The organism is Curtobacterium sp. AC273 (assembly GCF_979253735.1).
Genome location: NZ_CEEDDU010000003.1, coordinates 114569 through 209479 on the forward strand (window position 1 = coordinate 114569; position 94911 = coordinate 209479).

Sequence of the window (94911 nt, forward strand, 5' to 3'; positions counted from 1 at the left end):
GTACCAGAGGAAGCCGATCAGGCCGCCGCAGACCGCAGCGGCGACGACCGCCAGGTCGAGCGGGTTCGTCACGGTGTAGCAGGCGTGCGCGGTGTTGGCGTCGAGCCGGGCGCCGCCGCAGATCTGGTTCGACTGCCAGAAGCCGATGATGACGTACGACCCGATCGCCAGGATGCTCGATCCGGTGGCCAGGCCGTCGAGGCCGTCCGCGACGTTCACGCCGTTCGACGTCGACACGGTCAGCAGGACGATCCACGCCAGGAACAGCACGGTGCCGATGACGGTGCCGAGTGCCATGAAGTCGAGCCACGGGATGTCCCGGATCGCCGACACCATGGTGGACGCCGGCGGCTTGCCGTTCGCGGTCGGGACGACGAGGGCGATGGTCGCGAAGATCACACCGACGATGACCTGGCCGAGCACCTTGGCCCAGCCGCCGAGCCCGAGGCTCCGTTGCCGTCGCACCTTCAGGAAGTCGTCGATGAACCCGACGAACCCGAGGCCGACCATCAGGAACAGGACGAGCAGCCCGGACAGCGTGATCGAGTCACGCCCGACCAGGTGCCCGACGAAGTAGCCGAGCACCGCGCCGATGATGAGGACGATGCCGCCCATCGTCGCCGTGCCGCGCTTCGTGTGGTGCGACTGCGGGCCGTCGTCGCGGATGAACTGTCCCCAGCCGAGGCGGTGGAACAGCTTGATGAACAGCGGCGTGAGCAGCAGTGTGAACACCAGCGACACGGCGCCGGCGATCAGGAGGGCGATCATTCGGTGAGCACCTCCGAGGCGGTCGCCGAGGAATCGCAGTTCGGCGGACTTCGAGGACTTGACGAGGACGACGTCGCCGGGGCGGAGCATGTCCTGCAGTTGGTGGACGGCGTCGTCGACGTCCTCGATGAACACGGACTCGCCGTCCCACGATCCCTCGAGGGTGGCGGCCTGGTGGATCGGCATCGCCGCGCGGCCGACGACCACGAGCTGTCCGATGCCGAGACGGACGACGAGCCGGCCGATGCGGTCGTGCTCCTCGACGGAGAACTCGCCGAGCTCGGCCATCTCGCCGAGCACGGCCACGGTCCGCTCCCCCGGACGCACGATCTGCGCCAGGGTCCGCAGCGCCGCTGCGGTGGAGTCGGGGACGCGTTGTAGGCGTCGTTGATGACCGTGACGCCCTCGGGCCCGCCCTGGAGGAGCTCCATGCGCCAGCGCTCGGCGCGCGTCATCGACGCGAGGGCCTCGGCGCCGGTGGCGAGGGGCACGCCCCACAGGTGGGCCACCGTGAGCGCGGCGGACGCGTTCATGGCGTGGTGCTCACCCAGGATCGCGAGGCGCACGTCGACGTGATCCGCGCCTCCAGACAGGCTTGCGTCCGTCGGACGGTCGCCTTCGGGGCGGACGGGAGGCGCGGTGAGCGTGAAGCGGTGCCGCTGCGGTCCGTCTCGATGCCGGTGATGCGGTAGTCGGCGTCCGCCGACGTGCCGAAACCGACCACCTGGGCGGCCGTCAGGTCGCGCATCGACGGCGACCCGGTCGTCGTCGACGTTGAGGAGGCCGTCGCGGAGGCCGGTAGGTCGGTGACCATCTCGGACTTCGCGCGCTGCGTCGCCTCGATGCCGCCGAACTCGCCGGCGTGCGCGAGGCCCACCTTGAGGACGACGCCGACGTCGGGCTCGGCGATCGAGACGAGCTTGGCGATGTGGCCGACGCCGCTCGCCCCCATCTCGACGACGAGGTAGCGCGTGTCGTACGTGACCCGGAGCATCGAGATCGGTGCCCCGACGTGGTTGCTGAACGACCCCTGGGGCGCGACGGTCTCGCCGTGCTGCTCGAGGATCGTGCGGAGCATGTTCTTCGTGCTCGTCTTGCCGTTCGAGCCGGTGATGCCGACGACCCGCAGGGGCGCCGGGCGGCCGTCCGAGTCGACGCGGTCGGCGGTGCTCATCCGGACGCGCGTGACGACCTCGTGCGCGAGCGCGGCGAGGGCCTCGTAGCCGTCGGCCACGACGATCTGCGGCGCGGCGGTCTCCACGCGCTCGGGCGTGATGACGAGTGCGGCGCCGGCTTCGACCGCGGCCGCGACGAAGCGGCGGCCGTCGGTGACCTCACCGGGGAGCGCGAAGAACACACTGCCCGGACGCACGAGGCGCGAGTCGGTCTCCACCGAGCCCTCGACGACCAGGTCGCCGGGCTCGGCAACGTCCGTCGCCTGGGCGCCACCGATGAGCTCGCCGTCGACCGCGGTGGCGATCTCGGCGAGGGTCAGGGCGATCATCGGACGTCCTCGGCGGGGCCGGAGTTCGGCTCCCACCCGGCCTCGCGGAGCGCCTGACGGGCCTCGTCGCGTGCCGAGTACGGGGTGCGGACGCCCTGGATGTCGCGGTAGTCCTGGTGACCGGGGCCGGCCCAGAGGATCGAGTCGCCCTCGCCCAGCAGGCCCACGGCGGTGCGGATCGCGGCCTCGGGCGGGCTGACCTCGTGGATCTCGTGCTCCGGGTAGGCGGCGCGCGCGGCGTCGACGAGGGTCTTCCGGATGGACGCGGCGTCCTCGAAGCGGGGGTGGTGGTCGGTGACGACCAGGATGTCCGACCCGGCCGCGGCGATGCGGGCCATGTCGGCGCGCTTCGTCTTGTCGCGGTCGCCGTCGGCACCGAAGAGCATGAGGACCTTGCCCGGGGTGAACTGCCGGACGGCGGCGAGGGTGTTCTCGAAGGCGTCGGGGCTGTGCCCGAAGTCGACGTACACGCTCGGCCCACGATCACCGGAGACGCGCTCGGTGCGGCCGGGCAGGTAGCACTCGATCGCGGACACGGTGCGCTGCTGGCCGTGGTCGCCGCGATCGCCGTCCTCGTCCGCGTAGTGGCGGTGGTTGCTCTCCAGCGCGTGGGCGATGGTGCCGAGTTCGAACCCGCCCTCGACCAGCATGACGATCGCCAGGGCGGCGTTCGCGGCCATGTGCCAGCCGATCAGCGGCACACGGGTGGTGAGCTCGCGGTCCTCGGGGCCGGTCAGGCGGAACTCGGTGTACGCGGCGTGGGCCTCGACGATGTCGACGTGCCACTCGGCCTCGACGTCGGGGTGCACCGTGATGGTGGTCACCGGGATCCGGGAGTCCTGCACCACGCGGTGGCCCCAGTCCGTGTCGAGCGAGACGACGCCACGGCGGGCGTGCTCCGGCTCGAACAGCGGGAGCTTCGCGCGGTAGTACTCCTCCATGTCGGCGTAGTCGTCGAGGTGGTCGTGCGAGAGGTTCGTGAACGCCGCGACGTCGAAGACGATGCCGTCCACGCGGTGCCGGCTGAGGGCCTGGGCGCTCACCTCGACGGCGACGGCGCGGACCTCGCTCTCGCGCATCCGGGCGAGGAGCGCGTGCATCTCGCTGGCCTCGGGCGTGGTGAGCCGGCTCGTGACGCTGAGCGTGCCGATGTGGCGCTCCGCCGTCGAGCTGAGGCCGGTGACGAGCCCGAGCTGCTTGAGGATCCCCTCGAGGATGTACGAGGTGCTCGTCTTGCCGTTCGTGCCGGTGACGGCGAACAGCTGCGGCAGGTCGGTGGCCTCGTCCGGGTGGGTGCGGTAGACCCACGCCGACACGTCGCCCAGGGCCGCACGCGGGTCGTCCACGACGAGCACCGGCAGGCCGGACGGTTCGGCCAGGGCCACGCCGTCGGCGTCGGTCAGGACCGCGACGGCACCGCGCTCGGCGGCCTCGGTCGCGAACTCGCGCGCCGTGCCGGTTCGCTCCGTGCACCCCGACGAAGAGGTCACCCGGCTGCACCTCGGCGGCGCTCAGCGTCACGCCGGTGGTCTCGACGGCGTCGAGCGAGCCGACGACACGCAGACCGAACGCGTTCGCGAGTTCGGCGACGGCCCTCGGGGTGGGGTGTTCGGGTCGGAGGACCGGGGGGATCCGTGCGGACAAGTGCTCCTTCTTCCTCACCACGTGGACGGGTACAGCTTCGCCTGCGACGTGGAGGGGGCTACTCGGTACTTCTCGAGCACCTGGGACATGAGGGTTCGGAACGCCGGAGCTGCACCGGACGGAGAACTTCGTCGTCTGCGGCTTCGTGAACGTCACCGTGACAACATACTGGGGGTCCTCGGCGGGTGCCATTCCGGCCACCGAGATGATGCTGCTGACCGCCGTAGCCCTTCGACCCCTCGGCCACCTCGGCGGTACCGGTCTTCGCGGCGATGTTGTAGCCGGAGATGGGCGCCATGCCCGACAGGGTGCCGCCCTTGACGACGTTCTGCAGCATGTCGGTGACCTGCGTGGCGGCGCTCGCGGACACCACGCGCGTCGGCTGCACGTCGGGCGCGTCGATCGTCTTCCCGTCGGCCGTCTCGCACCCCTTGACGAAGTGCAGCGGGATCCGCACGCCCTGGTTCGCGATCGTCTGGAAGACGCTGGCGATCTGGACCGCCGTCGTCGAGATGCCCTGGCCGAACATCGAGTTGATGTTCGTCTGGTCGTCCCAGTTCGGGCTCGTGCCGTAGTCCATCGACGGCTGGCCCGGGTAGTCGATCGCCGACTCCGGCTGGAACAGCCCGAACTTCTTCATGTAGTCGAAGCGCTGCTGCTTGCTCAACCGCTCGCCCAGCTCGGTGATGCCGACGTTCGACGAGTTCTGCAGCACGCCGGCGAGCGTCAGGTGCTCCGTGGGGTGGAACTCGGCGTCCTTGATCGAGCCGCCCCACGGGAACGAGCGCGTGTACGGCACCGTGATCCCGTCGGTGGGACTCGACTTGCCCTGGTCGATGAGCGCGGCGGCGATGGCGGCCTTGATCGTCGACCCGGGCTCGTAGGACGCCGTGAGCGCCCGCGACCCGAAGGCACCCTTGTCGGTGGTCGCGTCGACGTCGTTCGGGTCGACCGTCGGGTAGTCGGCGACCGCGAGGAGTTCGCCCGTCTTGACGCTCGTCACCGTCGCGGTGGCGGACTCCGCCTGCAGCGTCTTCGCCGCGGACGCGATCGTCTGCCCTGCCATGTACTGCGGTCGCTGTCGATCGTGGTCTCGAGCGTGCCGCCGTCCTTGGCCTTCTTGGTCGTCACCGTGCTGCCCGGCAGCTGGACGCCGTCCTCACCGCGCTCGTACGTCTCGGAGCCGTTCGAGCCCGCGAGGCACTTGTCGTACGCCAGCTCGAGGCCGGCCTGGGCACCGTCGGTCCCCATGAAGCCGGTGAGGTTGCTCGTCGTGGCAGCGGTCGGGTAGGGACCGAGCCGACTGCTGCTCCGGGTAGAGCCAGGGGATGCTGAGGGCCCGCACCGCCTCGTAGTGCTTCACGTCGAGGCCCTTGACCAGGTACGCGAAGTCGGACTTCGGGTTCGCCGCGATGTTCTTCTTCATGGTGGCGACGTCGCCACCGGAGGCCTCGGCCAGGGCCGACAGCGCCGTGTCGACCGAGACCTCCTTCACGCGGGTCCCGCCGAGCTTGCCCTCGAACTTCTTCACGAGCCGTGGGGCGGTCGTGATGTTGTACCGGGTGACGCTGTCGGCGAGTTCGGTGCCGGATCGGTCGACGATCGAGCCGCGGGTCCCGTAGATGGTGACCGGGATGCTCCGCTTCTGCTTCGACTGCTCGTTGAGGTCGGCGGCCTGCACGACCTGGATGTCGACCAGTCGGATCACGAAGACCGCCACCAGGGCGATCACGGCGATCATCACGACGCTGTAGCGCAGTCGTCGGCTGCGGATCGTCTTCGTCACGCGGTGCGGTCCTTCCCGGGGCGGAGCGATGGAGCTGGAGCGCCCTCGGTCAGGGAGCGCCGGGCCCGCAGGTCACCGGGTGGAGGGTGCCTGGAGCGGGTTCGGGTCGGACTCTACGTCGGCCGTCGAGGATGCCCCGCCCGACGCGCTGGCGCCTGCGGTCTTCCCAGCGTCGGTCGCACCGGCGGTGCTGTCGGTCGCGGGCTTGCCGTCGGTGGCGGCCTTGCTGTCGGTCGCTGCCTTGCTGTCGGTCGCGGCCTTGCCGTCGGTGGCGGCCTTGCCGTCGCTGCCGGTCGTCGAGCCGCTCTCCTTGCTCGTCGACGTGTCGCCCTGCTGCGCAGCGAGCGGGACGTCGGCCAGCAGCGAGTTCGGCACCTGGTTCTCCGTGCTCGCGGTGGCCTGGTCGGCGACCGCCGGGGTCGGCGTGCCGTACACCCGGCCGGTGCGCGGGTCGAGGTAGACGGGCGTGGCGTTCGCGATCATCCCGAGGGCCTGGGCGTTGCGCGCCAGGTTCTGCGGGGAGTCGAGCACCCGGAGCTCCTCGGACAGCGACTGCTGCGTCCGGGAGAGGTTGGTCTGCTCCGTGCTCAGCGAGTTGAGCGTGTACGCGCCCTGGCTCAGCACCATGCTGATCCCGAGCTGCGCCAGGAGCAGGATGCCGAGCGCCGCCACCGCCACGACCGCGTAGGCGATCCGGGGACGAGCGCGGCGCTGGGCGCGGGTCGGGGTGACCTCGACGAGCTCCGGTCGGTCGTGCCGCGTGGGCCGCGGAGCGCGGGACGGGACGACGGCGGGGTCGACGAGTGCGAGGTTCGTGCTCATGTCACTTCCGGATCCGCTGGGCCGCGCGCAGGCGCACGGGGGTTGCTCGTGGGTTGGCGGCGCGTTCGGCCTCGTCGGCCAGCTCGGCGCCCTTGACGACCAGGGAGTAGGTCGGTGCGTGCTCGGGCAGTTCGACGGGCAGGTCGGCGGGTGCGCTGGACTTCGTCCGGGCGGTCAGGGCCCGCTTGACGATGCGGTCCTCGAGCGACTGGTACGACTCGACGACGATCCGGCCATCGACCGCGATCGCGTCGAGGGCAGCGAGGATCGCCCGTTCGAGGACGCTCAGTTCGGCGTTGACCTCGATGCGGAGGGCCTGGAACACGCGCTTCGCCGGGTGCCCTTGGCGCTGGATGGCCACCGGTGTCGCGTCGTGAAGGACCTGCACCAGGTCGCCGGACATCTCGAACGGCTTTCGTCGCACGGCGCTCCACGATCGCTCGGGCGTACCGGCCGGCGAGCTTCTCCTCGCCGTAGCGCTGGAAGATCCGGCGGAGTTCGCCCTCGTCGTAGGTGGCCAGGACGTCGGCGGCGGTCTGCCCCTCGGTCCGGTCCATCCGCATGTCGAGCGGGGCGTCCTGGCTGTACGCGAAGCCGCGTTCGGCCCGGTCGAGCTGGAGCGAGGAGACGCCGAGGTCGAACAGGACCCCGTCGACCTCCGTGAAGCCCTCGCCCTCGATCGCGTCGACGATGCCGTCGTACACGGTGTGCACCAGGCGGACGCGGTCACCGAACCGGGCGAGACGCTCCCCCGCGATGCCGAGCGCGTCGGTGTCGCGGTCGAGGCCGATCAGCGTCAGCTCCGGGAAACGCTCGAGCAGTCCCTCGGAGTGGCCGCCCATGCCGAGCGTCGCGTCGACGACGACCTTGCCCGGCCCGTCGAGGGTCGGCGTGAAGAGGTCGACGATGCGCTCGAGCATCACCGGCGTGTGCGGGAACCGCGGTGTCCCGTCGGTCTGGTCGTGTTCTGCCATGTGCAGCCCCTCTGTCTCCTGGGCCGCGGGTCCGGATCCCCATCCATGCGACCTGACACCGGGGAAGGTGTGTCAGGGCGGACGGCTGGGAGTCCTGATCCACGGATCAGAAGATCCCCGGGATCACCTCCTCGTCGTTGTCGGCGAAGCCCTCTTCGACCTCGGCGTAGTAGGCCTCTCCACGCGGGGGTCGACCAGGATCTCGGCACGGTCACCGCTGCCGATGACCGTCAGGTCCCGCTCGAGCCCCGCGTACTCGCGGAGGTTCTGCGGGATGGTGACGCGGTTCTGCTTGTCGGGCGTCTCGGCGCTCGCTCCCGAGAGGAAGAGACGCATGTAGTCCCGGGTGCGCTTCGACGTCATCGGAGCGGTGCGGATGCGCTCGTGCAGTTGCTCGAACGTGTCCGCGCTGAAGACGACGACGCAGCGCTCCTGGCCGCGGGTCATCACGAGCCCCCCGGACAGTTCGTCCCGGAACTTGGCGGGGAGGATCACGCGACCCTTCTCGTCGAGCTTCGGGGCATGGGTACCGAGCAGCACGCCGGGCCTCCCCTCCGCTCCACCGGACCGTTGTGTCCACCACTTTACTCCACTCCCCCTCCCCCTCAGCCAGGAAATCGCTCTCCCGAATCGCCAGCGTGCCCCGTTCTGGGGCGGTTCTGGCGTCGGCGACATGTACGAGATGCCCACAGTCGCGCGGAACCGCGGGCCGGTGGAGCGGAGTGGAGGGCGTGGAGGGAAGTGGAGGACTTTTCGCAGCTCCAGGAGCCGCCCGACGGCGCGGCGGACGTGCCGGGCGTGCGCCTGCCGTGCGCCCGCCGTGCGCCCGGCGCCCCGGTCCTCGCCGAGATCGCACTTCGGCGCCCGGCCTCGGGCCAGAAGGCGTCCCGAGTGCGATCTCGGCGGGCGGGCGGGCGGGCGGGCCGGCGGGCGGCCCATCGCCGAGCGGGTACGACGTGCTGCGGGCGGCCAGACAGGGCGGCTCGGCGCCGACGCCCGTGCGCCCGGCACCCCCCCCCGGTCCTGGCCGAGATCGCACTTCGGCGCCCGACATCGGGCCCGGAAGGCGTCCCGAGTGCGATCTCGGCGGGCGGGCGGGCCGGCGGGCGGCCGGGCGGCCGGGCGGGCCGGCGGCCGGGCGGGCCGGCGGCCGGGCGGGCGGGCCGGGCGTGGCGAACTCGACCCGCTGGGCAGACCCCCGCCCCGACGCGGCGCCGACCGCACGAAAAACGGGGCCGGTCCCGAAGGACCGACCCCGTGGAGGAGTGTGGAGAGCGCCTAGCTCTGGTCGTTCCGCTTGTCCCAGCGGTCGTTCATGCGGTCCATGAAGGACCCACCGCCGGCACCACCGCCCGAACTCGGACGGGAGGCCCCACCGGACGCGGGGCCGCCGGACCGAGGCGCCTTCGCCTTCGGTGCGCGCATCCCCGGTCGGAGGGCGAAGAGGACACCGGCGAGCATCACGACGAAGCCGAGGATGCCGATGAGCGGCTGGCGGAGGACCAACCCGACGATGACGATGGCGACGCCCGCGAGTGCACCGAGCACCCCGAGGGTGATCGACGTGTAGCTCGGACGACCCTGGCGGCGTGTGACGCGCGCCACGAAGTCGGAGTCGTTCTGGTAGAGGCTCCGCTCCATCTCTTCGAGGAGTCGCTGCTCTTGCTCCGAGAGTGGCATCTGTGTTCCCTCTTGTTCCTGGGATCGACGCGTGGTTGAGGTGGGTCGAGTCTACGACTCGACCACTCCACTAGGGTAGGGAGTGTGGCTGAGAGTACGCGATTAGTGGACCTCGTGTCGGCGCGCATCGATCGGGCGCTGGACGACCAACGTGAACGGCTCGCCGCCATCAGTCCGGACCTCGCTCCGTTCGACACCTACGCGCGCGACCTGCTCTCCGGCGGCAAGCGCTTCCGGGCGCTGTTCTGCTACTGGGGCTGGCAGTCCGTGGCCGGTCGGTCGGGCTCGTTCGACCCCCTCGCCGAGGGCTCCCCGGCAGACCACGGCCGAGGCGATCGTCACGGTCGCGGCCGCGCTCGAGATCTTCCATGCCGCGGCGCTCGTCCACGACGACATCATGGACCGCTCGGACACCCGCCGCGGGCGTCCCGCTGCGCACCGCCGGTTCGAGTCCCTGCACGAGGAGTCCGGCTGGGTCGGCGACCGCGGCCTGTACGGCACGAACTCGGCCCTGCTGCTCGGCGACCTGCTGCTCTCCCTGAGCGACGCGGTCTTCGACGAGGGCCTCGCGCTCCTCGAGCCCGCCCGCGGCCGGATCGTCCGCCAGGAGTTCCACACCATGCGGCTCGACGTCACGGCGGGGCAGTACCTCGACGTGCACGAGGAGACCGCCTGGCCGTCCATCGACGAGGCCGAGCACCTCGTCCGGGCCCAGCGCGTCATCGTCTTCAAGTCGGCGAAGTACTCGGTCGAGGCTCCCCTGCTCATCGGCGCCCTCGTGGCCGGCGCGACCGAGGCGCAGCTCGAGGGCTCCGCGCGTTCGACTCCCCCTCGGCGTGGCGTACCAGCTCCGCGACGACATGCTCGGCGTGTTCGGCGACCCGGAGGTCACCGGCAAGCCCGCCGGCGACGACCTGGGGGAGGGCAAGCGCACCGTCCTCATCGCGTCCGCTCGGAAGACGCTCGCGAGCGGTCCGCGCCAGCTGCTCGACGAGCTGCTGGGCGACCCGGACCTCGACGAGGGCCAGGTGCAGATGCTCCGCGCGACCCTCACCGAGTCCGGTGCGGTGGCCGCTGTGGAGCGTTCGATCGATCGGCACGTGCAGCGCGCGAAGGCCGCCATCGAGGCGGCTCCGCTGACGCCGTCGGCGCGCGAGCAGCTCGTGGCGCTGGCCGACACGGTCAGCCGTCGCGTGGCGTAGACGCAACCGTTCACGGACAGGAGGCACGGTGCCAGCCGGCACCGTGCCTCCTGTCCGTCAGCAGGTCCGGTCTAGAGCAGCGACTGCGCCACGCGACGCACCTCGGCCTTGCGGCCGGCGCGGAGCGCGGCGACCGGCGAGGTCCCGAGGGCGTCCTCGACGGAGAGCATCCAGCGGACGGCCTCGTCGTCGGTGAAGCCGTTGTCGCTGAGCACGGTGAGCGTGCCGCGCAGCTCGGGCATCGGCTCGCGCTCCTCGAGGAACTCGATCGGTACCCGGAGGACACCGCCGACGCGGGCGGCGAGGAGGGTCTTCTCCTCGAACAGGCGGTGGATCCGGCCGGGGCTGGTACTGAACAGGTCCACCAGCTCGGGGACGGTCAGCCAGCGCTCGGAGAGGGACAGGTCGTCGGCGGGTGCAGCACTCACAGGCCCCATGTTGCCAGAGCCGCGGGACGACGCACACCGCCACGTTCGTCACATCGGTCACACGCGCAACATCTGACTCTCTGGTTGACTTGGGAATCGCGCCATGCCAGCGTTGCACCACCTGTGAGTGCGCACGCACGCGCACGGCTCACCGCAAGGGACAGGAGACACCCGTGGACAACGCTGCAGACGAAGACGCCCGGCGCGCACGATCCGCCCGGTTCGCCACCATGCCCATCGTCCTCGCGGGGACGATCGCGGTGACCGCCGGCCTCACCGGCCCGGTCGCCCACGCCGAGCCGCACCACGAGGACGACAGCGCCCACAAGCGCCACGTCGACCAGGGTGCCGTCGATCGGACCGTCGCACAGCACGCGGTGGCCGACCGGAACGTCGGCAGCCGCGCGGTGTTCGGCACCGCCGTCGCCCACCCGTCGCAGACCACCGCCACGACCGTGGCCGCGACGTCGAAGGCCCCCACCACGTACACCGTGCGCCAGGGTGACACCGTGTCGGGCATCGCCGCCCGCTTCGGGCTCTCCGCGCAGGAGGTCCTGGTGCGCAACGGTCTCGGCTGGAACACGATCATCCACCCGGGCCAGACGCTGCACCTCGCCTCGACGCCCGCCGTCCGCGCCGCGTCGACGCGCTCGACCTCGAGCACGGGCAGCTACCACGTCAAGCAGGGCGACACCGTGTCGGGCATCGCGTCCCGCGTCGGCGTGATCCACCACGGCGGCTCCTCAGCGCGAACAAGCTCTCGATGCGCTCGGTGATCTACCCCGGGCAGACGCTCCGGGTGCCGACCGCGGGCTCCGCCGCCGCACCTGCGCCGGCCGCTGCACCGTCGACCTCCGGTGGCACCCGCGCAACGGCCTCGACCGCACGGGCCGGCAGCGTGAAGATCGGCACCGGCGACACCATCGCCTCGATCGCCGCGGCGCACGGGGTGTCCGTGTCGTCGCTCCTGTCGGCGAACGGCCTCAGCTACACGAGCACGATCTACGCCGGCAAGACCCTCGTCCTGCCGTCGTCCGACCCCTCGCTCTCCGCGGAACAGCGGGGCAACGCGGCCACGATCGTGTCCGTCGGCCGATCGCTCGGGGTGTCCGACCACGGGATCGTCGTCGCGCTGGCCGCGGCGATGCAGGAGTCGAGCCTCCGCAACCTGTCCCACGGCGACCGCGATTCGGTCGGGCTGTTCCAGCAGCGCCTGAGCCAGGGCTGGGGCTCCGCTGCGGCGCTGCAGGCGGACCCGGCGACCGCGACGAAGCTGTTCTTCACGGGCAACCCGGGCAAGACCCGCGGGCTGCTCGACGTGGCCGGCTGGTCCTCGATGAACGTGACCGCCGCGGCGCAGGCCGTGCATGGTGTCCGCGTACCCGAAGGCGTACGCGCAGTGGGAGTCGACCGCGAAGAGCCTGCTGGCGTCGCTCTGAGCCCGACCGCTCGGCCGTCACTCGTCTGCCCGACCGCTGGGCCGTCCCTCGTCTGCCCGACTGTTCGGCGGTCGCTCTCCTCCATGGCCGCTCGGCGGAACCGAGTCATCCGCAAGATCGAGATTCGGTCACGACCGGTGCGTCAGTGCGGGTCCGTGCAGTCCCGATTCGTAGAATGCCGCCGATGACCACCAACGCCGCCACGGATCCGATGATCGGTCGCATGATCGATCACCGGTACCGCGTACGCCTCCCGCATCGCGCGCGGGGGCATGGCGATGGTGTACCTCGCGACCGACGTCCGACTCGAGTGACGCGTCGCGATCAAGATCATGCACGGGCACCTGGCGGACGACCAGGCGTTCCGGGAGCGCTTCATCCAAGAGGCGCGATCGGCGGCCCGGCTCTCCCACCCGAACCTCGTCGGCGTGTACGACCAGGGCGCCGAGGACGACACCGCCTACATCGTCATGGAGTACATCCCCGGCATCACGCTGCGGGACCTCTTGCAGGAGCACCACGCGCTCACGCCCGAGCAGGCGACCGACATCCTCCGCGCCGTGCTCGCCGGGCTCGCCTCGGCCCACCGCGCCGGCATCGTGCACCGCGACCTCAAGCCGGAGAACGTCCTGCTCGCCGACGACGGTCGGATCAAGCTCGGCGACTTCGGCCTCGCTCGCGCCACGACGGCGAACACCGCCACCGGCGCCGCCCTGCTCGGCACGATCGCGTACCTGTCCCCCGAGCTCGTCACCCGTGGCGCCGCCGACTCCCGCAGCGACATCTACGCGCTCGGCATCATGCTCTACGAGATGCTCACCGGCGAGCAGCCCTACAAGGGCGAGCAGCCGATGCAGATCGCCTACCAGCACGCGAACGACTCCGTGCCCGCGCCGAGCGCCGCGGTGTCCGGCGTGCCGTCCGAGCTCGACGACCTCGTCGCCTGGTCCACCGCCCGGAACCCCGACGACCGGCCGAGCGACGCCCGCGAGATGCTCGACCACATGGCGGGCAACCAGCAGCGCGCCACGGGGCAGTACCGCACCGCCGTGCTGCGCCCCGAGAACGCCACCGCGATCCTCCCGGCCGGCGGCACCGCGCCGTCGTCGGCAGACTCCGGTGACGCCACCACGATCCTCGAGCCCGCACAGCGCCTCGTCGGGGCAGCAGCCGAACGGCCGCGTGCAGCCGGAACGTCCCCGGTCCCCGTCGCACCGGCTCGCAGCCCGGAGCACTGTCGCCTCGCGGGCCAGCGCCTGGCCGACAAGTCCGCCAAGCGCCGGAAGCGCGGCTGGATCGTCCTGGCGATCGTGCTCTTCCTGGCGATCGTGGGCGGCACGATCGGGTGGGCGCTCGGCCCGGGCCCGTGGGGCAACGTCCGCATCCCCGAGGTCGCCGGCAAGTCCGTCTCGCAGGCACGCCAGCTGCTCGAGGCACAGGGGCTGAACACCGCGAGGGCTACCGCCACCCGCTTCGACGCGGTCGTCGCGAAGGGCCAGGTGTCCACCACGAAGCCCGCGGCGAAGCGCGAGGTCCGCAAGGGCACCGCGGTGCAGATCGTCGCGGCCGAACGGTCCGAAGATGATCGCCCTCCCCGCGATCGTCGGCCAGCCGCTCTCCACCGTCACCGCCGCGCTCGACGACGACTTCCAGTTGCAGGACGACCAGTACCAGTTCTCCGCCGACGCGGCGAAGGACACCGTGATCGCGGCGACGGCCTCGGGACCGACGGCGCCACGATCGACCTCGGCAAGGCCGGCACGTACGGTGAGCGGCCCGGTCACGCTCACCGTGTCGCTCGGCCCGGGGCCCGACGTCGTCGGCGGGACCGTCGACGAGGCCACGAAGGCCTTCGACGCCGTCGGACTGGCCATCGGCGCCCAGGACGGCCAGTTCAGCGACGAGGTACCCGAGGGCGAGATCCTCGGCGAAGCCGCAGGACTCCCCGCGGTCAAGGGCACCGCGATCGACCTCGTCGTGTCCAAGGGTCCGGCCCCGATCACGCTGCCCGACGTGCACGGCAAGACCATCAACGAGGCGACCTCGACGCTCGACACGCTCGGCCTGAAGGTCGTCGTGCCCGACTGCACGAACATCCTCTGCGGCTTCTACGACTGGAAGTCGTCCCTGCCGGTGTCCTCCACGGACCCGGTGGCGGGCACGACGGTGCACCGCGGCGACACGATCACGCTGGCCTACGAACAGTAGGCGCGTTCGTGCGGCGGGCCTGGTCCGCGAAAGCGACAGTGCCGCCGAAGCGACAGTCGGCCGCGGAACCGTCCGGGCCATCTGTCGCTTTCGTGAGCTGGGCAGCCTCCGCACGGGCGGCGCGGCGGCCGGGAGGCGCGGTGCCAGGGCCGCCACGCGCCTCCAGGCCCGCGGCGGTCGCGTCCAGGGCGCCGAAGCGCCAGTCCTGCGATCTCACGCGGACACGGATACCAGAGCGACAGATCCCCGCGGATTCCCGCGGGGATCTGTCGCTTTCGCGAGAGCGAGGGCTGGTAGGCGCTACGCGCGCACGTACGGGTGCGCGCCGAGCTCCTCGGCGACGAGGAACGCCAGCTCGAGCGACTGCATGTGGTTCAGCCGCGGGTCGCACAGGGACTCGTAGCGGGTCGCGAGGGTCGCCTCGTCGATCTGCTCCGAGCCGCCCAGGTACTCCGTGACGTCGTCGCCGGTGAGCTCGACGTGCATGCCGCCCGGGTAGGTGCCGACTTCGCGGTGGGCCTCGGCGAAGCCGAGGACCTCGTCCACGACGTCGTCGAAGCGGCGCGTCTTGTAGCCGGTCGGGGTGGTCAGATCGTTGCCGTGCATCGGGTCGGTCACCCACAGCGGGTTCGCGTCCATGCCCTTGATCGCCTCGAGCAGCTTGGGCAGCTCGTCGCGGATCTTGCCGGCGCCCATGCGGGTGATGAACGTCAGTCGGCCCGGCTCGCGGTTCGGGTCGAGCTTGTCGACCAGCGCCTTCATGTCGTCGACGCTCGTGGTCGGGCCGAGCTTCACGCCGATCGGGTTCCGCACGCGGGACAGGAAGTCGACGTGGGCGCCGTCGAGGTCGCGGGTGCGTCCTCGATCCAGATGAAGTGCCCGGACGTGTCGTAGGCCATCCCGGAGCGGAGTCGATGCGGGTCATCGGGCGCTCGTAGTCCATGAGCAGCCCCTCGTGCGAGGCGTAGAACTCGACGTGCTTCAGCTCGTCGAAGTCCGCACCGCAGGCGTCCATGAAGCGGATCGCGCGGTCGATCTCCTGCGCGAGGTGCTCGTAGCGGGCGTTCGCCGGGTTCGACGCGAAGCCCTTGTTCCACGAGGTGACCTGGCGCAGGTCGGCGAAGCTACCCTGCGTAAAGGCGCGGACCAGGTTCAGGGTCGACGCGGCCGTGTGGGCCCTGCACCAGGCGACGGGGGTCGGCCTGGCGGACTCCGCGCGAAGTCGTAGCCGTTCACGATGTCGCCGCGGTAGGCGGGCAGCGTGACGTCGCCGCGGGTCTCGAAGTCGCTCGGAGCGCGGCTTGGCGAACTGCCCCGCCATGCGGCCCATCTTGATGACGGGCATCGAGGCGCCGTACGTCAGCACGACGGCCATCTGCAGGATCGTCTTCACGCGGTCGCGGATCGAGTCGGCGGTGGCGCCGGCGAAGGTCTCGGCGCAGTCACCGCCCTGCAGCAGGAACGCCTTGCCCTGCGCCGCGGCGGCGAGCCGGTCGCGGAGCTTGTCGACCTCGCCCGCGAACACGAGCGGGGGCAGCGTGGCGATCTCCGCCGAGGCGGCCTCGGCCGCGGCGGCGTCCGGCCACGTGGGCTGCTGCTTGATCGGGAGCGTCCGCCAGTAGTCGAGGCCCTCGATGACGTCCGGATCCTGCAGGGCGACGAAGTCGGTCGACTCGAACAAGGGCGTTACCTCGGTGTTCTGGTGGAGAAGGCCACGTGGACGGGTCCACGGGGTCGTGCCGGCGGACGCCAGGACCTTCGAATCCTAACGTGCCGAGGTACCGCGGCCATTCCGGTGACCTTGCCCCGCATGACCTGCTCCCGCGCGGTGCTCGCGCGCTCCTTGACGCTCGTCGCGTAGACGTCCATGTACTCCTGGCGGCTCAGCCCGGCGAGCTCGTGCATGACCTCGTCCGTGACGCTGCGCAGGATGAAGCGGTCGGTCTCGAAACCCTCGAAGCGGGAGAAGTCGAGCGGCTTGCCGAACACGACGCCGACGCGCTTGAACTTCGGGATCCGCTGCCCGATCTGCTGGACTTCGCGGGTGCCGACCATGGCGACCGGGATCACCGTGACGCGGCCCTCGAGGATCATCCGCGCGATGCCGGTCCGGCCGCGGTAGAGCTTGCCGTCCGGGCTGCGCGTGCCCTCGGGGTAGATGCCGAGCTGCTCGCCGCGGGCCAGGACCTGCAGGCCGGCACGGAGCTTGAGGCCTCGGAGGCCTTGCCGCCGGAGCGGTCGATCGGAAGCTGGCCGATGGCGTTGAAGAACGTCTTCGTCGCCCATCCCTTGAGGCCGCGACCGGTAAAGTAGTCGCTCTTCGCCAGGAAGGACACCCGGCGGTCGAGCACCGCCGGCAGGATCACCGAGTCGATGAAGGAGATGTGGTTCGACGCGAAGATCACCGGCCCCTTCGCGGGGACGTACTCGCGTCCGACCACCCACGGCCGGAACAGGGTGAGGATGAGCGGGCCGAGCAGGAAGTTCTTCAGCAGCCAGTAGGTCATCGTCGACTCCTAGACGGTGGGTGCGGCGACCCTAGCGCCGTGCGGGCGTGGATCCGGGCGAGGTCGGCCGCGCCGACCACGCCGGCGTCGTTGACGAGCTCGGCGATCACGAAGTCCGGCTCCGGGTGGTAGCCGCGGGCCGGCAGGTTGCTGAGGTACGCCTGCTTGATCGGGTCGAGCAGCCGGTTCCCCGCGCTCGCGACGCCGCCACCGAACACGAAGAGCTGCGGGTCGAGCACCGCCGAGAGCGACGCAGGCCTCACCGAGGTGCCGGCCCAGGGCGCCGGAGCGCCGCGGAGGGCACCCGGGTCGTCGGCGAGGATGAGGTCGCCGACGATGTGGCCGTCGAGCTCGCCGCCGTTCGCCGCACGGGCGTCGGCGAGTGCCTGACCGATCCCGCCGGCGTCCGCGACGTCGTTCGCCATCCGCTGCAGGGCGCGGCCGGAGCCGTACTGCTCGATGCAGCCGCGCGCGCCGCAACCGCACGGCAGACCGTTCGGGACGATGCGGAGGTGCCCGATCTCGCCGCCGGTGCCGAAGCCACCGCGGAAGAGGCGGTCCTCGGTGACGATCGCGCCACCGACGCCGGTGCCGATCGTGAGCATGGTCATGTCGGACACGAGCCGGCCGGCACCGAAGCGGAACTCCGCCCAGCCCGCCGCGTTGGCGTCGTTGTCGACCGTGATGTGCAGGTCGCCGATGCGCTGCTGGAGCTTCTGGCGCAGCGGTTCGTTCCGCCACCGGATGTTCGGCGTGTAGTAGACGATCGACTGCGAGGCGTCGATGAAGCCCGGGGCCGCGACGCCGACGGCGCGCACGTCGTGGGCGGCGCGCAGTCGCGAGACCATCGCGACCACGTCGTCGAGCATGGCGTCCGGGTCCGCAGCGTTGGTGGCCACCCGGTCCTCGGCGAGGATCTCGCCCAGTTCCGTGACGACCGCACCCGCGATCTTGGTGCCCCCGATGTCGATTCCGATGGCGTGCACGAGGATCGAGCCTACCGGTTCCGCACGGCCACACGGAACGCACGGCCGTTCCCCCTATGCTGGCGGTGTCACCTCGACGATGAGGTGACCCTCGAATCGAACCGGCCGACAAGGGAGTCACCGTGAACGATCAGCGGCACCCAACCCCGATCACCGCACCCGACCACGGCTCAGCCGCGCGACTGCTCTCCGACCGGGCGCGGAAGACACCGGACCGTCCGATCCTGGCCCAGCGCCACGGCGACACCTGGACACCGATCACCGCCGCCGAGACCCTCGCACGGGTCCGCGGCATCGCGAAGGGCTTCGTCGCCGCCGGGCTCGAACCCGGCGCGCACATCGCGATCCTGTCCCGCACCCGCCTCGAGTGGACGCTCGTCGACTTCGCGATCTGGACCGCCGGCCTCGTGTCGATCCCGGTCTACGAGACCAGCTCCCCCGACCAGGTCCGGTACATCCTGTCCGACTCCGAGGCCGTGGCGATCGTCGTCGAACAAGAGGAGCACGCGCGCCGTGTGGCCTCCATCGCGCCCGACCTGCCGCACCTCGGGCAGCACTGGACGATCGACGGCGGCGGGCTCGACGACCTCATCCGGCTCGGCGAGGACGTCACCGACGACGAACTCGCCGCCCGCACCGCCGACGTGCACGGCCACGACGACGCGACGATCATTTACACCTCCGGCACGACCGGCCGGCCGAAGGGCTGCGTGCTCCGGCACGACAACTTCACCGCGACGGTCGAGGGCGCGTCCGAGGCCATGCCCGAGGTCGTCGCCGACGGCGCTTCCACGCTCCTCTTCATCCTGATGGCCCACGTGTTCGCCCGCTTCATCGCGGCGATGAGCGTCTCCGCCGGCGTCCTGGTCGGCCACGAGCCGGACACCAAGGACCTCATGCGTGCGGTGTCCACCTTCAAGCCGTCCTTCCTGCTCGCCGTGCCGCGCGTCTTCGAGAAGATCTACAACTCGGCGGAGCAGAAGGCGGACCTCGGCGGCAAGCGGCCGGGTCTTCCGCGCCGCCGCTCGCACCGCCGTCGCGCACTCCGAGGCGCTGGCGACGGGGAAGGTGCCGTTCGGCCTCGCGCTGCGGTTCCGGCTGTTCGACAAGCTCGTCTACGCGAAGCTCCGTGACGCGCTCGGCGGCAACGTCCGCTACGCCATCAGCGGTTCGGCGCCGCTCTCCCCGCGGCTGTCGCACTTCTTCCGCTCGATCGGCGTCCTCATCCTCGAGGGCTACGGCCTCACCGAGACGACGGCCCTGGCGACGGTCAACCGCGCCGGCGAGCTGCGGATCGGCAGCGTCGGCCGGGCGCTCCCTGGCATCGAGATCCGGATCGCCGACGACGGCGAGATCCTCATCCGCGGCGTGGACGTCTTCGACCGGTACTGGCGGAACGACGAGGCGACCGGCAAGGCCCTCGTCGACGGCTGGTTCCGCACCGGCGACCTCGGCCGGCTCGACGGCGACGGCATCCTCACCGTCACCGGTCGCGCCAAGGAGCTCATCGTCACCGCCAGCGGCAAGAACGTCGCTCCGGCGCCCCTCGAGGACGGCATCCGCGAGCACCCCGTCATCGGCCAGGTGGTCGTCGTCGGCGAGGGCAAGCTGTTCGTCGCCGCCCTCGTCACGCTCGACCGCGAGATGCTGCCCGGCTGGTGCGAGGCGCGCGGCATCACCCCGGCGCTCTCCGCCCACGAGGCCGCGTACGACGAGCGCGTCCACGAGGCCGTGCAGGAGGCGATCGACGCCGCGAACCAGCGCGTCTCACGCGCCGAGTCGGTGCGGTCGTTCACCATCCTCGACACCGAGCTCACCGAGGCGTCCGGTCACCTCACGCCGAAGCTCACGATCAAGCGACCGGTCGTCATGAAGGACTTCGCCGCCGACGTCGAGCATATCTACTCCTGGCTCGAAGGTGCAGACCACGGCCACCCCCGTGGTCGAGACCCGACGACGCAACCGGGCGTAGGCCCGAGACGCGACGCACTGGAGGCCCGGTGCCGGTCCGTGGGACCGGCACCGGGCCTCCAGTCGCGTCGAGTCTCGCGCGCGGGGCGCGACCCGCTGTCGGGTCCGCACCGCGACGCGCGCCGTGCGCTCAGGCCTCCGCCGACTGCTCCGTCTGCGGGGCTGTCGAGCACGGCGACCGAGGCGGTCGCGACGGGCGCTTCGGCGGGACGACGGTTGGTGCGGGTGCGGTGCGAGCTGAGCTCGTCGTTCTGACTGGTCATGCGGGGATCCTGGGGAGGTGGGGGGTGCCGGTGGGAGGGTGCCGGTGGGAGGCCGACAGGAGCACGGTACCTCCTTGTCAGGACGAAGCGACAATCCCACGAAGGGGTGTCACAGCGGGGTTCACGGCACGCGAACGGAACTGTGTTCGTGCATAGGCCCGGGGCCGTGTGGACGGGCTCCGGGCGCCGGGGCCGTGTGGACGGGCGACGGGCCCGGGCTGTGTGGACGCGCGCCGTCGGTCCGGCGTCTAGTGGAACCAGTCCTGTTCGCGGATGTCGCGGAGCGCCTGGCGACGCACCTCCGGGTCGAGCGTCATGACGTACACCGTGCCGTCGAGGTGGTCGACCTCGTGCTGCAAGGCCTCCGCCATCAGGCCGGTGCCCTCGAGCACGACCTCGGCGCCGTCGACGTCCACGCCGCGCACCTTCGCGAAGGGATGGCGGCGGGTCGGGTACGCCAGGCCGGGGACCGAGAGACAGCCCTCGTCCATGAGTTCCGGCTCCCCGAGACCTCGACGATCTCGGGGTTGATGACGTAGCCGACCGCACCGTCGACGTTGTAGGAGAACGCGCGGAGTCCGACCCCGATCTGGGTGCGGCCGCCGGCGCGGCCGGGCTCCTTGACGGTGTCGAGCAGGTCCTGCACGAGGTCGCGGATCCGGGGGTCCCGAGGGCTTCGGGTCGGACCGGGTCGGCGGGCGAACGGAGGACGGGGTCGCCGAACAGGCGGATGGGACGGACGGTCACGTTACTGCAGCACCACCAGGAGGTCTCCGGCGTCCACTTGCTGGGTCACCGGGATCGCGAGACGGCCGACGGTGCCCGCGACGGGTGCCGTGATGGCCGCTTCCATCTTCATCGCCTCGATGCTCGCCACGGCCTGCCCGGCCTCGACGACGTCACCGACGGCGACCTTGAGCGTCACGACACCGGAGAACGGCGCCGGGACGTGCTTCGGGTCGGACTTGTCCGCGCGCTCGGCGGCCTTCGTCTCGATCCTCGACCGACCGGTCACGGACGGAGACCGGACGGAGCTGCCCGTTCATCGTCGCCATGACGGTGCGGATGCCCTTGTCGTCAACCTCGCCGATCGCCTCGAGCCCGACGAACAGGTTCACGCCCTTGCCGAGCGGCACGGTGTGCTCCTGCCCGGGACGCAGACCGTACAGGTAGTCGACGGTCGGGACGACCGACAGGTCGCCGTACTGCTCGCGGACGGGCCTCGAACTGCTGCGTCGGCTGCGGGAAGAGCAGACGGTTGAGGGCGTGCTGCCGTTCCGGGCCCGTCTTCGTGAGGTTTGCCCGCTCGTCGTCGGGGACGGGCGTGATGGTCGGGGTGGTGTTCCGCCCTCGAGCACCTTCGACCGGAAGGGCTCGGGCCAGCCGCCGGGCAGGCCGCCGAGCTCGCCGGCCATGAAACCGACGACGGAGTCCGGGATGTCGTACTTCTGCGGGTTCTGCTCGAAGTCGACCGGGTCGGCGTCGACGGCGGCGAGCTGCAGCGCGAGATCGCCGACGACCTTCGAGGACGGCGTGACCTTGGTCGGACGGCCGAGGATCCGGTTCGCTGCGGCGTACCAGTCCTCGACCTGCTCGAAGCGGTCGCCGAGGCCGAGCGAGATCGCCTGCTGGCGGAGGTTCGACAGCTGTCCGCCAGGGATCTCGTGCTGGTACACCCGACCGGTCGGACCGGGCAGGCCGGACTCGAACGGGGCGTAGGCGCGGCGGACGGCCTCCCAGTAGGGCTCGAGGTCGCCGACGGCGGTCAGCGAGAGACCGGTGTCGCGCTCGGTGTGCGCCAGGGCGGCGACGAGGGCGGACATGCTCGGCTGGCTCGTCGTGCCGGCCATCGGGGCGGCCGCGACGTCCACCGCGTCGGCACCGGCACGCGCGGCGGCCAGCAGGGTCGTGAGCTGCCCGCCGGCGGTGTCGTGGGTGCACGTGGACCGGCTGGTCGAACTCGCTCGCGGAGCGCGGTGACGAGCCGCTCGGCCGCGCCGGCACGGAGGAGCCCGGCCATGGCGTCCTTGATGCCGATGACGTGGGCGCCGGCCTCGACCATCTGCTCGGCCAGGCGGAGGTAGTAGTCGAGCGTGTAGAGGTCCTCCGCCGGGTCGAGCAGGTCGGCGGTGTAGCAGATCGCGCCCTCGGCGATGGCGGTGCCGGTCGCGAGCACGGCCTCGAGCGCGGGTCGGAGCTGGCTGACGTCGTTCAGGGCGTCGAACACGCGGAACACGTCGACCCCGCTCCGCGCCGCCTCGTCGACGAAGGCGTCGGTGACCTCGGTCGGGTACGGCGTGTAGCCGACGGTGTTCCGACCGCGCAGCAGCATCTGGATCGGGATGTTCGGCATCGCCTCGCGCAGGGACGCCAGGCGCTCGACGGGTCCTCGCCGAGGAAGCGGAGGGCGACGTCGTACGTTGCACCACCCCAGGCCTCCGCGCTGAGCAGCTGCGGCGTGAGCCGGGCGACGTACGGCGCGACGGCGACGAGGTCCTTCGTCCGGACCCGGGTCGCCAGGAGCGACTGGTGGGCGTCGCGCATCGTCGTCTCGGTGATGGCGAGGGGGGTCTGGGCGCGGAGGGCTCGTGCCCACGCAGCCGGGCCGACCTCGCGCAGCAGGTCGCGCTGCCCGGACGGCACCGGAGTGGTCAGGTCGATCGCCGGCAGCTTGTCGCTCGGCTCCACCGTCTGCGGGCGTCGCTCGCCGTTCGGCTTGTTCACCGTGACGTCGGCGAGCCAGTTGAGCACCTTCGTGCCGCGGTCCTTCGAGACGTGGCCGCTGAACAGCTGCGGACGCTCCTCGATGAACTTCGTCGACACGTCGCCGCGGGCGAAGTCCGGGTCCTCGAGGACGGCCTTGCAGGAACGGGATGTTCGTCGACACGCCACGGATGCGGAACTCGGCGAGGGCGCGCTTCGCCCGGGCGACCGCCGCCGGGAAGTCCCGCCCGCGGCAGGGTATCTTCGCGAGCATCGAGTCGAAGTGCGGGCTGATCCGGGCGCCGGTGGCGACCGTGCCGCCGTCGAGCCGGACGCCCGCGCCGCCCGGGCTGCGGTAGGTGGTGATGCGCCCGGTGTCCGGACGGAAGCCCTGCGTCGGGTCCTCGGTCGTGATGCGGGTCTGCAGCGCGGCGCCGTGCACCCGGACGGCGTCCTGCGTCAGGCCGAGCTCGGCGAGGGTCTGCCCCGCGGCGATGCGCATCTGCGACTGCACCAGGTCGACGTCCGTGACCTCTTCGGTGACGGTGTGCTCGACCTGGATGCGCGGGTTCATCTCGATGAAGACGTGCTGGCCCGCACGCTCGCCCTCGGTGTCGAGGAGGAACTCGACCGTGCCGGCGTTCACGTAGCCGATCGAGCGGGCGAAGGCGACGGCGTCGCGGTGCAGCGCCTGCGCGATCGCGGGGTCGAGGTTCGGCGCCGGCGCGATCTCGACGACCTTCTGGTTGCGCCGCTGCACCGAGCAGTCCCGCCGAACAGGTGGATCGTGCCCGCGTCGGTGCCGGTGGCGTCGGCGAGGATCTGCACCTCATGTGTCGCGGACGGATGACGGCCTGCTCGAGGAATTCATCGTCGGGTCGCCGAACGCGCTGTCGGCTTCGCGCATCGCCTCTTCGAGGGCCGCGCGCAGCTCGGGCTTCGTCTCGGACACGGCGCATGCCACGCCCGCCACCACCGGCGACGGCCTTCGCCGAACACCGGGAACCACGGATGGCGTCGGCGCCGGCGATGAGCTCGTCGATGTCGCGGCCTCGCCGGGGTGCTCGCTGAGGACCGGTACGCCGGCCGCGATCGCGTGCTCCTTCGCGGTGACCTTGTTGCCCGCCATCTCGAGCACGTGCTCGCCGGGGCCGATGAACGTGATGTCCGCTGCGGCGTGGGCCGCGGCGGCGAGCTCCGGGTTCTCGGACAGGAATCCGTATTGCGGGTAGATCGCGTCGGCACCGGACTCCTGCGCCACGCGCACGATCTCGGACACGTCGAGGTACGCCCGAACGGGGTGACCCCCTCGATCAGGTACGCCTCGTCCGCCTTCAGACGGTGCAGCGAGTTCCGGTCCTCGTAGGGGTAGACGGCCACGGTGCGGGCACCGAGCTCGTACGCCGGCGCGGAATGCGCGGATCGCGATCTCGGCCACGATTGGCGAACAGGATCTTGCTGAACACGAGGGTCCCTTTCAGCCCGGGGTTGAGGTGAGACAACCCTAGTGGCGGTAACGTTGCTGACCGTGCATGTACTCAGCGTGAGCTCCCTCAAGGGTGGTGTCGGCGAGGTCGACGGTGACGCTCGGCCTGACTTCTGGCCGCGTTCGCCAAGGGACTGCGCACGCTGGGCTGGTGGATCTCGACCCGCAGTCGGACGTCTCGACCCGGGCTCGACATCAACATCTCCGGACACCCTCAACGTCGCCGACGTCCTCGAGAACCCGAAGGAGAAGATCGTCCGCCAGGCGCTCGCCCCGTCCGGCTGGACGAAGGGCTCCCAGGGGAAGATCGACGTCGATGGTCGGCTCCCCTCGGCGATCAACTTCGACGGGCCGCACCCGTCCATCCGCGACATCTGGAAGCTCAAAGAGGCCCTGGCCAACGTCGAGCAGGACTACGAGCTCGTCCTCATCGACTGCGCTCCGTCGCTCAACGCCCTCACCCGCACCGCGTGGGCCGCCATCGGACCGCGTGACCGCTCGTCACCGGAGCCGGGGGCTGTTCTCCGTGGCCGCCGCCGATCGTGCACTCCGCGCGATCGAGGAGAAGTCCGACGTGGTCTCTCCCCTTGCCGCAGCCCCTCGGCATCATCTGTGGAACCGCGCCCGCGGCGAGTCCCTCGGCACTAGTTCCGCATCAAGGAGCTCCGGGACATGTTCGGCCCGCTCGTGCTCTCCCCGCAGCTGCCCGAGCGCACGTCGCTGCAGCAGGCGCAGGGTTGCGGCGAAGCCCCTGCACGTGTGGCCCGGCGAGTCCGCGCAGGAGATGGCGCGGAACCTCGACCAGCTGCTCGAGCGGATCATGCGCACGGGCAAGATCGGCCCCTACGCCGAGGGCGGCGTGGCCTAGGCGCTCGGCGCGCTCGCGCTCGGCGGGTTCCGTCTGGTCTGGTCTGGTCTGGTCTGGTCTGGTCTGGTCTGGTCGAGATCGCACTTCCGCGCGCTCGCCCCGGCGTCCTGACGCGCCGAACTGCGATCTCACCGGTGCCGGCACGCGTCGACGCCGCGCGGCACGCGCCGGGCGGCGCCGAGCGGCTCCCGGCGGCTCCGGGCGGCGAGATCGGCACTCGAGGCGCGGCCGCGCGCGGTCGGCGCCCGAAAGTGCGATCTCACCGGGCCAGCGCGTGCCGGCGGCGCCAGGCAGCGGCTCCGCACCCGCACGTCCCTTCGAGATCGCACTTCGGCGCGCGGCCGCGTGCGTTCGGCGCCCGAGAGTGCGATTTCAGCGCGAACGGATCAGGCGGCGTGCGGAGCGGGCGGCGCCCTACGAGCGCGGCACGCGGCGCGCGGCCAGCTCGTCGTCGGGGTCGGCCGCCGGGGTGGCGTCGAGCTCGACGAGCGAGCCCTCGACCTCGCGCAGGACCTTGCCCACCGCGATTCCGAAGACACCCTGGCCGCGGGACACCAGGTCGATGACCTCGTCGTCGGAGGTGCACAGGTACACCGAGGCACCGTCGGACATCAGCGTCGTCTGCGCGAGGTCGGACACGCCCGACTCGCGGAGCTGGTTCACCGCGGTGCGGATCTGCTGGAGCGAGATGCCCGTGTCGAGGAGTCGCTTCACGAGCTTGAGCACGAGGATGTCGCGGAAGCCGTAGAGCCGCTGCGACTCCGGAGCCGGCGGCCCCGCGGATCGTGGGCTCGACGAGTTCGGTGCGGGCCCAGTAGTCGAGCTGGCGGTACGAGATGCCGGCGGCCTTGGCGGCGACGGTGCCGCGGTGCAGCCGTTCTGCTCGTCGTGCTCGGGCAGACCGTCGGTGAAGAGCAACTCGAGTAGGTCGTACCGCGCCACGTCTCGGACGGGGTATCGGGGGCTGTTCGCCCACTCATTGGACCGTGCCTTCCCCAGGACGATCGAGCCCTCTCCCGAAGCTTCAACGACGGGCTGAGAGTTGTGCCGAGGTCCACGGTAGCGACTTCGACGCCCCGGACGCGGGACATCCGACTCGGCGCGTCCGGCGTGGACGAGGATACGCCCGAGGACCGACAGCCCACCAGCCCGCAGGACGACGGAAGTCATGCGTCGAGACGCCCGATCGCCGTCCGGATGAGGTTCGAGCGGATCACCTCCGAGGTGGCCCGCGATCTCACGCGCCAGCTCGGTCGCCTTCGCCCGCGAGGTCGCGTCGCCGCGCCGGGAGACCGGCATGAGCGCCGACTCGATGAGGCCGACCTCGCGCTCGGCGATCGCCCGCATCGTGCGGAGGTGCCGCGGCTCGATGCCGGTGCGTTGCAGCTCGACGAGGGCCTTCAGCACCGTCACGCCGTCTTCGCCGTAGGTGTCGGCGGCGGGCAGGAGCGAGGCGGACACCGCGTCGGCGAGGAGCATCGGGGTCGCGCCCGCCGCCCGCACGGTCTCGTCGCGGGTGTAGCGGCGCTCACGCCCGAGGATCGACGGCTTCGGGGCGTCCCCACCACCCGGCAGCACGGGGTCGCGGCCGGCGTCGAGGTCGGCGAGGTAGTCCTTGATGACCTTGAGCGGCAGGTAGTGGTCACGCTGCAGGCCGAGGATCACGCGGAGCCGATCGAGGTCGGCGGCGGAGAACTTCCGGTAGCCGCTGGCGGTGCGGATCGGGGTGACGAGCTCGCGCTCCTCGAGGAAGCGCAGCTTGGAGCTCGACAGGTCCGGGAACTCGGGCTTGAGGCGTGCGAGGACCTGCCCGATGGTGAGCAGGTCCGGAACCGCGGCCCCGCCCGGGCCGCGGCGGACCGTGCGGCCACTACGCGTTCGCCAGGCGCGCCAGGTCGACCCGCGACGCGTAGAAGGTCAGGCGGAACTTGCCGACCTGCACCTCGGACCCGTCGGTGAGCAGTGCTTCGTCGATGCGGGCGCCGTCGAAGTAGGTGCCGTTGAGCGACCCGTTGTCCTTGACGGTGAAGCTGGTGCCGTGACGGAGGAACTGCGCGTGCTTGCGCGACACCGTGACGTCGTCGAGGAAGATGTCGGCGTCGGGGTGCCGACCGGCCGTCGTGACGTCCGAGTCGAGCAGGAAGCGAGCACCGACGTTCGGACCACGACGGACCACGAGCAACGCGGAACTCGAGGGCAGGGCGTTGACCGCCCTCGCGCTCTTCCGCCGAGACACCGGACTCGGCCGTCAGGGCCGCTCCCATGTCCATGCTGAAGGTCAGTGTGGTGTCGACCAGCCGCTGCTCAGGGGTCTTCTGACCGTCCGGCTGCGGGACCACTGGTTCTGGCATCGTGGACCTCCTCCTCTTGGCGCACCAGCGTATCGGAAACGAGTGACTCCGCGGGAGCCCCGAACGGGGTTGGGGACGAGAACGGAGCACGCGCACAGCGAACGTACCGAAAACGCGGCGGAGACGGACGGGAGGCGCGGTGCCAGCTGGCACCGCGCCTCCAGTCCGGATCGGACGCGACTCAGGACGACGGGGTCGCGTCAGCCGTCGGTGCGGCCTTGCCGGACTCCACGTCCTCGAGGATCTGCTTGATCTCGGAGTCCTTGAGCTGCACCCAGGGCGAGCCGTCCGGATCGCTGGTGGAGGCCTCGGGGCTCTCCCCGTGTTCCACCACTTCGACTGGTACGGGATCCCGTCGAACAGGACCCGCTCGCCGGTGTCGTACTGCTTCGTCCCGGACCAGGCGTCGTAGGTGCCGCTCGGCAAGGTGAGCTGCTGCACCGGCTTCTCGCCCTTCAGGACCGGTCCGACGAGTTGCCACGGCGTCTCGTAGGCGCTGAGCACCGGGTCGTCCGGCAGGTCGCCGGAGGTCCACCACTTGGACTCGTAGACGTTCCGGTGCCAGACGACCTTCGTGCCCTCGAGGTACGAGGCGTCCGGACTCCACACCGGGTACGGGCTGGTGGAGGGGTCGTCGGTCGGCTGCACCGTGGCGGAGGGCTCCGCCTTCGTGACGTCCGACGCGGCCGCGACGATCCCGCCGGTGAAGCCCTTGCCGAGGACGTCGGCGAACAGGACGCCGTCCTGGTCGACGCCCGAGCAGGGTTCGAGACGGTCGAGAGGTTCACGTAGTTCGAGCCGCACGTGGTGTCGCGGTTGAGGGACCACATCGACATCCGGCCGAGGCCGTGCTCGCGCGCCCAGGCGTTCAGCTTCTTCGCGTCGGCCAGGGTGAAGACCTCGTCCTGGATGTCGTTCTGCCCGATCATCGGGGTCGCGCCGACCTTGCGCCAGAGCGAGGCGTCGCCGAGCGGGGTACCGGCCCGCTTGTACAGCACGCCGAGCTGGCGCTGGACCTGCTGCAGGGTCTGGACCGAGGCGGAGTACATGCTCTGGCTCGCGCCCTTCCCCTGCCCGTAGTCCATCGTCATCGCGTTCACGCCGGCCAGGTCCACGCCGGCCTTCAGGAACTGCGCCACCGCGGTGGTGCCGTCGCTCGTCAGCCCGGACGGGGCGGCCGGCAGGGTCAGCCACACGGCGAGGGGGTGTCCGCCGCACGGCGCTCGTCCTGCGCTTCTTCACGGCGGCCGCGCGGCGCTCCCCGCGGCGTGGTTCGTCAGGTCGTCACCCTCGACGTCGAAGTCGACGGTGGAGACGTCGTACCGCCGCACGACCGTGTCGTACGCCTGCACCAGATCCGAGGCGTTCGTGCACGTCGTGGCGAGCTTCGTCGTTCGCGAGGCCGCCGAACGAGACGCCGACCTCGCCCTTCTGCTGCTGCAGTCGGGCGATGCGACGGTCGAGGTCGAGCTGGTCCGACGCGCCCTGCAGCGAGTAGTACGAGCCCCAGGTCGGGGTGCAGGCGGCGTCGTGGTCGGCGACCACGAAGGACAGCATGACGTCGCGGCCCTTGGCGGACTTGACGTCCTCGAAGGCGAACGTCGGGGGTGGCGGTCACGTCGGTGTACGCGGCGAACCAGGACTGCTGGGTCTCGGCGGCCTGCGCCGACTGCCAGCGGTCGAAGCCGACGTAGCCGGCGGCGGCGAGGGCCGCGGTCAGGACGACAGCGATGCCGACGCGGATCGGGGACAGGCGTCTGGTGGCGGACATCAGGCGGCGCTCTTCTCGTTGTGCTCGGACGTGGCCGTGGGTGCGGCGGCGGTCGTCGTGGTCGCCGTCGCGGTCGTGGCGGTGGCCGTCGCGATCGTGGCGGTCGTGGCGGTGGCCGTCGCGATCGTGGCGGTCGTGGCGGTGGCCGCGGTGCGCGTCCCCGCTCCGACGACGTCGGCGTGGTGGCGGACGGGCATGGTCTTGCCGCGGTGGCCGAAGTAGAGGACAGCACGCCAGTCCTCGGTGACGGGCTCGGGATCGGGCAGCAGCCCCTTGCGGGCACGCCTCCGATCGGCGTGCGCGAGGCGGGCTGCGTCACGCTTCGCGGCGCGCGTCGCCGGGCTGTAGTACATCCACTTCGTGGCCCAGAGCCACACGTCGACGACCGAGTTCCAGATGCCGATGTAGGCGACGATCGCGTACATCGCGAGCAGGGCGTTGAAGGCCGCGAACACGGCGTTGCCCCAGTTCTGCGCCTGGAAGTCACGGGCGAAGGTGAACACCGAGAAGACGACCATGGCGTACGGCGCGAGGACGTACAGCGCCGGCGAGGCGGTGCGGTCGCGGACCTTCGGCGTGCGGGCGAACGGGATCTTCTTCGCCGTGAGCGCCTGCTGGATGCTCTTCAGGACACCGGCGACGTTCACCGGCATGAGGATGAGGTTGAAGCCGTAGATGCGGAACACGTCGGTGCGCTTGTAGCCGCAGTACTTCAGGTCGCTCGACAGCAGCCAGAAGTACGGCAGTGCGGCGAGGAGCACCATCGGGCTGAGCAGCCGCGAGTCGTACGGGTAGGCCAGCAGGAAGATGAGGCCGAACGACGCCCAGGCGATGGACGCCATGTAGTTGACGCGGAGGGACATCTCGACGATGCCGACCCGCTCGCCGCGGGCCTCGACGCTCGCGGACCTGGCGGATGTACTTCGGCAGGATGAGCAGGCCGCCGCCCGCCCAGCGGCGACGCTGGACGATGAGCGAGCCGAAGTCCGGCGGGGTGGCGCTGTAGGACAGGCGCTCCGGGTAGTTGACCAGGGTCCAGCCGTGCATGCCGAGTCGACGCTCGACTCGGTGTCCTCGATGACGGTCCGGTCCTGCACGTAGCGCTTCACCTCGAAGCCGCCGACGGTCTCGACCTCCTCGATGTCGCGGAGCGCACGGGTGCGGATGACCGCGTTCGCACCGACCCAGAAGGTCGCGTTGTGGCGGGACATGCCCTGGTGCAGGATGTGCTGGATGTCCGTGGTGGCACCGGCCAGGCGCTCGATGCGGGTGGCCGCGCCGCGGAACGACGAGTACGGCGTCTGCGTCACGGCGACGCGGGCGTTCTCCGGCTGCTCGAGGAAGTAGACCAGGCGCAGGCAGTAGTCGCGGAGGAGCACCGAGTCGGCGTCGAGCGTCAGGACTAGTCCGACGCGGGGACGACCAGGTCGGCGTCGGCGGGGTCGGCGACGGTACGGAGGATCGTGCCCGAGGCGGTCTCCTCGAACGCGTACGCGCCGCCGAGCAGTCCGATGTACGCGTTGAGGTTCATCGCCTTGTTCGCCTCGTCGGAGAGGTTCGCGTACCGCTTCCGCTCGAACGTCGTGATCTCGGCGGTGAACGTCCAGGCCAGACGGCGCTGCAGCTCGAGGGCGCGGGCGCTCGTCACCTCGGTGAAGGACTCGCCGGCGTCGACGGCGTCGACGATCGCGGCCTCGAGTGCCTCGGAGGTCAGGCGGAACTCGTCGGCGAGCCCGACCAGGACCTGGTCGTGGAAGAAGTGGTCGACGTGGTCGCGGACCTCGTGCTCACGGGCGTGCCGGCGGAGCCAGGCGTCCGCCCAGCGGTGGTGCTCGACGAGGTTGCGGAGCCCGTCGACGCTCGCCATGGGAGCCGCGGCGGCTTCGACCTCGGCGGAGAGCAGGGCCTCCTGGAACCGCCGCGACGGGGCGGCGAGCTGGTTCTGGATCGTCGTCGCGACGGCACGGGTGCGCTCGAGCTTGTCGAGGGTCTCCGGGTCGGTCGGGAACGGGGCGTCGTCGACGAGCAGCACCACGCGCAGCGAGGGGTACTCCTGCAGGGCGGCGGACCACAGCGTGGTGGCGACGACGTCGGGCTCCTCGGCGTAGCTCGGCACGAGGACGGTCATCGGCGACTCGTGCCCTCGGCGAAGTGCCGGTCGAGCTCGGCGCGCGGGACGCGGACGTGGGTGGCGAACCGCTCCATCGCACCCTGGCGGGCGACCAGGTGCATGAGGGCGGAGAAGGTCAGGAAGGTGACGACCACCAGGTACGAGAGGGCCTCGGTGGTGAAGCGGAAGCTCTCGGCACCGTAATCGAGGAACTGGCGGATGACGGTGTAGACGACGTATGCCAGCCAGAAGGCGATCGTCAGGATGATCGCGACGCGGCCGGAGACGAGCTTCCGGTCGGACGGGCGTTCGTGCAGGGTGTCGAGCGGGTGGGTACGCCGCTCGGAACCCCACTGTCGACGGCGCGCGGGAGCGCCGTCATGCAGATCGGGCATGACAGTCCTTCGTTCCGTCCGGACCAGCGCACCATCGGGTCGGGCGCTGTCGGGGAGTCCGGTCGGTCGATCACGAACGTACGGGGACAGAACGAACGGTGCAGACACCCGGAAGGGGGGTTCTGGGCGTGCCGTGCGGGAAACCGCACGGTGTTGCGTGGTGCACGTCCGGCGCGTGTCGCTGCCGGTCGCGCGGTGCGGTGGTGCGGGTGGTCCGGCCGGTCTGCCGGTCTGCCGGGAGGCGCGGCGCGGCCCCGCCCCGCCGGTCGCGCAACACGCCGCTCACGTCCGCCGAGATCGCGTTCCGGCGCGGCGGGCGCAGCCGGGCCTGGTGCCGAGATCGCGCTTCGGCGCGCAAGGCCGAGCGCAAAGGCCGCCGGAGTGCGATCTCACCGGACTGGGGGGGCGCGCGTCGGGCCCGGCGCCGAGATCGCACTTCGGCGCGCAGGGCCGAGCGCAGAGGCCGCCGGAGTGCGATCTCACCGGACTGGGTGGGGCGCGCGTCGGGCCCGGCGCCGAGATCGCACTTCGGCGCGCAGGGCCGAGCGCGAAGGCCGCCGCAGTGCGATCTCACCGGACGGGGTGGGGCGGACGGGACGGGGCGGCGGGTCGGGGCGCCCGGTCAGCGGCCGCGGGCGAGGAGCCAGAGCAGGTACGGGGCACCGATGACGCCGGTCACGACGCCGACCGGCAGCGCGTTCCCCGGGATCGCGAACTGCGCGATGAGGTCGCTCGCGAGGGTGATCGCCGCGCCGACCGCAGCGGTGGGCCCGAGCGCGACCCGGCCTCCGCCGACGAGCCGCCGGGCGATCGGCGCCGCCATCAGCGCCACGAACGACACCGGCCCCGCGGTCGCCACGGCCGCGGCGGTGAGGCACACCGCCGTGAGGAGCAGCAGCACCTTCGCCCGGTTCGGCCGGAGCCCGAGCGCCGAGGCCACCTCGTCGCCGAGCGTCAGGACCGTCAGGCGCGACGACTGCACGAGCGCGAGGGCCATGAGCACGACGAAGGCGATCGCGAGCACCCCGACGAGGTTCCGGTCGACCGCGTTCAGGCTGCCGGACAACCAGAGGAGCGCGGTGCCGGCCTGCGTGACGGTGCCGCTCGTGAGCATCCAGCCCGTGACGCTGAGGCAGATCGCGGCGACGCCGATGCCGACGAGCACGATCCGGTTGCCGGTGATCCCCCGACGCCAGGCGAGCCCGGCGACGAGGAGCGACACGACGACGGCGCCGACGAGCACGACGGAGAAGAGCGTCCCGCCGCTCGCGCCGAACAGCACGATCGCGGTGATCCCCGCGGCACTCGCGCCGGAGGTGATGCCGATGACGTCGGGGCTGGCGATCGGGTTCCGCACGACGCTCTGCACGATGCCCCCGGCGACGCCGAGGGACGCCCCGACCAGGATCGCGCCGGCCACCCGCGGCCCGCGGAGCTGCCCGATCACGAAGTCCGAGATGGTGTCGCCCTGCCCGACGAGCGCCCCGGCGACCTGCACGGGCGACAGCGGGATCTCGCCGACGCCCAGGCCGACGAGCACGAGCGCGACGAGGACCACGACGACGACGCCGAGCACGACGAGTTCCCGTCGCCGCGCGGTGTGGTGGGCGTGGTGCACGGCGGTCACAGACCCGTCACCGCCCGCGACCGCACGAGCCAGATGAACACCGGCGCGCCGATCAGTGCCGTGACGATCCCGACCTGCAGCTCCCCCGGGTACGCGACGACCCGGCCGATGACGTCGGCGACGAGCAGCAGCGCGGGCGCGACGACCGCGGAGAGCAGGATCGTCCAGCGGTGGTCCGGTCCGCTCAACCGGCGGACGGCGTGCGGCACGGCGAGGCCGATGAACGCGATCGGCCCGGCGGCGGCGACCGCCGAGCCGGCGAGCAGCACGGTGACGACTCCCCCGACGGCGCGGACCAGCACGACCCGCTGGCCGAGCGAGGCGGCGAGCTCGTCGCCGAGCGCCAGGGTGTTGAGCGACCGGCCGAGGCCGAACGCGATGACGAGGCCGACGAGGACCGGCACGGTGATGACCCCCGCGGTCCCGAGGTCCTTCCCCGCCAGGGCCCCGACCTGCCAGAACCGGAGCTGGTCGAGCAGGCTCTGACTGGTGACGAGCACCGCGGTGGTGATCGACGACAGCGCGGCGGCGACGACGGCACCGGAGAGGGCGAGCCCCACCGGTGAGAGCCCGCGGCGTGCGACGGCGGCGATGCCGTAGACGAGCAGGGCGGCCAGCGCGGCGCCGAGGAAGGCGAAGGGCAGGTAGGCGGCGGTCCCGCTCACGCCGAACAGCGCGATGCCGGCGACGACGGCGAGGGCTGCTCCGGAGTTGATGCCGAGGATGCTGGGGTCGGCGAGGGGGTTCCGCGTGACGCCCTGCATCACGGCGCCGGCGACGCCGAGGGCCGACCCCGCGAGCAGGCCGACGATCGTGCGCGGGATCCGGTTGCCGAGGACGATGAGCCCGATCTCGTCGTTCCGTCCCGGGTGCAGGACCGTGTCGAGCACGGTGCCGAGCGGGATCGGCCGCGACCCGAACGCCACCGAGAGCGCGACGGCCACGGCGAGGACGACCACCGCCAGCACGGTCGCCCCGACGAGGCGGGACACGGAGCTGGGCGCGGGAGGCGTGGGCGACGGGGAACGCATGGGAGGTAAGGCAACCCTAACGGTTCACCTCGTTCGGCGACCCCCGAGCAAGCCCGGAGCGGGCGCAGGGTTCGTTCATAGGTCCGTCATGGGGAACGGGCTTGTACTCGTACTCATCGACGCCCGACCGGGTCGTCGAGGACGACCGGAGAGCACCGATGAACGAGACCCCGAACCCCGCCGCCGGAGCCGGATCCCCCGCCGAGCACGGCACCGGCCACGTCGACCCGTCAACGCTGCGCTCCGCGTACGCGTTCGACGGCAGCGGCCCCTACCTCTACGCGCCGGACGGCTCCGGCCCCTACGCCTACGCCCCCGACGGCCGTGGTCCGTTCCGCATCGGCAGCCCGGAGTTCGCCGGCACCGCCAGCCTGCACACCCCGCAGTACGGCTGGGCGGCCAGCGCGGCGACCGCGGACCACGGCCGGAAGCGTCCGCGTCGTCTCGGGCTGGTGATCGGTTCCGGCATCGCGGCCCTCGCGATCGTCGGTGCCGCCGGCGGGACCGCGCTCGGCCTCTCCTCGCAGCACACCACCACGACGTCGAGCCAGTCGCAGGGCACCACCACCCTGCCGGACACCGGCTCGGGCACGAACGGCTTCACGGTCCCGGGCGACGGCAGCGGGAGCGGCAGCAGCGGCACGGACAGCGGCAGCGGCACGAGCACCGAGTCGCCGGCGACCGCCGCGACCGCCGCCCAGAAGAAGGGCGTCGTCACGATCAACACCGTCCTGAACTACGACGCCTCGTCGCAGGCCGCGGGCACCGGCATGGTCCTGACCTCGGACGGCACGATCCTGACGAACAACCACGTGATCCAGGGCGCGACGAGCATCACCGTCACCGACGAGACCACCGGCAAGGAGTACAAGGCGGACGTCGTCGGGCCGGACGCGACGAACGACGTCGCCGTGCTGAAGCTCGAGGGCGCGTCCGGGCTGTCCACCGTGACGCTCGACGACGACGGGGAGCCGAGCACCGGCGACACCGTGACCGACGTCGGCAACGCGGAGGGCACCGGCAACCTCGTCGCCGCCGAGGGCTCGGTCACCGCCACCGACCAGGACATCCAGGTGCAGAGCGAGACCGGCACCGGCACGGAGTCGCTGACCGGGCTCATCGAGATCGCGGCGGACATCGTCTCCGGCGACTCGGGTGGTCCGGTCCTCGACAGCGAGGGCGAGGTCGTCGGCATGGCGACCGCGGCGTCCTCGGGGACGGCGGACGTCACCGGCTACGCGATCCCGATCACGACGGCGAAGAGCATCGCGGAGAAGATCCTCGCGGGCGAGTCCTCGTCGACGATCACCATCGGGCTGCCGGCGTTCCTCGGGGTCCAGGTGAGCGGCACGGCGTCGACGGGCGGCGTCGCCGTGGCCGGCACGGTCGAGGGGTCGGGCGCCGCGAGTGCCGGCCTCGTCGCGGGCGACACCATCACGAGCATCGACGGCACCGCGGTGGCGAGCTCGGACGCCCTGACCTCGGCGATCCAGTCGCACTCGGTGGGTGACGAGGTGACGGTCGGTTACACCGACAGCACCGGCGCCGCGAAGACCGTGACGGTGACCCTCACCGCCGGCCCCGCCGCGTAAGGGTCTTCAACCCAGCAGCGCACACACCAGGGACCGGTAGACGTTGGCCCATCGGGCACAGTGTCGAGAAAGCACCTAACCCAGCAGCGCACGCACCAGGGACTCGGTACACGCTGGCCGGGGAGTCCGTCGAGAAGGCGGTCTCCCCGGCCTCCGCGCGGTCCGACGCGCGCGAACCCCCTGCCCCTCGGCACGCACGACCACGATCGGGTTCGGCTTGCCGGGCCCGCCGGAGCGACGACACCGTCCACGGCGCCGCCCAGAAGCGCGCGAGCCGCGGATCGGTCTCCGCGATCGCCGCGGGCAGGTCCGGAGCGCTCTCCGCTCCGCCGGTCCTCCGGCCGAGCAGGTCCGCTCGGAGCGACCCCGTGCGGAACGGGAAGGTCCATGCCGGACCGATGCCGAGCCTCCCGGCCAGCACCGCGACCACGCGCTCGGCCGACAGCCCGGTGATCACCGCGTCCGCCTCGTCCGTCCCGTCGACGACGGTCTCCGACCAGGCCTGGAGGCGCGTGGTGCGCCCGTCGGGCAGCCGCTGTTCCAGGGTGACCGGCTGGGCGTCGCCCGCCCAGGGGTCGAGCAGGGTCTGGGTGGACTCGGGCAGGGTGCCGAGGCGGCCGACCAGGCCGACGTCGATGAGCTCGCGGCCGGCGGCCGTCCGGAGCAGGGTCGGGTTCCAGCGGCGTCCGGCGAGGGCTGCGGAGGGTGCCGAGCGCCTGGGGGCTGACGCGCACGCCGTCGACCTCCGGTGCGGGTGCCGGGTCCGGCAGCGCCTCGAGGTCCCGCTGCGCCCGGGACGGCGCCGGTTCGGTGGCGCGGACGGTGTCGAGCAGCGCGAACACGAGGTCGTCGGTGGCGAGCATGCGCGCCAGGGGCCGCTCGATGGTGAGGTCCACGCGGTGCCGGCCGGTGACGAAGAGCAGGTGCGCTCCCGCGACGTCGTCGTCCTCGTCGGGGCGGACGTACTCGACCAGGCGCGCCGGGGCCCCGGTGGTGGTCCACGGGTCGCTGCCGATGAGCCGGAGTCCGTCGACCGACCCGGGCAGCCGCTCGAGCAGGCTGGTGTGCTCCTCGGCGATCGTCCGGTCGCTGGGACGGGAGCGGACGGTGAGCACGACGTCGTCGCCGGTGACGCGCAGGTCCGCCTGGGCCGAGTCCTCGCGACGCCACGCGTCGGGGCGGCGGAAGGTCAGGCGGGCGGTGCGGTCCTCGGTGCCGAGCGGAGCGGGGGACGGCCATGGCATCGAGGCTACGTCGGGGGCGGCCCGCGATCGAGCGCGGCTCGCCGGGGCCGCGTGGGTTGGCGGGCGCTCGGGATCAGGGGGCGCGGCGGGAGCGCGGCGCGGGTGGCGGCGGGACCGGCTTCGCCGCGACGACGTCGGCCAGCGCGACCTCGACCGGCCCCCGGCGGGGTGTCGATCACCACGGCGTCGGTGGTGCGATCGACGAGGACCCCGAGGGCGTCCCGCGCTCCCCCCGCCGTGGTGTGCCCGGACGACGAGCCGGTCCCCGATCGCCGCGTCGCGCAGCACCCCGAGGGCGTGCGCCTCGCGCGATCGCGTCCTGCCCGGTCTCCGTCACACCGCCAGCGTAGGACGCGCGCCTAGAGTGGAGGGGATGGCCAAGGCACGCGTGGACAGCTGGATCTGGGCGGTGCGGATCACGAAGACCCGCTCCGCCGCGACCGCTGCGTGCAAGGCCGGTCACGTCCGGGTGAACGGGGAGCGCGCCAAGCCGGCGCAGCCGATCGGTCCCGGGGACGAGGTCCGGGTCCGGCAGAACGGGTTCGACCGGATCGTCGTCGTGACCGGGATCATCCTCAAGCGGACGAGTGCGCCCGAGGCCGCGAAGCACTTCGAGGACAAGACGCCGCCGCGGCTCCCCAAGGAAGAGGCCGGCTTCGTCCCGATGCGCGAGCGCGGCGCCGGACGTCCGAGCAAGCGGGAGCGCCGCGACCTCGAGAAGCTCCGCGGCTACTGGACCCACGACGCGGTCGGGCATCAGACGAAGCGGACGGTCTGCAGCAGGCGGTCGCGGAGCTCGAAGACGTCGACCGAACCCTCCGGCGAGAACACCCCGTTCAGCACCTGACCGAGCGCGCCTCCGCCGCACGACGAGCGCGGTGGGCTTGCGGGGCGATCCGGACGACCTGCACGTCCTCGTCGACCGCGGAGTCCGGCACGACCAGCAGCCGTCCGGTGAACTTTACGCGGGTCTGCTTCTGCACCGCTCGGGCCGCGGACGAGCTCCTTCACGGGGCGTTCCCCGGGCGCGAGGGTCTCCCCCGCGATCTCACCGTGCTCGACGCGGACCGGAGCGCCCTGGTCGATGGACTCGACGGCCCAGAGCCCGCTCGGGGTGAGGACCGCGTGGTCGAGCTTGCCCTCGGCACCGGCGTCGAGGTCGTGCCAGACCGTCACGCCGATGCCCATCTCGGAGATGATCGACGCGGTCGACTCCTCGGCGAGGGCCTCGGCGAGGAGCCGCCGGATGTGCCGGGGCGCCGACCGGATGAGCGTGGGGTCGTACGGGTCCTCGATGGGGTCGCCCAGGCCGACCCACTCGCGCTCGGCCTGCAGGAAGACCTCGCGCGAACGACCGCCGGGATGTCCGTGGGACCGGGCACGGGGCCGTGAATCGCGACGGGCCGCCGGAGGTGCGTAGGCGTCGCGACCGGAGTCGGGCCTCCAGGCCGAGGTGCCCGACGGACCGGACGCGCCCTGCCCGGACGAGCCGCGGGAACCGGCGTCGTAGGCGCGGCGCGCGGCGGGCGTGCCGATGCGCTCCCACGCGATCTGCACCTGGCGGAAGCGGCGGGCGTCGCCCCCGAGGTCCGGGTGGGACTCGCGGGCGGCCCGGCGGTACGCGCGGCGGAGCTCGTCGTCGTCGGCGGTCGCGCGGACGCCGAGGACTTCGTACGGGGTGGCGTCGGCCGGGCTGTCGGTCATGGCCCTGCGACATTACCCGAGGGAGCGTCGGAGTCCGCCGCGTGGCGCCGCTGGGTGCCGCCTGAGGGCGGCGGGTGCGCGATCGGACGCGCGCCGGGTGCGTGATCGATCGCACCCCGGTACGGACGTCGCGCCCCGGTGTGCGGGGGTGCGACGTCCGTGCGGGGGTGCGACCCGGCACGATGGCGGCGGCGGCGGTGCGGCGCGGCCGGCGGCGGCGGCCCGTCGCCGGGTCCTCGCTCGATCACACCCGGTGCGGACGTCGCGCCCCGGTGTGCGGGGGGTGCGACGTCCGTGCGGGGGTGCGACCCGGCACGATGGCGGCGGCGGCGTGCGTGCGCGGCCGGCGGCGGCGGCCTGTCGCCGGGTCCTCGCTCGATCGCACCCCGGTGCGGACGTTGCGCCCCGGTGTGCGGGGTGCGACGTCCGCGCGGGGGTGCGACCCGGCACGACGGCGGCGGCCTGGAGGCGCGGTGCGGCCCCGGCGGTCGGCCGGCGGACCGCTCTAGGGTCAGGTCGAAGGCGACGGGGGTCGCCAGGAACGCGCCGTAGCGGCCGGCCGCTGCCTCGAGTGCGCGGACCGACGCGGCGTCGAGCGGTTCGAACGGCGTCACCGTGACCCGGACGTCACGGGAGCGCTCCGTGCGGGTCCAGGTGCCGACGACCCGCCCCCGGACCACGGCCATCGGCAGGAACATCCCGTTGCCGCCGGGCACCACGCGATCGGCGTACCGGGGTCGAGCTGCGCCGACCGGTCGGCGTACCCGAGCAGGTACTCGTCGAACCCCGGCAGCAGGTGCCCTGTCGGGACCACCACCGCTCGACGGACGATCGGCGAGGGCGAGGAGGCCGTCGCCCAGGTCCTCCACGACGTCACCGGCAGCGGCCCGGGCACGCCGGAGGTCGCCGAGCGGCAGCTTTGTCCACGAGGCCGCATCGGCGACGGTCGCCGGACCACGACCGCGCAGGAACCCGACGAGCACGCGGCGGAGGGCTTCGTCACGGTCGGGCACCGGCGACGCGGGCGGTGCCCACTCGTCGAGCAGGACGAGCCCCTGCCCGACACGAGCCGTGGGACCCCACGCCACCAGGCCCTCCTGCGAGAGCTGGAGCAGCAGGTGGTGACCCGCGTCCGGCGGCGGGGTCGATGCCGGCGCCACGGAACACGTCGAAGAGCTCGTCGCGGACGAGGGACCGACCGCCGGACAGCGCGGCGACGGTGGTGTCCCGGGCTCGTCCGAGCAGCGCGTCGTCGATGCCGAGCTCGGCCGCGCGTCGGGCGATGCTCCGCAGAGTGCGCTCGGCGGTCAGGGACAGCAGGAGCCGGAGGTCGTCGGGGCGCATCGCGTGCAGGGTCCCGCGCACGGCCACGACCGGACGAGTTCGGCCCGGTCGAACGCGGCGCGGACGTCGTCGCGCGTGGCACCGGGAGCACGGACCCCGATCGCCCAGAGCACCTGGCCGAGGTCCTGCCCCTGCACGGCGGTCATCCGCTCGACGGCGGCGGTCGGACCGAGCCCGGGCACCGCGATCCCCTGCGCGGCGAGGCGCATCGTGCGGAGCTGCGCCGGCGTCATCATGGCACCAGCATGCCCGGCACCACCGTCAGGCGGACGGCCGCGGTGATTTCGGCGGCGTGCTCCTCGATGTACCGGACGTCGGCCCGGTACAGGTCGGCGTGCCCGTGCGCGAGGTCACTGACGAACTTGGGGTTGCCCGCCGAGGCCTCGGTCTCGATGGTGGTCACCAGCGCGACGAGCGAACCGGTGATCGTCTCGGCGAGGACCGCACGCGACCGGGCGTCGAGTCCGTAGGCGCGGCAGAACTCCGCCGCACGGTCGAGCCGTTCGTCGAGGGACGGGGCCGTCGAGCCCTCGACGACGCCGGTCGTGAACGGGGCGAACCGGTACACGGCACTCGCGACGTCCCACACCCGCGGCCCGGGGTGGGCGGTGTCGAAGTCGATGAGGCCGACGGCGGCGATGCCGTCGTACACGCAGTTGTACGGTGCGAAGTCGCCGTGCACGATCGTCTCGACGGGCAGCCGGTCCGCCTGCGACCAGACGTCGCGCGACGGGTCCCGAGGGAACGTCGCCGCGGCGTCGTGGTAGTGCCGGAGCAGCCGTGCACTCGTGACGAGGGCGGCCTCGCTCGCCACGTCGGCGGTCCACGGGTACTCCCCCGCGGTGCCGGGCACGAACGACACGGTCTCGAGGGTGTCGCCGTGCTCGATCGGCTCGGGTGCCGCGACGAACCCCTGTTCGTGCAGGTGGGCGAGCAGCCGGTGCACGGTCGGTGTCCACGGCCCTGCCGGGCGGTGCACGCGATCGTCGGCCCTGGTGATCCGCTCCATCGGGTCCTCCTGTCGTCCACGTCTCCGTTGACGTGGTGGCCCAGCGTATCCGCGCACGGCCGACGCTGTCCCGGTTGCTCTCAGCAACACACCTGTCCCCATCAGCATGCACCGTTGCATGCAAGGCGTAGGATCGACGACCGTGAGCACCCCCGTCACCAGTCAGGCCGCGTCCGACCGGGCCTACGAGCACGTCAAGCGCGCGATCATCCGCGGCGACCTGCCCGGCGGCACCGCCATCAGCGAGAACGCCCTCAGTCAGGAGATCGGCGTTTCCAGGACACCCGTGCACGAGGCGTTCCTGCGTCTCGCGGCCGAGGACCTGCTCACCCTCGAGTCCCGGAAGGGCGCCGTGGTCCGGCCGATGTCCCCGAACGAGGCGGCGGACGTGCTCGAGATGCGGGAGGCCATCGAGTCGACGGCGGCGACCCGCGTCGTGACCGACGGCCGCGCGGCGGACGTCACCCCGAGCCTCCAGGCCGTGCTCGCGGAACAGGAGCAGGCGGTCGCGACCGGCGACGTCGACCGCTTCGTCGAGGCGGACGCGGAGTTCCACGGGGCCGTCATCGCGGCGTCGCGGAACGCGATCGCCGTCATGTTCGCGCGCACCCTGCGGGACCGGCAGCAGCGGCTGCGCCACCACCTCATGCGGCTGCAGCCGTCGCAACTCCAGGCGTCGCTCGAGGACCACCGCGCCCTCGCCGCCGCGCTCGAGGCGGGCGACGCCGCCCGCTACGCCGCGGTGCTCAGCGCCCACGTCGCGTCGCACCGGGGTGCCCTGTGAGCGCGGGGACCGACTCGATCGCGGTCCCGAACGTCCGCGTCCTGCCGTGGGTGGCGGTCTGGGGTGCCGTCTTCGTGTGCTCGTGGGGCGGCAACCAGTTCTCGCCACTGCTGCTGATGTACGAGGAGCGGGCGCACTACTCGTCGTTCCTCGTCACCGTGTTCCTCGGCGTGTACGTGCTCGGCCTCGCGCCAGCGCTCCTCGTCGCCGGGTCGCTGTCGGACCGGCACGGACGCCGGCCGCTGATGCTCGTGGGCATCGCGTCGGCGGTGGTCGGCAGCGGGCTGCTGGCGTTCGGTCCGCTCGGCGCCGGGTTCCTGATGGCCGGACGGCTGTGCTCCGGCATCACGGTCGGCATCGCGATGGCGGTCGGGAACAGCTGGGTGAAGGAGCTCTCGCAGGGACGGTTCGACCCGTCGGCCGACGCCGGGTCCGGTGCACGGCGGGCCTCGCTCGCGTTCACCCTGGGGTCGGCGTCGGGTGCCCTCGTCGCCGGGCTCATCGCGCAGTGGGGTCCGATCCCCGAGGTGCTGCCGTTCCTCGTGCACATCTGCGTCGCGGCGCCCTTCGCCGTCGTCGTGTGGCGGACGCCGGAGACGAACCGCACGGGCGGGCTGCAGGGGCGGTGGTGGCGCCAGCTCGCCGTGCCGAGTGCCGGGCACCGGCGGTTCACCCGCGTGGTGCTCGTCGCGGCGCCGTGGATCTTCGGCTCGGCGGCGATCGGCTACGGTACCTGCCGACGAAGCTCGCCGGTGCCACCGGGATGTGGGGCTCGTGTTCGCGACCGCCACGACCGTGGTCGCCCTCGGGGTGTCGAGCGCCGTGCAGCCGCTCGCCGCGCGGGTGCACTCCCTGCTGTCGGCGCGCGGCATCCTGACCGCGGTGGCACTCATGACCACCGGCATCGCCGTGGTCGTCGTCGCGATCCAGCTGCAGTCCGTGGCGATCGGCCTGGCCGCGAACGTGGTGATCGGCCTCGGCATCGGGATCGCCCTGGTGTCGTCGCTGCTCGAGGTGCAGCGGATCGCCGACCCCCGCGACCTGGCCGGACTGACCGGGGTGTTCTACGCGGCCGCCTACGCCGGGTTCCTGGCGCCGGCCGTCATCGCGGCGATCGCGAACGTCGTCGCGGTGCCGACCGTGCTCTGGGTGGTCGTCGGCCTCGGGGTGTTGTCGTGGGTCACGATCGCGGCATCGTCGCGGCGGTACGTGCCGGCGTAGCGCGGGCCGCGGCGCGCGCTCCCTCGCACCGTGCGAGGGTGATCGCGCCTAGAACTGGTCGCGGAGCCAGCCCGGTCCGCGAACCGTGGCGCCGAGTGCCTCGACCCGTGCCCGGAGCTCGCGGTCGGCCGTCACGACCACGACCGGTGCGTGGCCGGCGTCGACGGCTGCCCGTGCGGCGTCGACGATCGCGTCGTCGCCCGAGCCCGGCGCCCGCACGACGTCGAGCGGCCCGCTCGGCCCGCTCGGCCCGGTCCCGGTCGGCGCGATCGGCCCGTCGAGGGAGCAGGAATCGTCGGGTCGCCCGTCGGCGCGCGACGATTCCTGCTCCCTCGACGGAGCAGACGGAGCAGACGGAGCCGACGGAGCAGACGGACCAGACGGGGACGAACCACCAGACGAACCACCAGACGAACCAGCAGCCGCCCGCGCCTCGCCCTCAAGCACGACGGTCCACCGCGGCCACCACCGGTCGAACGGCAGCTCGAGCTCGGCGGCCGCCACACCCACCGCGGCGAGCGCCGTCACCCGGTCGAGCAGTCGCGCAGCCGCCCCCGCGCGGTCCTTCCACCAGCCGTCCGGCACGCTGCCGACGACGTTCGCGGCGTCGACGACGACGTGCGGCGTGGTCGTGATCCGCGCACGCAGGGCCGGCCAGGACGCCCCGAACCCGGGGTGCAGCGGCAGGTCGTCGACGTCGGCGACGGGGACCCAGGCGAGTTCGAGGCTCTCGCGGTCGGCGATCACGGGGTCGAACGGCCGGGAGGCCCGCCCCACCACCGTCGTGTACGTCCAGAAGCCGAGGTCGAGCACGGCCGTGTGGCGCAGGTCGACGCCGTCCTCGGGCACCCCCGCTTCCTCGGCGGACTCGCGGAGCGCTCCGGTCACGGCGTCCTCGCCCTGGTGCCGGGCGCCGCCGGGGATCCCCCACGTGCCGCCGTGGTGGCTCCACTCCACGCGGTGCTGCAGGAGCACGTTGCCGGCGCCGTCGTCGACGAGCAGCCCGGCAGCGCCGAAGAGCCCCCAGGCCTTGGTGCCGTCGGGGCCGACCGCCCAGGCGTCGCCGGGGTCGCGGGGACCGGGAGGCGGCCCGGGAGGCGTGGTGTCTGGCACACCGCAAGCTTTCCACACGGGACCGGCGGCGGCCTCGGATTGGTCACCGGACGTCGTGTACGGTGTCGCTCGAGACACGGGGTGCCGCGACCAGCGGCTGAGATCACACCCGTCGAACCTGCTCGAGCTCGTACTCGCGAAGGGATCGTCCATGGAAACCGCTGCGCCCTCCCCTGCCTGGGCCCACCGAACCGCCGAACTACTCGAGGCCGTTCGGACTCGAGGCCCCCTGGTGCACTGCATCACGAACACGGTGGTGCAGAACGTCACCGCGAACGTGCTGCTCGCGCTCGGCGCCTCGGCCGCGATGGTCGACGTCGTCACCGAGGCGGGGCCGTTCGCCCGGGTCGCCGACGCCCTGCTGGTGAACACCGGCACGCCGCACGCCGAGCCTCGTGCGGCGTCGATCGAGGCCGCCGAGGCAGCGGTCGACGCGGGGACCCCGTGGGTCCTCGACCCGGTGGCGGTCGGATCGCTGCCGGTCCGGACCGCGCTGGCCCGGGACCTGCTGGCCCTCCGGCCGACGGTGCTGCGCGGCAACGCCTCCGAGGTGCTCGCCGTGCTCGGTGCGTCCGCCGGTGGTCGCGGCGTCGACAGCACCGTGGGCACCGACGACGCGCGTGAGGCTGCGGTGGCCGCCGTGTCCGGTTCCGACACGGCCGGGAGGCGCGTGGCCGCGGTGGCCGTGTCGGGTCCCGTCGACCTCGTGGTCGGGTCCACCGCCGTGGGCGGCCCCGGTGTGCCGGTCCGGGTCGCGAACGGCACGGAGCTCCTCACCCGGATCACCGGCGGCGGTTGCGCACTCGGCGCGGTGATCGCCGCGTTCACCTCGGTGGCCGCGGAGGACCCGGTCGCGGCCGCGGTCGCCGGGACGGCCGTGCACACGATCGCCGCGGAGCTCGCCGCGCGTGACGCCGGCGGGCCGGGCACGTTCCAGCCGCTGTTCCTCGACCGGCTCGCGTCGCTGACGCCGGAGGACGTCGTCCGCGACGCACGCATCTCCGAGGAGCGTGCGGCATGACCGGCGTCGGCGTCTACCTCGTCACCGACGGCGCACTGTCGGACCGGCACGGCATCGGCGTGCTCGGGGTGGTGCGGGCAGCGGTGCACGCCGGGGTCCGGATCGTGCAGGTGCGCGACAAGGAGGCCTCGGCACGGGACCTGCTCGCGCTGACCTCGGCGGTGGCCGACGCCGTGGGCGACCGAGCCTCGTCGTGGTCGACGACCGGCTCGACGTCGCCCTCGCCGCGCGGCACGCCGGACACCGGGTCGCCGGGGTGCACCTCGGGCAGTCGGACGTCCCGCCGAGGCCGCGCGGGCGCTCCTCGGGCCGGACGCCCACGTCGGCCTGACCGCGAACACGCCGGAGCACCTCGCGGCCGTCGCCCGGCTGCCCCGCGGCGCAATCGACCTGCTCGGCGTCGGGGTCGTGCACCCCACCGCGACGAAGCCCGACCACCCTCCGGCGCTCGGGCACGACGGCTTCGCTCGGTTGGCCCGCGCGACCGACCTGCCGTGCGTCGCGATCGGCGGTGTGACCCTCGACGACGTCCTGCCGCTCCGCGCCGCCGGTGCCGCGGGCGTCGCGGTGGTGTCCGGCATCTGCGCCGCCGCCGACCCCGGTTCCGCCGCCGCCGCGTACGTCGCCGCGTGGGCCGACCACCTGTCGGAGGCGGGGCGATCCGATCCGGGTGATCCGCGCCTCCAGGCAGTCGACACCGGCCACGGGGCGGACGCATGAGCGCGACGGCGGTCCCCCGTGTCCTCAGCATCGCCGGGACCGACCCGACGGGTGGTGCCGGGTTGCAGGCCGACCTCAAGTCGATCGCGGCGCACGACGGGTACGGGATGGGCGTCGTGACGGCGCTGGTGGCGCAGAACACGCACGGGGTGCGGGTCGGTGCACGTGCCGGACGTGGGGTTCCTGCGGGAGCAGCTCGACGCGGTGTCGGACGACGTGACCATCGACGCGGTGAAGATCGGCATGCTCGGGACCGCTCCGGTCGTGCGGGTGGTGACGGACTGGCTGCGGGAGCACCGGCCGCCCGTGGTGGTGGTCGACCCGGTGATGGTGGCGACGAGCGGCGACCGGCTGCTCGACGAGGACGCCGCGGAGGCGATGGCGGAGCTGTTCCGGCTCGCCGACCTGGTGACGCCGAACCGTCCGGAGCTCTCGGTGCTGGCGGGGCTGGCGGGCAGTGCTGGCAGTGCTGGCAGTGCTGGCAGTGCTGGCTCTTGCTGGCGGCGCGGGCCGGGCCGTGGTCGACGCGGCGGTCCTGGTGGCTCGGACCTGGGACGTCCTCGTGCTGGCCAAGGGCGGACACGACGACGGGGCCACCTCGGACGACGTGCTCGTGTCGGCGGACGGCGTCGTGCGGACCTTCACGGCGCCGCGGATCGCGACGACGAACACGCACGGCACCGGCTGCTCGCTGTCGAGCGCGGTCGCGACCCGGATGGCCCGCGACGGCGACTGGGAGCTCGCGATCGGCGGCGCGAAGGCGTGGCTGACCCGCGCGCTCGAGGGAGCCGACGCCCTCGAGGTCGGCACGGGCACCGGACCGATCGACCACGGTGCGTCGATCCGCGACGCACTGCCGGCACCGTCGTGGACGGACCGGTGGTGGGACGACGTCGCCGGGGTGCTGCGCTCGACGATCGACTGCGCGTTCCTGGTCGGGCTGCGCGACGGCACGCTCGACGACTCGGTGTTCGCGGTGTACCTCGCGCAGGACGTGCACTACCTCCGCGCGTACGAGCAGCACCTGTCGACGCTCGCCTTCGTGGTCGACCGGCACGGCGGCGGCGTTCTGGGCGGCGTCGGCCGAGGGGTGTGCCGACGAGGCCCGCGACCTGCACCACCGTCGCCTGGCCGGCTCGCACGCCGACGACCCGGTGCACCCGACGTGTGCGGGGTACCTCGCCCACCTTCGGGCGTCCGCGGCGTCCGGGTCGCCCGGGGTCCTGGCGGCGGCGGTGCTGCCGTGCTTCCGGGTCTACGCCTGGGTCGGCACGCAGCTCGGCACGGCGCCGCCGGCGCACCCGTTCGCGGACTGGATCGGGGCGTACGGGGATCCGGGCTTCGCCGAGGCGTCGGCTGCTGCGACGGCGGAGGTCGAGCGGCCTCGCGGCGGCGGCGGACCCCGAGGAGCGCGGCCGGATGACGCGCGCGTTCCGCCGCTCGGCCGAGTGGGAGCTCGCGTTCTTCCGGATGCCGACCGCCGCCGCGACGGCCGTGGCGGTGCCGGCGGAGGGCCGAGTTTCGGCCTGAGCGACACTTCTTGCGCCTGTGGACCCGTGAACTGTCGCTGAGTCCGAAATCCGGCTCGCGCCCGCACGCCCGCACGCCCGCACGGTGCGCACCGGCCCGGGGTCAGCGCGGGGGCAGGCGGACCAGCTCGACGGACAGGTCAGCGCCGTCGACCGATCCGCGCATCCAGGTGTGGTCGGGCTGGCGGCGGCGGTCGGTCGGCGAGCCCGGGTTGAGGAGCCGGAGGCCCGAGGGCGCGACGGTGTCCCACGGGATGTGCGAGTGCCCGAACACCAGGACGTCGGTGTCCGGGTACTCCGCGTCCATCCGGCGTTCGCGGCCGGCGGCGGCCCCGGTCTCGTGGACGAGGGCGAAGCGGAGCCCCTCGACGGTGAAGCGGGCGACCAGCGGCAGGCGGTCGTCGAACTCCGCGCCGTCGTTGTTGCCGCGGACGCCCTCGAACCGGCGCGAACGGCCCGCGACGGCGTCGAGCGTGGCGAGGTCCACCCAGTCGCCGGCGTGCACGACGAGGTCGGCGGCGTCGATGTCCGACCACAGGCCGGGCGGCAGGTCCTTCGCGCGCTTCGGCAGATGGGTGTCCGACAGCAGGACGAACGCGGTGCTCACTCGGTGCGCTGGGGCATCGGCAGGCCCGCTTCGTCCGCCGCGCCGAGTCGCTCCAACAGGCCGGCGAGCAGCGCGATGTCGTCGTCCGACCAGCTGGCGAGTCGTTCGTCGAGGGCGTCGCGGTGCAGTTGCACGGACCGTTCCAGCGCGGCGCGGCCGGCGTCGGTGGCCTCGAGCGGCTTCGCGTTGCCCGAGCCGCCGTCGGTCGTCCGGATCAGCCCGGCGGCGAGCAGCCCGGACAGCTGCCGCGAGATGGTCGACCGGTTGAGCCGCAGGTACCGGGCGATGTCGATCGCCATGCAGCCGCGGTGCAGCACGACGAAGTCGACGAGGGACTGGTCGACGACGCTCAGGATCGACTCGGAACCACGCGCCCGGATGCTCGCTCGACGGGTGATGCGTGCGAGTTCCGTGTAAGCACGCCCGATGTCGCTGTTGCGGACATCGGGCTTCGGTTCGCTCATCGGGTGACTCCAGCCTGTCAGCGCCGGCACCGGCCGGCGGATCGGTCCCGCAACCATACCGGCGGGTACGGTGCTGCTCCGGTCAGCGACCCGCCGCCGCGGCACGGAGCGCGGGGATGTCGAGCTTCGACATCTGCATCATCGCCTGGAAGACGCGGGCGTTCGCCTCGGGGTCACCGGACCCGGTCATCAGCTCGCCCATCATCGACGGGGTGACCTGCCACGCCACACCCCACCGGTCGAACAGCCAGCCGCACATGCTCGGTCGGCCGCCGTCGGCGAGGAGCGCGTCCCAGATGCGGTCCAGCTCCTCCTGGGTGTCGACGTCGACCTGGAACGACACGGCGTCGGAGTGCTCGTGGTCCCGGCCCGCCGTTCATCGCCCGGTACGGACGGCCGAGCAACGTGAACTCGACGACGAGGGTCTGCCCGTCGGGAGTCTTCGCCACACTGTCGATCCGGCTGTCGGGGAACAGCGAGACGTAGTGCTCCGCGGCGTGCTCGGCCTGGTCGTCGTACCAGAGGAACGGGGTGATCGACGGCATCGTCGTCGCCTTCCGGGTGGGCTCAGTCCGCGGCGCCGCGGACGAGCAGGTCGGACTTCTCGGGGTGTTCGTCGAACCACTTGCCGACGAACCAGCACATCGGCACGACGCGCTTGGTGGAGGTGGCCTCGACGTCGGCGACGGCGAAGTCGACGAGCTCTGCGGCGTAGCCGTGCCCGCGGTGCTTCGGGACCGTGTAGGTGTGCGGGAACGCGATGGCGTCGCCGTTCACCCGGTAGTCGAGGACGCTGACGAGTTCGCCGCCGACGTACATGGCGTAGCGGTCCTGGTCGGTCTCGTCGCGGAACTCGTGGTCCATGCCGCCATCATGCTCCGCCCGGCGGTCGTGCGCCGCTCGGGAATGCGTTCTGCACCATCGCGTTGCAGCACACCATGACGACCATCGGCATCATCGGCGCAGGCAACATCGGATCCCAGCTCGCACGGCTCGCGGTACAGCACGGTCACCAGGTGGTGATCGCCAACTCACGCGGACCGGAGACCCTCACCGAGCTCGTCGACGAGCTCAACACCCTCGGCACCGGCGGTGTCGACGCTCCCGCTCGTGCGGCGACCCGCGACGAAGCGGCGGCAGCCGGGGAGATCGTCGTCGACGACCCCGCTCGCCGCGATCGAGACCATCCCGGTCGAACCCCTCGTCGGCAAGGTCGTGATCGACACGAACAACTACTACTTCGAGCGCGACGGCCACATCCCCGCGCTCGACGACGAGACCACCACCACGGCCGAGCTGCTGCAGGACCGCCTGGTCGGCGCCCGGGTCGTGAAGGCGTTCAACCACATCGGCGCCGCGGACCTGACCGGTCACGCCACCCCGGCCGGCACCCCCGACCGCCGCGCCCTCGTGGTGGCCGGCGACGACGCCGACGCGAAGCGGGTCGTCACCGACCTGATCGACGAGTTCGGCTTCGACGTGGTCGACGCGGGTCCGCTCGCCGAGGGCTGGCGCATCCAGCGGGACACCCCCGGGTACGGCCCGCGCCTGACGGCCGACGAGCTGCGTGCGGCGCTCGGCCGAGCGGAGCGTACCCGCGCCTAGGCGGTACCCGACCCCGAGATTCGGGCTCAGCGACAGTTCTCGCAGCCGAACGCGCGAGAACCGTCGCTCACCGCGAGACTCGGGCCACCCGGACGCCAACGCGGGCGCGCCGCGAGCGCACGGCGCCGCGGCTCGCGCCCCGTCGAAGATCACCGTCATCTCGGCGAGGTCGTCCTCGGAGGGGGTCCACGCCGTACCGGCCTCGACGTTCTGCACGATCTGCTCGGGCTTCGTCGCACCCGCGATGACGCTCGACAGCCCCGGCTGCGCCAGCAACCACGCGAAGGTCGCCTGCAGCATCGTGACGCCGCGGTCGTCGCAGAACCGCTGGAACTCCTCGACGATCACCCACGGAGCGTCCGCCAGCAGCTGCGGCTTCGCCTTCGTCAGGCGCCCGTCGGCCGGCCCCCGCCGGACTGCGTGTACTTGCCGGTGAGCAGCCCGTTGTAGAGCGGGAAGTACGGCAGGAACCCGAGGGCGTAGGCACGCACCGCCGGCAGGACCTCGTCCTCGACGCTGCGGGCGAGCGGGCTGTACTCGTTCTGCGCGGACACGAACGCCGTCGTGCCGGCGATGGAGGCGGTGAGCTCGGCCTCGGCGATCTGCCACCCGGCGAAGTTCGAGTGCCCGATGTAGCGGATCTTGCCCTCGCGGACGAGGTCGTCGAGCACGGACAGGGTCTCCTCGATGGAGGTCACGTCGTCCGGCCGGTGCATCTGGTACAGGTCGATCCAGTCCGTGCCGAGGCGCTTGAGCGACGACTCGACGGCGAGCCGCACGTACCGCCGGGAGCCGCGGACGCCCCAGTCGGGCCCGTTCACGCCCTGCATGTCCAGGCCGAACTTCGTGGCGAGGACCACCTCGTCGCGCCGGCCGGCGATCGACTTGCCGAGCATCTCCTCGGACATGCCCGGCCGTCCGCCGTAGACGTCGGCGGTGTCGAAGAGGGTGACGCCGGCGTCGAGCGCAGCGTTGACCACGGCGTCCGTGCCCTCCTGCGACTCGGTCAGCGTGCCGGGTCGGCCGAAGTTGTTGCAGCCGATGCCGACGGTGGAGACGATCGAGCCCAGACGGCCCGAGCGGACGGTGTTCGATTCCGGTCATGCTCCGACCGTACCGGCGACCCCGGAACTGGGGCTGCGCCCCGCGCACCGGTTGCCGTTAGAACTGACGGTGGATCAGCCGACGGAGGGAGTGCCGCCAGTGGCATCGCATCGCCTGCCTGACGAGGAACGACCGCGCCGCGCGGTCCCCGCCTGGGTCACGGCTCCCCCCGAGGACGGTTCCGTCGCGCCCGTCGCGGACTCCCGGCCTGGAGGCACGCCCCACCCCCGTCGGGTCGGCCCCCCGCTCCGGAGACGGTCGGCTCCGCAACCGTGTCCCCCGCACCGCAGTCCGCCCCGTCGGTCGTCCCGGACGGCTTCGCTGCCGAGGGCCTTCGTCGCGGACGGCATCGTCGTGCCGGACTACCCGCCGCAGGAGGACCTCCTGCCGCCGGCCCCGACCTCGCCGGCCGTGCACACCCTGCCGTTCGACCGAGCCCTCGCCGCCCCGGCTCCGGTCTCGCCGATCGACGCCGCTCCGCCGGTCCCCACCACCCCTGCGGTCCCCGTCGTCGGGCAGCCCCGCTTCTCGGTCCCCGGACTCGAGCACGTCGTCGTCGAGGGCACCGAGCCCGAGCCGGTCGGCCCCATCGGCTACCGCACCCCCGCCCGCTTCGCGCACCAGCGTCCGGCGGCGAGTGCTCCGGCACCGGCCCAGACCCGTTCGTTCGACGCCGTCATCGCGCCGCCGGCCTCGTCCCCCGCGGCCGCGGAGGCATCGACGGCGCTCCCGGCGACGATGCCGATCACGACCAGCGCCACCACCGCCACCAGCGCGTCCGGAGCCTCCGTGGCGGGGCCGGCCACGTCGACCGCGACCGCATCGGCCACCCGGGCGAGCCGGTCCGGTCGAGGCGAGCCGCGCCTCCAGGCCGACGACGCGGACGGCAGCCACGCCGACCAGGCGGCACCGGGCGTGACCTGGTCGACCTGCCGTCGGTGCGACGCCGGGGGCGGTCCTCGGTGCCGTCGCCGGACTCGCGACGCTCGGACTCGGCGGCGTGGTGGTTCACCGCTCCCGGGACCGTGCACGGTGTGGGAATCGCACTGGGTGCGATCGCCCTCGTGCTCTCGATCGCGACCCTGCGGAACCCGGCGACCACGTGGCAGCGGCCGATCGCGCTGCTCGGCGCGGTGCTCGGCGGGGTCGGCACGCTCGGGCTGCTGTGGGCGGTCGCCGCGGCGCTGCTGCCGATGGCGGGTGTGACGCTGCCGGACCTCACCGGAACGGGCACGACGCCGACGCTCGCGCCGTAGCGCGCCCGCGCCCCCGTCCGCGCCGTCCGCCCCGCGCGCCCCGCCCCGTCACCCGCCCCGTCACCCGTCGAGGAGCAGGAATCGTCGGGTCCGAGCGGGCCGCCCGACGATTCCTGCTCCCTCGACGGACGGACCCCGCGCGATCAGACCGCGCGGACGACCCCGCGCGACAGGATGGCGTTCGTCAGGGCGTCGATCGGTTCCTGCTGCACCGTCGGGTTCGCGATGAGGACGTAGTCGACGGCCGGCAGGTCGGGCAGCGCGAGCCGCTGCGACACCTTCACCAGGTCGGCCGGGATGAGCGAGTGCGGGAACACGGCGACGCCGATGCCGGCCCGGACGGCCGCGAGCACCCCGTTGACGTCGCGGGTGTTGCAGGTGATCCGCCACGTGCGGCCGGCGGCCTCGAGCGCGTCGATCGCCATCTGCCGGCTGATGCTCGGCGCCTGGTACGCGATGAGCGGCACGGGCTCGCCGGGCTCGAGCAGAGATGCCGTCCTGCGCCATCCACACCATCTGGTCGGTCGCGACGCGGGTGCCCTCGGCGGACTCCCCCGCGGTCTGCTTGATGAACACGAGGTCGAGCTGGCCGGCGTGCACCCGGCGCAGGAGCGGCGACGACTGGTTCACCGTCAGCTCGAGGTTCACCCGCGAGGTGCAGCCGGCGGAAGTCCCGGAGGATCCGCGGCAACTGCGTGATCGCCAGGTCATCCGCCGCGCCGAACCGGAGCCGGCCGCGGGTGGCGGCGCCGGAGAAGTAGGCGTCGGCGGTGGCGTGTGCCGCGAGGATCGTCCGCGCGAAGCCGGCCATCGCGTCGCCGTTGTCCGTCAGCGCGACACCCCGGGTGTCCCGCGCGACGAGGGTGCGCGACACCGCCGTCTCCAGGCGCCGCACGTGCTGGGACACCGTCGGCTGGCTGATGCCGAGGCGCGCGCCGGCCTGCGTGAAGCTGCCGGTCTCGGCGACGGCCAGGAAGGTCTGCAGCAGGACGGGGTCGAGCACCGGCAGCACCTCATTCGACTTCGCAATGGACTGATAGCCACCATAGGGGTATCGAATGACCCGCTGTCACGTAGTTTCGATGGGGTACCACTTCCGCAGCCGACGTCCGGAGATCCCCCACCGTGAGCGCGTCACCGACGACCCTCCCCCCGCCCACCGAACCGCTCCCGATCCAGGCCACCCGTCCCCCGTGGCGCCACACCCTCATCGCCCTGTCGGTGCCGAACTTCCGGCTCTTCACCGCCACGAACCTCGTCGCCATGACCGCCGGGTGGATGCAGCGCATCGCCCAGGACTGGCTCGTCCTGCGCTGACCGGGTCGGTCGCGCAGGTCGGCATCACGGTGGCGTGCCAGTTCGCGCCGATGCTGCTGTTCGGGCCTCTTCGGCGGGGTGATCGTCGACCGCTTCTCGAAGCGCGCGCTGATGATGATCACGCAGGGCTCCTTCGCGGTGCTGTCGGCGCTGCTCGCGGTCCTCACCCTGACCGGGGTGGTGCAGGCGTGGCACATCTGGGCGATCGCGTTCGTCGTCGGCATGGTGACCGTGATCGACAACCCGGCGCGCCAGGTGTTCGTCACCGAGATCGTCGGCCACGAGCACCTGCGCAACGCGATCAGCGTGAACTCGTCGGTGTTCCAGCTCGGCGGCATGATCGGCCCGGCGCTGTCCGGCGCACTGCTCGTCGCCGTCGGCGCGGGCTGGTCGTTCGGGGTGAACGCGATCGCCTGCGTGGCCGTCGTCGTGACGCTCGGCTTCCTGAAGGTCTCCGAGCTGCACCGCACTCCGCCGGCGCCGCGCGGCAAGGGCCAACTCGTCGAGGGGCTCCGCTACGCCGTCCGGAAGCCGACCATCATCGTGCCGGTGATCCTCGTGGCGTTCTTCTCGGTGTTCGCACTGACGATGCCCGTCCTGCTGTCGGCCTTCGCGTCCCAGGTGTACGACGTCGGCGCGGGCGGCTACGGCGTGTTCAACTCCGCCGTCGCCATCGGTGCCCTCGTCGGGGCACTGCTCTCCACCCGACGTGCGACCGTCCGGCTCCGCACCATCGTCGGCGGGGTGTTCTGGACGGGGATCCTGCTCGTGGTCTCCGGCTCGATCCCCGCGATCGCCCCGTTCACCGTCGCGCTCGTCGCCGTGGGATGTCGCAGTTGCTGTTCCAGACCGCGTCGAACTCTCGTGCAGCTGTCGTCGAACGTGGCGATCCGCGGTCGCGTGATGTCGCTCTACGTCCTCGTGCTGCTCGGTGGGCAGGCGATCGGCGGGCCGCTCATGGGCCAGGTCGTCGACCACTTCGGGGCGCACGTCGGCATGGTCGTCGCCGGTGGGGTGCCCGGCCGCGGCGGCTGTGGTCGGCCTCGTGCTCGCCCGGCGCGGCGGGCTGCACCTGGAGGTGCGGATGCGGCACCACATGCCGGTGCCGCAGATCGTCGGGCACCGCTGACAAGACGCGTGTGCGCGGACCGGCGCGAGCTCGGCGCAGGTGGCCGGACCGGCGCGGGCTCGGCGCGTGTGGCCGGACCGGCGCGGGCTCGGCGCGTGTGGCCGGACCGGCGCGGGCTCGGCGCGTGTGGCCGGACCGGCGCGGGCTCGGCGCGGGCGGCCGGGGCCCGGACGGTTCGGGCGCGACCCGCTGTCGGCCTGGAGGCCCGTGGGGGGCCCGCCACGGGCCTCAGTCCGCCCGTCGGTCGCGCCCGACGGCACTCCCCGTACGGACATCGCGCCCGCTCACTCGGGGGCGCGATGGCCGTACGGGGTGCAATGGCCGCGCGCGCGGCCGGCGGGCCTCACGGTATGCGACGCCGAAGCGTGCCTGGTGGTGGGCCGGCGTGACGATCTCGTCGACGAAGGCGAGGGCGAAGTCCTCGCCGGAGATGTCCGAGTTGCCGTCGGCGTCGGCGAGCAGGACCTCGTCGGTGGTGCGGTAGGTGCCGCGACGCTCGCCGGGGTTGTAGCTGCCGAAGGCCGCCGCCGGGCTCCCGTAGAACCAGTCGACGTCGGTGCCGCTCGCGCGCAGGGCGTCGAGGATCTGGGCGTGGCTCTTCGCCTCGCCCTTGAAGGCGTCCGGGAAGCCCTCGGTGTCGAACAGGTGCGGGCCGCCCTCGGCGACGAGGAGCGACCCCGCGCCGCCGACGATGCCGAGGCGCGCGCCGGCGGCGGTGGCCGCGTCGACGAAGTGCTGGAACTTGTCCTTGAGCTCGCTGCAGTCCGCCTGCACCGCGTGGAGGGCCACGACGATGACGTCGGCGCCCTTCGTGACCTCGGCGACGAAGTCGGTGTCGAAGGCGTCGCCCTGCGCCAGGGTGAGCCCCTCGGCGGCGTCGAGCTTGGACGTGTCGCGGGCGACTGCGGTGACGGTGATGCCGCGGGACAGGGCCTCGCGGGTGATGGCGGAGCCGGCGTAGCCGGTGCCACCGAAGACGACGATGTTGGTCATGGAGCTTCCCTTCGTGGAACGTTGACACTCACCGTACAAGCGTTACTCTCTTTGAGTAAGTAGGCACCCCGCGGTGCGTAACGGAGGACCGATGTCAGCGCTCGAGTACAGCCCCTACGCCGCGGAGTGCCCCTCCCGCCAACTGCTCGACCGCATCGGCGACCGATGGAGTGTCCTGACGATCGGTACCCTCGCCGACGGTCCGGCACGCTACTCGGCGATCGCGCAGCGCGTGCAGGGCGTCTCGCAGAAGATGCTGACGCAGACGCTCCGAGCCCTCGAGCGCGACGGACTCGTCACCCGCACGGTCTTCCCCGAGATCCCGCCGCACGTCGAGTACGAGCTCACCGACCGGGGGCGTTCGCTCCGCGCCGTGCTCGAGCCGCTCGAGGACTGGGCGACCTCGCACATGGACGAGGTCGCGGTGTCGCGCGGGGAAGTACGACGCGCGCTGAGGCCCCGCGCGCCCGCGCGGGCTCGCGACCCGCCCCCGGCGAACCCGCTCGAGGGAGCAGGAATCGTCGAGTCCCGATGCCACCCTCGACGATTTCTGCTCCCACGACGCCCGCGCTCCCGGAGCCACTCGGCGTCCGCCGAGCCTGAGCACCCGCCCCCGGCGAACCCGCTCGAGGGAGCAGGAATCGTCGAGTCCCGATGCCACCCTCGACGATTTCTGCTCCCACGACGCCCGCGCTCCCCGAGTCCACCAGGCCTCCACGTGGTTGCCTGGGGACATGCGATCAGTCGTCTACACAACGCCCGGTGACTCGTCCGTCCTCGAACTCGTCGACCGCGACGTGCCGGAGCCCGGCCCCGGCGAGGTCCGCGTCCGCGTCGTCGTCTCCGGCGTGAACCCCACGGACTGGAAGGCCCGCGCCGGCGGCACCTACGGCGACGGCCTGCCCTTCCCGGAGATGACGCCGAACCAGGACGGCGCCGGCGTGGTCGACGCCGTCGGTGACGAAGTCGACGGGCTGTCCGTCGGCGACCCCGTCTGGCTCTTCATGGCCGCCGCGAGCCGCCCCACCGGCACTGCGCAGGAGTACACGGTCGTGCCGGCGACCCGCGCCGTCCCGCCGCCCGAGGGCACGAGCTTCGACGTCGGCGCCTCGCTCGGCGTGCCCGCGATGACCGCGCACCGCGCCCTCACCACGCACGAGGACGGCCCCGCTCGCTGGCCCCCGGCGCGCTCGACGGCAAGCACGTCCTGGTCGCCGGTGGTGCCGGAGCCGTGGGGCACGCAGCGATCCAGCTCGCGCGGTGGGCGGGCGCGACCGTGATCACGACGATCAGCTCCGACGAGAAGGCCGCCCTCGCGAAGGCCGCGGGCGCGCACCACACGGTGAACTACCGGTCGGAGGACGCCGCGGCACGGATCCGCGAGCTCGCCCCGGACGGCGTCGACATCGTCGTCGAGGTGTCGATCCCGCACAACGCCGGACTCGTCGCGGACGTGTTGGCGAACCACGGCGTCGTGTCGATCTACGCGAACAACGGCGGGGACGACGCGACCCTGCCGATCCGCCCGAACATGAGCGTGAACGCGCGTTACCAGTTCCTGCTGCTGTACACGATCGGCGACCGGGCGCTGTCCGCCGCCGCCGAGGACGTCACCGCCGCTCTCCGCGACGGCGCACTACCGGTGGGCGAGGACGCCGGGTTGCCACTCGTGCGGTTCGCGCTCGAGGACACCGCTGCGGCGCACGACGCCGTCGAGGGCGACGCCGTGGGCAAGGTGCTCATCGACGTCTCCGCAGCGTGAGGCGTGCGGTCACCATCCGACCCGGTCAGCGAGCGAGCCGGGCCGCGATCCGTGCCTCGATCCGGCGTCGCGCCGCTGCGCGTTCCCGTTCGATGTTCGCCGCGATGACGTCGCGGTCTTCGTAGTCGGCGTCGGTGGTGTCGTCGGTCCAGTTCGGGGTGTACACCCGTGAACGTCCGAAGGGCCTCGGTTCGGGGGTCACGATGGTCATGGGGGGATGGTACGTCGAGCGTCCGACAAATCGTGTGAGCATCACGGGCCCTTTCGAGGATTGCGGTCCCGTTCCGGGGACGAGTAGGTGAGGGAGAACGCCACCGCCATGAAGGCCGCGACCACGGCGACGTTCTTCGCGTCGAGGTCGGTGAAGGCATCGGGAACCGGAGAGTCGACGGTGAGCATGCCAAACGAGTACTCGTGCGTCCGGATGACGACGGAGACGTAGGACCGGTACCGGGGCTCGAAGTCCGGGAGGTCCTCGTCGACGTCGACGTCCGCCGTCCGGTCGCCGACGACCCTGGGTGCACCGCCGACGAGCACCCACTCGAGGTTGCGGTCCCCGTACGGCGTGCCCGCGCGGAAGACCCCGGCGGTGTCACCCGCCCCACCGTGCCCGATCGGCTCGAGCGCACTGAGGTCCGCCGAGAGCTGGTAGACGTTGGCGCGGACGTCGGGCACCTTGGGGAGCAGGTAGAAGGCGAGGGCCACCGCGACCCGGTCAGCGAACGCCGACAGTTCGCCCCGCCGGTCACGTCGCCGGAGTTCGGTGAACCGCACGAGCCGGGTGGCCAGCTGCCCGAACGCGTACCGGACCGCCGTCCCCTGCTCGAGTTCGACGGCCGCGTAGTCGTCCTCTGCAGCGGTCCGGGACGCCTCGGCACGGCGGGCCCGCACCACCTGCACGAGCACCGCGGCGACCAGCACGACGAGCCCGAACACCACGAGCGAGACCCGCACCGCCGGCGTCGTGACGAGGTTCGGCAACTGGAACGCGGCGGTCGGCGCGGCGGCGACCAGGATCGGCCACACGACTGCCCCGACCCGTCCGGCACGCGTCCCGCGCCGCTCCTGCTGTTGCCCCATGACCACGACGCTAGGCGACGCCACCGACGCGGACGGAGTTGTCCACAGGCCGGATCGCGACGGACTCCCGGGTGACGGTGTTGTCCTCAGCAACGCCGACTTGACCCCCGAACGGGCACGCGGAGCATCGTGCCATGCAGCAGCGAACGACGCTCACGGCCCTCGCGATGACCGCGGCCGCGGCCCTCACCCTCCTCGGCGGTGCACTCGGTGCCACCAGCGCGAGCGCAGCCACCGCCTCCCCGCAGGTCATCGGCGGCGAACCGGCACCGAGCACTCCGTGGGAGGTGCAGCTCGTCTTCCAGCAGGGCGGCACCGGCACGTACGGGTGCACGGGCGAACAACTCAACGCGTCGTGGGTGCTCACCGCCGAGCACTGTGTCGACGGCACCACCGCGATGAACGTCTACCACTCGAACAGCACCACGAACCGGGGCACCGCGACCGCCGCGGACCGCCTGTACTCGGCGCCGTCCGGCGACATCGCCCTCGTGCACCTCCGCACGCCGAAGACGCTCACCTCGTACGCGCAGCTCGACCTCGGCTTCGCCCCGCGTTCCTCCGGCACGGGCACGATCACGGGCTACGGCAACCGCGCGAACAGCGTCCCGACGACGGGCCTGTACCAGGCGAGCGTGACCCTGAGCGGCCGCTCGACCGATGCGTACGGCGGGGTCGCCCAGCACGTCACCGGGGTGTCCGGCGCGTCGAACCACGGCGACTCGGGCGGTCCGCTCCTGGTCGGCGGCAAGGTCGTCGGCGTCTGCTCGACGGGCGACGTCGCCGACCCGGGTGCGGACACGCACGCTGGCTCGAACTACGCGGTCCTCACGCAGAGCGCCGCCTGGATCCGCTCCACCGCCGGCGTCTGACGCGCCCGCTCTCGGCGTACTCACCCGTTTCGGGCGTACTCGGTCGGAAGTTCCGACCGAGTACGCCCGAAACTCACTCGGTACGCCCGAAAACACTCGGTACGCCGGTTCCGGACGTTCCGGACGACGGCCTGGAGGCGCGTGGCGGCGCCGCCACGCGCCTCCAGGCCGTCCCCGCTCACCACCGCAGCCGTCAGGAGCACGCAGGAACCCGCCCGTTACGCTGTCCCCGTGTCAGAGCCGCGCCGCAGTCCGGGGAACCAAGCTTCACTGCGTGAAGCCAACCGGGGTCGAGTGGTCGCTGCGGTGAAGCGGCACGGCGGGCTGACCCAGGTCGAGCTCGCCGGGGTGACCGGACTCTCCCCCGCGACCGTCTCGAACATCGTCAAGGAACTCGTCGCGACCGGCGCACTGCACGCGACCCCGAGCACCTCGAGCGGACGACGGGCGCTCCGCGTGACCCTGCCGCACGGCCTCGGCCTGGTCGCCGGCGTGCACGTCTCGCCCCGGCACCTCCGGGTCGCGCTGTCCGACCTCAACGCGACGGTCCTGGCCGAGCGGCACATGCCCCTCGCCCGTGACCACCGGGCCGACGCCGAGCTCGACAAGACGGCGCTCCTGGTGATGGACATGGTGGAGTCGATCGAGTCCTCGATGGACGAGGTGCTCGCCGTCGGACTCGCCGTCGCCGCGCCGATCGACCGGCGCACGGGCATGACGGCGCGCGGCGGGATCCTCCGCGGGTGGGACGGGGTCCCCCTCGGGCAGTCCCTCGGGCGGCGGCTGGACAAGCCGGTGCAGGTCGACAACTCGGCGAACCTCGCGGCACTGGCCGAGCACCGCAGCGGCGCCGCCCGGGGTCGAAGCACCGTGATCACGCTCGACGTCGGCAACGGGATCGGCGCGGGCCTGCTGCTCGACGGCCGGCTCTTCCGCGGACACCACGGCGTCGCGGGTGAATTCGGGCACACCCCGGTCGTGCCGCACGGGCCGATCTGGCCGCTGCGGGAACCGCGGGTGCCTCGAGGCCGTCGCCGGCGCCCCGGCCGTGCTCGAGGGGATCCGTGACGAGGTCGGCACGCTCAAGCTGGCGGACCTCATCCTCCGGGCGATGGCCGGCGACGACGTCTGCATCCGCGCGGTGGCCGACGCCGGGCGGGCGATCGGCACGGCCGCGGTGGGGCTCTGCAACGTGCTCGACCCGGAGCGGCTCGTGGTCACCGGGGAGTTCGCGCGCGCCGGGGAACTGCTGCTCGGGCCGATGCGGCACGCGCTCGAGTCGATGCTGCTCGTCGACGTGGACGGCACGCCGGACGTGGTGCAGGGGCAGCTCGGGGAGAAGGCGGCGGTCACCGGGGCGCTGGCGCTGGCGATCGAAGCGGTGGACGTGACGCGGGCGCGCTGAGGCGGGCCACGGGCGCGGGGCGGGGCCGGGCGGGGGCGCGGGCGCGGGCGCGGGGCACCGGGCGTGCGGGCGCGAGCTCCCGCGCGGGCACCGGGCACCGGGCACCGGGCGTGCAGGCGTGAGCGCCCGCGCGGGCGAGTCGCCGCGCACGGGACGCCACGCGCGCCACTGGCCGCGGGGCGCGGCCGAAGATAACGATTTCACCGTCGCCCCGAAGCCCTTGCGTTCAAGTCTTGCAGCCAAGAACACTCGCTGGCACACTCGGGTCACCGCCAACGTGGGCGGTCCACCTGTTGGAGGACGTTTCAATGAAGAAAGCCACCACACGAGCCATGCTGGGCGTCGGCGCCCTGCTGCTCGCGATCACCACCCTCGCGGGGGTGCTCGAACGGCGCCGACGCGGGAACGGGTTCCGGCGGGGGCGGCGACGCCTCGAAGGCGAAGATCGGTCTGCTCCTCCCCGACTCCGTCACCGCCCGCTACGCCAGTGCCGACCGTCCGCTCTTCACCGCCGAGGTGAAGAAGCAGTGCAGCGGCTGCTCCGTCATCTACGCGAACGCCGACGGCGACGCCTCGAAGCAGCTGCAGCAGGCCCAGTCGATGCTCACGCAGGGCGTCAAGGTCCTGGTCCTCGACCCGTTCGACGGCGAGGCCGCGGCGTCCATCGTCCAGCAGGCGAAGGCCAAGAAGGTGCCGGTCATCTCCTACGACCGCCTCATCAACAGCCCCGACCTGAGCTACTACATCTCGTTCGACAACGAGAAGGTCGGCGAACTGCAGGGTCAGGCTCTCGTCGATGCGCTGAAGGCCAAGAACGTGCCGGAGGGGTCCGGGATCATCATGGTCAACGGCTCCCCGACCGACAACAACGCGTCGCAGTTCAAGAAGGGCGCGCACTCCGTCATCGACGACAGCGGGTACAAGGTGCTCGCCGAGTACGACACACCCGGATGGGACCCCGCCAAGGCGCAGGACTGGGCCGCCGGTCAGATCAGCAAGCTCGGCAAGGACAAGATCACCGGCGTCTACGCGGCGAACGACGACACCGGCGGCGGCGTCATCGCAGCGCTGAAGTCGGCCGGCGTCACCGAGCTCCCGCCGGTCACCGGTCAGGACGCCTCCCTCGCCGGCATCCAGCGGATCCTGGCGGGTGAGCAGTACATGACCGTCTACAAGGCGTTCAAGCCGGAGGCCTCGAAGGCCGCCGACCTGGCGATCCAGTTCGCCAAGGGCGAGGAGCCGAAGGGCGAGACGACCGTGAAGACCGCGGGCGGCGCGACCGTGCAGTCGTCCCTGCTCGAACCGGTCGCGGTGACGACGAAGAACGTGCAGGACACCGTGGTCAAGGACGGGCTCTACGAGGTGAAGCAGATCTGCACCTCGCAGTACACCTCGGCCTGCGACGCAGCCGGCATCAAGTAAGCCCGGCAGGCCCTGCCTACACCGACGACCACGCCCGCCCGGTCCCCTTCCGGACCGGGCGGGCCTCACCCCGTGGAGGACGACAGCCGTGAGCACGACACCCTCGAGCACCGAGCCACCAGCAGCACACCCCTCAGCCGAGCCGGTGATGTCCCTCGGGGGATCACGAAACGGTTCGGCGCCGTCCAGGCCCTCACCGACATCGACTTCGACGTGTACCCCGGCGAGGTGATCGCCATCGTCGGCGACAACGGTGCCGGCAAGTCGACGTTCGTGAAGATCCTCGCCGGGGTCTACACGCCGGACGGCGGCACGAGATCACCTTCGGCGGTGACGAGGTCACCGTCCCGAACCCCGCGGCGGCGCAGACGCTCGGGATCGCCACCGTCTTCCAGGACCTCGCCCTCGCCGACAACCTCGACGTCGTGTCGAACCTGTTCCTCGGCCGCGAGATCGCCCACCCCTTCCTCGACGAGGAGGAGATGGAACGCCGCTCGTGGGAGCTCCTCCAGCAGCTCGCGGCGCGGATCCCGTCGGTGCGGATCCCCATCGCCTCACTGTCCGACGGTCAGCGGCAGACGGTCGCCATCGCCCGCTCGCTCATCGGCGACCCCCAGGTCGTCGTCCTCGACGAGCCGACGGCAGCCCTCGGCGTCGCGCAGACCGCCGGGGTCCTCAACCTCGTCGAGCGACTCCGGGAGCGCGGCCTCGGGGTCGTCCTCATCAGCCACAACCTCGCGGACGTCCAGGCGGTGGCCGACCGGGTCGCCGTGCTGCGCCTCGGTCGGAACAACGGCACGTTCCGCATCGACGACGTCTCCTACGAGGAGATCATCGCCGCCATCACCGGTGCCACCGACAACGCCGTCACGCGCCGCGCGGCCGCCCGGACCGAGCAGGAGACGACAGCATGAGCAAGACCGACGAGACCCTCACCGCGGCGACCCCGACCCCGTCGGCGGCCGACCTGCAGGACGAGCGGCTCCTGCGCGACCAGGGCATCGGCGGCGCCGCGAAGGCGTTCGTCCGCCGGGTCCGCGGCGGTGACATCGGCTCGCTGCCGGTGGTCGTCGGCCTCATCGTCATCTGGGCGGTGTTCCAGGCGCTCTCCCCCGACTTCCTGTCCCCGGGCAACCTGGTGAACCTCGCCCTGAGTGCGCGGCGGTCGGCACGATCGCGATCGGCATCGTGCTGGTCCTGCTCCTCGGCGAGATCGACCTGTCCGTCGGCAGTGTCAGCGGTCTGGCCGCCGCGATCCTCGGGCAGGGCCTCACCACGCTCGGCTGGCCGCTCTGGCTCGTCCTCGTCGTGGCGCTGGCCGTCGGTGCGGCTGCCGGCCTCCTGTACGGCCTGCTGTTCACCCGCTTCGGCGTGCCGAGCTTCGTGATCACGCTCGCCGGCCTGCTCGGGTTCCTCGGCCTGCAACTGCTGATCCTCGGCCCGAACGGCTCGATCAACCTGCCGTACTCCTCGCCGATCGTGCAGTTCGCGTCGGCGTCGTACCTGCCGCCGTGGCTCGCCTACCTGCTCGCCGCGGTCGCCGCCGGCGGCCTGTTCTTCACCGAGGTCCGCCGCGCCGCCCGCCGTCGCCGAGCCGGCCTGTCGACCGGCGCGATGTCACTCACGATCGCGAAGTCCGTCGCGCTGTTCCTCGGCCTCGGCCTCATGGTCTGGTACCTGTCCCGCGACTTCGGCACCGGCACCTCGTTCGTGTTCTTCGTCGTGCTCGTCGTGCTGATGAACTTCGTGCTGAAGCGCACCCGCTGGGGCCGGTCGGTGTTCGCGGTCGGCGGCAACGCTCGAGGCGGCACGTCGTTCCGGCATCCGCGTGAACCGGATCTACATCTCGGTGTTCGTGCTGACGTCGCTGTTCGCCACGATCGGCGGCATCCTGGCGGCGGCACGCCTGAACTCGGCGAGCCTGTCGTCGGGTGCGGGCGACACCAACCTCAACGCGATCGCGGCGGCCGTCATCGGCGGGACCAGCCTGTTCGGTGGCCGTGGCAGCGCGTGGTCGGCCCTGCTCGGCATCATCGTCATCCAGTCGATCTCGAACGGCCTGACGCTGCTCAGCCTCGACTCGTCGATCCGTTACATGATCACCGGCGCGGTGCTCCTCCTCGCCGTGATCATCGACTCCCTCTCCCGCCGCAGTCGTGCCAGCCACGGCGCGGCCTGAGCTGTCCTGTGGTCCGGCCCACGGGCTTGTGACGCTCGGACACCGGACTGGAGGCGCGTGGCGGCGCCGCCACGTGCCTCCAGTCCGTCGCCGGTCGCCACCACCGCGTCACCGCGGCCTGGTAAGCAGGACGCATGACCGACGTCTCCTCCCTGCCCCCCGGAACCAGAGCACTCGTCCTCGGAGGTGGCGGCGTCGCCGGCATCGCCTGGGAACTCGGGGTGCTCACCGCCCTCCAGGAGGCCGGGGTCGACCTCGACGCCGCCGACCTCGTGGTCGGCACCAGCGCCGGCAGCGTCGTCGGTACGTTCGTCCGCCACGGCGGGGTGCAGCAGGCGTACGACCAGCAGCACGCGCCCGTCCCGACGACGTACGAGGAGCCCGTCGCCATCGACGGCGAGGACTTCCAGCAGCGCATCGGGGCGGTGCTCGAGGGTGCGACCTCCGAGCAGGACGCCCGCGCGCGACTCGGACTCCTCGCGCAGCAGACCACCACGGGCCAGACCGACGACGAGCGCGTGGCGACGTTCACCGAGGGGTGCTGCCGTCGACCGAGTGGCCCGCGAAGCCGCTCGGCGCTGACGACGATCGACGCGACCGACGGCGGGTTCCAGGTCCTCACGGCCGGCGACGACGTCCCGCTCCCCCGTGCCGTCGCCGCCAGCTGCTCGGTACCGCTCGTGTGGTCGCCCGTCGGGCTCGAGGGCCGGCCGTACTACGACGGCGGGCTGCGCTCCGCGACGAACTCCGACGTCGCCGCCGGGTACGAGCGTGTCCTCGTGATCGCCTGCGGGCCGGAGGGGCCGTCGCCGCTCGGGCCGTGGCTCGACATCGCGGTCGAGGGGCTCCGCGCCGGCGGCAGCTCGGTCGAGGTGGTCGTGGCGGACAGCACCGCGCAGCAGGCGTTCGGCACGAACTCGCTGTCGCTCGCGACGCAGGCGCCGTCGGCCGAGGCCGGGCACACGCAGGGCAGCGCCGTCGCGGAGGGGATCGCCGCGTTCTGGGCGTGAGTCCGCTGCTGTCCACATGCGTGTCGTGCAGATGCGCGTGTTGTCCACATGCGCGAGTCGTCCACATGCGTGTGTTGTCCACAGGACCGGGGGTGTCGGCCGCGGTGTCCGGTGCGCCGATAGCGTGGGGCATGACGACGCCGTTCTCCGATCTCGACCAGTTCACCGCCCTCCCCCGAGTCGACGGCATCGCCGTGAGCCCCGACGGCTCCCGCGTCGCCCTGACCGTCAGCGTGCTCGACGCCGACGGCACCGGGTACCGCCGGTCGATCTGGGCCGTGCCCGGCACCGACGACGGGACGGCCGCCGCCGGTGCCGCCCGTCCGCCTCACCCGCTCGGTCAAGGGCGAGGGCGGCGTCTCGTTCACGCGCCACGGCGACCTGCTCTTCGTCTCCGGGCGCCCCGACGGCGAAGGCGACAAGGACACCGACGCACCGCAGCTCTGGGTCCTGCCCGCGGCCGGCGGCGAGCCCGAGCCGGTCACCCGGTTCACGGGCGGCATCGGCGGCGTGCTCGGCTCCGCGACCGCGGCGGACACCGTCGCCGTGACCGCCGCGCTCCTGCCCGGCGCCGGCACGGACCGCACGGGCGTGGTCACCGCCGACGCCGAGCTCCGCGGCCGCCGCACGGACCGGAAGGTGCAGGCGATCCTGCACGAGACCTACCCGGTCCGCTTCTGGGACCACGACCTCGGTCCGGACGAGACCCACGTGCTGACGCTCGACCTCGCCACCCTGCGCGAAGCCGACACCACCCCGGCGCCGTCCGACGACGGCCCCGACGGCGACACGAAGGCCGCCTACCCGGCACACCTCCCCGCCCCCGTCGACCTCACACCGGCACCGGCGCGCTCCCTCGAACACGTCTCCGGGGCGGTCACCCCGGAGGGCGCGGTGGTCGTCGCGACGGTCGCCGTGCAGGAAGCACGTGGTTCGCGCTCGACGATCGTCGCCTTCGACGTCGCGAGCGGCCAGCGCACCGTGCTGTTCGGCGACGACGACGTCGACCACGAGACACCCACCCTCAGCCACGACGGGCGCACGCTCGCGTGGATCCGGACGCCGCGGTTCACGCCGCAGGGCGCGACGCAGCAGGAGATCTGGGTCGCCGACCTCGACGGCACCACGGTGTCCGGTGCCCGGCGGATCGCGACCGACTGGGACCGCTGGCCGAACGAGCTCGTGTTCGCACACGGCGACGCCGCGATCCTCGCGACCGCCGACCAGGACGGCCGGGCGCCGGTCTTCAGCATCCCCGTCGACGGCGGCGCCGTCGAGTACGCTGACCCACGACGACTGGGCGTACTCGAGCCTGCGCGTGGCGGAGGAGACGGGCGCGGTCGTGGCGCTCCGTGCCTCCTGGCAGGCCCCGCTGCACCCCGTCCGCATCGCGGCGGACGGCGCGGTGACCACGCTCGCGACGCCGGCTGCCCTGCCGGAGGTCCCCGGACGCCTCGAGGAGGTCTCGACCACCGCCGCGGACGGCTCCCGCGTGCGGGGCTGGCTCGTCCTGCCCGACGGCGACGGCCCCCACCCGCTGCTGCTCTGGATCCACGGCGGACCGCTCAACTCGTGGAACCAGTGGTCGTGGCGGTGGAACCCGCAGCTCGCCGCGGCGCGCGGGTACGCCGTGCTGCTGCCGGACCCGGCGCTGTCCACCGGGTACGGTCTCGACTTCATCAACCGCGGCTGGAACGCCTGGGGGCAGGCGCCCTACACCGACCTGTTGTCGATCACCGATGCCGTGGTCGAACGGGCCGACATCGACGAGACCCGCACGGCCGCGATGGGCGGCTCGTTCGGCGGCTACATGTCGAACTGGGTCGCCGGGCACACCGACCGGTTCCGCGCTGTGGTCACGCACGCCAGCCTCTGGGCGCTCGACCAGTTCAACGGCACCACGGACATGTCGCAGTACTGGCAGTCGATCTTCGACGAGCAGGGGCTGCACGAGAACGACCCGCACCGGTTCGTCGCGGACATCACCTCACCGATGCTCGTGATCCACGGTGACAAGGACTACCGGGTGCCGATCGGCGAGGGCCTGCGACTCTGGTCCGAGCTGGCTGAGCACCACGCGGCGGCCGACGGCACGATGCCGCACCGGTTCCTGTACTTCCCGGACGAGAACCACTGGGTGCTCAAGCCGCAGCACGCGGTGGTCTGGTACGAGACGGTGTTCGCGTTCCTGGCGCAGCACGTGCTCGGCGAGGAGTGGAAGCGGCCGGAGTTGCTCGGGTAGCACCTGGGTGGGTCGGGGGCGGCGCACCGACACGGCTGCACAGCGCGCCGTCTGCGACTTCGCGCTCGTCGATTGACTCGTGGATCGTCGGAACATGCACACGCACACGATGCGTGAACATCGAACGACAGGACGCCCGTCGATCGACCGGTGGGATGTCGGAACATGCGCGGCTATCAGATGCGTGAGCATGGTGCGACTCCGCACGCGTCGATCGACTGGTGGAACGTCGAAATATGCGCGGACACAAGCCGACACGAGCGCGCGGCGCCGCACCCGCGCAGCGCTCAGACGAACGCTGCCTGCCCCGTGATCGCCCGCCCGACGATGAGCGTGTTCACCTCGCGCGTGCCCTCGTACGAGTAGATCGCCTCGGCGTCCGCGAAGAACCGCGCGACGCCCTTGTCGAGCACGATCCCGTTGCCGCCCTGCACCTCGCGGCACCACCCCACGGTCTCGCGCATCTTCGCCGTCGCGAACGCCTTGGCCAACGCCGAGTGCTCGTCCGCGCCGGTCCCCGCGTCCTGCATCGCCGACGCCTGCGTGCACAGCGCGATCGACGCCGTGATGTTCGCGAGCGACTTCACGAGCAGGTCCTGCACGAGCTGGTGCGACGCGATCGGCTTGCCGAACTGGATCCGCGTGCGCGCGTAGTCGAGCGCCGCGTCGTAGGCGCCGACCGCGATGCCGATGGCCTGCCAGGCAACCTCGGTGCGGGTCAGGCGCAGCACCTCGGCCGTCGAGCGGAACGACTCGGCACGCTGCAGTCGACGCGACTCCGGCACCCGGACGTCCTGCATGACGATGTCGGCGTTCTGCACTCCGCGGAGCGCGATCTTGTCCTCGATCTTCGTCGCGGCGAAGCCCGGCGTGTCCGTCGTGACGAGGAAGCCCTTCACCTGGTCGTCCGCGACGTCCTTCGCCCAGATGACGACGACGTCGGCGAAGGTCGCGTTGCCGATCCAGCGCTTCTCACCGTCGAGCACCCACTCGTCGCCCTCGCGCCGAGCCGTGGTCCGGAGGCCCCGTGCGGAGTCGCTGCCGGAGAGCGGCTCGGTCAGGCCGAAGGCGCCGATGAGCTCGCCGCGGGCCATCGGCGGGAGCCACTCCTGCTGCTGCTCCTCGCTGCCGGCGACGGCGATCGAGTTCATCGCGAGCCCGGACTGCACGCCGATGAACGTCGCGACGCTGGCGTCGACCCGTCCGAGCTCGAGCGCCGCCCACCCGCGGTACACCGCGGAGTTCTCGAACTGCCGCACCAGCGGCACGCCCGGTCCGTACATACCGAGCTCCGACAGCGGCTTGATGACCTGCATCGGGAACTCGGCGCGCGCCCAGTAGTCGTCGGCGATCGGGCGCACCTCGGACTCGAGGTACGTGCGCAGCCGTCCGAGGGACTCGCGCTCCTGCTCGGTCAGCCCCTCCTGGAAACGGTAGAAGTCGGACTCGAGCAGCGCGGTCGTGGACGTCGTCGTTGACATGAGGACCACGATGCATCATTCTCGGAAACGTTGCAAGGGAGGCTCGCGTGTACACATCGGATTCTGCGCTGCGCGCATTCCGGGAGGCACGCCACACCTTCATCGCCGGCTCGCGCATCGACATGGGCGCCTTGGCTGCCTCGCTCGGCGTGGACAGGACATCGCTCTTCCGGTGGGTGGGCAACCGTGACCGGTTGCTCTCCGAGATCCTGTGGTCCCTCGCAGTACCGACGCTCGACGGCGCGGCCCGCGCTGCCGACGCCGCCGGGTCCGCGGGAGCCGCACGCATCGTCGACGTCCTCGATCGCTTCACCGCCGACCTGATCGAAGCGCGGTACTTCCGCTCGTTCCTGACCCGGGAGCCCGCGCGGGCACTGCGGCTCCTCACCACGACGGACAGCGACGTGCAGAGCCGCTTCGTCGGTCGGGTCACCGCACTCATCGAGCACGAGCAGTCCTCCGGTACCTTCGATCCCGGCCCGTTGTCGGCCGAGGAGCTCGCACGGCTGCTCGTCCGCATCTCCGAGTCGTTCACCTACGCGGAGTTCATCTCCGGCGAGACACCGAACCCCGAACGGGCTCGTGCCGCGTTCGAGTACGTGCTCCGCCCCGACCCCCACGCGCCACCGATGCCGCACGCTCCCCTGTCACCGCAGTGGCCCCCGCCACCCCATCGATCGGAGACCGATGACCATCGACGAGTACCCGTTCCGCCGCACCTACCCCACGCGGGTGGAACGACAACGACTATGTTCGGCCACGTCAACAACACGATCTACTACAGCGCGATGGACAACGCGTCGACGTACTGGTTCCGCGAGGAAGCCGGTCTCGACCCCTTCACGTCCGAGTGGATCGCCGTGCTGGTGTCGTCGAGCTGCCGGTTCGTGGAGTCCGCCGTGTGGCCGGACGTCATCGAGGTCGGAATGCGGTCGAAGCACCTCGGGAACACGAGCCTGTCGTGGGAGTTCGGCCTGTTCCGACAGTCCGACGGAGCCTTGCTCGCAACGGGCGAGTTCGTGCACGTGATCATCGACCGTGAGGGTGCACGCCGACCGATCCCGCTGCCGGCGCCCCTGCGCGAAGTCGTCACCACGAGGATGCAGGCGCCCGCCGCCGTCCCCGCCGACTGACCCGCGCGCCGGGCCGCGTCCCGCCGGGCCGCCCCACGGAACCAAAGAGACCCCGTGCCGCGCGATTCCGTGGTTCGGGAAGACTCTCGGTTGGGCGTCGGGGCGGAATGCCGCGCGCCAGCGATCGCCGGCCGAGCCGCCCCGCTGGCCGATCGCACCCCCACACGCACATCGCACCCCCGCACCTCGGGGCGCGATGTCCGCCACGGGGTGCGATGCGGCACGTCAGGGTCGGTAGTCCTCGCGCCGAGGGTTGTTGAGCCGGACGGCAGCGTCGTCCCCCGCGGGCTTCGCATCGTTCCACGTCCCGATGACCTTCGCGATCGTGGTCAGGACGAAGCCCAGCGCCCGACCGACGGCGTACACGATGCGCATACGACGAGCGTAGACGCCCGCCAGCCCTTCAGCCCTTGAGCACGGCGAGCTCCAGGTTGATGTCGTCCGGGTCCTGCACGGACAGGATCACCATGCCGGCATCGCCGAGGTCGGTGACCTCTCCGTGCTCGACCCCGGCGGCGTCGAGGCGAGCGGCGGCCTGGTGCAACTCGTCGACCGAGCCGACGACGAAGCTGACGTGGTCGAGGCCGACCGTGTCCGGGTCGAACCGTTGCCCCGATGGCGCCACCGGGCGCAGGCCGAAGACCTGGTCGCCGAGCCGGAACACCGCCCCGCCGTAGAAGCGCTCCCGGTCCTCGCGCACGCCGGGCTCGTCGACCTGGTCGCTGAAGTCGATCGCCGGGTCCGTGCCGAGGAGCTGCTGGTAGAACGCCTTGCTGCGGTGGATGTCCGTGACGGTCACGCGGACGTGGGCCAGGGCGGTGGGACGGGCGAAGGGTTCGGTCATGGTGTGAGCTCCTCAGAGGTCGGCCCGACGGGGAATCGGCGGCGCACCGTGGTTGCGGCGCGAATCCGAGGCAACCCTCATCACCTCGGAGCAGCCTCGCCCGGCGCGGAGACCGGACAGGCGCACCACACGCGCACCACATGCGCACCGCGTCCACGGCGCCACCACGGCACGACCACGGCGCCGCCACGGCGGGACCACAGGCGGGACCACAGGCAGCACGCGTGGAACCACGAAACCGACGTCGAACCAGCCCTGCAGCGTGGTTCGACGTCGGTTCCGTGGTTCGACGAAGTGCGCCTAGATCAGGTCGTCCGTGAGGTGGTTCGGCGTCCCGAAGCGGTGCGCCGTGATCGACACCGCCTGCTCGCGGAGGAACGGCAGCATCTCGACCCGACCGGCCTCGGTGACGGGCTCCCCGTACACCGCGACGTCCGGACGACCGCCGACCGCCGTGTACAGCGCGGACACGCCCCCGCCGATGAGCCGAACACGCGTGGACGGCCCGTTCGCCACCGCAGCAGCGAAGGCGTCGTCGGACTGCCCGGTCGTGAGCGAGCGGACGTTCGACAGCGCACGGACGGCCGACGTCACGGCGGCGGGGAGCGCCGCAGCGGTCGAGACGTCGATCGTGGTGCCGGCGCGGACCGAGGCCGCGACGACCCGGACGAGATCGGCGACGGCACCCTCGGCAGCCGAGTCGGACGTCGACGCCAGCCGGACGTGCACACCCGGATACGGCAGGTACCGCGCGATGTTCCGCTCCGCCGACAGCGCCGAGACGTCGGTGGCCGTGCCGAACACGGACGTCCACGCGTGCTCGTCGGGACGCCAGCGCCCGGTCGAGCACCGGCGAGGCGACCCCCGCAGCACGGACGAACGCGGCGACCGGGGCGGACGGAGCGGACCCCACCGAGGCCTCGGACACCGACCACGAGCCGAGCCCGACCAGGTAGTTCAGCCCGCCCGCCTTCGTGCCGGCGCCGACGGCCGACTTCTTCCACCCACCGAACGGCTGACGCCGGACGATCGCGCCGGTGATGCCGCGGTTGACGTAGAGGTTGCCCGCCTCGATCGTGGAGAGCCACGTGCCGATCTCGGCCGGGTCGAGGAGTGCAGGCCCGAGGTCAGGCCGTAGTCGACCTCGTTCACGATCGCGATCGCCTCGTCGAGGGTGGCCGCGGTCATGATGCCGAGGATCGGGCCGAAGTACTCGGTGCGGTGGAAGGCCGAACCACGCCGGACGCCGTCGCGGACCCCGGGGCTCCAGAGCCTGCCGCTGTCGTCGAGCTTCGCCGGCTTGACCGCCCAGGTCTCCCCGTGCCGAGCTTCGTCAGGCCGTCGAGGAGCTTGCCGGCTGCGGGTTCGATCACCGGCCCCATCTGCGTGGTCGGGTCCGTCGGGTAGCCGACCGTGAGCGACGACACCGCGTCGATGAGCTGGGAACGGAAGCGCCGCGAGGTCGCCACGGAGCCGACGAGCACGACGAGCGACGCCGCCGAGCACTTCTGCCCCGCGTGCCCGAAGGCCGAGGCGACGACGTCCTTCACGGCGAGGTCGAGGTCGGCGGACGGGGTCACGATGACCGCGTTCTTGCCCGAGGTCTCGGCGAGCAGCGGCAGGTCGGGCCGGAACGAGCGGAAGAGCTCGGCGGTCTCGTACGCGCCGGTGAGGATCACGCGGTCGACCATCGGCGACGCGATGAGCTGCTGGCCGAGGTCGTTCTCCGACACCTGCACGAAGGCGAGCACATCGGCGGGGGCACCGTGGGCGTCGAGCGCGGTCTCGATGATCGAGGCGAGCACCGCACCCGAGCGCTCGGCGGGCGGGGCGGGCTTCAGGACGACGGCGGACCCGGCGGCGAGTGCGGCGAGGGTCGAGCCGGCGGGGATCGCGACGGGGAAGTTCCACGGCGGCGCGACCAGCGTCAGCGCGGCGGGCGTGAACGTCGCACCGTCGACGGCGTCGAGCGATTCGGCGAGCGAACCGTAGAAGTGCGCGAAGTCGATCGCCTCGGACACCTCGGGGTCGGCCTGGTCGATGGTCTTGCCCGTCTCGGAGGCCATGACCTCGACGAGGGATGCCCGGTTCGCCTCGAGCGCGTCGCCCACGGCGTGCAGGACCGCGGCGCGAGCCGCTCCCGGCCACGCTCCCCATGCGGCGCCCGCGGCGCGGACCCGGCCCAGGACGGTGTCGAGCTGCTCGGCGGAGGTGAGTCGGGCCTCCTGGACGGCCTTGGTGCCGAGCGTCGACGACGCGATCCGACCGGTGATGGCGTCACCCCAGGCGCGGAACTCGGCGACCGACGGGTCGGTGTCGGGGGTGTTCTCGAAGTGTCCGACGCTCGGACGTGACACGGCCGCGTAGCGGTCGGCGACCCGGTGGGACGCCGGAGCCGCGAGGCCCTCGGGCGTGGCGAGCGGCGCCAGCGACGCGCGGAACCGCTCTTCCTCACGCGCGAACAGCGTCGGCGAGGAGACGAGCGAGAACACCGCGGACATGAAGTTCTCCTGCGACGCCCCCTCTTCCAGCCGGCGGATCAGGTAGGCGATCGCGACGTCGAACTCACCCGGGTGCACGACCGGCGTGTAGAGCAGCAGCGAACCGACGGTCTTGCGGACCGCTTCGGCCTGGCCCTGCGCCATGCCGAGGAGCATCTCGAACTCGATGCCGTCACGGACGCCACGCTGACCGGCGAGCAGCCACGCGTGCGCGACGTCGAACAGGTTGTGCCCGGCGACGCCCACCCGCACGTTCTCGATGCGCGACGGCGTAGTGCCCAGTCGAGCACCCGCTTGTAGTTGGTGTCCGAGTCCTGCTTGGTGTGCCACGTGGCGAGGGGCCAGCCGTGCACGGAGGCCTCGACCTGCTCCATCGGCAGGTTGGCACCCTTCACCAGGCGGACCTTGATGCCGGCGCCCCACGAGCCCGGCGCGCGGCGGACCAGTCCTGCAAGCTGCTCCATCGCGGCGAGCGCGTCGGGCAGGTACGCCTGCAGCACGATGCCGGCTTCGAGCTGCAGGAACTCGGGCTCGTCGAGGAGCTTCGTGAAGACCGCGATGGTGAGGTCGAGGTCCTTGTACTCCTCCATGTCGAGGTTGATGAACTTGGCCGGGGTGGCCGCGGCGGCCCGGCGGAAGGAGCGGTCGGAGCTTCTCGATGATGTCCTCGACCGCGTGGTCGAACGCCCACGGGGAGTGCGGGTGCACGGTCGAGGAGACCTTGATCGAGACGTAGTCGACGTCGTCGCGGGCGAGGAGCTTGTGCGTCCCCTCGAGCCGGCGGGCGGCCTCGCTCTCGCCGAGCACGGCCTCGCCGAGCAGGTTCACGTTGAGCCGGACGCCGTCGCGCTTGATCTTCGCGATCGCCGGGCCGAGCTTGGCGTCGGTCGCGTCGACGATGAGGTGCCCCACCATGTCGCGGAGCACGCGCCGCGCGATCGGCACGACGACGCCGGGGAGCAGCGGGGCCATGCCGCCACCGAGCCGGACGAGCCCACGGAGCGGTGCCGGCAGGAAGCCGGGCGCGTTCGGCGCGATCTGTCGGAGCTTGCGGGCGGCGACGCCGAGGTCCTCCGGGCGGACGACGCCGTCGACGAAGCCGACCGCGAAGTCGAGACCGGCGGGGTCGGCGAGCACCCCGGCGAGCTGCTTCGCCGAGCCGTCGACCGGGTAGGTCTCGGCGTCGGTCAGCCACTGCCGCACGAGCGCAACGGACTGGTCCGCCAGCGCGTCCGACCCACCCGAACGAGCAGCGCCCGAATCGGCCAGAGCCCGAATCAGCAGAGCCGGGGTCGGTGGGAGCAGCCTCGTGCAGCGTCGTCATGGCTTCAGTGTGGAGCCCCCGAAGCGGTAGCGGAAGCAACCGTTCGTGACGAGTACCGTTCAGCTGCACTACGGTTTCAGCATGCTCGACGTCCGCCGCCTGGTCCTCCTCCGCGAGCTGTCGATCCGCGGCACGATGCGCGGCCGTCGCCGAGGCCGTCAACTTCACCCCGTCGGCCGTCTCGCAGCAGCTCTCCGCGCTCGAGCGCGAGGCCGGCGTCCCCCTCCTCCGCAAGGCCGGTCGACGCCTGCAGCTCACCCCGCAGGCCGAGGTGCTGGTGCAGGCCGCCGGCCACGTGCTCGACGTGCTCGACCAGGCGCAGGCCCAGGTCGAGGTCGACGATGCCGACGGTCCAGGGCCGCGTGCGGGTCGCGGTGTTCCAGTCCGCCGCCCTCGCCCTCATGCCGAGCGCGCTGCACGACATGGCGACGCAGCACCCCGACGTCCGCATCGAGATGGTGCAGCGCGAGCCCGAGACCGCGCTGCACGAGACCTGGGCCCGCGACTTCGACATGGTCATCGCCGAGCAGTACCCGGCGCACGCCGCACCGCACCTGCCCGGTCTCGACCGCTCGGACCTCACCACGGACGCCGTCCGACTCGCCCTGCCCCCGATCGACACCGCCCTCGCGCCGGTCTCCTCCATCGAGGACGCCGAGGCCCTTCCCTGGGTCATGGAGCCGCGCGGCACGGCCTCGCGGCACTTCGCCGAGCAGGTCTGCCGGCGCTGGGGCTTCGAGCCGGACGTCCGCTACGAGACCGCCGACCTGCAGACCCAGATCCGCCTCGTCGAGTCCGGGAACGCCGTCAGCCTCATGCCCGACCTCATGTGGACGGGCCGGACCACGACCTGCCGACTCGTCGACCTGCCGGAGCGCCCCCGCCGCACGATCTTCACGGTGGTCCGCGCCGCCGGCTCGTCGGCCCCGGCGGTCCGCGCACTCCGCGAGGCCCTCGGACGCGCAGCGGCCACCGTGGGCGACTGACCCCGCCATCGGGCCTGGAGGCACGGTGCCGGCCCGCCACGCACCCCACCCGACCGACGGTGCGGGTCGTGACCGATCCGTGACCTGTGATCACGTCAGGTTCCCGTCGCCCCGGACATTGCTGAGTTGAGGGCGCCGAACGGCTGCCCACCACAGCATCCGAGGGGATCCCGTGAAGCAGTCCTGCACATCCACGTTCCGACGCAGCGCCGCAGTGGGCGCCGCCGTCGCCATCGTCGCCGCGTCGTCCGCGTTCGGCATCGGGGCCACCGCTGCCGTCGCGGCACCGGCTGAGACCAGCGCGACGACCGAAGCGACGCCGCAGCCCTCCACCACGCCCGACTCCGACGCACCGGGTACGGCCGCCGACCCGACGGCGCCCACCGCGCAACCGGCTCCGGCTCCGGCTCCGGACTCGGACTCGGCACCGGCACCGGCACCGGCTGAGCCGACGGACCCGACACCCACCCCGCACCCGAGCCCCGCCGCCACGCCCACGAACGCTGCGACGACTCCGGCGCCCGACGGAGCGGCATCCGCCGCCGCGGCGTCCGTCCCGGTGACGTGGTCCGAAGCGTCGAGCCCGGAGGACCGGATCGTCCTGCAGGTCACCGCCGGTGAACCGTTCTCGCACACGTTCGTCGCGAACGGCGGCGACGGCCCGCTCGAGTACCTGTTCAACCCCCACACCACCCCGGACGGCCTGCACTGGGACGAGAAGACGGGTGTGCTGAGCGGGACCCTCGACGCGCCCGACTCGATCGACGTCGACGTCACCGCCACCGATCAACGCCAGACCGCGACGCAGTGGGTCCGGGTCGAGGTCCAGCCCGGTGCCGCCTCGCACATCGGCGCCCAGGTGTACTCGACCGCCGACGGTCACTACCCCGCCTGGTCGGTCGCCGGCGGTCCTGACGGCGGCATCGCCCCGGTCGGCGGCGGCGGACTCATCGACGCGGTCCCGGTCGAACCCGGCGGGTCACTCTGGCTCAGCGCCGTGGTCACCGACCGGCTCGGCAATCCGCTGAACGGCCCGGAGATGCCGGAGGAGTCGACCCTGACGAGCAGTGACCCGGCGGACGTCCTCACCTGGGACGCCGAGACGAACACGTGGAAGGTGACGTTCGGCGACGCGGGTTCGCGGCGTCTCACCATGAACTCCGAGGGCCTCTCGCTGACGATCCCGGTCGCCGTCGCCGACCGGCCCCTCGCGTTCACCGGCGGGGGTGCGACGCAGACCTTCCGCACGACCGCGGGTGAGTCCTTCTCCGAGACCTTCACGGCGACCGGCAGCACCAAGCCGGTCCGGTACGTCCTGCAAGTACGCCGACGACGAGTACGTCGACCCGGAGCACTCCGACGCCCGCATCCCCGACCACCTGACGATCGACCGCGAGACCGGCGTGCTGAGCGGCACCCCGACGGTCGCCGGCGAGTACCGGTTCCGGGTCGTCGCGACGGACGGCTCGGAGATCGCCCGGCAGGAGGTCCAGTTCACCGTCGCCCCGGGGGTGACGAAGAACATCCTGACGTTCATCTCGACCGGCGAGGACGGGAAGGGCACCGTGTGGGGCTTCGGACCGAAGAAGCAGCTCATCCGCATCGACGGCCTCGGCGAAGCGGCGACGCACACCCCCGTCGACACGATCCCCGTCGACCAGGGCGACGCGCTCTTCGTCAAGACGACGCCCGTCGACGCGTGGGGCAACACCTCCGTCCCGCTGGAACCGCAGGACGGCGATCCGCACCCCGTGGTCACGAGCAGTGTCGCGACCGACCGCGTCGACTTCCTGCCGCAGTCGTGGAGCAACCGCGTGACGTTCACGCACGCGTCCCTGCACCGGATCACGGTCACGTTCGACGGCGTCTCGGATGCCTTCGACGTCGCGGTCTCCCCGGCCGCCAGCGGTGCGGGCGCGGGCGGATCGCTCGCGTACACCGGTGCGGACGAGACCGGCCCCCTCGCCTGGGCACTCGGTCTGCTGGCCGCCGGCGGCGGCCTGCTGGTGCACCGCCTGCGTCGCCGTCGCAGCTGACGGTGAGCGGCTGACGGACTGGAGGCGCGGTGCCAGCTGGCACCGCGCCTCCAGTCTGTGGGAACACACCGGAGCCCGCGCGGTCAGTCTGTGAGAAACCCCAGGTGAGAGCCGGTTCTTCGTGATGCAACTGCAACGTTCGTACCGCTCTGGAACCGGGTCCGCGGTCGTACTGTCAGCGGTGTCGGCAGCGCACCGTTGCGCTCCGGAACACTCGAGTCCCAGGGGGATCCCATGCACCTGCCCACCATGCCGCCGATCCGGCGGGGTCGCCGTCATCGGGGCGACCGTCGCCCTCGTCACGGTCGCCTCCGTGACGGGCGTCGCGACCGTCGCCTCGGCTGCTCCGGCATCGCCGAACGCCGCGCCGACCGCGACCCAGACACCGGCCCAGACACCGACCCAGACCTCCAGCGCGACACCGCGGCAGGCAGCGACCTCGCGTTCACGGAGCCGTCGACGAAGGCTTCGCCGCTCGCCCTCACCGGGATGGTCGACACGCCCTTCTCGCACACCTTCCACACGACGGGTGGCACCGGCACGGTCGCCTACGCCATCCAGGACTCCCCTCCCCGGCCTTCACGGTGAACCTCGACACGGGCGTCCTCAGCGGCACCCCGACCACGGCGGGCACGTTCGACTTCGAGGTCGTCGCCCTGAGCGGCTCGACCCAGGTCACCGAGTGGATCCGGCTCACCGTGCAGCCGGCCAGCCTGGCGTTCACCGAACCGTCGACCAAGACCGCGCCCCTGCTGCTGACGGCGACCGCGGGCACGCCCTTCACCACACGTTCCACACCACCGGCGGCTCGAGGTGCGGTCGCCTACGCCATCCAGGACTCCCCCTCGCCGCTCCTGTCCGTGAACGTCGAGACCGGTGTCCTGACCAGCACCGCGACCGACGCGGGCACCTACTCGTTCGAGGTCGTCGCCCTGAGCGGCTCGACCCAGGTGACGGAGTGGGTGCGGCTCACCGTGCGACCCGGCGCGCCCGTGGGCGTCGCGTCGTTCGTCACCACCGGTTCGACGAAGGACCCGTCGTGGGCGGTCGCGCCGAACGGCACCGTCACCCAGTACGGCCCGGCCGGCTCCGCCACGCAGCGCACCGTCGCCTCGATCCCGGTGCGACAGGGCGGCACGCTGGACGTCGGCGGCCTCGCGGTCGACCGCTTCGAGAACCGCACGACCGTCTGGACCGGAGCCGGGGTCCCGCGCTCGACCGTCACCAGCTCGATCGGGTCGGACCGGATCACGTGGCTCCCCCGGAGTACGTGTCGTCCGTGACCTTCCCGCACGCCTCGGACCACCGCCTGACGGTCCGCGAGGGTGGCGTCTCGACGTCGTTCGTGGTCGCCGTGCAGCCGGTCGCCAGCGTGGGGACCACCACTCCGGCGAGCGCCACCACCGGCACCGGCACCGGTACCGGTACCGGCACCGGCAGCCAGCTGGCCTACACCGGGGCCGACGAGCGCGGGCCGATCGGCTGGGCGCTCGGGCTGCTCGCCGCCGGGGCGGGGCTGCTCGTGCTGCGCCTGCGCCGTCTCCAGCGCTGAGGCCGCGCGCGCTGCGTGCGCCCCGTGCACCCCGTGCACCGCGTGCGCCCCCGCGCGCCCCGTGCGCCCCGTGCGCCCCGTCGAGGGAGCAGGAATCGTCGAGTCACTCGTGCTGACCCGACGATTTCTGCTCCCTCGACCTACGCCCCACCCACCCCAAGCCGGGTCACATTTGCTCCGGCACCGTCGGCCGCGCGCGCGGATACCCGTACGATCCGAGCACGACCGAGAACTCTCGGCGGATTCTTACGATCCGGCACCCGACCGGACCTGAACACCTGGGGGAAGACGTGCGCCGCAGCACATCCGCCGCCCGACGCGCCTGCGCCGTCGGCACCACCATCGCTCCTCATCGGTCTGACCACCGGCCTCGGCATCATGACGGCGACCTCCGCGTCGGCCGCCGAGACCGAGCCGTCCGTGTCCGTTCCGGCGTCGCCCACCGCAGACACCCCCGAGGCGCAGTCGACCGCGCCGCAGGGGCAGCCCACCACTCCCCAGACGGGGCCCGCAGCTCCGCAGACCGACCCGGCGCAGGTCCCGACCACCACCGAGCCGACCACCAGCGGATCGGCCTCGCCCGCCTCGGACGAGCCGACGACGCCGTCCTCGACCGCACCGGCGGCACCCCGCACGCCCACGCGGATCGCAGCCGCGAGCGGGACGGTCACCATCAATGGAGTTGCGGCTTGAGTCGGATCGACCCTCACCGCGGAGCCGACGGGCTTCACGGCTCCGACGAACCTGTCCTTCGAGTGGACCGTCGGTGGCGTCGCCGTCAGCCAAGGGCCGACCTACGTCGTCAAGACCGCGGACGCCGGCAAGGTCGTCATGGTGACGGTGACCAACGCCCGGGACGGCGTGGCCTTCGAATCGGAGTCCGCCCAGACCGCAGCCGTCACGCAGGCACCCGCGTTCGTCGACGAGAACGGGAAGCCGATCACCGCCGGCACGACGCCCGCCGACGACGACGACCTCACGATCGATGCGACCGCCGGGCAGCGGTTCTCGTACACCTTCCGGACCGTCGGCTTCCCGAAGCCCACCCTCGCCCTCGCGTTCTACTACGACGGGGACGAAGAGGACCACGAAGGCGGGACCCCCTCCGGCCAGCTGCCGGAGAACGTCTCCTTCAACTCGCAGACGGGTGTGCTCAGCGGGATGACGGAAGAGGCATCGGACTACCTCTTCGCGGTCACGGCCACGAGCGGCACGGCGACCATCACGCAGACGGTCGACCTCACTGTGGCGGCGGGGGCTCCAGTGGGCATCGAGGCCATGGCCGTCGACCGCCAGCAGTTCATCGACTTCGTGAAGAGCGGCTTCTCCAGCGACTGGTTCGGTGACGACGCCGAGCACTCCGGCTCGTTCAAGGGATTGGATCATCAAGGCAGACGGCTCGATCGTCACCGAGACGCACCAGTACTCGTCGGATGCGGAAGGCGGATCCGGACTTCTCCACGCAGGTTCCCGGTGGAACCCCGACCGTCCCGCAGGGCGGCACGCTGCTGCTGTCCGGTGACCTCGTCGACGAGTTCGGCAACTACGCCGGGGACGAGGACGAGTTCGGTGACGACACGACCGACGTCGCCGTCCGCTCGAACGTGGCCTCCGACGTGGTCGCCTCCGACTCGGTGCTCGGCAGTGCCGGTTTCGTCGGCGTCACCTTCCCGCACGCCTCGGTGCACCGTCTCACCGTCAGCGCCGATGCGTTCAGCACGTCGTTCGACGTGCAGGTGACGCCGGCCGCGCTGCCGACGACGCCCACCACGACGGCGCCGATCGGCACCGTGCAGCGCGGGACGATCCCGGCGGCACAGACGACCCACGGCCGCCTCGCCTACACCGGCACCGACTCGACGAGCGCCCTCCCTGGGCCCTCGGTCTCGTCCTCGCCGGCATCGGCCTCATCGGCGCACGCACGCTGCGCCGCCGTCGCGCCCAGCGCTGACCCCCGACGTCTCCCGTCAGTCGCGTGCCCGCGTGGCTGACGGGAGGCCCTCCTCGGCCCCGCCCCGCCCGGCACCGGATCTCCGGTCACGGCGCGGCGGGGCCGTTCCCGTCACCGGGTGGTCGGGGATCGGTAGCGTGGGGTGCATGCCCACCCTGCTGCACATCGACTCCTCGGCCGACCTCGCGCACTCCCGGTCCCGCGCCCTCACCGCCGCCTTCGCCGACGCCTGGCGCGCACGCGGCCCGGAGTACACCGTGGTGCGCCGGGACCTGCACGTCGACCAACTGCCGCACCTCGAGACGTCGGCCCTGCACTGGGCAGCGGCGGACTCCGCACGGCGGACGAGACCGTCACGCCCGAGGCCGACGCGCTCCGCCAGGAGGTCATCGACGAGCTCCTGGCCGCCGACGTGGTCGTCGTCGGCGCGCCGCTCTACAACTACACGGTGCCGTCGACGCTGAAGGCCTGGATCGACCGCGTCCACATCCCCGGGGTCCTGACCGGCGGCGTGCAGCCCCTCGCCGGACGTCCGGTGGTCACAGTTGTCAGCCGCGGCGCCACCTACGACGCCGGTACCCCGACGGAGGACTGGGACCACGGTTCGCCGGTCCTGCACCTCGTCCTCGGCACCGCCCTCGGCATGAAGCTCTACCCGATCACGGTGAGCGCGACCCTCGCCGACCGGCTGCCGGACCTCGCACCGCTCGCCGAGCACGCCCACGCCGAGTTCGCCGACGCGAAGACCACCCTCGAGCGTCTGGCCGCCACCCTCGCCTGACGCCGGTCAGGCGGAGCGGACCTCGCCGGCCCGACCGAGCAGCGCCGCGTGGTACGCCGTCTGCGTCAGGGCACTCGCGAGCAGGAACCCGGTCATCGTCCCAATCCCGCCGCTGAACGGCACGCGGGCCGCGACCTCGAACAGGGTCGGCTCGTGCAGGGCGTCGAGCGCCTCGGCGACGTGCCTCGACCGCTCCTCGCGGTGCCGCGCCAGGGTCTGCGCACGCCCGACGACCCCGCGGAACCGGTACTCGTGGCCCGGGCACACCTCGAGGTGGTCCATGCTGGCGAGCATCTCGAGCGACGCGAGGTAGTCCCCGAGCGGGTTCGTGGTGGTCCGTCCGCCGAGCCCGATCGGGGTTGATCCGGGGCAGCACGTGGTCGCCGGTGAAGAGCAACCCGTCGGCCTCGTCGACGAAGCACACGTGGCCGGCGGTGTGCCGGGCGTCCAGAGCGCCCGGATCGACCGACCGGCGACGGGCAGTTCGTCGCCGTCCTCGAGCAGCAGGTCCGCGTAGGGCTGCACGAGCCGCCCGAGGCCGATGTGCCGCCCGCTCCCCCATGACTCGACCACGCCGGCCCGCAGCTCGACTGGCACGCCCCACGTCGCGATCTCGGCGTCGTTCGCCACGGCGTCCTCGCGCTCCCGGCCGAGCGCCTCGACCTCCAGCCGGTGCATCGCGACCCGGGCACCGGTGGCCTTCCGGATCGCGGCCGCGGCGCCCAGGTGGTCGGCGTGCAGGTGCGTGACGGCGACGAGCGAGACGTCCTCGAGGCGGCGCCCGATCGACGCCAGGCCGTCGCGCAGCTCGGTGAGCGACCCGTCGCCGCTCCATCCCGGGTCGATGACGGCGAGCGACCCGTCGGATCCCTCGACCACGTACACGAGGGTCGCGTCGGGCACACCAAACCGGAAGGGCACGGCGAGGGTCCAGATGCCCGGCCGGACCTCCTCGACGGGTGGCAGGAGCCCGTCGCGGAGCGCGGCGGCCTGCACGGGGCTGATCGGTTCCGGTGCCGGCGCTGCCGGCGGTGGCACGGTCGTCACGCGCACCACCCTACTGAGGCGCGCCGACCTGCTCGGGGCGATCCGCGCCTCCAGGCAGTCGCCGCGGGGTCCCGGAGTCGTGACGAGTAGACAGGACCCATGGAGATCGCACCGATGCTCGCCAAGGCCGTCGCGGACGTGCCGGACCCCGACAGCGTGCAGGGCGGCCTGCGGTACGAGCCGAAGTGGGACGGGTTCCGCGGCATCGTGACGATCGACGGCGACGACGTCGAGATCGGCAGCCGGGGCGCGAAGCCGCTCACCCGCTACTTCCCCGAGCTGGTCGAGGCGTTCCGGGCGCAGTTCGGCGGGCGCGACCACCCCGTGGTCCTCGACGGCGAGGTGGTGCTCCGCACGGGTGAGCCCGGCGCCGAGAAGCTCGACTGGGAGGCGCTCTCGCAGCGGATCCACCCGGCGGCCTCGCGGATCGCGAAGCTCAGCGCGGAGACCCCGGCGCAGTTCGTCGCGTTCGACCTGCTGTCGCTCGACGGCGACGACCTCACCGCCCGCCCGTTCGACGACCGCCGCGAGCTGCTCGAGTCGCTCGCAGCGGGCATGTCCGACCCGCTCTTCGTCACCCGGACGACGCTCGACGTCGACCTCGCCCGCGAGTGGCTCACCACGTTCGAGGGCGCCGGGCTCGACGGCGTGGTCGCGAAGCCCCGCGCGAAGCCGTACGAGCCGAACAAGCGCTCGATGCTCAAGGTGAAGCACCACCGCACCGCCGACGTCGTCGCGATCGGCTACCGCGTCCACAAGAGCGGCACCGGCGTCGGCTCCCTGCTGGTGGGCCTGTACGGCGACGACGGTGAGCTGCGACAGGTGGGCGGCGTCTCCGCCTTCTCCGACAAGCGACGGGTCGCGTTGGTCGAGCTCGACCCGGTGGTCCTGCGGGATGCGGACGGGAGGCCCGTCACCGGTGACGGGGAACGCTCGCGGTTCTCGTCGGGTCGCGACACGTCGTTCGTCCGGCTCGCGCCGGAGCGGGTGCTCGAGGTCCGGTACGACCAGATGGAGGGCGACCGCTTCCGGCACACGGTGCAGTTCGAGCGGTGGCGCCCCGACCGCGAAGCGCGCTCGTGCGGGTTCGACCGGCTCGGAGGTCCCGGCCGCCTACGACCTGCGAGACGTCCTCAACTGATCGCTTGTGCTGTCCGATTGACGCTCACTAGGATGAAGGTAGTTAGCCGAACTAGTAACTTCGTCCTCGTGGCCCGGAGGGGTCGCCAGGAGTGAGAACGGAGCGGGACATGATCATCGACGGCATCGGCGACGCGCACCGCGGGACCTGGTCGCGACTGACGCGGCTGCACACCGCCAGCGTCTCGCTGCCGACGCAGACCACGCGGGTCATGGAACCGAGGCTGGTCGGCGAAGAGACCGCCGCCGCGTAGCTCCGGTCTCAGGCCTTCTTCGCGCGGCTCGGCTGCACGCGAGGCGGTTCGCCCGGCATCTTCGGGAAGTCCGGCGGGAACGGCAGCTCGCCCTCGCCGTTCTCCAGGTCCGCTCCCACCACTCGAGGAGCGGTGCGATCGTCCCCGGGTCCTCCCCCATCGACTCCACGGGTCTCCCGTCGTCGCGAGTCGATCGGGCACCGTCCGGATCGTGAAGGTCGTCGGGTCGGCGGAGTCGAGTTCCTCCCACGCGATCGGCGTGGACACCGCCGCATGCGCCAGGGTACGCGGGCTGTACGCCCCCGCCATCGTCCGGTCGCGGTTCGCCTGGTTGAAGTCCACGAAGACGCGCTGCCCCGCTCCTCCTTCCACCACGCCGTCGTCACCCGGTTCGGCATCCGCCGTTCGAGTTCCGCGCCGCCGCGATCGGCCGCGTGCCGCACGTCCAGGAACTCGTGCTCCGGACGGATCGGCGCGAACACGTGCAGGCCGCGGTTGCCGCTGGTCTTGATCCACGCCGTGAGCCCCACCTCGGCCAGCACCTTCCGGAGCTCGTGCGCGATCGGCACCGTGTCGTGGAAGTCCGTCCCCGGCTGCGGGTCGAGGTCGATCCGCAGCTGGTCCGGGTGGTCGCTGTCCTCGGCACGTGAGGCCCACGGGTGGAAGACCACCGTGTTCATCTGCGCCGCCCACACGGCCACCGCCGGCTCGTCGATCACGAGCTGCGGGTGGCTCCGGCATCGGGTAGGTGACCGTCACGGCGCGGACGTAGTCGGGTGCACCCTTCGGCGGGTTCTTCGAGAAGAACTGCTCGCCGTCGACACCGCCGGGGAACCGCTGCAACGAGATCGGTCGGTCGCCGTTCGCCCGGACGAAGGCGTCGCCCACGGTGACGAGGTACTCCGCGAGGTCGAGCTTCGTGATGCCGGGCTCCGGCCACAGCACGCGGGACGGACTGCTGATCCGGACCCTCGCGGTCGCCGTCGGGCCCGGGCACGGTCAGCACCGTCGCTTCGCTCGCCATGCTCGGGGAAGCTACACGCGCGCGGGCGTCGTGCCCCAGGGGCTATCCCGTCGAGGGAGCAGGAATCGTCGGGTCGCTCGCGGCCACCCGACGATTCCTGCTCCCCGACCGACGCAGCGTGCACGATGGACGGGTGACGGTGTACCTCGGAGTGGACCTGGCGTGGGGACTCGGCTCGGGCGGAAGCCCGCGAACGAGACCGGCCTCGTCGCCGCGGACGCGGACGGGACGATCACGGACGCCGGGTGGGCTCGCGGGGTCGACGCCGTGACCGAGTGGATCGCAGAGCACCTCGGCCCGCGCACCCTGATCGCCGTCGACGCCTCGCTCGTGGTGACGAACCCCACCGGCATCCGCGAGGCCGAGCGGCAGGTCGGCCAGTGCTACGGCCGGTGGAAGGTCGCCGCGAACCCGACGAACCTCGGCTCCGCGGCGAGCGCTCGGCGCCCGCCTGCTCGAGCAGCTCACCGCGCTGGGCGTCGGGTACGTCTCGGACACCGCGGCGATGCACGCGCGCACCGGCCCCGTGGCGTTCGAGTGCTACCCGTACACGACCCTCGTCGGGGTCGAGGAGCTCGGCTACGACGTGGAGCGGCCCCGGTACAAGCGCCTCGACCTGCGTGTGCCGGCCGCAGTCGCCCGGGCGCGGCGGGCGGAGGCGTTCGACGAGCTCGTCCGGCGGCTGCGCGAGACGCCGCTCGACCCACCGCTGCTGCTCGACTCGCACCCCCTGACGGCCGGGCTCGCCGAGCCCGGCATCCACGGGCCGACCCACAAGCACCGGGAGGACCTGCTGGACGGCGCCCTCTGCACCTGGACCGCGGCGTTCTGGGACCGGCACGGCGACGACCGGGTGCAGATCCTGGGAGGCGACCCGCGCCTCCCGGCAGACCCGCTGGACGAGGCGGGCCGGAAGCCCGTCGTGGTGGCGCCCGCGCGCCCGTCGCAGCGGCGCCCGCGCGGCTAGTCTGGACCGGTGAGCACCACCACCGAACCCCTGCGCATCGGGTTGGTGTCGTTGCACACCTCCCCCGGCGACGAACCCGGCTCGGGCGAGGTCGGCGGCATGAACGTCGTCGTCCGGCACCAGGCCGAGGCCCTCGCCGACCGCGGCCACCACGTCGACATCATCACGCGCCGCTCGTCCCCGACGCAGCCGGACTCGGTGTCGCTCGTGCCCGGCGTCTGCCTGCGGTTCCTGTCCGCCGGACCTGCCGAGCCGGTGCCGAAGGGCGAGCACGACGCGTTCATCGAACCGTTCCGCCACGAGCTCGAGCGCTTCGGTCCGTTCGACGTGCTGCACTCGCACCACTGGTTCTCCGGCGCCGCGGCCCTGCCCGTCGCGCGCGAACGCGGCATCCCGCACGTGCAGTCGTTCCACTCCATCGCCGCCGACCCGGAGACGCCGCTGTCCGAGGGCGAGACGCCCCGAGTCCGCCGGCCGCATCGCCGGCGAGGAACTGCTGGCACGCGAGTCCGACGCCGTCGTCGTGGTCTCCGAGGCCGAAGGCGTCGACGGTGCGCCACCGGCTCGGCGCCGACGACGCCCGGGTCTGGATCGTCCCGCCGGGCGTCGACGGGTCCGTCTTCCGTCCCGCCGCGAGCGGCGCGCCGCGCCGACGTCCCCTACGTGGTCGCCGCGGCACGCGTCCAGCCGCTGAGGGGCCTGGACCTCGCGATCGAGGCGATCGCCGGCATCAGCCTGGAGGCGCGCCCCACCCTCGTCATCGCCGGGGACGCCTCGAGCGAGGCGGGCGACTACGTGGACGAACTGCGCCGGCTCGCCGCCGCGCACGGCATCGCCGACCGCGTCACCTTCATCGGTCCGCAGTCACGGGCCGACCTGGCGTTCCTGTTCCGCGGCTCGGCAGCCGTGCTGGTCCCGTCGCACTCCGAGACCTACGGGCTCGTGGCGCTCGAGGGGTCCGCTTCGGGGTGCCGGTCGTCGCCGCCGCTGCCGGTGGACTGCGCGAGGCCGTGGTCGACGGCGAGACCGGGGTCGTGCTCGAGTCGCGGGACCCGGCGGTGTGGGCCGCGGAGATCGAAGGGATCCTGACGGACTCGGCGTACGCGGCCGGGCTGGCCGCAGCCGGTCGGGAGCACGCGGAACGGCTCAGCTGGGAGCGGTCGGCCGGCGGGCTCGAGGACGTCTACCGCCGGGTGTCTCGCGCGCTCGTGAGCGGGAGCAACGGGGGCAACGGGGGCAGGGGCAACGGCGGCAGGGGTCGTGGCGCGGGTCGCTTCGACGCGTTCTGGGCGGCGCTCGACGCCGTGCCCGTGGCGGACGACGCCGAGGCGCTGTACGACGTCGCCACGGCCGAGGGGCGTCTGCGACGGGAGAACCTGACCCGCTACCTGTCGCTGCGTCGGCGAGGGGGCGGACACGCTGCTCGTCGCCGAGGCTCCCGGCTGGCGTGGCATGACGAACACGGGCGTGCCGTTCACGAGCATGCGCGAGCTCGGTGCGGAGTACCTCGTGCCGCCGGAGCCGACCGCTCCGTGGGAGGCGTCGTCGCGGGTGGTGCGGCTGCCCTGGCGGACTGGCGTGGCGCTGCCGCCCTGGCGTGGGCGATCTTCCCGCACCATCCGTTCGCCGGCTCCGACCGGCTGACGAACCGCACGCCGCGGCCGGCCGAGGTCCGCGACGGGGCGCCTGCCGCGTCGAGCTGCTGGCGGCGCTCGGTGCTGGTCGGGGCGGGCCCGGGGCCGTCCAGGGTGGTCGCGGTCGGGCGGAAGGCGCAGGGCGCGTTGGCGACGGCGGGCATCGAGGCCGTGGCGGTATGGGCACTGCCGGCGCAGGGCGGCGCGACGCAGTTCACCGAGCAGTTGCTCGCGCGAACTGACGCGCTGGGCCGTCACTGGCGGACTGCCACTGGCGAGGACCGAGTCGGATCGGGCGGAGCGGACCTCCCACGCCCTTCGCGGCGAGGCGCTCGAGCACGTGCGCGGGGAGCGGCGCCGCGGCGTACACGGTCGTGAGAGCCGGCAGGTCGAGCACGTCGTCCCAGTTCTGCGGGTCGTAGCGGTCGTCCGGAGTGTCCCGTCCCAGCCGGGGTGCACGTCCTGCAGGACCTCGAGGTCGGGTCGGACGAAGAGCTCCGGGTCACGAGGGACAGATGCGACGGCAGCAGGTCGAGGTCGTCGTAGTACTCGCGCGCCCGGTCGTCCTGCCCTTCGACATCGAGGTCCTCGTCGCTCTGCTCGTCGTCCTCGCCGTCGTACGGCTCGCTGAGCACGTCGAGGTCGTAGCAGAGCACGTCGAGCACGAGCAGCTTCGCGTTGAAGTCGGCGAACTCGATGGGCTCTTCGGTGGTGGTCGACTCGTCGTACATGGCTCGGAGCGTAGCGGCCCCGCCCGTCGGCGTCCGCAGAACGCGTGTCCCCCAGGACACAGCCGTGTTGCGATCAGCGGGGAGCTTCCTGTGAAGGTGGACAGAATGGTGTCCCCCGGGAAGAGGCTGACGTGCATGGCCACCACCACACCGAGCGCCCGCAACAGGAGCAGACAGAGCTCAAGCGGGTCATCGGTCCCAAACTCCTGCTGCTGTTCATGTCGGGGCCATCCTCGGCACGGGCGTCTACGCGCTCACGGGTCAGGTCGCGGCAGAGGTCGGCGGAGCAGCGTGGCTCCCCTTCCTCTTCATCGCCTTCGCCGGTGGCCCTGCTGACCGCGTTCTCGTACCTCGAGCTCGTCACGCAGTACCTGCAGCTGCCGTTGCCGCGTTTATGCTGTACCAGGCAGCTCGGGATCCGCTTGGCACGTTATTGTCACCTTCATCGTGGTGCTTCCTGGGCATCACCCTCGGCGTCGATGCGCGTCCAGGGCGTTCGCCGCGGCGAACACCTCGGTGCCGAGGCCTCTCGGGCATCAGGCTGCCGTACGCGGTCGTGATGCTATCGCGATGGAAGCTTCATGCTGCATGGTGGATGGCGATCAACTTCCGCGGGGTGAGCGAGAGCGGCGAAGACCGAACGTGGGTCCTCACCCTGGTGCTCAGCGGCCTCGTGCAGTGGTATCCTGATCGGCTTCTGGGCGATCGGCCAGGGCGGCATACTGCGGACTTCGGCGTGGTGATGTTCGAGCTGGCGGAGGACAAGTCCCTGCGCGCCGCTGATCTCGGCCCGCGCGACGTCGCTGGCGTTCTTCGCGATGGTCGGGTTCGAGGACTCGGTGAACATGGCCGAGGAGACGAAGGACCCTCCCGCATCTTCCCGAAGGTCATGCTCACCGGCCTCGGCATCACCGCCGTGATCTACGTGCTCGTCTCCATCTGCGCCGTCGCCGTCGTGCCGATCGGTGAACTGGCCGGCAACGAGACGCCGCTCGTGACCGTGGTGCGTGACGGCCGCGCCGGACTTCCTGATCGCGGACCTGCTGCCGTTCATCTCGATGTTCGCGGTCGCCAACACCGCCCTGATCAACATGATGATGGCGTCTCGTCTGCTGTACGGCATGAGCAAGCAGGGCGTCCTGCCCGGCTTTCCTCGCCCGCGTCTCGCCAGCCCGCCGCACCCCGTCGAACGCGATCGTCTTCACGACCCTGATCTCGCTGCTGCTGATTGGCTGGGTCTGCTCGACCCGACTCCCCCATCGTCGTCGTCCTCGGTGGCACGACGTCGCTGCTGCTGCTGTCGGTCTTCGCCGTCGTGAACCTGTCCGTCCTGGTGCTGCGTCGCGGCAAGGTCGACCACAAGCGCGCCGGTGTGGTCATCCCCGTGATCGGCGTCGTCACCTGCCTGTGGCTGGTGCTGCCGTTCTCGTCCGGCCGTGACCCGCAGCAGTACCAGATCGCGGGCGCGCTGCTGGCGCTCGGCGTCGTGCTCTGGGTCGTCACGTGGTTCACGCACGGGCGGAAGCAGACCGACAAGGCCCCGACCGGGCTGGTCACCGAGCCGACGAAGGTGCAGCGCCAGGCGAACGACCACGACCACGAGCACCGGGACGTCTGAGCGACACCAGCCCGGACCCGGCGACACCCCGATCCGGGCGGGTGCGGTTCCCAGGCGGCGCACGTAGCCTCTTCGTGCTCCGCCTGACCCGCCCCGCCCGGGAAGGGCGCCATGCGCCGCGTCGGCATCACGCTCGCATCGGTCTTCGGTGCGGGCGTCGTCGCGATCGCCGGCATCGGGGTCATCGTCGTGATCGTCATCGCCGTGAACTCCCTGTCCGGGCCACCGAGGTCCGCCACCGCCGAGGTGACGCCCACGTGCCCGGACGTCGCCTCGAAGACGATCAGCGGGATCGTCGTGCCCGCCGGACCGGTCGCCGGCTTCTGCCAGGACCGCCTGGTGAACGCCGCGTACGTGATCGAGGCCCGCCCAGGCGCTCGGCATCGGCCCGCACACCCAGGCCGTCGGGGTGATGACGGCGATCGGCGAGTCCAGCCTGGAGAACATCGACCACGGCGACGCCGCCGGCCCGGACAGCCGCGGCCTGTTCCAGCAGCCAGGACAACGGCGCCTGGGGCACGTACGAGCAGCGGATGGACCCGTACACGGCCTCGATGCTGGCTCGTCAAGGTCCCCGGGTGGAAGACCATGACGCCGACGCAGATGGCGCACGCGGTGCAGATCAACCCGGACCCGGAGCACTACGCCAAGTTCTGGCCCGAGGCGAAGGCCGTCGTCGAGGAGCTCACCGGCGAGACCGTGCCGGACACCGCCCCGCAGAATGCCCAGGCGTCACGACGCGAGGGCAGGCGGTTCGCCGCCGGCGTCGTCCGGCTCGTCGAGGGACACGACCGCCGTCCCGCCGTGTGCACCGCCTGCGCCCGGATGCGGACTCCACGTGCTCACGCAGGGCGCGCTCGCACGCGTCCACCCACTTCCAGTCGACCAGGGACAGGCGACTCGCAGTCGCTCCCACACGAGCACCACCTCGGCCGCGGCGAGCTGCTGCACGACGTCGGCCGCGAGCGCCGCGAAGTCGTCGACGTGTTCGTCGGGCTGCCACGGCAGGTCGGAGATGGGCATCACGAACGAGATCGGCACGGCGCGTTCGTCGAGGAACAGCACCTTGTCGTGTGAGCGGTCGTTCGAGGAGCGCGTCGACGAGGTCCACCACGTCGTCGTCGGTCCGGACCAGGGTGTGGATGAGGCGGTCGAGCATGTCGTTGTCTGGCATGCCCCCAGCGTCGCCGCAAGCCGTCCCGTGCGCCGAGCGGGGCTGGCATCTGTGGAGTGATCGCCGGGGGACCGCCGCCTGTGGAGGAAGAACCGCCGACGGCCGGGAACGGGCGTCAGATGCCGTGCGTGATCGCGCTGTCGACGAGCAGGATCGCCCCGAAGAACACCGCGACGACGGCCGCCATCCCGACCAGCGCGAAGGGCCAGGTCCAGCTTGCGCCGCACCAGGCGGAGCACGCAGACGACGAGCGTGGCGACGAGCACCAGGGCCACCAGCACCGGGCCGACGGACACGACGGCTCCCCCGAACGCCTCGTCGCAGGTGTTGCCCGGCGACTCGCCACGGCCGAACGCGAGCGACAGGAACACGATCCCGCCCCCGGCGGTAGCGACCGACTCGGCGGCCAGCAGGACCAGCAGCGCCGTGGTGGCGACCACGTCGACGACGCGGCGGCGCGCAATGCCAGGGGGTGGCGCGCGCCCGGCCGAAGGCTGCCGGACCGGACCCGAGCGGATCCGGACCCGACGCCGGACCGGACCCCAGCGGATCCGGACCAGACGCAGCACTCGACGCCGCGTCCGCTCCCGGACCGGCCGCACGTGCGCCGTCCGGCCAGCCGACCCCCGCCCGGGCTGCCATCACACTCGCCGCCCGCGCGTCGACCAGAGGGACGCGGCGATGAGCAGCGGCTGCCCGAACAGGCGACCGATGCGCTTCACGTCCGAGTCGAGGCCGAACGCGTCGCGACGGTTCAGCCACTGCGAGAGGTTGCCGAGGAAGACCGCCACGAAGAACAGGGCGGCGACGTTGCCGACGACCCGACGGCTCCGACGCAGTGCGAGCACCAGCGCGCTGCCGAGGGCGATCTCCGCGACGCCCGAGGCGAGCACGGTGGTGTCCTCGTCGAGCGGGACGAACTCGGGGACCTGCGCGCGGAAGTCCTGCCGGGCGGCGGCCAGGTCGTCGATGCCGGCACGAAGATGGGCGAGACCAGCGGACACCGAAGAACATGCCTCCATCGTTCGTCGCCGATCACCGACCAGCACCTGCCGGATCGGACGCGCCTCGGCCGCCACGACCCACCGCTCGGCAAGGCCGAGCGCATCGGGAGCAGCCGCGCGGGACCACGAGCCACCCGCCGCTCCCGCGGCCTTCGCCGTGCTGCTCGAGGCCCGTCGCGTTCTGGATAGGCATCATCATTGCCGGCCGCATCGATGGGCCGCCACGTCCTGCTCGAGAACCGCGTTCGGCGTGGTGTGCGTGCTGAGCGGATGGCGGGCGATCGCGATCGCAGGTCGTCGACGCGCCGTGCAGGTCTGGTCGTGGATCGGGATCGTGATCGGAGGGGGGGGGGGGGGGGGCTCGGCCATGATGCTCGTGTGGCACCTGCTCGTGATCGTCACCGGGGGTGCGTTCCCGCCGCCGTTCTGGTCGCCATACGCCTACCGGTGAGCGAGCCGGCGCGAGTGAGCGAGCCGGCGCGGTGAGCGGGCCGGCGCGAGTGAGCGGGCCGGCGCGAGTGATCAGGCCGGCGCGAGTGATCGGGCCGGCGCGGGTGATAGCCGACGCCTTCCTCACCAGCCGAGGGTGCCCGGCCCGCCCTTGAACGGCCCGACGACCTTCGACGTGATCCAGCCGCCGTAGAAGTCGCCGTCCTGCGCGCACGACCTCGCCGCCGGCCTCGCACGAGTCCATCGCGGACAGGTAGATCGCGACCATGTCGCGGAGCACCTCGTACCCCGGCTCCGGGTTCGGGTAGTTCCACGCCGCCCGCGGCGCAACTGTGTCGCCGCCCACCACGTCGAAGTACCGGGCTCGGCCCTTGAACTCGCACATGCTCGAGCCGTCGGCCGGCCGGAGGTCCAGCTCGGCCATCAGCAGGTAGTACACCGGCGGATGGGAAGTCTCCAGCACCCGCACCGCAGCGGGTGGTGTCGGCGATCACGGCACCGCCGAGACGCACCACCACGCGCTCGTGCACCGGCTCGACGGCGGGCGGGCGCGGGTAGTCCCAGACGGATTCCTGGCCGGCAGCGGGTTCGGTACGAGGTGGGTCGTCGCATGGGTCCCGTCTACGCCGTGCGCCTGCTGGTTCGCAGTCGCGGCCGTCCCCGGCCGCTCCGCCCGGCCTGGAGAGCTCGGCTCCCCTCCGCCCCGCCCGTCACCGCTGGCGTGGCCCGGTTCCGGGCCCCGCGCAGTTCACGGGGCAGCGAGCGCGTGAACTGTCGCTCACCACGAAACTCGGCCCCGCCTGCCCCGCCTGACCCGCCTGGGGCGCGGCTCCCCTCCGTCCCGCCGGTCACCGCCGGCGTGCGGTTTGGGCCCAGCGCAGTTCACGGGGCAGCGATAAAAGCGCGTGGGCCCCCCCCCCCCCCCCCCCCCCCCCCCCCCCCCCCCCCCCCCCCCCCCCCCCCCCCCCCCCCCCCCCCCCCCCCCCCCCCCCCACACACACACACACACACACACACACACACACAC

General features: G+C 72.2%; 80 protein-coding genes, 36 pseudogenes and 1 riboswitch (1 of these 117 running past the window's edge). Of the genes and pseudogenes, 50 read left to right on the forward strand and 66 right to left on the reverse strand.

Annotation, left to right across the window (positions count from 1 at the left end; all coding sequences use genetic code 11):
- The 10 genes and pseudogenes from mraY to ACZ8AI_RS05255 all read right to left on the reverse strand — a co-directional run.
- Positions 1 to 768 carry the 5' portion of a phospho-N-acetylmuramoyl-pentapeptide-transferase gene (gene mraY, locus ACZ8AI_RS05210; protein WP_071292815.1) on the reverse strand. Its footprint begins 336 nt before the window's first position, so the window shows 768 of its 1104 coding nt (coding positions 1-768); it begins with the start codon at positions 766 to 768; its stop codon lies beyond the left edge, outside the window.
- Between the two features lie 111 nt (positions 769 to 879).
- A pseudogene (locus tag ACZ8AI_RS05215) lies at positions 880 to 1266 on the reverse strand (glutamate ligase domain-containing protein); the annotation flags it as partial.
- Between the two features lie 31 nt (positions 1267 to 1297).
- Positions 1298 to 2272 (reverse strand): Mur ligase family protein, encoded by a 975-nt coding sequence (locus ACZ8AI_RS05220; protein WP_464857046.1) that lies wholly within the window; start codon positions 2270 to 2272, stop codon positions 1298 to 1300.
- Positions 2269 to 3916, reverse strand: a pseudogene (locus ACZ8AI_RS05225) (Mur ligase family protein). Before ACZ8AI_RS05225 ends, ACZ8AI_RS05220 begins: the two are co-directional and overlap by 4 nt.
- 58 nt (positions 3917 to 3974) lie before the next feature.
- Positions 3975 to 4982: a penicillin-binding transpeptidase domain-containing protein gene (locus tag ACZ8AI_RS05230; protein ID WP_464857048.1), complete on the reverse strand. Its 1008-nt coding sequence runs from the start codon at positions 4980 to 4982 to the stop codon at positions 3975 to 3977.
- 93 nt (positions 4983 to 5075) lie between these two features.
- Complete coding sequence (locus ACZ8AI_RS05235) at positions 5076 to 5702, reverse strand: hypothetical protein (protein ID WP_464857050.1); 627 nt, start codon at positions 5700 to 5702, stop codon at positions 5076 to 5078.
- Positions 5703 to 5774: 72 nt separating this feature from the next.
- Positions 5775 to 6524 carry a cell division protein FtsL gene (ftsL, locus tag ACZ8AI_RS05240; RefSeq protein ID WP_464857052.1) on the reverse strand — a complete coding sequence of 250 codons (750 nt, stop codon included), beginning with the start codon at positions 6522 to 6524 and terminating at the stop codon, positions 5775 to 5777.
- A 1-nt stretch (position 6525) separates the two neighbouring features.
- Positions 6526 to 7498, reverse strand: a pseudogene (gene rsmH, locus ACZ8AI_RS05245) (16S rRNA (cytosine(1402)-N(4))-methyltransferase RsmH).
- Between the two features lie 106 nt (positions 7499 to 7604).
- Positions 7605 to 8038, reverse strand: a pseudogene (gene mraZ / locus ACZ8AI_RS05250) (division/cell wall cluster transcriptional repressor MraZ).
- A gap of 738 nt (positions 8039 to 8776) precedes the next feature.
- Positions 8777 to 9178 carry a DUF3040 domain-containing protein gene (locus tag ACZ8AI_RS05255; protein ID WP_464857054.1) on the reverse strand — a complete coding sequence of 134 codons (402 nt, stop codon included), beginning with the start codon at positions 9176 to 9178 and terminating at the stop codon, positions 8777 to 8779.
- A 151-nt stretch (positions 9179 to 9329) separates the two neighbouring features.
- On the opposite strand from ACZ8AI_RS05255, the pseudogene ACZ8AI_RS05260 reads away from it, so the two are divergent.
- Together ACZ8AI_RS05260 and ACZ8AI_RS05265 are read left to right on the forward strand one after the other, a co-directional pair.
- Positions 9330 to 9923, forward strand: a pseudogene (locus tag ACZ8AI_RS05260) (polyprenyl synthetase family protein); the annotation flags it as partial.
- Positions 9924 to 10014: 91 nt separating this feature from the next.
- The gene (locus ACZ8AI_RS05265; protein WP_464857056.1) at positions 10015 to 10380 is read left to right on the forward strand and encodes a polyprenyl synthetase family protein; all 366 of its coding nucleotides are present in this window, start codon (positions 10015 to 10017) and stop codon (positions 10378 to 10380) included.
- 71 nt (positions 10381 to 10451) lie between these two features.
- On the opposite strand, the gene ACZ8AI_RS05270 is transcribed toward ACZ8AI_RS05265, so the two are convergent.
- Positions 10452 to 10808: an Rv2175c family DNA-binding protein gene (locus ACZ8AI_RS05270; RefSeq protein ID WP_464857058.1), complete on the reverse strand. Its 357-nt coding sequence runs from the start codon at positions 10806 to 10808 to the stop codon at positions 10452 to 10454.
- 230 nt (positions 10809 to 11038) lie between these two features.
- Here ACZ8AI_RS05270 and ACZ8AI_RS05275 point away from each other — a divergent pair.
- The 3 genes and pseudogenes from ACZ8AI_RS05275 to ACZ8AI_RS05285 all read left to right on the forward strand — a co-directional run bounded on the left by ACZ8AI_RS05275 (position 11039) and on the right by ACZ8AI_RS05285 (position 14455).
- Positions 11039 to 12247: pseudogene (locus tag ACZ8AI_RS05275) on the forward strand (LysM peptidoglycan-binding domain-containing protein).
- Between the two features lie 184 nt (positions 12248 to 12431).
- Positions 12432 to 13749 (forward strand): annotated as a pseudogene (locus ACZ8AI_RS05280) (protein kinase domain-containing protein); the annotation flags it as partial.
- Positions 13750 to 13828: 79 nt separating this feature from the next.
- Positions 13829 to 14455: a PASTA domain-containing protein gene (locus tag ACZ8AI_RS05285; RefSeq protein WP_464857060.1), complete on the forward strand. Its 627-nt coding sequence runs from the start codon at positions 13829 to 13831 to the stop codon at positions 14453 to 14455.
- 300 nt (positions 14456 to 14755) lie between these two features.
- On the opposite strand, the gene ACZ8AI_RS05290 is transcribed toward ACZ8AI_RS05285, so the two are convergent.
- The 4 genes and pseudogenes from ACZ8AI_RS05290 to ACZ8AI_RS05305 all read right to left on the reverse strand — a co-directional run bounded on the left by ACZ8AI_RS05290 (position 14756) and on the right by ACZ8AI_RS05305 (position 17948).
- On the reverse strand, positions 14756 to 15268 hold the full coding sequence (locus ACZ8AI_RS05290; protein WP_464857062.1) for a 3-deoxy-7-phosphoheptulonate synthase: 513 nt from the start codon (positions 15266 to 15268) through the stop codon (positions 14756 to 14758).
- A gap of 145 nt (positions 15269 to 15413) precedes the next feature.
- Positions 15414 to 16136: pseudogene (locus ACZ8AI_RS05295) on the reverse strand (3-deoxy-7-phosphoheptulonate synthase); the annotation flags it as partial.
- 140 nt (positions 16137 to 16276) lie between these two features.
- A pseudogene (locus tag ACZ8AI_RS05300) lies at positions 16277 to 16962 on the reverse strand (lysophospholipid acyltransferase family protein); the annotation flags it as partial.
- The gene (locus ACZ8AI_RS05305) at positions 16959 to 17948 is read right to left on the reverse strand and encodes an ROK family protein (RefSeq protein ID WP_464857064.1); all 990 of its coding nucleotides are present in this window, start codon (positions 17946 to 17948) and stop codon (positions 16959 to 16961) included. The pseudogene ACZ8AI_RS05300 and the gene ACZ8AI_RS05305, both read right to left, overlap by 4 nt.
- Before the next feature lie 122 nt (positions 17949 to 18070).
- On the opposite strand from ACZ8AI_RS05305, the pseudogene ACZ8AI_RS05310 reads away from it, so the two are divergent.
- A pseudogene (locus ACZ8AI_RS05310) lies at positions 18071 to 19920 on the forward strand (AMP-dependent synthetase/ligase).
- Between the two features lie 510 nt (positions 19921 to 20430).
- Here ACZ8AI_RS05310 and ACZ8AI_RS05315 read toward each other — a convergent pair.
- From ACZ8AI_RS05315 to ACZ8AI_RS05335, 5 genes and pseudogenes are all read right to left on the reverse strand, one after another.
- Positions 20431 to 20929, reverse strand: a pseudogene (locus ACZ8AI_RS05315) (peptide deformylase).
- Between the two features lies 1 nt (position 20930).
- Complete coding sequence (locus ACZ8AI_RS05320) at positions 20931 to 21107, reverse strand: biotin/lipoyl-containing protein (protein WP_464857066.1); 177 nt, start codon at positions 21105 to 21107, stop codon at positions 20931 to 20933.
- Positions 21082 to 22005 carry a hypothetical protein gene (locus tag ACZ8AI_RS05325; protein WP_464857068.1) on the reverse strand — a complete coding sequence of 308 codons (924 nt, stop codon included), beginning with the start codon at positions 22003 to 22005 and terminating at the stop codon, positions 21082 to 21084. Before ACZ8AI_RS05325 ends, ACZ8AI_RS05320 begins: the two co-directional genes overlap by 26 nt.
- The gene (locus tag ACZ8AI_RS05330) at positions 21948 to 23645 is read right to left on the reverse strand and encodes an ATP-binding protein (RefSeq protein ID WP_464857070.1); all 1698 of its coding nucleotides are present in this window, start codon (positions 23643 to 23645) and stop codon (positions 21948 to 21950) included. Before ACZ8AI_RS05330 ends, ACZ8AI_RS05325 begins: the two co-directional genes overlap by 58 nt.
- A 69-nt stretch (positions 23646 to 23714) precedes the next feature.
- On the reverse strand, positions 23715 to 24323 hold the full coding sequence (locus ACZ8AI_RS05335; protein WP_464857072.1) for a biotin carboxylase N-terminal domain-containing protein: 609 nt from the start codon (positions 24321 to 24323) through the stop codon (positions 23715 to 23717).
- A gap of 90 nt (positions 24324 to 24413) precedes the next feature.
- On the opposite strand from ACZ8AI_RS05335, the pseudogene ACZ8AI_RS05340 reads away from it, so the two are divergent.
- Positions 24414 to 25239: pseudogene (locus tag ACZ8AI_RS05340) on the forward strand (ParA family protein).
- A gap of 414 nt (positions 25240 to 25653) precedes the next feature.
- On the opposite strand, the pseudogene ACZ8AI_RS05345 reads toward ACZ8AI_RS05340, so the two are convergent.
- From ACZ8AI_RS05345 to ACZ8AI_RS05395, 11 genes and pseudogenes are all read right to left on the reverse strand, one after another.
- A pseudogene (locus tag ACZ8AI_RS05345) lies at positions 25654 to 26181 on the reverse strand (MerR family transcriptional regulator).
- Positions 26182 to 26405: 224 nt separating this feature from the next.
- Positions 26406 to 27063 (reverse strand): annotated as a pseudogene (ftsR, locus tag ACZ8AI_RS05350) (transcriptional regulator FtsR).
- Positions 27064 to 27109: 46 nt separating this feature from the next.
- Positions 27110 to 27590: pseudogene (locus ACZ8AI_RS05355) on the reverse strand (FHA domain-containing protein).
- 181 nt (positions 27591 to 27771) lie between these two features.
- Positions 27772 to 28071: a hypothetical protein gene (locus ACZ8AI_RS05360; protein ID WP_464857074.1), complete on the reverse strand. Its 300-nt coding sequence runs from the start codon at positions 28069 to 28071 to the stop codon at positions 27772 to 27774.
- Positions 28046 to 28786 (reverse strand): glycoside hydrolase family 18 protein, encoded by a 741-nt coding sequence (locus ACZ8AI_RS05365; RefSeq protein WP_464857076.1) that lies wholly within the window; start codon positions 28784 to 28786, stop codon positions 28046 to 28048. The genes ACZ8AI_RS05360 and ACZ8AI_RS05365 overlap by 26 nt, the downstream gene beginning before the upstream one ends.
- Before the next feature lie 88 nt (positions 28787 to 28874).
- Positions 28875 to 29147, reverse strand: a complete 273-nt coding sequence (locus tag ACZ8AI_RS05370) for a hypothetical protein (RefSeq protein WP_464857078.1) — start codon at positions 29145 to 29147, stop codon at positions 28875 to 28877.
- Between the two features lie 213 nt (positions 29148 to 29360).
- A complete protein-coding gene (locus tag ACZ8AI_RS05375) occupies positions 29361 to 30740 on the reverse strand; it encodes a glycosyltransferase family 2 protein (RefSeq protein ID WP_464857080.1) in 1380 nt (459 codons plus the stop codon).
- 23 nt (positions 30741 to 30763) lie between these two features.
- Positions 30764 to 31489, reverse strand: a complete 726-nt coding sequence (locus ACZ8AI_RS05380) for a hypothetical protein (RefSeq protein ID WP_464857082.1) — start codon at positions 31487 to 31489, stop codon at positions 30764 to 30766.
- On the reverse strand, positions 31486 to 31866 hold the full coding sequence (locus ACZ8AI_RS05385) for a hypothetical protein (RefSeq protein ID WP_464857084.1): 381 nt from the start codon (positions 31864 to 31866) through the stop codon (positions 31486 to 31488). The genes ACZ8AI_RS05380 and ACZ8AI_RS05385 overlap by 4 nt, the downstream gene beginning before the upstream one ends.
- A 622-nt stretch (positions 31867 to 32488) precedes the next feature.
- On the reverse strand, positions 32489 to 33493 hold the full coding sequence (locus ACZ8AI_RS05390; RefSeq protein ID WP_464857086.1) for a FecCD family ABC transporter permease: 1005 nt from the start codon (positions 33491 to 33493) through the stop codon (positions 32489 to 32491).
- Positions 33490 to 34485, reverse strand: a complete 996-nt coding sequence (locus ACZ8AI_RS05395) for a FecCD family ABC transporter permease (protein ID WP_464857088.1) — start codon at positions 34483 to 34485, stop codon at positions 33490 to 33492. Before ACZ8AI_RS05395 ends, ACZ8AI_RS05390 begins: the two co-directional genes overlap by 4 nt.
- A 140-nt stretch (positions 34486 to 34625) precedes the next feature.
- Here ACZ8AI_RS05395 and ACZ8AI_RS05400 point away from each other — a divergent pair, with 140 nt between their 5' ends.
- Positions 34626 to 36116, forward strand: a complete 1491-nt coding sequence (locus tag ACZ8AI_RS05400; RefSeq protein ID WP_464857090.1) for a S1C family serine protease — start codon at positions 34626 to 34628, stop codon at positions 36114 to 36116.
- On the opposite strand, the gene ACZ8AI_RS05405 is transcribed toward ACZ8AI_RS05400, so the two are convergent.
- Positions 36050 to 37360 carry a hypothetical protein gene (locus ACZ8AI_RS05405; RefSeq protein WP_464857092.1) on the reverse strand — a complete coding sequence of 437 codons (1311 nt, stop codon included), beginning with the start codon at positions 37358 to 37360 and terminating at the stop codon, positions 36050 to 36052. The two genes, ACZ8AI_RS05400 and ACZ8AI_RS05405, sit on opposite strands and share 67 nt — an antisense overlap.
- A 373-nt stretch (positions 37361 to 37733) precedes the next feature.
- Here ACZ8AI_RS05405 and ACZ8AI_RS05410 point away from each other — a divergent pair.
- Positions 37734 to 38090, forward strand: a pseudogene (locus ACZ8AI_RS05410) (RNA-binding S4 domain-containing protein); the annotation flags it as partial.
- A 26-nt stretch (positions 38091 to 38116) separates the two neighbouring features.
- Here ACZ8AI_RS05410 and ACZ8AI_RS05415 read toward each other — a convergent pair.
- The 5 genes from ACZ8AI_RS05415 to ACZ8AI_RS05435 are packed head-to-tail and all read right to left on the reverse strand — an operon-like array spanning position 38117 to position 41417.
- Positions 38117 to 39064: a J domain-containing protein gene (locus tag ACZ8AI_RS05415; RefSeq protein ID WP_464857094.1), complete on the reverse strand. Its 948-nt coding sequence runs from the start codon at positions 39062 to 39064 to the stop codon at positions 38117 to 38119.
- The gene (locus ACZ8AI_RS05420) at positions 39061 to 40152 is read right to left on the reverse strand and encodes a DNA glycosylase AlkZ-like family protein (RefSeq protein WP_464857096.1); all 1092 of its coding nucleotides are present in this window, start codon (positions 40150 to 40152) and stop codon (positions 39061 to 39063) included. The genes ACZ8AI_RS05415 and ACZ8AI_RS05420 overlap by 4 nt, the downstream gene beginning before the upstream one ends.
- Entirely contained in the window at positions 40064 to 40408 is a 345-nt protein-coding gene (locus ACZ8AI_RS05425) for a hypothetical protein (protein ID WP_464857098.1), read from the reverse strand. Before ACZ8AI_RS05425 ends, ACZ8AI_RS05420 begins: the two co-directional genes overlap by 89 nt.
- Positions 40372 to 40644 carry a DNA glycosylase AlkZ-like family protein gene (locus ACZ8AI_RS05430; RefSeq protein WP_464857100.1) on the reverse strand — a complete coding sequence of 91 codons (273 nt, stop codon included), beginning with the start codon at positions 40642 to 40644 and terminating at the stop codon, positions 40372 to 40374. The genes ACZ8AI_RS05425 and ACZ8AI_RS05430 overlap by 37 nt, the downstream gene beginning before the upstream one ends.
- Positions 40641 to 41417 carry a phosphotransferase enzyme family protein gene (locus ACZ8AI_RS05435; protein ID WP_464857102.1) on the reverse strand — a complete coding sequence of 259 codons (777 nt, stop codon included), beginning with the start codon at positions 41415 to 41417 and terminating at the stop codon, positions 40641 to 40643. Before ACZ8AI_RS05435 ends, ACZ8AI_RS05430 begins: the two co-directional genes overlap by 4 nt.
- A gap of 142 nt (positions 41418 to 41559) precedes the next feature.
- On the opposite strand from ACZ8AI_RS05435, the gene ACZ8AI_RS05440 reads away from it, so the two are divergent.
- The 3 genes and pseudogenes from ACZ8AI_RS05440 to ACZ8AI_RS05450 all read left to right on the forward strand — a co-directional run bounded on the left by ACZ8AI_RS05440 (position 41560) and on the right by ACZ8AI_RS05450 (position 43422).
- Entirely contained in the window at positions 41560 to 42201 is a 642-nt protein-coding gene (locus tag ACZ8AI_RS05440) for a GntR family transcriptional regulator (protein ID WP_464857105.1), read from the forward strand.
- Positions 42202 to 42317: 116 nt separating this feature from the next.
- Positions 42318 to 42797 (forward strand): annotated as a pseudogene (locus ACZ8AI_RS05445) (MFS transporter); the annotation flags it as partial.
- 178 nt (positions 42798 to 42975) lie between these two features.
- A complete protein-coding gene (locus tag ACZ8AI_RS05450) occupies positions 42976 to 43422 on the forward strand; it encodes a hypothetical protein (protein ID WP_464857107.1) in 447 nt (148 codons plus the stop codon).
- A gap of 48 nt (positions 43423 to 43470) precedes the next feature.
- On the opposite strand, the gene ACZ8AI_RS05455 is transcribed toward ACZ8AI_RS05450, so the two are convergent.
- Positions 43471 to 44535 carry an NUDIX domain-containing protein gene (locus ACZ8AI_RS05455; protein WP_464857109.1) on the reverse strand — a complete coding sequence of 355 codons (1065 nt, stop codon included), beginning with the start codon at positions 44533 to 44535 and terminating at the stop codon, positions 43471 to 43473.
- A 67-nt stretch (positions 44536 to 44602) separates the two neighbouring features.
- Positions 44603 to 44698: riboswitch (TPP riboswitch) on the forward strand.
- On the opposite strand from ACZ8AI_RS05455, the gene thiM reads away from it, so the two are divergent.
- The 6 genes and pseudogenes from thiM (at position 44687) to ACZ8AI_RS05485 (ending at position 47699) form a co-directional block, all read left to right on the forward strand.
- Positions 44687 to 45556, forward strand: a complete 870-nt coding sequence (gene thiM / locus ACZ8AI_RS05460) for a hydroxyethylthiazole kinase (protein ID WP_464857111.1) — start codon at positions 44687 to 44689, stop codon at positions 45554 to 45556. (Overlaps the previous riboswitch by 12 nt.)
- Complete coding sequence (locus tag ACZ8AI_RS05465; protein WP_464857113.1) at positions 45546 to 45887, forward strand: hypothetical protein; 342 nt, start codon at positions 45546 to 45548, stop codon at positions 45885 to 45887. The genes thiM and ACZ8AI_RS05465 overlap by 11 nt, the downstream gene beginning before the upstream one ends.
- The gene (locus ACZ8AI_RS05470; RefSeq protein WP_464857209.1) at positions 45884 to 46276 is read left to right on the forward strand and encodes a thiamine phosphate synthase; all 393 of its coding nucleotides are present in this window, start codon (positions 45884 to 45886) and stop codon (positions 46274 to 46276) included. Before ACZ8AI_RS05465 ends, ACZ8AI_RS05470 begins: the two co-directional genes overlap by 4 nt.
- A pseudogene (locus ACZ8AI_RS05475) lies at positions 46273 to 46371 on the forward strand (bifunctional hydroxymethylpyrimidine kinase/phosphomethylpyrimidine kinase); the annotation flags it as partial. The gene ACZ8AI_RS05470 and the pseudogene ACZ8AI_RS05475, both read left to right, overlap by 4 nt.
- A 79-nt stretch (positions 46372 to 46450) precedes the next feature.
- Positions 46451 to 46666, forward strand: a pseudogene (locus ACZ8AI_RS05480) (bifunctional hydroxymethylpyrimidine kinase/phosphomethylpyrimidine kinase); the annotation flags it as partial.
- A gap of 148 nt (positions 46667 to 46814) precedes the next feature.
- Entirely contained in the window at positions 46815 to 47699 is an 885-nt protein-coding gene (locus ACZ8AI_RS05485) for a bifunctional hydroxymethylpyrimidine kinase/phosphomethylpyrimidine kinase (protein ID WP_464857115.1), read from the forward strand.
- Positions 47700 to 47908: 209 nt separating this feature from the next.
- On the opposite strand, the gene ACZ8AI_RS05490 is transcribed toward ACZ8AI_RS05485, so the two are convergent.
- The 5 genes and pseudogenes from ACZ8AI_RS05490 to ACZ8AI_RS05510 form a co-directional block, all read right to left on the reverse strand.
- Positions 47909 to 48412 carry a metallophosphoesterase family protein gene (locus ACZ8AI_RS05490; protein ID WP_464857117.1) on the reverse strand — a complete coding sequence of 168 codons (504 nt, stop codon included), beginning with the start codon at positions 48410 to 48412 and terminating at the stop codon, positions 47909 to 47911.
- Positions 48409 to 48876 carry a MarR family winged helix-turn-helix transcriptional regulator gene (locus ACZ8AI_RS05495; protein WP_071292780.1) on the reverse strand — a complete coding sequence of 156 codons (468 nt, stop codon included), beginning with the start codon at positions 48874 to 48876 and terminating at the stop codon, positions 48409 to 48411. The genes ACZ8AI_RS05490 and ACZ8AI_RS05495 overlap by 4 nt, the downstream gene beginning before the upstream one ends.
- 82 nt (positions 48877 to 48958) lie before the next feature.
- The gene (locus ACZ8AI_RS05500; RefSeq protein WP_464857120.1) at positions 48959 to 49219 is read right to left on the reverse strand and encodes a VOC family protein; all 261 of its coding nucleotides are present in this window, start codon (positions 49217 to 49219) and stop codon (positions 48959 to 48961) included.
- Between the two features lie 82 nt (positions 49220 to 49301).
- A pseudogene (locus tag ACZ8AI_RS05505) lies at positions 49302 to 49421 on the reverse strand (VOC family protein); the annotation flags it as partial.
- A gap of 22 nt (positions 49422 to 49443) precedes the next feature.
- Entirely contained in the window at positions 49444 to 49740 is a 297-nt protein-coding gene (locus ACZ8AI_RS05510; protein ID WP_071292778.1) for a GNAT family N-acetyltransferase, read from the reverse strand.
- A 74-nt stretch (positions 49741 to 49814) separates the two neighbouring features.
- Between ACZ8AI_RS05510 and ACZ8AI_RS05515 the strand changes: the two are divergent.
- Positions 49815 to 50481, forward strand: a pseudogene (locus ACZ8AI_RS05515) (NADPH-dependent F420 reductase).
- A 144-nt stretch (positions 50482 to 50625) separates the two neighbouring features.
- On the opposite strand, the pseudogene ACZ8AI_RS05520 reads toward ACZ8AI_RS05515, so the two are convergent.
- Positions 50626 to 51551: pseudogene (locus ACZ8AI_RS05520) on the reverse strand (aldo/keto reductase); the annotation flags it as partial.
- Positions 51552 to 52178: 627 nt separating this feature from the next.
- Complete coding sequence (locus ACZ8AI_RS05525) at positions 52179 to 52616, reverse strand: hypothetical protein (protein ID WP_464857122.1); 438 nt, start codon at positions 52614 to 52616, stop codon at positions 52179 to 52181.
- A gap of 3 nt (positions 52617 to 52619) precedes the next feature.
- Between ACZ8AI_RS05525 and ACZ8AI_RS05530 the strand changes: the two genes are divergently transcribed.
- Positions 52620 to 52841, forward strand: a complete 222-nt coding sequence (locus ACZ8AI_RS05530; RefSeq protein WP_464857124.1) for a hypothetical protein — start codon at positions 52620 to 52622, stop codon at positions 52839 to 52841.
- 143 nt (positions 52842 to 52984) lie between these two features.
- On the opposite strand, the pseudogene ACZ8AI_RS05535 reads toward ACZ8AI_RS05530, so the two are convergent.
- Positions 52985 to 53844, reverse strand: a pseudogene (locus ACZ8AI_RS05535) (LysR substrate-binding domain-containing protein).
- Between the two features lie 122 nt (positions 53845 to 53966).
- Here ACZ8AI_RS05535 and ACZ8AI_RS05540 point away from each other — a divergent pair.
- The gene (locus ACZ8AI_RS05540; protein ID WP_464857126.1) at positions 53967 to 54158 is read left to right on the forward strand and encodes a hypothetical protein; all 192 of its coding nucleotides are present in this window, start codon (positions 53967 to 53969) and stop codon (positions 54156 to 54158) included.
- 114 nt (positions 54159 to 54272) lie between these two features.
- Positions 54273 to 55106, forward strand: a pseudogene (locus ACZ8AI_RS05545) (MFS transporter); the annotation flags it as partial.
- A 409-nt stretch (positions 55107 to 55515) separates the two neighbouring features.
- Here the strand turns inward: ACZ8AI_RS05545 and ACZ8AI_RS05550 are convergent.
- The gene (locus ACZ8AI_RS05550) at positions 55516 to 56280 is read right to left on the reverse strand and encodes an NAD(P)-dependent oxidoreductase (protein WP_464857128.1); all 765 of its coding nucleotides are present in this window, start codon (positions 56278 to 56280) and stop codon (positions 55516 to 55518) included.
- Positions 56281 to 56371: 91 nt separating this feature from the next.
- Here ACZ8AI_RS05550 and ACZ8AI_RS05555 point away from each other — a divergent pair, with 91 nt between their 5' ends.
- Both ACZ8AI_RS05555 and ACZ8AI_RS05560 read left to right on the forward strand, forming a co-directional pair.
- A complete protein-coding gene (locus ACZ8AI_RS05555) occupies positions 56372 to 57046 on the forward strand; it encodes a winged helix-turn-helix transcriptional regulator (RefSeq protein ID WP_464857130.1) in 675 nt (224 codons plus the stop codon).
- Positions 57015 to 58042: pseudogene (locus ACZ8AI_RS05560) on the forward strand (NADPH:quinone reductase). Before ACZ8AI_RS05555 ends, ACZ8AI_RS05560 begins: the two are co-directional and overlap by 32 nt.
- A 25-nt stretch (positions 58043 to 58067) precedes the next feature.
- Here ACZ8AI_RS05560 and ACZ8AI_RS05565 read toward each other — a convergent pair.
- Both ACZ8AI_RS05565 and ACZ8AI_RS05570 read right to left on the reverse strand, forming a co-directional pair.
- Complete coding sequence (locus ACZ8AI_RS05565) at positions 58068 to 58253, reverse strand: hypothetical protein (RefSeq protein WP_071292974.1); 186 nt, start codon at positions 58251 to 58253, stop codon at positions 58068 to 58070.
- Positions 58254 to 58294: 41 nt separating this feature from the next.
- Positions 58295 to 59122, reverse strand: a complete 828-nt coding sequence (locus tag ACZ8AI_RS05570) for a GAF domain-containing protein (protein WP_464857133.1) — start codon at positions 59120 to 59122, stop codon at positions 58295 to 58297.
- 134 nt (positions 59123 to 59256) lie between these two features.
- Here ACZ8AI_RS05570 and ACZ8AI_RS05575 point away from each other — a divergent pair, with 134 nt between their 5' ends.
- From ACZ8AI_RS05575 to ACZ8AI_RS05610, 8 genes and pseudogenes are all read left to right on the forward strand, one after another.
- Positions 59257 to 59994 carry a trypsin-like serine protease gene (locus ACZ8AI_RS05575; RefSeq protein ID WP_464857135.1) on the forward strand — a complete coding sequence of 246 codons (738 nt, stop codon included), beginning with the start codon at positions 59257 to 59259 and terminating at the stop codon, positions 59992 to 59994.
- A 306-nt stretch (positions 59995 to 60300) separates the two neighbouring features.
- Entirely contained in the window at positions 60301 to 61062 is a 762-nt protein-coding gene (locus ACZ8AI_RS05580) for an ROK family transcriptional regulator (protein ID WP_464857137.1), read from the forward strand.
- The gene (locus ACZ8AI_RS05585) at positions 60950 to 61399 is read left to right on the forward strand and encodes an ROK family protein (RefSeq protein WP_464857139.1); all 450 of its coding nucleotides are present in this window, start codon (positions 60950 to 60952) and stop codon (positions 61397 to 61399) included. Before ACZ8AI_RS05580 ends, ACZ8AI_RS05585 begins: the two co-directional genes overlap by 113 nt.
- 450 nt (positions 61400 to 61849) lie before the next feature.
- Entirely contained in the window at positions 61850 to 62821 is a 972-nt protein-coding gene (locus tag ACZ8AI_RS05590) for a sugar ABC transporter substrate-binding protein (protein WP_464857212.1), read from the forward strand.
- A gap of 148 nt (positions 62822 to 62969) precedes the next feature.
- Positions 62970 to 63735: pseudogene (locus ACZ8AI_RS05595) on the forward strand (ATP-binding cassette domain-containing protein).
- A gap of 274 nt (positions 63736 to 64009) precedes the next feature.
- Positions 64010 to 65032, forward strand: coding sequence for an ABC transporter permease subunit (locus ACZ8AI_RS05600; RefSeq protein WP_464857141.1), 1023 nt, complete (start codon positions 64010 to 64012; stop codon positions 65030 to 65032).
- Positions 65033 to 65134: 102 nt separating this feature from the next.
- The gene (locus tag ACZ8AI_RS05605; RefSeq protein WP_464857143.1) at positions 65135 to 66010 is read left to right on the forward strand and encodes a patatin-like phospholipase family protein; all 876 of its coding nucleotides are present in this window, start codon (positions 65135 to 65137) and stop codon (positions 66008 to 66010) included.
- Between the two features lie 131 nt (positions 66011 to 66141).
- Positions 66142 to 68252: pseudogene (locus tag ACZ8AI_RS05610) on the forward strand (S9 family peptidase).
- Positions 68253 to 68539: 287 nt separating this feature from the next.
- Here ACZ8AI_RS05610 and ACZ8AI_RS05615 read toward each other — a convergent pair.
- Positions 68540 to 69733 carry an acyl-CoA dehydrogenase family protein gene (locus ACZ8AI_RS05615; protein WP_464857145.1) on the reverse strand — a complete coding sequence of 398 codons (1194 nt, stop codon included), beginning with the start codon at positions 69731 to 69733 and terminating at the stop codon, positions 68540 to 68542.
- Positions 69734 to 69780: 47 nt separating this feature from the next.
- Here ACZ8AI_RS05615 and ACZ8AI_RS05620 point away from each other — a divergent pair, with 47 nt between their 5' ends.
- Positions 69781 to 70866: a QsdR family transcriptional regulator gene (locus ACZ8AI_RS05620; RefSeq protein ID WP_464857147.1), complete on the forward strand. Its 1086-nt coding sequence runs from the start codon at positions 69781 to 69783 to the stop codon at positions 70864 to 70866.
- A gap of 225 nt (positions 70867 to 71091) precedes the next feature.
- Here the strand turns inward: ACZ8AI_RS05620 and ACZ8AI_RS05625 are convergent, their stop codons facing one another.
- The 6 genes and pseudogenes from ACZ8AI_RS05625 to ACZ8AI_RS05650 all read right to left on the reverse strand — a co-directional run.
- Positions 71092 to 71241, reverse strand: coding sequence for a hypothetical protein (locus ACZ8AI_RS05625; RefSeq protein ID WP_464857149.1), 150 nt, complete (start codon positions 71239 to 71241; stop codon positions 71092 to 71094).
- 28 nt (positions 71242 to 71269) lie between these two features.
- Positions 71270 to 71710, reverse strand: coding sequence for a VOC family protein (locus ACZ8AI_RS05630; RefSeq protein WP_464857151.1), 441 nt, complete (start codon positions 71708 to 71710; stop codon positions 71270 to 71272).
- Positions 71711 to 72010: 300 nt separating this feature from the next.
- Positions 72011 to 72514: a hypothetical protein gene (locus tag ACZ8AI_RS05635; protein WP_464857153.1), complete on the reverse strand. Its 504-nt coding sequence runs from the start codon at positions 72512 to 72514 to the stop codon at positions 72011 to 72013.
- A gap of 217 nt (positions 72515 to 72731) precedes the next feature.
- A pseudogene (locus ACZ8AI_RS05640) lies at positions 72732 to 72943 on the reverse strand (aldehyde dehydrogenase family protein); the annotation flags it as partial.
- Positions 72895 to 74634 (reverse strand): proline dehydrogenase family protein, encoded by a 1740-nt coding sequence (locus tag ACZ8AI_RS05645; protein WP_464857214.1) that lies wholly within the window; start codon positions 74632 to 74634, stop codon positions 72895 to 72897. The pseudogene ACZ8AI_RS05640 and the gene ACZ8AI_RS05645, both read right to left, overlap by 49 nt.
- Positions 74523 to 74801: pseudogene (locus ACZ8AI_RS05650) on the reverse strand (proline dehydrogenase family protein); the annotation flags it as partial. The pseudogene ACZ8AI_RS05650 and the gene ACZ8AI_RS05645, both read right to left, overlap by 112 nt.
- 815 nt (positions 74802 to 75616) lie before the next feature.
- Between ACZ8AI_RS05650 and ACZ8AI_RS05655 the strand changes: the two are divergent.
- Positions 75617 to 76521, forward strand: a pseudogene (locus ACZ8AI_RS05655) (LysR substrate-binding domain-containing protein).
- 90 nt (positions 76522 to 76611) lie between these two features.
- Here ACZ8AI_RS05655 and ACZ8AI_RS05660 read toward each other — a convergent pair.
- Positions 76612 to 77202 (reverse strand): hypothetical protein, encoded by a 591-nt coding sequence (locus tag ACZ8AI_RS05660; protein ID WP_464857155.1) that lies wholly within the window; start codon positions 77200 to 77202, stop codon positions 76612 to 76614.
- Positions 77203 to 77777: 575 nt separating this feature from the next.
- Here ACZ8AI_RS05660 and ACZ8AI_RS05665 point away from each other — a divergent pair.
- The 4 genes from ACZ8AI_RS05665 to ACZ8AI_RS05680 all read left to right on the forward strand — a co-directional run bounded on the left by ACZ8AI_RS05665 (position 77778) and on the right by ACZ8AI_RS05680 (position 80109).
- Complete coding sequence (locus ACZ8AI_RS05665; RefSeq protein WP_464857157.1) at positions 77778 to 78557, forward strand: Ig domain-containing protein; 780 nt, start codon at positions 77778 to 77780, stop codon at positions 78555 to 78557.
- A 234-nt stretch (positions 78558 to 78791) separates the two neighbouring features.
- Positions 78792 to 79145: a hypothetical protein gene (locus ACZ8AI_RS05670; RefSeq protein ID WP_464857159.1), complete on the forward strand. Its 354-nt coding sequence runs from the start codon at positions 78792 to 78794 to the stop codon at positions 79143 to 79145.
- A complete protein-coding gene (locus tag ACZ8AI_RS05675) occupies positions 79142 to 79840 on the forward strand; it encodes a hypothetical protein (protein ID WP_464857161.1) in 699 nt (232 codons plus the stop codon). Before ACZ8AI_RS05670 ends, ACZ8AI_RS05675 begins: the two co-directional genes overlap by 4 nt.
- Entirely contained in the window at positions 79837 to 80109 is a 273-nt protein-coding gene (locus ACZ8AI_RS05680) for a hypothetical protein (protein ID WP_464857163.1), read from the forward strand. The genes ACZ8AI_RS05675 and ACZ8AI_RS05680 overlap by 4 nt, the downstream gene beginning before the upstream one ends.
- 794 nt (positions 80110 to 80903) lie before the next feature.
- Here ACZ8AI_RS05680 and ACZ8AI_RS05685 read toward each other — a convergent pair.
- Positions 80904 to 81125: a hypothetical protein gene (locus ACZ8AI_RS05685; protein WP_464857218.1), complete on the reverse strand. Its 222-nt coding sequence runs from the start codon at positions 81123 to 81125 to the stop codon at positions 80904 to 80906.
- On the opposite strand from ACZ8AI_RS05685, the pseudogene ACZ8AI_RS05690 reads away from it, so the two are divergent.
- Positions 81091 to 81300, forward strand: a pseudogene (locus ACZ8AI_RS05690) (putative Ig domain-containing protein); the annotation flags it as partial. The gene ACZ8AI_RS05685 and the pseudogene ACZ8AI_RS05690 sit on opposite strands and share 35 nt — an antisense overlap.
- Here ACZ8AI_RS05690 and ACZ8AI_RS05695 read toward each other — a convergent pair.
- Positions 81291 to 81482, reverse strand: coding sequence for a hypothetical protein (locus ACZ8AI_RS05695; RefSeq protein ID WP_464857220.1), 192 nt, complete (start codon positions 81480 to 81482; stop codon positions 81291 to 81293). The pseudogene ACZ8AI_RS05690 and the gene ACZ8AI_RS05695 sit on opposite strands and share 10 nt — an antisense overlap.
- A 60-nt stretch (positions 81483 to 81542) precedes the next feature.
- Here ACZ8AI_RS05695 and ACZ8AI_RS05700 point away from each other — a divergent pair, with 60 nt between their 5' ends.
- Both ACZ8AI_RS05700 and ACZ8AI_RS05705 read left to right on the forward strand, forming a co-directional pair.
- Positions 81543 to 82100, forward strand: a complete 558-nt coding sequence (locus ACZ8AI_RS05700; RefSeq protein WP_464857222.1) for a hypothetical protein — start codon at positions 81543 to 81545, stop codon at positions 82098 to 82100.
- A gap of 106 nt (positions 82101 to 82206) precedes the next feature.
- Positions 82207 to 82841 (forward strand): annotated as a pseudogene (locus ACZ8AI_RS05705) (FMN-dependent NADH-azoreductase).
- Between the two features lie 6 nt (positions 82842 to 82847).
- On the opposite strand, the gene ACZ8AI_RS05710 reads toward ACZ8AI_RS05705, so the two are convergent.
- On the reverse strand, positions 82848 to 83888 hold the full coding sequence (locus ACZ8AI_RS05710; RefSeq protein WP_464857165.1) for an MBL fold metallo-hydrolase: 1041 nt from the start codon (positions 83886 to 83888) through the stop codon (positions 82848 to 82850).
- Positions 83889 to 83987: 99 nt separating this feature from the next.
- On the opposite strand from ACZ8AI_RS05710, the pseudogene ACZ8AI_RS05715 reads away from it, so the two are divergent.
- Both ACZ8AI_RS05715 and ACZ8AI_RS05720 read left to right on the forward strand, forming a co-directional pair.
- Positions 83988 to 85029, forward strand: a pseudogene (locus ACZ8AI_RS05715) (ATP-dependent DNA ligase).
- A 109-nt stretch (positions 85030 to 85138) separates the two neighbouring features.
- Entirely contained in the window at positions 85139 to 85282 is a 144-nt protein-coding gene (locus ACZ8AI_RS05720) for a hypothetical protein (RefSeq protein WP_464857167.1), read from the forward strand.
- Positions 85283 to 85290: 8 nt separating this feature from the next.
- On the opposite strand, the pseudogene ligD reads toward ACZ8AI_RS05720, so the two are convergent.
- A pseudogene (gene ligD / locus ACZ8AI_RS05725) lies at positions 85291 to 86306 on the reverse strand (non-homologous end-joining DNA ligase).
- Positions 86307 to 86811: 505 nt separating this feature from the next.
- Between ligD and ACZ8AI_RS05730 the strand changes: the two are divergent.
- The 3 genes and pseudogenes from ACZ8AI_RS05730 to ACZ8AI_RS05740 all read left to right on the forward strand — a co-directional run bounded on the left by ACZ8AI_RS05730 (position 86812) and on the right by ACZ8AI_RS05740 (position 88917).
- Positions 86812 to 87273 (forward strand): hypothetical protein, encoded by a 462-nt coding sequence (locus tag ACZ8AI_RS05730; protein WP_464857169.1) that lies wholly within the window; start codon positions 86812 to 86814, stop codon positions 87271 to 87273.
- Positions 87274 to 87372: 99 nt separating this feature from the next.
- Positions 87373 to 88346, forward strand: a pseudogene (locus tag ACZ8AI_RS05735) (glycosyltransferase); the annotation flags it as partial.
- A gap of 379 nt (positions 88347 to 88725) precedes the next feature.
- Entirely contained in the window at positions 88726 to 88917 is a 192-nt protein-coding gene (locus tag ACZ8AI_RS05740; protein WP_464857224.1) for a hypothetical protein, read from the forward strand.
- 244 nt (positions 88918 to 89161) lie between these two features.
- Here ACZ8AI_RS05740 and ACZ8AI_RS05745 read toward each other — a convergent pair whose 3' ends face one another.
- Positions 89162 to 89638, reverse strand: coding sequence for a DUF6892 domain-containing protein (locus ACZ8AI_RS05745; protein WP_464857171.1), 477 nt, complete (start codon positions 89636 to 89638; stop codon positions 89162 to 89164).
- Positions 89639 to 90233: 595 nt separating this feature from the next.
- On the opposite strand from ACZ8AI_RS05745, the gene ACZ8AI_RS05750 reads away from it, so the two are divergent.
- The 3 genes from ACZ8AI_RS05750 to ACZ8AI_RS05760 all read left to right on the forward strand — a co-directional run bounded on the left by ACZ8AI_RS05750 (position 90234) and on the right by ACZ8AI_RS05760 (position 92333).
- The gene (locus ACZ8AI_RS05750) at positions 90234 to 90851 is read left to right on the forward strand and encodes a hypothetical protein (protein WP_464857173.1); all 618 of its coding nucleotides are present in this window, start codon (positions 90234 to 90236) and stop codon (positions 90849 to 90851) included.
- Positions 90852 to 90866: 15 nt separating this feature from the next.
- Positions 90867 to 91256: a hypothetical protein gene (locus tag ACZ8AI_RS05755; protein ID WP_464857175.1), complete on the forward strand. Its 390-nt coding sequence runs from the start codon at positions 90867 to 90869 to the stop codon at positions 91254 to 91256.
- Positions 91257 to 91367: 111 nt separating this feature from the next.
- The gene (locus ACZ8AI_RS05760; protein WP_464857177.1) at positions 91368 to 92333 is read left to right on the forward strand and encodes a hypothetical protein; all 966 of its coding nucleotides are present in this window, start codon (positions 91368 to 91370) and stop codon (positions 92331 to 92333) included.
- Positions 92334 to 92545: 212 nt separating this feature from the next.
- Here ACZ8AI_RS05760 and ACZ8AI_RS05765 read toward each other — a convergent pair whose 3' ends face one another.
- The gene (locus ACZ8AI_RS05765; protein ID WP_464857179.1) at positions 92546 to 92776 is read right to left on the reverse strand and encodes a hypothetical protein; all 231 of its coding nucleotides are present in this window, start codon (positions 92774 to 92776) and stop codon (positions 92546 to 92548) included.
- A gap of 295 nt (positions 92777 to 93071) precedes the next feature.
- Positions 93072 to 93434 (reverse strand): DoxX family protein, encoded by a 363-nt coding sequence (locus ACZ8AI_RS05770; RefSeq protein WP_464857181.1) that lies wholly within the window; start codon positions 93432 to 93434, stop codon positions 93072 to 93074.
- 259 nt (positions 93435 to 93693) lie between these two features.
- Between ACZ8AI_RS05770 and ACZ8AI_RS05775 the strand changes: the two genes are divergently transcribed.
- Entirely contained in the window at positions 93694 to 93885 is a 192-nt protein-coding gene (locus ACZ8AI_RS05775) for a hypothetical protein (protein ID WP_464857183.1), read from the forward strand.
- Positions 93886 to 94007: 122 nt separating this feature from the next.
- On the opposite strand, the pseudogene ACZ8AI_RS05780 reads toward ACZ8AI_RS05775, so the two are convergent.
- Positions 94008 to 94486: pseudogene (locus ACZ8AI_RS05780) on the reverse strand (DUF427 domain-containing protein); the annotation flags it as partial.
- 246 nt (positions 94487 to 94732) lie between these two features.
- On the reverse strand, positions 94733 to 94891 hold the full coding sequence (locus ACZ8AI_RS05785; RefSeq protein ID WP_464857185.1) for a hypothetical protein: 159 nt from the start codon (positions 94889 to 94891) through the stop codon (positions 94733 to 94735).
- Positions 94892 to 94911 lie beyond the last annotated feature (20 nt).

What these genes read in the sequence shown, in the direction of transcription:
- ACZ8AI_RS05220 (WP_464857046.1), bottom strand. Translation starts at nt 2,272, where the DNA reads ATGATCGCCCTGACCCTCGCCGAGATCGCCACCGCGGTCGACGGCGAG.
- ACZ8AI_RS05230 (WP_464857048.1), bottom strand. Translation starts at nt 4,982, where the DNA reads ATGGCAGGGCAGACGATCGCGTCCGCGGCGAAGACGCTGCAGGCGGAG.
- ftsL (WP_464857052.1), bottom strand. Translation starts at nt 6,524, where the DNA reads ATGAGCACGAACCTCGCACTCGTCGACCCCGCCGTCGTCCCGTCCCGC.
- ACZ8AI_RS05255 (WP_464857054.1), bottom strand. Translation starts at nt 9,178, where the DNA reads ATGCCACTCTCGGAGCAAGAGCAGCGACTCCTCGAAGAGATGGAGCGG.
- ACZ8AI_RS05285 (WP_464857060.1), top strand. Translation starts at nt 13,829, where the DNA reads ATGATCGCCCTCCCCGCGATCGTCGGCCAGCCGCTCTCCACCGTCACC.
- ACZ8AI_RS05325 (WP_464857068.1), bottom strand. Translation starts at nt 22,005, where the DNA reads ATGTCCGCCCTCGTCGCCGCCCTGGCGCACACCGAGCGCGACACCGGT.
- ACZ8AI_RS05370 (WP_464857078.1), bottom strand. Translation starts at nt 29,147, where the DNA reads ATGCTGTCCTTCGTGGTCGCCGACCACGACGCCGCCTGCACCCCGACC.
- ACZ8AI_RS05380 (WP_464857082.1), bottom strand. Translation starts at nt 31,489, where the DNA reads ATGACCGTCCTCGTGCCGAGCTACGCCGAGGAGCCCGACGTCGTCGCC.
- ACZ8AI_RS05385 (WP_464857084.1), bottom strand. Translation starts at nt 31,866, where the DNA reads ATGCCCGATCTGCATGACGGCGCTCCCGCGCGCCGTCGACAGTGGGGT.
- ACZ8AI_RS05405 (WP_464857092.1), bottom strand. Translation starts at nt 37,360, where the DNA reads ATGCCATGGCCGTCCCCCGCTCCGCTCGGCACCGAGGACCGCACCGCC.
- ACZ8AI_RS05415 (WP_464857094.1), bottom strand. Translation starts at nt 39,064, where the DNA reads ATGACCGACAGCCCGGCCGACGCCACCCCGTACGAAGTCCTCGGCGTC.
- ACZ8AI_RS05425 (WP_464857098.1), bottom strand. Translation starts at nt 40,408, where the DNA reads ATGCGCCCCGACGACCTCCGGCTCCTGCTGTCCCTGACCGCCGAGCGC.
- ACZ8AI_RS05430 (WP_464857100.1), bottom strand. Translation starts at nt 40,644, where the DNA reads ATGATGACGCCGGCGCAGCTCCGCACGATGCGCCTCGCCGCGCAGGGG.
- ACZ8AI_RS05435 (WP_464857102.1), bottom strand. Translation starts at nt 41,417, where the DNA reads ATGGAGCGGATCACCAGGGCCGACGATCGCGTGCACCGCCCGGCAGGG.
- thiM (WP_464857111.1), top strand. Translation starts at nt 44,687, where the DNA reads ATGGAAACCGCTGCGCCCTCCCCTGCCTGGGCCCACCGAACCGCCGAA.
- ACZ8AI_RS05495 (WP_071292780.1), bottom strand. Translation starts at nt 48,876, where the DNA reads ATGAGCGAACCGAAGCCCGATGTCCGCAACAGCGACATCGGGCGTGCT.
- ACZ8AI_RS05510 (WP_071292778.1), bottom strand. Translation starts at nt 49,740, where the DNA reads ATGGACCACGAGTTCCGCGACGAGACCGACCAGGACCGCTACGCCATG.
- ACZ8AI_RS05550 (WP_464857128.1), bottom strand. Translation starts at nt 56,280, where the DNA reads ATGACCAACATCGTCGTCTTCGGTGGCACCGGCTACGCCGGCTCCGCC.
- ACZ8AI_RS05555 (WP_464857130.1), top strand. Translation starts at nt 56,372, where the DNA reads ATGTCAGCGCTCGAGTACAGCCCCTACGCCGCGGAGTGCCCCTCCCGC.
- ACZ8AI_RS05565 (WP_071292974.1), bottom strand. Translation starts at nt 58,253, where the DNA reads ATGACCATCGTGACCCCCGAACCGAGGCCCTTCGGACGTTCACGGGTG.
- ACZ8AI_RS05570 (WP_464857133.1), bottom strand. Translation starts at nt 59,122, where the DNA reads ATGGGGCAACAGCAGGAGCGGCGCGGGACGCGTGCCGGACGGGTCGGG.
- ACZ8AI_RS05575 (WP_464857135.1), top strand. Translation starts at nt 59,257, where the DNA reads ATGCAGCAGCGAACGACGCTCACGGCCCTCGCGATGACCGCGGCCGCG.
- ACZ8AI_RS05605 (WP_464857143.1), top strand. Translation starts at nt 65,135, where the DNA reads ATGACCGACGTCTCCTCCCTGCCCCCCGGAACCAGAGCACTCGTCCTC.
- ACZ8AI_RS05615 (WP_464857145.1), bottom strand. Translation starts at nt 69,733, where the DNA reads ATGTCAACGACGACGTCCACGACCGCGCTGCTCGAGTCCGACTTCTAC.
- ACZ8AI_RS05625 (WP_464857149.1), bottom strand. Translation starts at nt 71,241, where the DNA reads ATGCGCATCGTGTACGCCGTCGGTCGGGCGCTGGGCTTCGTCCTGACC.
- ACZ8AI_RS05630 (WP_464857151.1), bottom strand. Translation starts at nt 71,710, where the DNA reads ATGACCGAACCCTTCGCCCGTCCCACCGCCCTGGCCCACGTCCGCGTG.
- ACZ8AI_RS05670 (WP_464857159.1), top strand. Translation starts at nt 78,792, where the DNA reads ATGCACCTGCCCACCATGCCGCCGATCCGGCGGGGTCGCCGTCATCGG.
- ACZ8AI_RS05700 (WP_464857222.1), top strand. Translation starts at nt 81,543, where the DNA reads ATGCGGAAGGCGGATCCGGACTTCTCCACGCAGGTTCCCGGTGGAACC.
- ACZ8AI_RS05720 (WP_464857167.1), top strand. Translation starts at nt 85,139, where the DNA reads ATGATCATCGACGGCATCGGCGACGCGCACCGCGGGACCTGGTCGCGA.
- ACZ8AI_RS05730 (WP_464857169.1), top strand. Translation starts at nt 86,812, where the DNA reads ATGCACGCGCGCACCGGCCCCGTGGCGTTCGAGTGCTACCCGTACACG.
- ACZ8AI_RS05740 (WP_464857224.1), top strand. Translation starts at nt 88,726, where the DNA reads ATGACGAACACGGGCGTGCCGTTCACGAGCATGCGCGAGCTCGGTGCG.
- ACZ8AI_RS05745 (WP_464857171.1), bottom strand. Translation starts at nt 89,638, where the DNA reads ATGTACGACGAGTCGACCACCACCGAAGAGCCCATCGAGTTCGCCGAC.
- ACZ8AI_RS05750 (WP_464857173.1), top strand. Translation starts at nt 90,234, where the DNA reads ATGGCGATCAACTTCCGCGGGGTGAGCGAGAGCGGCGAAGACCGAACG.
- ACZ8AI_RS05760 (WP_464857177.1), top strand. Translation starts at nt 91,368, where the DNA reads ATGCGCCGCGTCGGCATCACGCTCGCATCGGTCTTCGGTGCGGGCGTC.